This is a genomic window from Campylobacter curvus (assembly GCF_013372125.1).
Lineage (GTDB): Bacteria > Campylobacterota > Campylobacteria > Campylobacterales > Campylobacteraceae > Campylobacter_A > Campylobacter_A curvus.
In genome coordinates this window covers 1,150,121-1,265,463 of the sequence record NZ_CP053826.1, presented here as the reverse complement: position 1 = coordinate 1,265,463, position 115,343 = coordinate 1,150,121, and the positions used below count along the sequence as shown (strand labels likewise).

Genomic DNA, 115,343 nt, shown 5'->3' with positions numbered 1-115,343 from the left:
TTGTAAGAAAAGACATAAATTCCTCTTGTTTTGCATGTTAGTTTGATTGCTTTTTCATCGTTCTTAGAGTAGAAGCGGCGACTTTTATCTTTCTAGTCGTGCCATCTTCCAGCGTAACGCGGATAGTTCTAAGATTTGGCAAAAATCTTCTTTTGGTCTTATTGTTAGCGTGACTTACGTTGTTGCCAACCATAGGACCTTTGCCTGTTATAGCGCATCTTCTTGACATATTTTTTCCTTATAAACAAAAATTTCTGCTGATTGTATCTAAAATAAACAAAAGCGACGCTTAAAGAGTATTTTTCAAACGATAAATTTTCTTGTCGCTTTTTTAAGAAAATAATAGATAAAATACGCGTAAATTTTAATTAAATAACCGAGTTTGTGATGATCCCTCAAGAACAGATCGATAAAATTTTAGAAAATATATTCAACGTTCACGAAACCAGCGATAGATGCGAGGAACTACTAAGCATCGGCGATATATCCGCCGTAATTGAAAATTTCAGCGCCGACAAGACCTTTAGAGCCTATTTTTTGACGCTTGTTAGAGCGGCCGATTTTGGCGTAGATACGCAGGATAAAGACATAGTGGCGATCTCTCATTTGCTCGGTGTAGACGTGCTTAGGATGATTATTTACTCTTACTTCGTCTTTTTAAAGACCCCCAAACAATGGAAGGTCTTTGATATAAGCACTTTGCAGCTTGCTGAATTTAACGCTAAATTCCTATCTGATTGGAACAAGCTCCTTGGCTATTTGCAGCTAAAAAATCAGCGAAATTTGACCATAGCCTCTTATATGCTCATCAATATAATACTTTGCGAGCTCGTATTTTCAAGCTATTCGTATAGCTTTGACGAGATCATATCCCTCACCGATACCAGCTACGATAAAATTTTACAAAGAGGCTACGACATCAGCCTTTTTGATACCGCTTGTAAGGCGGCGGGCTGGGATATGCAAAAGCTTACTATGAAGGAAATAGAGGTGATGGGATATCTTAAAATTTTGCTTGCTTACGAGTTTTGCCAACCTGAATTTTACGACTTTGGTTTCAACAAAATTTTAGACGTCAGCATCCATGCGAGTGCGGAGATGACGATCGCGCTCAAAAAGGCTTTGCAGCGATGAAACTCACATTTAACGGCTCTTTGGCGATCATCCGCCCGTTTGGATTTTTAGAGGGGAATTTCCTCGGCAAGCATCCGAGTAAAAAAGATATCGAGCTTATCGAGGCCAGAAATACGACATGTGTCCTGCTTTCTTTAAAAGATGTGACGTTTTTTAGCCCTCTTTGTCTAGCGAGCATGATAGGCAAGCTGGTTGAAATTTCAAAGCAAACCGGCGCTCGTATAGGCATTTGCGACTATGACGAGGGCTTTTTCGAGCTGATGATGAAGACCAGCTCGAAGATCATAAATTTCTCGCTTTTTGAGACCGAAGATATAGCGAGCCTGTTTTTTAACAAGATCGCGATGAACGCAGATGAGAAGATAGTCGTTTTCAACGAAAACGAAGAGCATCGCGCCTTTATAGCTCAAAGGCTCGCCCAGCGCGGCTATAAGCCAAGGGTCGCCGGACATTTGAGAGAATTTTTAAGAGTTAGTAAAAATAGACCTTACGCCATAAGCGCACGCACTCACCTCGTCTCGCCCAGAAAATTTATACAATCTTTCGTAAAAGACGATGTCGTGATCTACCGCATAGAGGGCATAATGGACTCTGATTTCGTGGAGGAATTCGACGTAGAATATCATCAAAATATGCTAAAGATCGGCTTTAAATTTTTTATATTTTGGGTAAATATAACGAGTGCGCTAAACGTCAGAGGCGGCGAATTTTTGATAAAGCTATCTCAAAGCAGCTCCCAGTTTGGCGCTTTGCTTGGTATCTGCGGGCTAAATCAAAACAATACCTCTATTGATCTTGTAAATAGACTAAAGTCTGCAAACATGCTTTTATACAAGAGCTTGCAGGAGTTTTTCGACGATGACTCGACCGTGTATCTTAAAAAGCGGATATTTGAGATCGCCCCGTCTCACATCACTAAAAATATCGTTGAAATTTTGCCTTTCATCATCTCATCTACGATCGATACGTTGCTGCCGCTTACGAACGCTCAGATAGTTTGCGCCGATACCAAGGTGCAAACCTACGACGTGAGCAACGAAAACGATTTCGTGCGTGCGTGCGTGCTGTTTTACGGTGATTTTGAGATGAGGTTCATTTTGGGGCTAAAAAAGGACAAAGCCGAGAAAATTTGTAAAATTTTAGCGCCGAAAGACTTAGAAAATGGCTATTTGAGCGGTTACTCTCAGGTCTTTAGCATCATAGTAAATAAAATTTTATCCTCTCTTTTGCAAAAAGAGCCAGGCGTCAAGGTCACGATGCCTAAAATCCTCATAAACGAGAGATTTTTCGATCGTGTCAGCAAGGGCGCTTTGGCAAAACTACATGTCAAAGACGAGGAATTTGGCATGATATTCGTGAGTAAATAAGGAGCTAAAATGTATGTAGCGCCAAGTATTTTGTCAGCTGATTTTGGAAATTTAAAGGCCGAGATAGAAGCGATCTGCGAAGCGGGCTGTGACCTCATTCATGTAGACGTGATGGACGGGCATTTCGTGCCAAATTTGACGATAGGGCCTGTCGTCGTAAATGCCGTCGCAAAGGCCGCTACAAAGCCACTTGACATACACTTGATGGTCGAAAATAATACATTTTTTGCAGATCTTTTTTTGCCGCTTAAGCCTAAATTTCTCACCTTTCATATCGAGGAGGAGAAGCACCCGCTACGCCTCATAGACCATATCAGAAAAAACGGCGTGAATCCTGGCATCGTGCTAAATCCGCATACGCCGATAAATTCGCTCGAATACATCATAAACGAGGTCGATATGGTGCTTTTGATGAGTGTAAATCCTGGCTTTGGCGGGCAAAGCTTCATGCCGCAAGTAATAGAAAAAACCCGCGCTCTTCGCGAGATGATCGATAAAAAAAACGCAAAATGCCTCATCGAAGTAGACGGCGGTATAAACGGGCTGAACGCCCCAGACCTCGAGGAGGCCGGCGCTGATATCCTGGTCGCCGGCAACTATATATTTTCGTCAAATTCCTACGAACAAGCGATTCGTGCGATAAAGCTTGAGTTTTGAAACCGCAAAAGCAGCGCCTGGAAAATTTACTCAACATTTTAGCCGCTCATAGCATGAGCTATCATGAGTTCGTATCGAAATTTTCAGATATAGAGGAGCTTGTCGGCGTCATAGACGTGAAAAACATCGAGCTTTGGCGCACTTTAGGGCTTGATATCGTTAGAAACGAGCAAAATGAGATCGAGCTGCAAACTAGATTTAGAGATATAACGCAGCAGGAATTTTGTGTCGTGGATATCGAAGCCAGCGGTGGCATAACCAGCGGTCAGATCATCGAAATAGGCGCGCTAAAGATAAAAAACGGCGCAGAGATCGGGCGTTTTGAAAGCTTTGTCGATGCACCTTTCGTTCCTGAAAACATCACGCAGCTAACCGGCATCAGCCAAAGCGATCTAATGGGTGCACCGTCACTTAAAAGCGTACTCGAGCGGTTTAAAATTTTCCTTGGTACGAGCGTTTTTGTCGCGCATAATGTAAATTTTGACTATGGATTTATCTCGCAGAGCCTAAGCAACATCGGGCTTGGGATGCTTTTAAACCGCAAGCTTTGCACGATCGATCTTTCGCGCAGAACAATAGCCTCACAAAAATACGGGCTTGGCTCGCTAAAAGAGCTGCTTGGCATAAACAATACTCATCACAGAGCCCTAAATGACGCCGTTGCAGCGACTGAAATTTTAAAGATCTGCATCTCTAGGCTGCCTTTTAGCGTCCAAAGCGTAGAGGATCTCATAAATTTTAGTAAGACCGCTCCTAGCATGAAGCTAAAACCAGAGCCAAGCTTGCAAAATAGCGACGCTATTGCCGACGAAAATTAGGGAAGCCCGCAGGGGCTGAGTAGTTTTTTGCGAAGCAAAAAGATTTCCTTGAAACGCTGCCCGCGTCTACGCTAGGTCGCTCCTGGAGCGTATAAGATTTGTGAAGTATTTGCTGCCACAAAGGGCCGAATTTAGCTCTCTTTTAATAACTTCGTCGCGATGAGATCGGCCTTTGCCTTGTCGGTATCTTTCTTGAGCGATCTATAAATTTTAGCGATATAGTTTTCTAGGACATCGTGGCTGTTTATGACCTTTGCATCGCTGCTGCGGCCCACTTTTTCATATTCGCCGTCGCTTTTTAGCTCAAAGGCAAGCTCGTTGTCGCTTAGCTGAAGCTCTAAAATTTCAAGCATTCTCTCTTGTAGTCTCGCGTCATAAATCGGCGTCATCAGCTCCAAGCGGCGCTCTAAATTTCGTGGCATCCAGTCTGCACTCGAGATGTAAATTTTAGGATCGCTGTGTTTAAAATATAAAATTCTAGCGTGCTCGAGGTATTTACCGATGATCGAGCGCACGTGGATATTTTCGCTTTTACCATTTATACCGGGGCGCAGTCCGCACACTCCGCGCACGATGAGATCGATCTTCACGCCGGCGTTTGAAGCCAGACTTAGCTCCTCTATCACGTCCGTGTCGATAAGGGCGTTCATTTTTGCGATTATGCGCCCTTGAGCGCCTTTGGACGCCTCGATCTTTATCTTTTCTATGATACGCTCTTTTATCTGAAACGGCGACATACTGAGCGTTTTTAGGCGGCGGTTTTTATTGTAGCCAGAGAGGATGTGAAAGAACGTCGTCGTATCGTTGCTAAATTCCTCGCGGCTAGTAAAGAGGCTCACATCGGTGTAAATTTTAGCCGAGCTGCCGTTGTAGTTGCCCGTACCAAAATGCATGTAAAATTTCAGCTTATCGCCGATCTGGCGGATGACCTGAGAGACTTTGGCATGCACTTTAAAGCCTGTAATGCCGTATATCACGTGTGCGCCGGCGTCTTCTAGAGCCTTTGCCCAGTGCAGGTTATTCTCCTCGTCAAAGCGCGCCTTTAGCTCGACCATGACGGTCACTTGTTTGCCATCGCTGGCAGCGTCTATGAGAGACTGGATGATAGGCGAGTTTTTATCCACGCGGTAAAGCGTCATGCGTATGGAGATGACTTTGGGATCTTTGCTCGCCTCTTTGATGAAGCTAACGACCGGATCAAAGCTCTCGTAAGGATGCATGATCGCGATGTCCTCTTTGTCGATAGCATCAAATATCGAGATACCTTCGCCAAACGGCGGCAAGGTCTTTGGTGCGTAAGGAGGATTTGCCAGGTGGCTAAAGTCCTTATTTGAGGCGATCTGCCAAAGTGAGCTGAGCGTGAGCGGGACATTTGAGAAAAAGATATCTTTATGGAAAATTTTCATATGAGAATTTAAAAACTCAAGTATGTCCTTATCCGCGTCCTTTTCTATCTGCATGCGCACGAAAGCGCCTTTTCTACGTAGTTTTAGCCCTTGCTCCAGTATCATCATAAAGTCATCCGCCTCTTCCTCTTCTATGACGATGTCGGCGTTTCTGGTGACTCTAAACGCACACGAGCTAAGCAGCTTGTAGCCGGGGAAAATTTCCTCAGCATGGCGGTGGACGATGGTTTCGATGGGCACATAGACCTTTTCGCTAGGCTGAGTGAAACGCGGCAAGACGCGAGAGATACGGATCATGCCGTATTTTAAAATTTCAGGATGCTCGATGTCGGCTAGTTTTACGGCGAGCGAGAAGCTGAGGTTGTTTAGGTGAGGAAAGGGGTGCGTCGTATCCACCGCGATAGGCACGATGACCGGCAGGATATTTGAGAAAAAATATTCGTCGCATTTCGCCTTCAGCTCGTCATCAAGTTCGTCATAGTTTTTGATGAGAAGACCCTCTTTTGCCAGTGCGTCTTTAGTCTTGTTGTAGTGTGCCTCGACTAGCTTTTGCTCCTCTTGCAAGTATTTTCTGATCTCACGAAGCTGATCTAGCGGGCTCATGCCGTCGCTTCCGCTAGTCACCACACCGGCGGCAAAAAGCTGCTTTAGCCCGGCGATCCTGATCATGTAAAATTCGTCTAAATTCGTCGTATAGATGGCTATGAATTTTAGCTTTTCAAGCAGCGGTATGTTCTTTTCACATTGGGCTAAGACGCGCGAGTTGAAGCGTAGCCAACTAAGCTCGCGATTTATAAAAAGGCTCTCGTTCTCACTCATAAATTTCCTTTGATTTTGGCGGTATTTTATGATATTTAGAGTTATAAGATACTTAGCGACTATATTTTTTGCAGTCTTTTTAAAAATCTGTTACAATAGCGCAAATAAATAAAAGGTTGGTAGGATGTCTGATTACGTTATTCTTGTCGGAATTTTCTTGGCTTTTGTGATTTTATTTGCGATCTTAAAAAAGATATCTTTTTGACGCGTTAGGCTACGATGTAGCCTAATTTGCACTTGATTTTAAATTCTCATAAGCCTGACAGCCTTTGTCGTTTCCCATTTGACAAGCTTTTTGTGATAAATTTTTGGCCTTTTCAAGATCTTTTGCCACGCCTTCACCGACGTAATAAGCCTCCGCAAGCTTCAAACAACCCTTATCGTCGTTAAGCTCGCATGAAATTTTAAAATATTCTACCGCTTTTTCAAAATTTTTAGCGTTTAGATTGTATTCGCCAAGTGCGAAACAGCCGTAAGGCAGCTTGCCGTTACATGAAATTTCGTAGTATTTGATCGCGTTTTGCTCGCTCTTTACGACGCCGCGACCCTCTTTGTAGAAGTTGGCGAGATTATAGCAGTTATACATATTGCCTTTTTCGCAGCTTTGTTTGAAAATTTTAGCCGATTTTTCATACTCTTTGTCGAGCACGACCTCGGAGCTTGGCTTTACGTTGCCGGTCAGGTTTGCATCGCCCATGCCAAAGGCAAAGGCCGATAAGACTGCTAGAAATAGGATTTGTTTCATATTTACCTCCAAATTTTGATTTTGTTAATTTAGCATCCATGCGTAAAAAATAAATAAATTTAGGCTTTGCAAATTTCGCTCTCTTCAGTAGCGACTACGATCGCGGACACAAACGGCGTCTGTGTTGGAGCAAATAGCCGAGCAAAGCTACAACGATAGGCTTGCTAATAAGATTTGACTACGCTAAAATATTTAAAATTTTGGTTCTTTTCTGATAAAGCGTTGATAAATTTAAAAGCTTCGCAAATAAGATGAGCTTGCGACAGAGTGCCTAACGTGTAGCACGTTCTGTTCGCAGTTGCGAGAAGAAATCGAAGCAAAAAATCGCGGTCAGCCTTACGGCTTTCCTGATTTTCGGAGGGTAATGTCGCCGCTCATCCTATTTGGCTACGCTTAAATTTCAATAAATCAATACTTTAGTCAGAAAAGAGCCAAAATTTTAAAAATCGACACTTTTTAAAATCCTAAATTTAAACGCCTTTAAATTTCTCCCACCACAAAAAGGCAAAAAGTAGGCCAAAGCCCTTTACTTTGCTCTCGTCAAAGATGAAATTTTGCATATCTTGACGCTTTATGAAGACTAGCTCGATATCCTCGCCGTCTATCCCGCCGCCGCTACTTACGCGCATGCTCTCGTTTATAGGCGCATAAAACATCGTTTGAGTGTTGCCGCCAAAGCCAAACGCTCCGTATGTCATCGTGATACGCTCTATGCCATCAAGCTTGTATCCGACCTCTTCGACAGCCTCCTCGCGGATAGTCTGCTCCTCGCTTAGCCCCTTATCCATGAGCCCTGCGCAAAGCTCATAAGTATAGCCTCGCTCATTTGTTTTTATATTTTCTTTGCCTTGCGAGTACCAGACCGCCGGACGAAACTGCTTGACAAATAAAAATGCGTTGCGCTGCTCGTGATAAAGAAAGACCGAGACGCTGTTCATCACCTTTACGCAGTCCCAGTTGCGCGTGAGTCCGTTTTGTTTAAATTCCAGCCTGAAAGGCTTTAAGTATTTGGACTCTTCAAGGGGTAGAATTTTAAGATCCGTTATATGAGTATCCATTTTGCAAGTCCTAAAAAGCTGAAAAATCCGATCGCATCGGTGAAAGTAGTGAGTATGACCGCTGAGCCCACTGCAGGATCGATGTTTAGCCTTCTGAGCGTGAGCGGTATGATCGTGCCAAAAAAGCCGGCAAAAAATAAATTTATGATCATGCTAAGCCCGATGACTACGCCAAGCAGCCCTTTGTTGAACCAAACCGAGGCTATGACGCCCATAACGCAGCCAAAGATGATGCCGTTTATGAACGAGATGCTCACCTCGCGCTTTAAAACGCTCTTGGCGTCTTTAAATTCTATCTCGCCAAGGGCTAAACGGCGCACCGTGACGGCTAGTGCTTGTGTGCCGGTGTTGCCGCCCATCGAGGCTACTATCGGCATAAGCACGGCCAGCGCTACGTAGGCTGCTATCGTTTGGTCAAAAAGTCCGATGATGAACGAGCTAAAGATGGCTGTCATCAAATTTACACTCAGCCAAATGGCGCGCGCCTTTCCCGCCTTTACGAGAGTGTCGTCCTCCTCGGCCTCGTCGTCGACACCGGCTAGGTTATATATCTGCTCCGTCGCACTCTCTTGTATGATGTCGTGGATATCGTCTGTCGTGATACGACCCAGCAAAACGCCTTTGCTATCGACTACCGGTATGACGCTTAGGTCGTAGTCTTGGACTACGCTTACGACGTCTTTTATGTTATCGCTATCAAGTGCGGTGTGGGGCTTATAATGCTCGGAATCCGTGCTTTGTATATTTTCTGCCAGCCTTTTTGAGAAGTCAAATAGTATCAGATCCTCAAGCGGGATAGCGTATTGCAAGACGCCGGCGTTGTTTATGACAAAAAGTTGCGATACGTTTTCAAGCTCGCCGTCTTGTTTTAGCTGTCTTAGCCTGGCTACCGCATCTCCTAGCTTTTCATAAAGCTTGGCCGAAAAGAGCTCGGTTTGCATATACGCGCCTGCTTCGTCCTCGTCGTAGCTTCTAAGGCGTAAAATTTCATCTTGATTTTCTCTGTCCAGCCCGTCAAAAAGCTCTTTGGCCTTTTCCTCGTCGATTTCCTCGATGTATTGCAAAAGGTCGGTCGCGTCGTCGCTTTCGAGCTCCTCGAGCGCCTCGACGATCTTTTCTGAAGGAAGCGTATCGATCACGTCTTTTAGCATGTGATCTGGCATCTCGATAGCCACATCACCTAACACTTCAGGATCTAGCTTGCTTAGATACTCGGTAAATAGCTCTTCATCGTGTTTTTTGAGCGTTTTTAGATGCTGGGCCAGCTCGGACGGCGTTAGATCGCTATTTTCTTTTTCCTCGTCTAGGTGCTGGTCTATGAGCTCTTTTGCTTCCTCTAGTTCTGGATTCATCTTTTATCTTTGATTTAAAATTCTATGACATTTGGAAAAAATTCCGCTTTTGGCGGCAGCGTATCGTCAGCCATCGCCTTTTTTATCAAAGCGTCTTTTTCAGAGACGACGGCTTTAAATTTTGCCGCTTCTTTTTTATCCTCTATGCTTTTTACGACCTTGATGGCGCTTTCCGGATTCATCGGTTTGTTGTTTAGATAAAGGCCAAAATGCAGGTGCGGGCCGGTGCTCATGCCGCTCGTGCCTACGTAGGCTATGAGAGTGCCTTGTTTGACGCTCATTCCGGATCTTATACCCTTAGCAAAGCCATTTAGGTGCGCGTAAAGTGTTTCATAGCCGCCCGGATGTCTGATGATGAGCACTTGGCCGTAGCCGCTTTTAGTCCCCATAAATTTCACCGTCCCGTCGCCTGCAGCTCGTATAGGCGTGCCGCGCGGAGCTCCATAGTCTACGCCAAGGTGCGCGCGATATCTGCGAAGTATCGGATGCCATCTTTTAAGCGTGAATGCCGATGTTATGCGAGCGTTCAATAGCGGACGCACGAGCAAGAATTTATCGTTTTTCTTGCCGTTTCTGTCGTAAAATTTATCCTCAAATTTATACATCACGTAGCGTTTATTTTTAGTCTCAAGCAGTGCGGCGTAAATTTCAGGAGTGCCAAAAGAGCGTCCCATACGCTTTTTTTGATTATAAACGATAACGATGCGATCGCCTTTGTTTATCTTTTTAAAGTCGATATTCGAGCCCTTAAATACGTCCTTAAAGCCAAGTGCCAGCGTGCCGGAGCCCGTGTAGTCGAATATGTCTTCCGAGACCGATTTTTCGACCTTTAGGCTTAGCACCTTGTCTTCGCTTTGATAAGAGATCGGGATGTATTCGAGTTTGAAGTTGTCGTTATCGTCTCTGAAAATATGCATCTGAAGCTCGTCACTCACAGGGATCAGCACTTGAAGCGTATTACCGTCGTTGTCTTTTAAAATTTGGTATTTCGTGCCTGCTATTATCTCTGCGGCCAGCTCTTGATCCTCGCTTGATAGGTTGTAGTAAAGAGATAATGGGATTTTGTTGTTTTCCAAGAAATTTAAAAAATGGCTGCCGTTTGGCCAGCTTAGTTCTTTGACGGTAGGTTCAAGCGCGTATAAATTTAAAAATAAAAAAGAAAAAATAATAAGAGCGCGCAGCATCTATGTCCTTTTACAGAATTTCGGCTTGATTTTACTCAAAACTTGCTTTAATTTTGCAAAAAATAAAGCATTTTTAGGCTATAATCACCCAAAAATTTCAAACACAGGAGATGATTTTTGAAACGTTTCGCTTTGATTTTATTGCTATTTTTAAACTATGCATTTGCTGCAGAATTTCATTTAAACGAGTATAGAGCGCCTATCATAAGCATAGACGATGACGGCACTGCTACTATCGTCGACAGTCCTGAAATTTTAGTCGGCTCAAGCGGCGTCGTGCTTCATAAATTTAAGACCGAAAGCTCGATAATCGCGCGCGTTAGCGTCATTTCAAAAAGTGGAGGCTTTGCAAAGCTAAGATTTGAAGTATTTGACACCCTGGCTCAGCCCGCACTCCCGCTACCGGGCGTCGCACCCGCAGTCGGCGATACGGCAGTCTTAAACTACCTTTACAACCGCTCTGTCATCGTAGTGCCGAACAAAGAGATATATGAAGAGGTGCTTGCGGCGTTTCCAAATATGATATTCATCCACCCGGACATCGTCGGAGCCTATCTTAGTTATGAATACAAGCCAAACCCGAACCGCGACGATTTTCGCAAGATGTGCTCGCAAAGCGCGGCGGGACTCATCTTTGTCGCGATGGACGGACGCAGCGTATTTGCCGACTGTCAAAGCTTTAAAATTTTGAAAGAATTCAAAACCGGCGAGGTTGAATACTATCAACTGCCGTTTTATACTCGTGTGAGCGACATAGACACGGTCTTTTGGAAATTTAACAGCGAACACATAAACAACTACGACGCTCACTACGAGAGGCTGTTTGAAGAGGACGAATAATGCGTCAAAACGCTAAATTTCACAGCCTAAAGCCAAGCGGACCCGAGAAATGACGAGCCTGGCTAAATTTAAACGAGATATCAAAACAGCTTTAAATTTAGCCGGCAAACCTCAAGACAAGAATACCGCCAAACGCCCTTTAAAGCTTAGCTCTTATGCCATCATAGTCGCTAAATCTACGATGCTTTTGGAGGGCTTTAAAGGACGCAAATGACGAAAGATAAATTTGACGCTATCAAACAAACGCTGAAAATTTGGCTATCAGCAGCCGTCAAGATCAAGGACAAAGAGCTGCTGCACTACGCTTCAAGCCTCAGCTTTCACACGATGCTTTCTATCATCCCGGTGCTGCTCATCTCGCTCTCGCTTTTCACGCAGATGCCTAGTTTTAGCGTCTATTACACAAAGATCAAGGAGTTTATTTTCGCGCAGCTGCTGCCGTCAAATCAAGAAGCGATCTCAAATTACATCGAGACCTTTTTGCAAAATAGCTCGAGCCTTGGTATCCTCGGACTTGGCGCGATCATTTTTACTTCCATTATGTTTTTTGCCGATTACGAATACGTCATAAACCGCATCATGCACACGAGCGGGCGCAAATTTTGGAACTCCCTTAGCGCCTACTGGACGCTCATCACGCTCGCACCATTAGGGCTTGGACTTAGTTTTTATCTTTCAAATTTATTTCAGGATATGCTAAACGCGAGCACCTACACGAAGTGGATAAATTTTTTGAGCATATTTCCGTATCTCATCATCTGGGCGATATTTTGCGTGACATATCTCATCTCGATAAACCGCTCATTAGCCCTAAAAAACGTGCTTTTTAGCTCCTTTGTCGCCTCACTCATCTGGTATCTGGGAAAGAGCATTTTCGTATTTTACGCAGTAAATAACAAGACCTATCTTAGCATTTACGGCTCATTTTCGGTCGTTTTGCTCTTTTTTGTGTGGATCTACGTCTCGTGGATCATCTTTCTTTACGGAGTGAAGCTGTGCGCGTATCTGGAAAAGGTCGGTGAAAAGGAAATTTAACGTCGCAAAAACTATAAATAAAGGAGAAAAAATGCAAAAAACTATCGGTATAATAGGAAGCGGTATGATCGGCAAGCAAGTAGCAAAACTCGCGCTGAATGCGGGCTACAAAGTCGCCATTTGCAACAGCAGAGCGCCCGAAACGCTGGCTGAATTCATCACTTCGTTAAAAGGCGACATAAGAGCTTTAAATTTAGAAGGTGTGGCAAATTTTACCGATATGCTAGTCGTCGCCATCCCGTTTGAAGCATACACGAAGCTGCCAACCAGGCTTTTGGCGGGCAAGATCGTCATAAACACGATGAATTATTACCCGCAAAGAGACGGCGTGATGCAGGAAGTGCGAACGGACGTCATCACGACAAGCGAGCTCGTGCAGCGCCATTTGGTAAATTCTCGCGTCGTGCGCGCTTTAAATAACGTTGATTTCGTGCGGCTACTAAGTCTGGCCAGGGCTACTGGCTCAAAGAAGCGAAGCGCGCTGCCCGTGACGGCTGACGATGAGGGTGCAAAGGCAGCGGTAGTGAAATTTTTAGACGACATCGGCTACGACGCGGTCGATATGGGTGGGCTAAAAGATAGCTGGCGCAGCGAACCGACGACACCCGTTTATGTATCGCCTTACTGGGGTGTGGATAAAAACAAGCCGCTCACCGCCGAGCAGATAGAGGGCTTCATGAGTGCGCCCGGATGCGTAACGGATAAAAGCGAGGTGCGTAGGCTGCTAGCGGCAGCTATCAGGCACGATAAGATGTTTGGCATGCTGGGGCAATACGACACCCGCTCAAAGAGGAAATAAATTTAAAAATTCAACACAAATTTAAGCCAGCATCCCAAAGCAGAGTAAATTTAAGGGAACCAAAATGGTGGCTAAATTTTGCTTTTGATGCCGGCTAGTATAGGTCAAAAACAGCCACGACGAAGCAGCCAGCGCCGATGATAGGCGGCAACAGGACTAAAATTTTAAACCTTACGGCCAAAAGCGAGATTAGATTGTAGCTTAAAAACAGAGCAAGCGGGATATGTAGCTGCGTGGAAGCGAGCCTGAAATTTAAGAATTTCACCAGCCACTCATCAAAGATCGAGCCTAAATTTAGTGCGTGAAGTAGAGCGCTAAGCGGGTAAAAGACCGTAAAAACGTAGCTAAGCGGTATCACGCCAAACTGCTGGAGGCTGATAAGCGGGAAAAAGTAAAGGACGATGACCTCCATCGCGAAAAACACGTATAAATTTAAGAGCAACGAGTGTGCGAGCAGGCCGAATTTATCCTTAAAATAATGCAGATACAAAAATATATAAAACACTCCGGCGCATGAAAAATAAAAGCCCACATTAAGCGCCAAGGACGGAGACATCGCCACGCAAAAGCAGATCACGATAAAAAGTGTGGGAAAGCTCAAAATTTTGATGCCGCGGCAAAGCATATAAAAGCCAAATGCGCTCATCACAAAGGCCCGTAGGAAGCTTGGCACGAAGCCGATCAGATAAAAATAAAACGCCAAGACGCCAAATGCGAGCAAGCTTATGTCGAATTTGTAACTTCTAAAAGGGAAAAATCTCGCGCAAAGCACCATATAAAGGGGCGCAGCGAGCAAAAACAAAGCGCTTACTATGACGCCTAGATGATAGCCCGAGATCGCCACAAGGTGCGCGACGCCCCAGTATGCGACATCCTCTCGTAGCTCGCCGGATACCGCTGTCGCCAGAAACAGCGCGCTATAAAGCTGTGAAATTTTGGCGTTTTCGTGCTGAGCTTGGATAAAATTTAAAATTTTATCTCGAAGTGGTAAGGTGTTCGGCTCGCTTGTCGGCTCGTTTAAAATTTTCCTCTCGCTTGAGCGCATATAAAACATGCCGCTAAGATAGTCTTTAAAGCTCACGTCGATGTTTTGCACGACCAGAGTGATCTTGTCACCGACTCTAAATTCATCGCTCTTTGCGGCTATGGTGTAGAATTTAAACTCGCCTGTATCCAGGCGTAAAATTCTGTATTTTTTGCCTTTTTCGTTCGTCTTTACGTAGTCTAGTTCGACTTTGGCGACGAGCTCTTGCTCGCCCTTATCCATAAAATTTTGAAATTTAGCGTAGCAAACGGCTAAATTTAGCCCCAGCAGGGCTAAGCAAAACAGCGCGAAAAAAATGTAATGAACGCGCCTCGTAAAAAGCGGCATCAGCCCTGGAATTCAGCCGTGTGTGCCGCGCCAAAAGGCTTGTCGGCAAAGCGCGAGTGCTGCTTGTGAAAGAGCACGTCGATAGAGCCCGTCTCGCCGTTTCTATTTTTGCCCACGATGATCTCGGCGCTTTCTTGTAGCTTGTTAAAGACGACCTCGCTTTTATACTCTTTGCCCTCGGCTCTGGCGCGCTTTTCCTTCTCTTTTTCCTCTTGTTCGAGATAGACCTCGTCGCGATAAACGAACAATATGATGTCCGCATCTTGCTCGATGGCGCCCGACTCGCGCAGGTCGCTTAGCATAGGGCGTTTGTTCGCGCGAGACTCGAGGCTTCTGTTTAGCTGGCTCAGGGCGATTATAGGCATGTCTAGCTCACGTGCGAGCAGCTTTAGCCCGCGTGAAATTTCGGCGATTTGTATGTGGCGTTCGGCGAAGTTGTTCGTGCTCATCATGAGGCCGATGTAGTCGATGACGCAGAGTGAAATTTCAGGATGGGTCGCCTTTAACTTTCGCATTTGCGTGCGTATTTGATGGATATTCACGTAGCCGCTGTCATGCACGAAGAGCTTGCTCGCGGCAAAGTCGTTGCAAGCGTGGCTGAGGCGTGCATACTCCTCGTCGTCCATCTTGGCTGTCATCAAATTCTGAAGCGGTATCGAGGTCTTGTCGGCCAGCATCCTCATCATTATCTGTTCTGCGGGCATCTCGAGCGAGAAAAATACCACGCCTTTGCCGATGCGAAGCGTATGGCTGATGAAATTTAGACAAAGTGTCGTCTTTCCCATGCCGGGGCGCGCCGCGATGATGATGAGATCGCCGTTTTTAAAGCCTTTTATCATCTCGTTTAGCTGCCTAAAGCCCGTATCTAGCCCCACGATGTCCTTGTCCTCGAGCTCGGACTGCTTTTTAAGGTGTTCTAACATCAAGGAGATGATCTCTTTGCTCTGCTTTATCGTGCCGGCGTTGCCGCCCTCGACGAGCGAGTAAAATTCTTGACTCAGCTCATCGATCATGTCGCGACTGGCTTTATCCTCGCTCACTTTGCCCGGGATCTCGTGGGCTATTTTTATGAGGTTTCGCTTGATTGATTTTTCGCGTAGTTCGGTCGCGTATTTCTCGATATCTATGACCGAGTTTGTAGCCAGGATATCGGCGATGAGATTTTCGTCGAATTTATCTCCCAGCTTGTTTTTTAAAAACGATGTCGCGATAGGAACGTCGGAATTTAGGCACTCTATCATCGCGCTGTAAATTTCGGCGTGTCCTTTTAGATAAAAGTCATTTGGCTTTATGATGTCAAAGATTTCGCTTAAAGCATCGTTGTTTAGCAGTATCGAGCTTAATATCGCTCGCTCCATGTCAAGGTCGTAAAGGTTGTGAAAATCCACGTCGTTAAATTTATTTTTTGCCACTTTCGCTCCGTTTAAATTTTAATATCCGGCTTCATTTAGCTTTTTGTAGTCGTCGCAGCCAAACTGATCGCCCAGATCGCATGCTTTGCCAAAATACTCTTTGGCTGTTTTGAAATTTTGCTCCACGCCTTTTGCATCAAGATATAAAGAAGCGACATCGTAGCAAGCATCAGCGCCCCCTAGATCGCAGGCCTTTTGATAAAGCTCCATTGCCTTTTTGTAGTCTTGCTTCACAGCTTTGCCGCTCTTGTATGCAAAACCAAGCTGAGCGCAGCCGACGGCGTCTTTTTTGTCGCATGTCATTTGCCAAATCTCCATCGCCTTTTTATAGTCTTGCCTCACGCCCTCACCGTTGTAATAACTGATACCAAGGAAAGAGCACCCATTGATACTTCCTTTATCGCAAGCGCTCTCAAAGTGCTTTGCCGCTCTTGCCAAGTCTTGATAATAAGATGCCTCCAATCCATATTCAAGCTCTTTTTGCGCCGATAATTCAAAGGCAAAGGCAAAATTTAACGAAACAGCCAAAGTCATTACCGCAAAAATAAATTTTCTCACCATTGATCCTTTAAATTTTTATTGATATTTTGATCCGCATCGGTTAAAAAGCTTTCAAATTTATTCTCTTGATTTTATTTCATCGTCGATCTCGGCGAGGAAGCGATCGACCAGCTCGCTCTCTTTTAGCCTTGCGACGACTTCGCCGCGGCGCATTATTAGTCCGCTTTCTTTGCCAAAGGCGATAGCCACGTCAGCGCCCTTTGCCTCGCCGATCGCATTTACCACGCAGCCCATTACGGAGACGTTTAGCGGCTCTTTTATGTGCCTCGTCTTTTCCTCGACGATCTTGATCGCTTTCATCAGGTCGCTTTGCAAACGCCCGCAAGTAGGGCAGGAGATGATATTTAGCCCCTCACGCTGCCGCCCGCTATCCTTTAAGATCGCCTTTGCGACCTTGATCTCTTCTTCCAGTTCGCCTGTGATGCTGACTCTCATCGTGTCGCCGATGCCCTCCAGCAGCAGTCCACCAAGTGCGATCGCGGACTTTATCGTCGCGTGAAAGCTAGTCCCTGCCTCCGTCACGCCTAGATGAAAGGGGTAGGGCACCTTTGGACGAAGCGTGCGGTAGGCCTGCATAGTGCGCTCCACGTCGCTTGATTTGAGCGAAATTTTGATGTCGGTAAAGTCAAAGTCCTCGAGCAAATTTATGTTATACATCGCGGACGCTACCATCGCTTCGACACTGCGCCCGTATCGCTCCTCAAACTGCTTTTCGAGCGAGCCGGAATTTACACCGATCCTGATAGGGATCTTGCGCTGCTTGCACGCGTCTACGACCGCTTTTATCCGCTCTTTTGAGCCGATATTTCCGGGGTTGATACGTATGGCATCGACGTATTCGCTCACCATTATGGCGTAGATGTGATTAAAATGAATGTCCGCGACAATCGGCAACGGGCTTTTAGCCACGATCTCACGCAGGGCCTTGGCATCCTCCTTATCAAGCACGGCGCAGCGCACTATATCGCAGCCCGCAAAATAAAGGCGCTGAATTTGCGCGAGCGTGCCTTTAATGTCTTTGGTCTTTGAAAATGTCATCGACTGCACCGGGATAGGCGCGTCCCCGCCGATAGCGACGTCGCGAATTTTGATCTGTTTGGTTGGGTATCTTTGCACGTTTTGCCTCGTAAATTTTTAAGCGATTATATAAAATTTAAGGTTTTAAAAGGTTGAAATTTAGTTTTTTGTTTGGCCCTGTTTTAAAAAAGAAAGTATTCTTTTAAATTTCAAGAGCAGGAGAATGCGAACAGCATCCCTGTAAAAACCTTATTAGCGAGCTTATCGCCGCCGATTTTTACTTCGTGCTACGCACTCGTAACGAGACTTCGCTACGAGGACAGGGAAGTATTAACTGACCGCGCAAATCGTGCTATACGTTCGGCTACTCGCTCCCGCACAAAATCAGCATCGTGTTTTTTGCGAAGCAAAAAGATTTCCTTGAAACGCTGTTCGCGTCTGTGCTAGGTCGCTCCTGGAGTGAGCAGGGTTTTTGCTTCGCTTCGTTCGCAACTGCAAAGCAGAAGCGAAGCTGGTGTCAATACTTTACTATAATAGAGCCATAAAATTTTTTAGCTCTGTTTTTAAAAAGTGAATTCTAAATACTCTAGCGCAAGCGCTGAATTTAGCTGAAATTTACGGGGTCGATGTCGATATCCGTAAATTCGCTCGCGCAAAGATCCGCTGCCATCAAAAGCGGGACGTGAGAGCTGGCGCGCAGTAAAATTTCGTAGCGAAATTTCGATCCTAAGTATTCGATAGCGCATTTGCCGTATCCTACGACGCAAAGCTTTGTTTTTTGCTCTAAAATTTTGATCTTGGCGAGCGACTCGTTCATCGCGTTTTTCGCCGTAGCATCGTTTTTGTGAGAGATGACGATACGAAGTAGGCGCATAAACGGCGGGTAAAGCCCCTGCCTAAAAGGCATCTCGTCGCTTAAAAATTTATCGTAGTTTTCGATATAGCTTTCAAAAAATTCTCGCGTCCTACTTTGAACCAGCACGCGGCCGACGCCGTTTCTACCGGTCCTACCCGCCACTTGCATGGCCAGAGCCAAGGTCTTTTCGCGCGCCCTGAAGTCAGGGTAGTTCAAAAGCTCGTCCACACCCATTATCACGGCGAGCCCGACGCTGTGGTAGTCGTGGCCTTTGCTCAGCATCTGCGTGCCTACTAATATGTCGATCTTGCCGTCGTTAAATTCCTTGAGCGCTCGCACGAGCTTGTTTTGCGTCGTTATCTCGTCGCGGTCAAATTTTGCGATGCGTGCGTTTGCAAATTCGCCCTGAAGCTGCTCGAGAAGCTCGCTGGTGCCGATCTTTTTGGCTTCGATCATTTCGCTGCCGCATTTGTCGCAGGTTTTTGGCACGGGCATTTTATACTCGCAATATTGGCATTTTAAGACGTTTTGTTTTTTATAAAAGCTCATACCGACGCTACAAAACGGGCATTTTATCGTCTCGCCGCAGTTTTTGCAGACTAGGTATTTGAAATTTGCCCTTGTCGGCAGGCAGATGACTGCTTGCTTTTTGCTTGCCAGACAAAGCTCGATCTCGTGCTTTAGGCTTTGGCTAAGCCCGGTCTCGCTCTCGTCAAAGATGTATATCTTTTGGGATTTAAAAAACGTCCCCCTTAGGCGAAAGACGTCTTGTTTGTGAAAGCTCGTGAGGCTTGGCGTCGCACTTCCAAGCACCACGCCGATGTCAAATTTCGAGGACAAAAAGAGTGCCAGGTCTCTTGCGTTGTAATGCGGCCTAGAGCCCGTGTTTTTGTAGCTATCGTCGTGTTCCTCGTCGACTATGATCAGCTTTAGGCGCGTCAATGGCAAAAAGAGCGCCGAGCGCGCACCGGCTATTAGCAAGACCTTGCCGTTTGCGATATTTGCTAAAATTTCGCCCTTTTTTTTGGCGGTTATCTTTGAATGCCAGATCGCTACCGCCTCGCCAAAAAAGCCTTCCAAGCGCTTTTGCATCTGCGGCGTGAGTGAAATTTCAGGCATCAAAAATAGCGCTTGATCGCCGCTGTTTAAGACCTCTCGTATCTTACTTATATAAACCTCGCTTTTACCGCTTCCCGTGTCGCCAAAAAGCAGCCCCGTTTTGTGAGAATTTATAAAAGCAAGTGCGTTTTGCTGGGCTTCATTTAGCTGCGGGGCGGCTGTGAAATTCGCTGGATTTCGCTCTTTTTGCTCGCAAACGAGGCTCAAATCTTCAGGCTCGAAAAGCCCTAACGCCACGCCAAGCTCGCAGGTGTAGTAGTGCGCGATGAAATTTGCCATCTGGGCTTGTGCCGGAGTGAGCCTGATATCTAAAATTTCTAAAATTTCAAGTGTTTTGAAATTTGGCTTTTCGCACTCTTTTATCACGTAGCCGATCGCTTGCTTTTTGTTTAGCGGCACGCTGACGGCTCTAAAAATCTCGATCTTTTGGCTTGAATGATAGGTGAGGGGGGCTAAATTTAGCCCGTTAAAAGCGATCTCGTAATAAAACATACCTATTGCATTTTGTCGCACAGACTGCCGTCGGTGCAGTTAAATGCGCCGTTAGTAGGATCGTAGGTGAAATTTGCCGTTTCTCTGCCAAGAGTGAGCGTGTATGTGTTTCCGCCCGTTTTGTGCCAGCCGTTTTTGCCGGCTCCCGCGTCTCTTACGCCTAGGTTCGTGACTCCGACGAACAGGCTCGCGCCGTTATCTCCTAGGTTTGCGGGATAGCCCGGGTTTCCTGATAGCAAGCTGTCATTATACGCCAGTGAAATTCCGCTTTGAACGGCGATCATTTGGGCTCTTGCGTTTGCCAGACTCGCATCGTCTCTCGTAAAAAACAGCTTTGGCAGTGCGACTCCGGCTAAGATGCCCAGTATGACGATGACAAAAACCAGCTCTATCATCGTGAATGCGGCTTTTTTCATTATATTTTTCATTTTAAAGCTTTTTCGACGTCTTTTATGACGTTTTTTACTGCACGTTCGTTTGTGTGGCTTTCGTAGCATTTCTCGATGAAGGCGTTTAGAAGCTCCTTTGGCTCGATGAATTTACGTCCTCCCATAAATTTCTGCCAGTCACGCTCGAAAATTTCCGCAAAATCATCCTCTAAAGTGATAGTGTAGTCGCGAGATGAGATCGTAAGCGTGATTTGTTTCATTATTTTCCAAGCACTGCTTCGATTTTCTTAAGAACGTCGTCGGCTTCGCTATTTTTCTTGTCAAGGTCCTCTTCAAGGCGCATTATTTGGTTACTTTTGGCCTCATTTTGCGCTTTTAGCGTTACGATTTGATTGTGTAGCTCTTCGTTCGTTTTGCAAAGCTCTTCGTATTTTGCGATGAGGTCGTTTACCTTGCCTGTAAGGGTGCTTAAAACCGCGCTATCTTCTAACATTTTGATCCTTTAAATTTGGTAGTGAAGCCATATTTTAGCACGCACAGGCTAAATTCTTTTTAAAATTTCAAGGTTTGACAAAGGGGCGGCGTTTGATATAAAATTTAGCCATTAAATTTAAAGGTAAAATGTGAGTAAATTTGAAATTTCGTCTAAATTTAGCCCCAGCCCCGATCAGGCAAGGGCGATAGAAAATATCGTAAAAAGCATAAAAAGCGGCAACAAATATAACACCCTGCTTGGCGTCACGGGCAGCGGCAAGACCTTCACGATGGCAAACGTGATCCGTGAGCTAAACATGCCAACACTTATCATGACGCATAACAAATCCCTCGCCGCACAGCTTTATAGCGAGTTTAAGGGCTTTTTCCCGAGCAATCACGTGGAGTATTTCATCAGCTACTACGACTACTATCAGCCGGAGGCCTACATACCGCGCAGCGACCTATACATCGAAAAGGACAGCTCCGTAAATGAGGAGCTCGAGCGCATGCGACTAAGTGCGACGGCGAGCTTGCTTAGCTTTAACGACGTGATCTGCGTAGCCTCGGTGTCGGCAAACTACGGCTTAGGCAACCCGAGCGAATACCAAGGCATGGTCGCCTACCTAAACGTCGGCGAACGGCTAAATCAGCGAAATTTGCTTACAAAGCTCGTGGATATGGGCTACAAGCGAAACGACGCTTATTTTGACCGCGGCGACTTTCGCGTGAATGGCGACGTGGTCGATATTTATCCGGCGTATTACAACGACGAAGCCCTACGCATCGAGTTTTTTGGCGATGAAATCGAGGCGATGTATCATTTTGACGTGCTGGATAACAAAAAGCTAAAAGATGTCGGTAAATTTACGCTTTACGCCACGAGCCAGTTTATCGTGGGCGCGGATCGTCTAAAAGTCGCGATAAAGGACATCGAAAAGGAGCTGGACGAGCGACTGGTAGAATTTAACGCTATGGGCAAGCTAGTGGAGGCTCAGCGCCTAAAACAGCGCGTGGAATTTGATCTGGAAATGATGAGTAGCACGGGCATGTGTAAGGGTATCGAAAACTACGCGCGCCATCTCACGGGACAAAAGCCGGGCGAAACGCCCTATTCGATGTTTGATTATTTCGAGCTGCTTAATAGCGGCGAATACCTAGTCATCGTCGATGAGAGTCACGTTAGCTTGCCACAGTTTCGCGGCATGTATGCAGGTGATCGCAGCCGCAAGGAGGTGCTGGTTGAATACGGTTTTCGCCTGCCAAGCGCGCTTGATAACCGCCCGCTAAAATTTGATGAGTTTATAAACAAAAAGGCGAAATTTCTTTTTGTCTCGGCGACGCCAAACGAGCTTGAACTGAGGCTTTCAAAGGGGCATGTGTATGAGCAAATTTTGCGTCCGACAGGGCTACTTGATCCGCTCATCGAGATAAAAGACAGCGACAATCAGGTCGAAATTTTATTTGACGAGGCAAAAAAGGTCATCGAGCGAAACGAGCGCGTGCTGGTGACGGTGCTGACTAAGAAAATGGCGGAGGAGCTAAGTCGCTACTACACTGAGCTTGGCGTCAAGGTCAAATATATGCATTCCGATATCGACGCCATCGAGCGAAACGAGATCATCAGAGGGCTTCGCGGGGGCGACTTTGACATGCTCATCGGCATAAATTTACTACGCGAGGGGCTTGATATGCCAGAAGTCAGCCTCATAGCTATCATGGACGCTGACAAGGAGGGCTTTTTACGCTCCACGACGAGTCTCATACAAACGATGGGGCGGGCGGCCAGAAATGTCAATGGTCGCGTGCTGATGTTTGCCAAAAAGATCACAAAATCTATGCAAGAGGCGATGGATACGACAAATGCGCGCCGTAAGCTGCAAGATGAATACAACAAAGCCAACGGCATAACGCCGCGCTCAGCCAGCAGAAATATCGAAGAGAGCCTGCATATCGAGGATGAAGGCGAGACCTACCGTAAGGCGAAAAATTTAGAAAAAATTCCGACCACCGAACGCGCTAAAATCATAAAAGAGCTGCGAAAACAGATGCTCGAAGCCGCTGCGCAGCTAGAATTCGAAAAGGCTGCGGCGCTAAGGGATGAGATAGCCAAGATTAGGAAGTTGTGAATTAGTTAAAATTTACAGTAGGATGATGCTCTAGCGTTTTGCTGATGGATAAAAAGAAAAATAATAAATCATTGACACTTACTTCGCAAACCTTGTTCGCTCCGCAAAACGCCGAACATATAGCACGATTTACGCGGTCAGCTACCGCTTCCCTGTAAATCGGCGGCGATAGCGTCGCTTCACAAGGTTTGACTTCGCTTTAAAATCTAAAAACCAGTGAAATATTGTAACAGAGCCAAAGAAAATATAGCCAAAATTGAAGTGTAGTGGAGCGGCGCTGTCCGGCTAACGGCTATATCGATCTTTACCTAAAGTGTCGTATCGCAATATGTATATTCGAGTGTTTCCATATCTTTTTTCTTTAAATACGGAAACTGTTATTCTAGCCGTCCGCCAACCCGTCAACAGTAAATCCCATTTCTTTAAGCGCGGCAGCTTTTTCCCTTTGAGCCTCGATAATACCGCTTTTTAACCACGCCTCCTCTAAAATATAACTTTCAGGATAGCCGTCGTAATAACATCCTAAAAAGTTCGGAATATGTTCGTGCCTGTTAAAAATATGCTCTATCATACCAGCTTTTACCAAAGCGATAAAATGTTCTTTGCCGCATTCATATATTCCCGTCTTGCCTAAAAATTCTATGCTGCCGTAAAAACAATGCCGGATTAAAGTTTGCATAGTTTGCTCTTTCGGGAGCCTGCCATCGCTTGGTATCTTTGGGAGCAGGCGAAGGCAATACCTTTTCCCAAATACCGCGCTTTACAGGAAAGCTATTGCAAACGATATAGAGGCGATAGGGTGTTTTTTCTAAAACCTGCTCGCTTGGATTTTCCTCAAAGGGAGCGTAAATACCGTAACAATCTTTTCCGACGAGCCGTGCATAATATGTTTTATTGCTGCCTTCTATTTTATACACTGCACCTAATTCATATCTCGCCATAAAAATTCTCCTTAAAACCGAACGAACCTTATTTATTGTTTATATTTTCATAAAATTTTGCAGGACTACTGATTTTCTCATCGGGTCTAAATAATTGCCCAATCGCCCTACGAGCACTGCCAAATTCGATGATAAATTTCTAAATTTAGACGACTGACTTCCTATCAAGGTCGAAAATATCCGTTTCACGCTCCTCAAGCAGCGTTTCCAGCGCGTCAAGTCCAAATTTAGCTTTATACTCAAGCTCATTTTGCGCGATCGGCACGGCGAGCACAAATTAGACCGCTTCGCCGCCCGCTGTAAAGCCGTGCAGCTTATCCTCCCACAAATAAGGTTCGGTGAATAAAATGTGCTTCATCTCCTTGCTCGGGTGATACATCTGCACTAACGTATCAAAGGTATTTCCGCAAGCGCACTTCCAGCCGTCCTTTATCACGAAAAAGGCGCAGGTGCTTAGGATATTGGGCACGAAGTCAAATTCGCGCCGTCCGCTCATCAATATCTCATACCGCCTGCCATCTATTTCGCGCTCCGATAGCCCGATCGTGGAGTAAAACATCACTTCGGCGTCTGTGGGGTCGGGGCAGCTTAAAATGTCGATGCTGTTTTTGCCCTCGTCATCGCCGTATCCCACAACGCGCGTATCTATGCCAAGTATCGGCGCAAGCTTTTTAAAAAGCTCCTTTTGTCTGCTTGTCGGCGCCATATTTGCTCCTTTATTTTGTGATATCGCCCCAAGAGACGTAATAATTGAGAAAAACAAGCTCGCTGGCATAGCTTAAAGTATCATATCGGTGTCATATTTGCCGCCGTTTATGATCGACATTTTCTCATCGGTAGTTTTCATTTCTCACTCCGTATCCACCACGCCGTCAAATAAAAATTTATCGGCGTTTGCCTTGATATAGCTTAGCATTTTGGGATAAATTTCAAGCTTGTAAAATTCATCATTAAGCGCGTCTATTTTCTCCCACGCCTCGTCGCTTATGTTTTCCATCTCCACCCAGCGCGTCTTGCGATCAAGCGAGGAAAACACGCCGTAGCACTCTATGACGCGCTCTATCACACTGACCGCATCATCGCAATCCATCTGCTTCAAACCCTCCAAAGCATCTTTTAAAACGATGCCAGTCGAGTTGTCAAAAAACTGCTCGAAGCCGCCGTTGCTAACCTCCGCTATCAGCCACTCCGTAGTAAAGACGTATCGCTGCTCGCGCGAAAAAGGCTGCAATGTGCGCTCGTAAATCTCGTAACTATCATAAATATCGACACTGAACCAAAGTGGCTCTATCACGTCAAAATAGTTATCCTCGTTTAAATTTTCTATCGTCTTTTTCGTGATGACGATGTGTTTTTGCACCATTTTCGCTCCTTTTGTCGCATCTGTTTTCAAAATAAATTTTTAAGTAGCCCTTTTACCGCGTCTTTCGTACTGTTTGTGGAGTTGCTGTCACCGCCCAGCTTTTTGTCTAAAAATCTACCGATCTCCTTTTCCACTTTGCCTTTTAGATAGTTCGAGCTGACCGAGTATTTGGGGTCCCCAGCAGTGCCGGTGACATCGATCTTGGCGTCAGTTTTTTCATATCTGAAATCGATCGGGATATTTATAGCTGAATTTGCCGTGTTATAGGTGCCTTTTGTCACGTTTATATCGCTTCTTTGTGCACTCATTTTGGCTGCGAAATTTATCATATTTTTATCTATCGTGCCGTTTATCACGCCGTTTTTGTAAATTTCAGTCGTAATATCGCGCCCACTTAGCGTTTTTATGGTATTCGTGAAATTTGAAGCGACCAGCCTGCCTTCGTTGATATCGATGTTAAATTTTCCTTGCTGGGAGGCGATGTTATAGTCCAGCTTTCCGTCGCCCACTCCGTCATAGACATGGTCGATGCCCAGCATTTGGCTGAGTCCTTTAAATGTGAAATTTTGTAAAACAGCGTTTAGGTCGTTGTTTTTTAGCTTGGCGTCAAATTTGCCGTTCATCAAATTTTGCGAGGTTATCTCGGCGGTCAAATTTTCGCCTTGTTTGGCAGCCGTCACGTTTGCGTTTAAAGCGCCGTGTAGCTGTCTGCCGGTGGCAAAGGCGAGTTTTTTAAGATCGGGCACGTTCGCGTCAAATTTTACGTTTGCCGCGCTGCTACTCATGTCAAAATTTCCTTTTATATTTTTTAGATCGGCCAGGCTCGAGGCTAGTTCACCGGTGAAATTTGCCACACTTTGTGCGATCTTTATATCGGAATTTAGCTCAAATTTCGTGCCTGTTGGGAAGTCTTTACCAAAGATCTGGCTCATAGCTTTTTCATAAATTTCGCCACCGCTTAGCTTCACGCTCGCATCGCCGTTTAAATTTTTCGTATCAAGTGAGCTTAAATTTGCGCTAATATCGATGTTTGCGTTTGCTAACGGCTTTTGACCGACTAATGAGAACAGATCCTTTAGCATGCCGTTTTTAAGATTAGCATTTAGCTTTTCATCTTTTAGCTTTGCGCTGAGATTACCGCCAAGTGCCGTTCCGGCGATATTTAGCTCGCTTAGTTTGTCATTTACGGCTTTAACGTCGCCACTTAAATTTACCGCTCCATTTAGCTTTTGTCCCACTATGCTTTCTAGCTTGCCAAGATCGTCGATATTTACGTTAAAGTCGCTTTCAAGCGATTTTTTTCTTATATCGTAGATAGTTTTGTTTGCGCTGACAGTCGCGACGGACGAGACAAAAAGACTCTTTGCGGTCGCTGTGAGGCCGTCGATATCGGCCGTCGTCGCACCCTTAAAGGTAAAATTTTTAGGCAAGGTGACGTTGAAGTCCTTTGCTATCAAGGCGTCATTCGCGGCTCCGTCGTAGATCAAAATTTCAGCCGTTCCCTTAGGCTTGCCATTTTGTTCTTTGACATTTGCGACTATATCGACCTTGCCGCTTGCATAGGCTGGCTTTGCAAGTAGCGCCAAAGCCTCGTTTATATCTAAATTTTTGGCATTTAGCTCGATGGTCGTAGGATTTTGATCCTTTAAATTCGCTATGAAATTTATATTTGAGCCAAGCGCTTTGCCCGCGCCGTTTGCGTCAAAGTCGCTGAATTTACCCTTTATCTGACCGCTTAGATCGATAGGCTGACGTAAATTTAGGTTTGCCGATTTTAGATCGTTTGCGGTTATGTTATAGATAAGGTCTAAATTTTGCGTGAATATCGAGAGTCCACCGGAGATATTTGCCACGATCTCGCCATTTATCTTTGCGCTTATATCGACGCTCGTAAGACCGAGCTTAAATTTAGTGAATTCAAGTTTGACACCTTTTTCGAGAGCAATTTTTTGTGCGTAGGAGGCGATCATATCGTTACCAAAGCCGCTAAAAATGAACCCGGTGGCACAAATAGCCAGTATAAGCAGAACTCCGAGCGCGTAAGCTAAAATTTTCATATTGTCTCCTTTAAATTTAGTTTTATTTGTCATATAACTTGAGTATGATATACTAAAGTTTTTAATAAATTTTATATAAATTATTGACTTTTATATAAAAAGATGCTAATATTTCATCACTCAAAAATAAAGAGTGCTAAAAAATGAAAATCAAACCAAAAGGATGAACAATGAATTTTCAACCATTAGGCAAGCGCGTTCTAGTCGAGCGTGTGGAAGAGACAAAAACCACAGCATCAGGCATCATTATACCTGACAATGCAAAAGAAAAACCTTTAAGCGGCGAAGTAAAAGCAGTCGGCCCTGAGGTAGAGGGCGTAAAAACCGGCGATAAAGTCGTTTTTGCAAAATACGGCGGGACCGAGATAAATCTTGACGATAAAACATATCTTGTTTTAAACATTGACGATGTTTTGGGTGTGATAAAATAATTTAAATTTAAAAGGAAAAGACGATGGCAAAAGAAATTTTTTATTCAGACGACGCTAGAAATCGCCTATATGAGGGCGTAAGAAAGCTAAACGATGCAGTCAAAGTAACTATGGGGCCAAGAGGAAGGAACGTCCTGATCCAAAAAAGCTTTGGCGCTCCTAGTATAACAAAAGACGGTGTTAGCGTGGCAAAAGAAGTCGAGCTAAAAGATACTATCGAAAACATGGGCGCAAGCCTGGTCCGCGAAGTGGCAAGCAAGACTAACGATCAAGCCGGTGACGGCACTACGACTGCGACTGTTTTGGCTCATGCGATATTTAAAGAGGGGCTTAGAAACGTTACCGCAGGTGCAAATCCGATCGAAGTAAAACGCGGCATGGATAAAGAGGTCGCGGCGTTGATAGACGAGCTAAAAAATATCTCTAAGAAGGTCTCAGGCTCAAAAGAGATCGCGCAGATCGCTACTATCTCGGCAAATTCTGACGAGAGCATCGGTAAGCTGATAGCTGATGCGATGGAGAAAGTCGGTAAAGACGGCGTAATCACCGTAGAAGAGGCTAAATCTATCGAGGATGAGCTAAATGTTGTCGAGGGCATGCAGTTTGACCGCGGATATTTGAGTCCATATTTCATCACAAACGCCGAGAAAATGCAGGTCGAGCTAAGCAATCCATTTATATTGCTTTTTGATAAGAAGATCACAAATTTAAAAGACCTGCTCCCCGTACTAGAGCAAATTCAAAAGACCGGCAAACCGCTTTTGATAGTCGCTGAGGACATCGAGGGCGAGGCTCTTGCTACTTTGGTGGTAAATAAACTTCGCGGCGTGTTAAACATCTCTGCCGTTAAAGCTCCTGGTTTTGGCGACCGCAGAAAAGCTATGCTGGAAGATATAGCTATATTAACAGGTGGTGAAGTCATCAGCGAAGAGCTAGGCAGAACGCTAGAGAGCGCTACTTTAGAAGATCTCGGTCAAGCATCAAGCGTAGTGATCGATAAAGACAACACGACTATCGTAAACGGCGCGGGTGAAAAATCGGCAATTGATGCAAGGATCAATCAAATAAAAGCGCAAATCGCCGAAACTACGAGTGATTATGATAAAGAAAAGCTTCAAGAGCGTCTAGCAAAACTAAGTGGCGGCGTAGCTGTTATAAAAGTAGGTGCTGCGACAGAGACAGAAATGAAAGAGAAAAAAGACCGCGTAGATGACGCTCTAAGTGCGACTCGTGCAGCGGTAGAAGAGGGTATAGTCGTTGGCGGCGGTTCGGCGCTGATCCTTGCCTCAAAACGCGTAAAACTAGATCTAAGCGGTGACGAAGCGATAGGTGCCGAGATCGTCAGAAGGGCGTTACGCGCTCCACTTCGCCAAATCGCTGAAAACGCGGGATTTGACGCTGGTGTGGTAACAAATGCCGTAGAGGTGAGTAGCGATGTGAATTACGGATTTAACGCAGTTAGCGGCGAATATGTAAATATGTTTGAAGCTGGTATCATCGATCCGGTAAAAGTCGAGCGTGTAGCACTTCAAAATGCCGTATCTGTGGCAAGTTTACTATTAACGACAGAGGCTACCATCAGCGAACTAAAAGAAGACAAGCCAATGCCTGCAATGCCTGATATGGGCGGAATGGGTGGCATGGGTGGAATGATGTAATACGCCTAATCTAGCTCATCGCCCGGTGGGCTAGATTAAATTTTCTACAAAATTTTAAATTTACTCATTTTTAATACTTCTTTATGTATCATACACTTTATTTTTAGGACTTAAATCAATGAAATATGATGAAATTTTTAGAGAATATGATATACGTGGAATTTATGAAAAAGATCTGAACGAAACGAGCGTGAAGGCGATCGGTTTAGCGCTTGGTGAAAAAATGAAAGAGCGCGGCGTAAAGACACTAAGTATCGGCCATGATGCCAGACTAAGTGCCGGCGATCTTTTTAAATTTTTACTAAGCGGGTTAAATAAAGCTGGCGGGCTAAAGATTTACGATATAGGTCTACTGCCGACACCGGTCGGATATTTTAGCGTTTATGCCGATTATTTCGATGCAAACATAATGATAACTGGCTCTCATAATCCAAAAGAATACAATGGCTTTAAAATAACGATAAAAAAGGATAGTTTTTTTGGCCAAGATCTGCAGAAACTAAAATTTGATGTGAATGAAATAATCGCTAGCGAGGTAAAAATTTCAGATGATTTTAGTTGTGAAAAATTTGATATTTTAACACCTTACGTACAATTTTTTGTCAAAGAATTTAGCGAACTAAGAAATTTTAAGCAGCCTTTTATCATCGACTGTGCAAATGGCGCTATGGGCGTTAGCGTCGTGCCTATCATAAAGTCACTTGGACTAAACGCTAAAATTTTATACTCCGAGCCTGACGGGAATTTCCCAAATCACCACCCAGATCCTAGTGAAAAAGAAAATTTAAAAGATATTTTTGAATGCATAGAAAAAAAAGAGTGCAGTCTTGGTTTTGGCTTTGACGGAGACGGCGATAGGATCGCTGTGATCACCCCTAAGCGAAACATAAAAGGTGACGAGCTTGCATACTTGTATGCGCTAAATATGAAAAATCCGCGAGTACTGGGTGAGGTCAAATGCTCACAAAATATGTATGACGAGATCGCTAAGATCGGCGAGGTTTTCATGGGTAAAACTGGGCATAGCAATATAAAAAAGATGATGAAAGAGCTAAATGTCGATCTCGCCGCTGAAGTGAGCGGACATATATTTTTTAAGGAGCGATATTTTGGCTTTGATGATGCGCTTTATGCTATGATGCGTGTACTGGAGCTCGTGCATAAAGGCTTTAATCTAGACGGTGAGCTTGATAAAATGCCTCCGGTTTTTAGTACCGATGAGATAAAAATAAAAGTTAGTGAAGAAAATAAATTTAAGATAGTAGAAGAGCTAAAAAATCGCATAAAAAATGGCGAATGCGAGCTACCTAAAATTTTAAATATTATCGAGATAGACGGCATCAGGATACAGTTTGAAGATGGCTGGGCACTCGTGCGAGCCTCAAATACGACACCAGTGATCGTGACTAGGTTTGAGGCGAAGAGTGAGGAATTTTTAGTTCTAATTCAAAAAAATATTAATAATATTATAAAAAATTTAATCGGATAGTCTAAATGCCCAAAAAAGTTATGTTTATCTTCGGGACTCGTCCCGAAGCCATAAAAATGGCGCCGCTTATCAAAAAATTTGAGAAAAATTCGGACGCTTTTGATATAAAAATTTGTATCACCGCTCAGCACAGACAGATGCTAGATCAAATTTTAGAGCTTTTTGATATAAGCCCCGACTTCGATCTAAACGTGATGCAGCCGGGGCAAGATCTTTATGACATCACTTCTCGCGTGATACTGGGGCTTAGAGACGTTTTTAGTCGCTATCAGCCCGACATCGTGCTCGTGCATGGCGACACATCGACAAGCGCAGTCGCTGCGCTCGCGGCATTTTATGCGAAGATAAAAGTAGGACACGTCGAGGCGGGACTACGCACGCATGATATTTACTCTCCCTATCCGGAGGAGGCGAATAGGCAAATAGTCGGCGTGCTAGCGAATTTTCACTTCGCCCCGACGCAAAAGGCAAGGCAAAATTTACTCACAGAGGGTAAAAGCGAAAAAAATATCATCGTGACCGGCAACACCGTCATTGACGCGCTATTTTTGACACTCGAACGGATAAAGAACGACGAGCGAGTGAGAAATAAAATAGAAAAAAATATAAATTTGCAGTATAAATTTGATGGCAGTCGGGAATTTATATTGGTTACCGGGCACAGGAGGGAAAATTTCGGCGAAGGGCTTTTAAATATCTGCAAAGCGCTAAAAGCGATCGCCAAAAACTACCCGAACATCGACATCGTCTATCCCGTGCATCTAAATCCAAACGTCCAAAAGCCGGTAAATGAAATTTTATCAAACATCCCGAACATCCATCTCATAAAGCCGCTGGAATACGAAAGCTTTTTATATCTGATGAGCAGGGCTAAATTTATCATCACCGATAGCGGCGGCATCCAAGAAGAAGCCCCGAGCCTAGGCAAGCCGGTGCTGGTGATGAGAGAGACGACCGAGCGACCGGAAGCCTTCGAAGCTGGTGTGGTAAAGCTCGTGGGAACGAATTTTGAAAAGATAACAAGCGAGGCTAGGCAGTTACTGGACGACGAAAACGAATACCGCAAGATGTCCGTCTCGCAAAACCCCTACGGCGACGGCAAGGCGTCCGAGCGGATAGTAGAATTTTTAAAAGGAAATTTGTGATGAATAGAAAAATTTGCATTATCGGGCTTGGATATATCGGGCTTCCGACGGCTGCACTTTTGGCGAGTAAGGGTTATGATGTGCATGGCGTCGATGTTTCAAGCGAGGTCGTAGAGACGATAAACGGCGGCAGAATTCACATCGTCGAGCCCGAGCTTGATCTCTTTGTAAAGGCTGCCGTCACAAGCGGCAGGCTAAAAGCGGACACGAAGCCAAAATTTGCAGACATCTTCATCATCGCCGTGCCTACGCCTTTTAAAAATGACTATGAGCCGAATTTAGACTATGTTGAAGCGGCGGCAAAAAGCATAGCACCTTTTGTAAAGAGCGGAAATATCGTCATTTTAGAATCGACTTCGCCCGTGGGGACGACCGAGCTCGTCAAAAAAAGGGTAGAGGAGTGCGGCACGGATACGAGCGGGGTTTATTTCGCGCATTGTCCGGAGCGCGTGCTACCCGGTAAGATCATGAAAGAGCTCGTAAATAACGATAGGATCGTGGGCGGGCTTAGTGACGGAGCGACAAAAAAAACATCCGAGTTTTATAAAACTTTCGTAAATGGCGAGGTGCTGCAAACGGACGCCAGAACAGCCGAGATGTCAAAGCTGGTCGAAAATTCGTTTAGAGACGTAAATATCGCGTTTGCAAACGAGCTTAGCATGATATGCGATAAATTTAATATTGATGTTTGGGAGTTAATCAGGCTCGCCAATAGGCATCCGCGCGTAAATATTTTAAGCCCGGGATGTGGTGTGGGCGGGCACTGCATCGCAGTCGATCCGTGGTTTATCGTCCATGCGGCAAAGAACGAGGCGAGACTCATAAAAACTAGCCGCGAAGTAAATAATTACAAAACAAAATGGGCGATAGAAAAGATAAAAAATGCCGCACTAGAATTTGAAAATAAAAATCGCAAAAAGGCGAAAATCGCTTGTATGGGACTTGCATTTAAACCAAATATCGATGATTTACGTGAGTCACCCGCACTTTTTATTGCGAAGGAACTATCAAGTGCGGGCTTTGATGTGCTGGCGGTCGAGCCAAATATCAAAACGCACAAAGAACTGGAAATCGTAAATTTTAAAGACGCCGTAGTACAGGCTGATATAGTCGTGTTTTTAGTCGCGCATAAGGAATTTAAAGAAATTTATGCCTCAATAAAAGATCGATATGTAATTGACTTTGCTGGACTTATTAACGTATGAAAAATATAAAAATAAGACTAAGAAAAATTAAATTTTTGCTCCAATCGGTTTTTAAAAATTTTAGTAGTTTATTGCTATTTTTTAAATACATTAGAAATGAAGATATATATGAAAATAATAAACATATACTGTTGGCGGCAAATTGGCTATTAAAGGCTCAAGAGACTGGGGGCGATGATGGATATTCTCGGGGATTTTATCTTTATAAAAGTGGTTGGGATAAAAGCTATATAGAGACCACCGGCTATATTATTCCTACCATGCTTGAAGTATATGAAAAAACAAAAGATGAAAGATATTATGAATCTGCTTATAAGGCTGGTATATGGTTACTTGGCGTTCAAAAAGATAATGGCGCATTTACTGATATAGATAATGACATAGAGCTAGTTTTTGATACCGGTCAAGTTTTGTATGGGCTGATAGCGTTATATGAAAATGAAAAAATAGATAAGGATAGTAAGGAAAAATTTAAAATAGCTTCGTATAAGGCTTGCGAATGGTTATGCTCTGTGCAAGATATTGATGGGAGTTGGACTGCATATGGCTTTAATAAAATTCCGCATTCTTATTATTCGAGAGTGGCATCTATATTATACAAGGCAGGATGTGTATTTAAAAATGATGAATTTAAAAAATGTGCAGATAAAAATATATCATGGGTTTTATCTCGTCAAAAAGAAAATGGCTTTTTTGATAATTTAAAATTTCAAGCAGATGAAGAAAATGTATTACATACTATGATATACGTATTAGAGGGCTTGTTTGATTACTATACTTATACGCAAAGAGCCGATATATTAGACTCTTTACTGAAAAATACTAATGTATTAAAAGAAATAAATATAAACAAAGAACTTTTACTATCGTCTCAATATAATGATAAATTCGAATCTGTAAATAATGAGAGATGCATTACTGGGTTGGCGCAATGGGCAAATTTATCATTTAAACTATATGAACTAACCAAAGATGACGAGTATTTGTTATGTGCTAGGAAAACGCTTTATTATATTAAATCAAAACAGTTTAAAGAAGGCAATGATTTAATGGGATCTTTACCTGGTTCTGTGCCATTTTGGGGAGTTTATGCTCCATTTAGTGCAGTAAATTGGAGTGTTAAATTTTTTATAGATGCTCTTTTGCAGAGCAATAAATATAAATTTTCACTAATAGAAGACAGCAATCTATGGATAGGCGAATGTTTTAAATTTAATAATGATGTTGTAGATACAAAGCTTACCTATACTGCACAAAATTATATTAAAATTTTAAGCAAATACATAAAGGATAGTCACAATATACTAGACCTTGGCTGTGGTAAAGGAAAGTATATAAATATATTTAATAGTAAATTTGAAAATAAAAATATTGTCGGTATAGACCCGTACTACTATAATGATAAAAATATCTTTATTGGAGATACATATACTATCAATAGCAATATAAAATTTGATCTTATATACTGCATAGAAGTTTTACAACATGTCAAATATATAGATGTTGCAATAGATAATATCAAAAATAATCTAGTTGAAAAAAATGGAATGCTTATAATATGCGATCGAAATCCTATATCTGTGATTGGCTTTTTGAAGTCTATTTGGGAATTTAGAGGAAAGTGGATGTATTCGTTTGATAGTCCATTTATAGAGAAGTGGTATACGATCGATAGGTGGAAACAAATGCTTGCCAAGCACGACTTTACAGTGTATAAAACATATGCCTTCTGTTCTAGGGGTGGTATTAGGTCTATGATGAATAGATATAGCGTGATTATCGCAAGGAGAAAGTAATGAATAAAAAAGTTTATGTAGGAATGAGTGCAGATTTACTACATCCTGGTCATATAAATATATTAAAAATAGCATCAGGATACGGAGATGTGATAGTTGGGCTGCTGACAGATCAGGCTATAGCTAGTTATAAAAGACTTCCTTATATGACTTTTGAGCAAAGAAAATCAGTCGTAGAAAATATAAAAGGCGTTAAGGAGGTAATTGCGCAAGAGACGCTTGATTACAGGGCAAATTTAGAAAAGATTAAGCCAGATTTTGTAGTCCATGGAAATGACTGGAAAAATGGAGTGCAGTCTAAAACCAGGGAACAAGTTATCGAAACTATCTCGAAATGGGGAGGTGTGCTTATAGAGCCAGAATATACCGATGGCATATCATCTACACTTTTGAATAAAGCTTTAAAAGAGATTGGCACAACCCCAGATATTAGGCGAAAAGCATTAAGAAGGCTTATAGATGCTAGGCCGGTGGTTAGGATAATGGAAGCACATAGTGCTTTAAGTGGGTTGATAGTAGAAAATATAGTTGGTGATAATGGTGTATATTATGATGGGATGTGGAGTAGCTCTTTAACAGACTCTACATCAAAAGGTAAGCCAGATATAGAAGCTGTTGATATAACAAGCAGAACAAATACATTAAATGAAATTTTTGAGGTTACCACAAAGCCTATGATCTATGATGCAGATACTGGTGGTATAGCAGAGCATTTTGTTTATACGGTCAGGACATTAGAAAGACTGGGTGTTAGTGCTGTGATAATTGAAGACAAGATAGGATTAAAGAAAAATTCTCTTTTTGGAAATGATGTGGTTCAGTCGCAAGACAGCATTGAAAATTTCTCAGATAAAATACAAATGGGCAAAAGAGCAAAGATAACTGATGAGTTTATGATTATAGCAAGGATAGAAAGCTTAATCTTGGATAAGGGTATGGATGATGCGGTCAATAGGGCAAAGGCTTATATAAAGGCTGGTGCAGACGGCATTATGATACATTCAAGAAAAAAAGAACCTGATGAGATATTGCAGTTTTGTAAAATTTTAAGGGAGCATAATAACTCTATCCCGATAGTTGTAGTGCCAACATCCTTTAACCAAATAACCGCTACGCAGCTGAGCAAGGCCGGTGTAAATATAGTTATTTATGCAAATCATATGCTACGTGCTGCATATCCAGGCATGAAAAATGTTGCAAAATCTATCCTTGATAATGATAGAAGTTTAGAGACTGAAAAAGATCTGTTGTCTATAAAAGAGATATTAGATCTTATACCAGGTACTAGATGATGGCATTAGATACTAAGAATTTTATAAAATCTTTAATATTAAAAGATTATACGCACGTCTGTGTTGTGCCGTGTAGCTTTGCAAAATATCCAATAAACGAAGCTATAAATAATCCAAAAATAGAGTACCTCCCATGCGCTAGTGAAGCAGTGGCTTGCTCTGTAGCTGCTGGGCTTAAAATATCTGGTAAAAAGCCTATTGTTATAATCCAATCAAGTGGTTTAACAAACATGGGGAGCTGCATAACTAGCCTTTTAAAGCCATATAATATTGCTTTTCCTATATTGACTAGTTGGAGGACATATAAAGAGGGTGACAGTGAGATACAGCATCAACATTTAGCCAAAAAACTTCCAGATCTAATAAATGCGTATGGATATGATTATGTAGTGTTAGATCAAGATGATATTGATAGTGCTATTTCGCAAATAGAATTTTGCAATAACACACAAACTATATGTATAATAAAAAAGGATACATTTACTAAAATTTTATTAGATGAAGAATATAGATTAAGCCTAAACTATGCCCCTAGAAGTCAATTTTTGATAGTACTAAATGAAATGTTTGGGCATTCGGATATGATTTTTATAGGAACTACTGGGAATACTGCCAGAGAGATGTATAATATAATGAAAGATACTAAAAATTTTTATATGGTAGGAAATATGGGTGGTGCATTAAGTATCGGGCTTGGTGTTGCAAAAGCAGGTAAAAAGGCTATTGTATGTGGGGGAGATGCTGAATTTGTTATGCATATGGGTGGGCTAAGTACTACTGGAAGATATGCAAAAGAGATTGATTTAACTTATATTTTATTTGATAACGAACAAAATAAATCAACAGGTGGGCAAAATACATATCAAAAACATATTGATTATACTTTGATAGCAAAAGCATGCGGTTTTAATGTGCATCAAGAGGTTGTTTCGTCGGTTAAAAATTTTAGTCAAGCTATGCTTGAATTATCACAAAAATATGGACTAAATTTTTTACATGTAAAGTGCGGTGTTGATGATGAGATGCCAAGACCACCATATGAAGCTGTAAGGGTGAATAAAATTTATGAATAATTCTTTTTCATATTATATGCCGACAAAAATAGTATTTGGAATAAATAAATTTGATGATCTGCCAAGTTATATTAATAATGAAAGAGTAATAGTTGTAACATCAAATGGGTTTATCAAAAGAGGACTTAAAGATCGTCTTGAATCTTTAATAGGAGATAACGTAGTAAAAATTTTTACTGACGTAAAATCTCATCCAGAATTTAAAGATTTGGAAAAGATATATAATGAAATACATAAAAATGAATTTGATATGATTTTAGCTATTGGTGGCGGGAGTATTATTGATGCATCTAAATTTTTTAGTATTTACAACTATACAAAAGAGGCTAAATTTGTAACAAATTTAATTAAAAATAATAATAAAGCAGATGAATACTCGCATATCCCGCTAATTTGTATCCCGACTACGGCTGGTACTGGAAGTGAGATAACGCCATGGGCAACTATTTGGGATATGAATGAAAAGAAAAAGTATTCACTTCATTTGCCAGAGCTTTTTAGTAAAGTAGCTATATATGATCCGCTTTTAACTATAAGCGTTCCCAGAGATATCACAATACAAACCGGACTTGACGCCTTATCTCATTCTTTTGAGTCTATATGGAATAAAAACTCAAACGAGATAACTATCAACTACGCCATAAAAGCATCAAAACTAATCATGAAATATTTACCAAAACTAATAGATGATTTAGAAAATATAGAGTATAGAACTGAAATTTTAAAAGCTTGTATGTATGCTGGGCTTGCTTTTTCTAATACACAAACAGCCTTAGCTCATGCTATGAGTTACTATATAACCACTCATAAAGGCATTCCTCACGGTATAGCTTGCAGTTTCACTCTTCCTTATTTAGTTGATAAAGTGATAGGTAAATATAAATTTATAGATAATGCGTTAAAAGAGATTTTTGAAGAGTTGTCATCTGAGACACTAAGAAAGATGTTTCAAAAGCTTGGTATATCTGTAAAATTTGAGGATTACGGCATAGATGAAGTAGAAATGCAAGGCCTTTTGGATAATATAAAAAATAACCCGCGGGCATCCAACTCACTTATTTAGGATATAAAAATGCAAAAGCCAAAAAGAAGAAAATTTAGACAAGAAACAGTAATACATAGCTACATAGTAAGACCTCTTGCACAAGAATTTGTTATGGCGATATGGAATACAAATATAACGCCAAATCAAGTAACACTTTTTAGATCTATAATAGCAGTCTTTTATCTTTTGCTTTTTATGTATGGGTCGGCTATTTCTTTTATCGTTGCGATAGTCTTATTTGAAATTGCTGAAATTTTAGATCATGCAGATGGAATGCTTGCTAGACTTAAAAATCAATGTTCCAAGTTAGGACAATATTATGAATATATCACTGATGAGCTTTTTGCAGCGGAATACGGACCTCTTGGATTTAGTGTTGCATATGGTGCATTTGTTTTTTCTTCCGATGTTATTTTTATTTATTTAAGCATGGCTTGCATCATGCTCTACTATTTCGTAGAGTATTTTAGGAAAATAGCAAATAGTGTAGATAAAAAAATGGGGGGGGGTACAAAAGTGGTAACCACTGTGGAGCATGATCATGAGGATATGTTACGCATTATTGGTGTGCCTTTAAAGCAAGGGATAGTAAATTTAATAAAGACTATTTATATATGGAGAAATCAATTATTGTTTCTTGGGCTTTTTTACTTGATATTTTTTGGTAAATTTTTACTTATTCTTGTATTTTGTATATATATAATCTCTTATTTGCGTGAAATATTTAAGGCATTAAGGAGTGGTTATTTGATTTGGTCTAAAATTTAGGAGAGTATTGGTAGTGTGTGGGATTGTTGGAATTATAAATAAAAATAAAAAACCTGTTAAAAAATATATATTATTTAAAACCATAGAATGCATACGTTATAGGGGGCCAGATGATAGCTCATTGGTTGCTTTTTTGGATAATAAATTTACTTATTTAGATAGTGTATCGCAAGATGCGGAGGTAAAATTTGACTTTTTTATGGGGCATGCGAGGCTCAGCATACTTGATTTGTCTTCAAAGGGAAGACAGCCATTTACAGCTAATGATCTAAATGATAGATACTGGATAGTTTTTAATGGAGAAATTTATAACTATATAGAGTTAAGACAACAGCTTATTGATCTAGGCTTTGAATTTTACACAGATACAGATACAGAAGTTGTGCTAAAAGCCTATATAAAATGGGGAGAGGCTGTTTGGTCTATGCTTAATGGCATGTGGTCTATTGTTATATACGATATAAAGACAAAAAATATAGTTATTAGTAGAGATAGGATCGGGGAAAAACCACTTTATTATTTTGAGGATAATAATTTTATTATTTTTTCTTCTGAAATAAAGCAAATGTTGCCAGTAGTTGATTTAACAGAAAATACATTAGAAACTCATGCGATATTGCTTAATGATTCTAGCGGATATACAAAATATACTTCATTTAACAACGTCTTTAAATTTCCATCGTCTCATTTTATTGAGACAAATATTTATGATTTTAAATTTGATTTTAAGCGATACTGGGAATTAGGATATGACCATGAGCACGTTTATGATAGGGTTGATAATAAAAAACTGATGGAATATAGTCATGAATTTTATGATATTTTATATGATGCGGTGAAAATAAGGCTTAGAAGCGATGTTGATGTATCTATTACCTTGTCTGGTGGGCTAGATAGCAATACAATTTATCACATAATGAAAGAGCTACTTGGTGGCACAAAGCCTATTAATGTATTTAGTTCAGTTTTTGATGATAAAAATTTAAGCGACATAGATGAAAGTAAAGATATACAAGAAGCTCTAAAAAATACTAATTTTAATTACAATCCAATTATTACTGATTATAATGATTTAGATCTTTTTTTATCAGTTTATAGAGAAAAGACTTGGGCATATGATGCACCAGTTCCTAGTATCGGTTTTAGTGGATATAGCGTTTATAAAAGGATAAAAGAATCAAATATTAAAGTAGTGCTTGAAGGGCAGGGTGCTGATGAGCTTTTATCAGGATATACAGATAACTGGTTTAACTTTTTTAGAGTTTTTAAATTTTATAAGATTTTAGAAGCCCAAAGATACGTAAGTGGCGATATAAAGAAGTTAAAAACTATACTGAAAGGAGTGCTTTCAAATTCTATTTTGTCTAATTTTACATTTGAAACTCTATATAAAAAGATACTAAAAAAACATACAGATATGTTTAATATTGAACTATCAAATGAGCTTTTTGAATATATGTTGTATAGAAATAACTTTGAACGCAGATATAGAGCTAATCAAGAATATAATTTGAATGATGCTATTATTTATTCTTTACAAGATGGCTTACCATATTTGCTTTATACGGGTGATAGAGACTCTATGATGTTTTCTGTTGAGTCAAGATTGCCATACCTTGATTTTAGATTACTCGAATTTGTTGTTAATTTACCAGAAAATTATAAAATGCATAATGGTTTTACAAAATTTATATCCAGATATTCGTTTATTGGAAAGATACCTGATAAAATTTTATGGAATAAGAAAAAGTTACCATATCCGGATGCATCGTATTATTATGCTAGTACAAATAAAGAGCTTAACAAATTTATAATTAGCATACTACAAAACTATGACAGCAAGATGAATTATGGTCAAATAATCAAAAATGACTATAAAAGTGTTGAAAAGATATTGTCATATATATTTTTTAAAGAGCAATTTTTTAATGAAAGGGTCGATTTGTAAATTATGAGCGATAATCTTAAAAATTTATATACGATATATTTTAAGGATGCAAATTTAATATACGAAGAGTATGATACATTTGGAAAATATATCATAAATGTCGATAATGCTGTTTGTTTGGATAGTAGTAAAAAGATACCATTTGATGATAAAAAATATGCATTTGAGATTATAGTTGATCTATTTAATAGTACTGGCATAAATTTTTTTATAACACATGGGACTTGTTTGGGGGCTATTAGGGATAATAACTTTATAGAATATGATAATGATTTAGATTTTGGTATGTTTGAGTATGAGAGGTATAAACTTTTTTTATTCCTTGGGAAACTTGATAGAATAAATGGCTTTAAAATATATAAAATTTCAACAGATGAAAGTAGTGTTTCCATTAGATATAATAATTTAATAATAGATATAACTATATATAAAAATAATGAAAAATACTTTTTTGCCTCACGTTCATCATCAAACATGATTCCAAATAAATTTTTAAAATCGTTAGATAAAATTTATTTTATGGAACGTACAGTCAATATTCCTTGTAATACCAAAAAATTTTTAGAATTTTTGTATGGCAAAAACTGGATAATACCGATTAAAGACTTTGAGCACCATAAATATACACGCTATATTGGAGTTGATCTCTCAGATAAAATAGTAAAGACTAAAAAACTGATTAAAAAGAGTATAAAATATTGTTTAAATACGACATATGCTTTTAAAAATTTTGTATTAGCTGTAAAATTGAAAGTGCTTAATGAGTTTGATATTAAGGCAATAAAGTCCATTAAATTTGAAGAGATTGGAAATAGTTATTTTTTTGATTCATTTAAAGTAATTGCCGATGGATATTTCTTGCTAAAGATTTTTAATAAAAATAAATATGATATTTTCATGCGAAAAATTATTAGTAAAAATGTTGAGCCTATTTTTATCTTTAACCAGCAAGATATAGTTTTAATGCAGGTTAATAAATTTAATAAAGCAAATGACACTAGCAAGGCAAGAAACATTAATAACATGATCATAATCCCTACTGCACAAAATATTAAACCAATAAGTTTTTTTATCAACGATAATATTTTTTTTAATATTTTAAAGTGTACTATTTTAAAATATATGAAAATGGGAGTTTCTAGTGGAAATTTTTGTATAGATAATATTATGATAGATATAGATTGCCTTAGAAATCCAAATATTATCATATATAATTATGAATTTGTATTTAGTGATTATTTATCTAACGAAGAGCAGATCTATTTTGATATATTCTATCTATTTGCAAAAATGCAAACCAATTATAGAGATTTTTTTGATATAAATTTTATATATATTAAGGAGTTTGTAAATGCTATATTTAGCAAGGATGATAAAGAAAATATACTTTTAGTTTATAAAAAGACAAAGAAATTCTTTTACTATATAAATAGGTCAGATTATAGACTCTTTGATGATGCTGGATGTAGCTCGTGCTAAAAATTTCATTATTATTAAATTCTTCCGTTACCCTTTTGGCAATACTTATCAATTTTATATTTAAGATATATTTAACTAGGAAATTCCCAAGTAATGAGCTTGTGGTATATTATACCATTATTGATATTGTAACATTGGCAATGAGGTTTTTTATAGGATTTAAAGATGCCCTAGTAACAACTTACAATAAGATTATTGATACTTACAATAAAATTAGATTTTTAAATATTTTTACTATATTATTTACTATTTTTATTGCTTTTGTTGGCTTTTGTATAATTCCATTTTCTAGATATTTCCTAATGTTTGGAGATATAAATGGTTCGCAGATAAATTGGTTATATCTGTCTTTTTTGTTTATTATATTGAGCTTTAATAGCTATATTGATAATTTGCTACTGCTTAGAAAATACAACATAATGCTTTCCATACTTAGTATAGCCAAAGTGATACTATTTGTTTTGGTTATTTTTTTGGAAACTATTATAGTGAAAGATTATGCAAGATATAATGTACTTATAATCACTTTTATATCTGTTGAATTTATCATCTTTTTAATTGGATGTTTTACCATTTTTATAAAGCTAGATAAAAAGTATATAAAGATGGTTATTACATATTATAAATTTGACTTTAAAGAGCGCAATATTATAGAAAATATAAAAATGAGTTTTGTATCAAGTTTTGGTTTTTTTATTTATGGGGTTTTATTGTTTGCACCAGTTTTTATGATGACAAGAGAAGAAAATATCGCAGAACTTGGTAATTTCCAAGTTGTTGCAAGAAGTATATATTTTGCTTTAATATCAATTTGTTCTTGGCCATTAGGTAGATTTTTGTTCCCTCATATATCAAGACTAATTGGGTACAAGAATTTTATTGAAGTAAAAATAATCCAAAGAAAAATAATTATTTTGCTTATTATTTTTGGCGTAGCGTCTATAACTAGCTGTTGGCTGCTATCTAAAATGATTATTGGTTATATATTTCCAGAGCAGTATATAAACTCTTATGAAATGATAAACATTTTAATAGTTGCACTTCCATTTGTTATGTATGTAAATTTTTCGGATTCTATAATAAAATCATATGGATTATATAACATTATAATTGTTATACGCGCAGTTGGGCTATTGTCTTTTATTTTTATGTATTATATATTATATTTTATAGAAGTAGAGTATGCGTCTATTTACTCATTTGTGCTTTCAATGCTAAGCATTTTTGTCGTATCAGCATATTGTGAAAAACGTACATTAAGGGATAATATAAAATTATGAAGATATGGTATTTTACGAGATCTTTTTATCCATTTATAAAAACAGGTGGTGCTTTAATTAGAACAAGTCAAGTTAAAAATTTTAAGAAATTTGGCTGGAATATTGAAACCGTTACTCCAAACTATAATAGCAAAAAACTCGTTATAGAGAATGGCGTATACCATGTTCCGTTTTCGGCAATATACAATCAAAAGATTGCAAATATTTTTGAAAGACTTGGAATTTATGAAGATTACTTGGATGGATGGGTAAAGCAAGCTTTTGAAATTTTAAAAGATAAAATTGATAGTAGTGATATACTGTTTGCTACTAGTGGTGGCGAGCTTGGAATGATAAAGCTTGGAAGCCTACTAAAACAAAGGTATAACTGTAAACTTATTGTAAATTTCCATGATCCAATAGCATATTCTAAGGTTTGTGGATTAAAAATAGATAATAGATTTCACATTAGTAGAGAAAAATCCGAAAAAAAATATCTTGAGCAAACCGATATGATAATAACATCGTCACTTACAAATAGGCGGTCGTTGCAAAAAAAATACCCAAATCTTAAAGAAGTAATACATAATAATTATTTTGGATATATTGCTAAAACTACTATTTCAAAACGAAAGATTGTCGGCGATACGATTTGTATAGCATATGTTGGTGCGATGTCAAAATACCAAAGCCCAGAAATACTTTATGAGGTATATAAAAATTTAAAATATAAAGCTCGTATACAAATTTATTTTATAGGAAATTACTCTGCGTATAGACCGCTAATGAATATCAATGATCCAAATATTATTTTTATAGATTACCTAGATCATGAACATTTTATGAATTTTATGCTCGAAAATATTGATATTGGTTTCGTATCTTTATCAAATGATTATTTTGGAGCCTGCGTCCCATCAAAAATATATGAATATATAAATTTAGAGATTCCTATTTTGGGTGCTTTGCCTGATGGAGATGCGAAAGACATTATAGTAAAAAATAAATTTGGATTGGCGTTTGACTATAAAAATATCAAAGATATGGCTTATGCCATTGATGAATACATAAATATTGAATATATAGAAGATATTAGGAAAAATATAAAAATAAAAAAAGATGAGTGGTTTATGGATAATCAATTTAAAATAATGAATTCATTATTGAGAAATTTAAATGATATGGATAAGTAGGCTATGATAAAAATAATTAATGATTTAGATACAGAAATTGAATTGCCAATATTTGCTAAAAAGGAATTCTTGTCATCCAGATCAACCAAATTTGGTTGGTTTGTTGATAAAAATTTTATATTGCCATTTTATATAAATAAAAAACTAATCTTTTCTTATGTCGTACTACCATATCAGACAATATATAAAGACGAAACATTAACGATTATAGAGGAAAAGAATTTTTTAAATGATGTAGTGGGCATAGTAAAAAGTCAAATGAAATATGTTGATTTTATAGCACAACCTCCATCCAGTGTCGTTTTCGGAGTGTATCCAGATGGTTGTTTATACACGCGGTTTGGTTCATATCAAATACGATTAGACCAAAGTGAGCAAACTATTTTTTCAAATATACATACAAAACATCGTAATGCTATAAAAAAAGCCATAAAAGATGAAGTTTTTATAAAGGAGGGCTTAGATTTTAAAGAAATAGCCGTTTCTTTAATAAAAGACACAATGCTTAGACAAAATATGATGTCTCCTCAAAAAACAGTTTTATATAAGGAGCTTAATGCATTAAAGAATAATATTAAAATTTATGTAGCAGAAAAAAACGGGATATATCAAGGCTGTGCTATTGTTTATTATGATTGTTCTTGTGCTTATTATATATATGGTGGTAGCATATCTCATCCATATAGCGGCTCTTTAAATTTACTACATTGGCAAATTATAAAAGATATGAAATCTAAGGGCATTAAGATTTATGATTTCGTTGGTGCTAGAATAAATCCCATAAAAGGAGGCAAACTTGAAGGTATCCAGAGGTTTAAGTCAAGATTTGGTGGAAAAATGAAAGTTGGCTATCTTTGGAAATATCCTATAAAACCACTAAAATATAAGTTGTTTGAATATTTAAAATACTCTTATGCCTTTTTAAATGGCAACAAATATATTGGCGACATTATAGATCAAGAGATAAAAACTAAGACAATTCTTCTGACATTTGATTATGAGCTATTCTTTGGAGATGATAGCGGAACGCTAGAAAACTCTATTTTAAAGCCAACTAGTATTTTGCTTGATTCATTAAATAAAAGTGGAATTAAAGCTACCTTTTACATTGATACAATTTATATTGAAAGAATTTTAGATCTAAATCTTAAATTAGAATATAACCTTATAAAGAAACAAATACAAGATATGGTTAGGACGGGACATAGAGTAGAGCTACATATACACCCACATTGGTATGATGCAATTTATCAGGAAGGCTCTAAAAAATGGGTATTTCCAACCTATAAACATTATAAAATTCAATCATATACTGAAATAAAGGTTCAAAATATAATAAATAAATCAGTAAGAATTCTTTACGATATTATAAAAGAGGTAGATGACGAGTATAGGCTGCATTCTTATAGAGCTGGTGGATGGTGTATTCAACCATTTGATAAATTAAAAAAAGCCTTGTTGCAACACAAAATTTTAGTTGATACATCTGTTATGCAGGGTATTAAATCTAATAACAATATACACTATTTTGATTTTACAAAGCTTAAAAACATTGAGGCATATAGATTTACTGATGATGTTTTGATTGAAGATAAAAATGGTAAATTTATAGAAATGCCAATTGGTACATTTTGTGCCAGTATGTTTTTTAAAATAATTAATAAAATACTTTTAAAGCTGACTAATTCTAAAATATATGGAGACGGAAAAGGTATAAATATGGATAAAAAGTCCGTATTTGCCAAGTTGGGAAGTCGCAGAAGGCCATTAAGCATAGATAATATGTCTAGTTTTTTAATAAATATTGCAATAAATAAAAGTAGAAGTAGAAATATTATTTTTATATCACACCCTAAATCTATTTCTTTGGAATCTATAAAATGCCTAGATAAAATAATTAAGCGATACAATTTTAAAACTTTATATGATATGGAACATTGAGTTTATGATAGATATTAAAAATAATAATTTTGATTTTTTACGTTTATTTGCTGCATGTCAGATAATGTTTGGGCATACGGCATATTTTTTAAAAGTAGAAAATACGGAATTTTATGCTATTACTGAATTTTTTAGTAATTTTTACGGAGTAGCTATATTTTTCTTGATTAGTGGGTTTTTGATCAGTTATTCTTACGATAGAAATAAGGATATTTTTATCTATTTTAAAAATAGATTTTTAAGGATATTTCCGGCTTTATATGTGAATTTATTAATGGGCATATTTTTGTTAAACTATTTTTATCCTGTTAAATTTGACTATGAATTTTTAAAGTGGCTATGTACTCAGCTTACTTGTTTGCAGTTTTTTAATCTCAAAGCAAGTGAGGCATTTGGTACTGGTGAGATAAATGCTCCACTTTGGACAATATCGATTGAACTGTTCTTTTATGCTAGTTTGCCTGTAATATTTTGGATATTTAAAAAAAGTAAAAGTATCGTTTTTATCCTTTTTGTTATATCTTTAATATTCTTTGTATATAATCGTTTAAGTGATCACAATATTTTTATAAATAAGCTCATAAATGTCTCTCTTTTGCCTTATTTATTTATTTTTTTACTAGGTTTTTATTTTTATAGATATTTTAGCTTTTTGCATATATATATATATAATAATTTTTATATCTATTTACTTATTTTTTGCATATTCAAAATTTTCAATTACTATTTTCCGAGCATTGCTATGGATATAATGATTAATTGTATTATATTTTCTTTTTTAGTTTTTAGTTTCGCCTATAGTTTTGGTGGATTAAATAAAATTTTTAAAAATAATGACTTTACTTACGGAACATATATTTATCATATGTATTTTATAAATATATTTGTCGAGCTTGGATATACAAAAGAGCAAAAATACGCCTTTATGGTCATGTTGTTATCACTTTTGTGTGGCGTTATTAGTTGGTTTGTCGTAGAAAAACCGATTTTAGGACTAAAAACAAATAGTTTATATAATATAAGGCATAAAAATGTCTAAAAAAATACTTTGGTGTGGAAATTCGTATTATGGAACTCACTTAAAAGTTGGGTGCAATTATTATAGTGAGCTGCTTGCTAAAGATGGAAATAGTGTATTTTTTATATCGCCTCCTATTTCGCCATTTCATGAAAAAAGCGTAAATAAAATTAGATTTAAACAGGCTAAGAAAGGCGTATTTAAGGCATTTAAAAACTATTTTGTATATACGCCTTATACTATATTACCACCTATTAAAAAGCTACCACTTGCATTTTATTTTATTATAAAAATTTGGATTTTTTTTACTATTCCAAATTTAAAAAATATCTTGAAAAAATACTCTTTTTTAGATGTTGATATTTTGGTGATAGATAACTTTGCTTTTTTACCATTAGTTAATCTCATAAAATATAAAAAACTGATAGTGAGGGTAACAGATAGGCTTGATGGCTTTGGCGTCTCAAAGGCTGCATTAAAGGCAGAAAATGAGCTGATAAAGCTGGCAAATAAGGTTATCTACACTTCATCTACTTTACAAGAATACATAAAAAAATTAAACGGTAACTCGTTATATGTTCCAAACGGAGTTGATTTTTATAAATTTCAAGGTGATTTTGAAAAGCCTGATTTTTTTAACTCTATAAAAGTGCCAGTTGCAGTTTATGTCGGAGCTATCGAGAGATGGTTTGACTTTGAGCTACTTGAATTTTTAGCCAGTAAGCTAAAAGATATACATTTTTTGATAATAGGCGATGTAAGATATGAGCCTAAAAATTGTAGCAAGCTAAAAGATATGGAAAATATCACATTTTATGGCAAAGTAGATAACGCATTAGTGCCAAATTTTTTGAGATATTCATCGGTTGGCATTATCCCTTTTAGAACCGATATGAAGCTGATAGATGCCATCAGTCCATTGAAACTATATGAGTATATGGCGGCTGGACTGCCTGTTGTATCTGTAAAGTGGCAGGAGCTAGAGCATATAAATAGTCCAGCTTTTCTTGCTTCAAATTATAATAAATTTGCCTCTTTTTTACAAAAAGCTATAAGCGTTCAAGATAGACAAATTTATCTTGAATTTGCAAAAACAAACGGCTGGACTAGTAAAATAAAGCAGATAATAAAGGAATAAAATGAAGATTGTTGTAGATTTTCGTATGCATAACTTTTCTGGTATCGGAACATATATCAAAAATATAATACCTTTTTTAGTTGATGAGTTTGAAATTTTACTTCTTGGAAATAAAAACGAGATAGAAAAATACGGATGGGCTAAAAAGGTCAAAATCATAGAATGTGGCGCGAAAGTATATTCGATAAAAGAGCAGTTAGAGCTATTTTTAAAAGTGCCAAAATGTGATATTTTCTGGTCGCCTCACTACAATATTCCAGTCCTACCAATAAGGGCTAAAAAAAGAGTTGTAACGATACATGATGTTTTTCATTTAGCTTTTATTGATACTTTATCACTACCAAAACAGATATATGCTAGGTTTATGATAAAAGCGGCCACAAAAAAAAGTGATAGAATTTTAAGTGTATCTAATTTTGCATCAAAAGAAATAGAAGAATATACTAAAATTTGTAAGCAAATATATATTGTTTATAATGCAATTGATATTAATAAATTTAAAGTTATTAAAGAAAGACAAAATTTAAATTATATTTTTAAAAAATACAATTTGCCACAAGATTTTATCTTATTCGTTGGAAATGTAAAGCCAAATAAAAATATAAAAAATTTACTCTTGGCCTTAAAAAATATAGACGAGAATCTTGTGATAGTGGGCAAAAGAGATGGCTTTCTAACACAAGATGGAGGTATTGATGAGATATTGAAAGATCAAAATTTGGTAAAAAAGGTTTATTTTACGGGTTTTGTTGATGATGAAGATATTGCTTTTATTTATAATCTAGCTAAAATCTTTGTATTCCCGTCTTTTTATGAGGGTTTTGGACTACCACCACTAGAAGCTCAGGCATGCGGTTGTCCAGTGCTGTGCTCCAATGCTGCAAGCCTGCCTGAAGTATGTGTAGATAGTGTAGTTTATTTTGATCCTTATAATGTTGATGATATTGCTAAAAATATAGAAAATTTAATGAGCGATGAAAAAATGCAAAATGAACTTAGGCAAAAAGGCTTTGAGAATATAAAAAGATTTAGCTGGCAAAAGTCCGCAGAAAAAATAATAAAAATTTTTAAAGAGATGGAAGCAAAATGAAAAAAGCCTTGATCCACGACTGGTTTAGCGTATATGCCGGAGCCGAAAAATGCGTAGAGAGTTTTACGAATATCTGGGATGATTTTGAAATTTTTAGCCTAATCGATTTTTTGGACGAGAAGGATAGATGCGCTGTCTTAAAAGGCAAAAGGGCGCATACTAGCTTCATTCAAAATTTACCGTTTGCCAAAATCAAATACCGAAACTATCTGCCTCTATTTCCTTTTGCGATCGAGCGATTTGATTTGAGCGAATTCGATCTTGTGCTTTCCAGCTCGCACGCCGTGGCAAAAGGAGTGCTCACAAATGCAAATCAACTTCACATCTCATACGTGCATACGCCGATACGATATGCGTGGGATCTGTACCATCAATACCTAAAAGAAAGCGGGTTAGAGCACGGTTTAAAAGGGCTTTTGGCGAAATATTTTTTGCATAAAATTCGCATCTGGGACGCGAGCTGCGCGAACAGAGTCGATCACTATATAGCAAACAGCCGCTACGTAGCAAGGCGGATAAAAAGGATCTATGGCAAGGATAGCGCAGTCATCTACCCGCCAGTCGATACGGCTAAATTTGAGCTAAAAGAGCGAAAAGATGATTTTTACCTCACGGCTTCAAGGATGGTGCCGTATAAAAAGATCGACCTCATCGTGGAGGCGTTTAGCAAGAGCGGCAAACGCCTAGTCGTCATAGGTGACGGTCCCGATATGGCAAAGGTAAGGTCAAAGGCCGCGAAAAATATCGAAATTCTGGGCTACCAAAATGATGATGTTATGCAAGAAACGATGCAAAGAGCAAAGGCATTCGTGTTTGCCGCCGAGGAGGACTTCGGTATTACGCCGGTAGAGGCTCAGGCGTGCGGCACGCCGGTCATTTGCTTAGGCAAAGGCGGCGCGAAAGAAACGATCGCGGATATGGTGACGGGAGTGCATTTTAGTGAGCAAAATTTACCGAATTTACTTGATGCGGTGGATAAATTCGAAAAAAATATAGAAATTTTTGAACCCTCAAAGATAAGGCGACATGCGCTAAAATTTTCAAAAGAGAGATTTGAGAGAGAGATAAAAGAATTCGTAGAGGAAAAATATAAAAATTTTAAAGAAAGGCTAAGCGTATGACAAATATTATCCTATGTGGCGGAAGCGGTACCAGGCTTTGGCCTATCAGTAGGACTCTCATGCCAAAGCAGTTTATAAAATTATTTGACGATAAGTCGTTGTTTCAGCTAACTTACGAGCGAAATTTAAAGCTATGCGAGAGCATTCTTGTCGTTTCAAATGCCGAGCAGTATTTTTTGTCGCTAGACCAGCTTGAAGAGATAGGCGCAAGCGGCACAAGGTATCTTTTGGAGCCTGTCGCTAGAAACACCGCGCCCGCGATCGCTTTGGCGTGCCTCGGCACAGATCGAGACGAGATCGTTTTCATCACCCCGTCCGATCATCTGATAAAAAACGCCAAAGCCTACAACGAAGCCGTAAAAAAAGCGGAAAATTTTGCCGCACAAGGACATATCGTAGTTTTTGGTATAAAGCCGACATCCCTCAATACCGGCTTTGGCTACATACAAAGCAGCGCGGACGATGTCATATCCTTTCACGAAAAACCAAGCGAGCAAAAGGCGAAAGAGTATTTAGCTGACGGCGGGTATTATTGGAACAGCGGTATGTTTATGTTTAAAGCGGGAGTGTTTTTGAACGAGCTTAAAGCGCATGCGCCGCAAATTTACGATGCGTCTTTAAAGGCGTTTGAGAATGCTAAAAAAGAGGACGTCATAAAAATAAAATTTGAAGATATGGCAAATATCCCGGAAGATAGCATTGACTATGCCGTAATGGAAAAGTCAAAAAACGTCAAGATGGTGCATTGCGATATGGGCTGGAGCGACCTAGGAAGCTTTGATAGCCTATATGAAGAGCTGCCGAAAGATAAATTCGGCAATACGACAAATTTAAACCATATCTGCGTGGATTCGTCAAATAACCTGATATACGGAAGCGATAGAAAAATAGCTACGGTAGATATGGAAGGATGCATCATAATTGACACGAAAGATGCCTTGCTGATTTGCAAAAAAGGTTCCGGTCAAAAGATAAAACAAGTCGTCAAAAAACTGGAGGGTAGCGAGCTTGTTAGCACTCATCTTACTACGCATAGACCTTGGGGAAGTTATACGGTTTTAGAAAATGCGGACGGATACAAAATAAAACGTATCGTGGTAAAGCCCGGCAAAAGGCTGTCGCTACAAAAGCATTTTCATAGAAACGAGCACTGGATCGTGGTTTGTGGAACTGCTACGGTCAGGATAGGAGATGATACGTTTTTGCTTAGAGAAAACGAATCGACATATATAAAAATGGGCGAAATTCATCGCCTCTCAAACGAGGGAAAAATTCCGGTCGTTTTGATCGAAGCGCAGGTAGGTAAATATACCGGTGAAGACGATATAGTAAGGCTCGAAGATGATTTCAGAAGGTATGATAAATCATGAAAAAATATCTATCTTTTTTGATTTTGCTGATTTGTGACATCTTTGTTATCTCGCTTTGTATTGCTCTTTCCGTTTTGATTAAAAATTTTATCTATGGTGGTGGAGCTTTTCACGATGCCAGCAGGTATATTGGTCTTTTTTTGGTGCAAGCGATCATGATCTTTTTATTTGTTTTTCAAGGGGTTTATACTAGAAGATATGATTTTTGGCATGAGAGCTACATTATAGTCAGGAGCTGCTTTTTGGGGCTATTTTTGAGCCTTGCGATCTTGGCTTTGATAAAGATAAATTATGAATATTCAAGAATGGTTTTTATTTTGAGCTTTATTTTTATGATGTTTTTGTTGCCGATATCGAAATTTATACTAAAAAGACAGCTTTTTGCAGTAGGAATTTGGCAAAAAAGAGCAAAAGTTGTCGGCGAAAATACGGACTTTGAGCTTGAAATTTTTACAAATCGATATCTTGGATATGTGAAAGAGACGGGTGGAGGTTACGAATCTCTTTTTATAACCAATGAGAAATTAAAACCCGAAATTTTAAATGAGCTGATTGAGCAAAATATAATTGCGAATAAAGAAATTTTATTTGCGCCCATGTTGCAAACCTATGATTTCACAAAAGCCCATATTTATGGTTTTTTTAATTCTAGGACAAATATTTTTGCTATCCAAAATTCTTTAAAAAGCAGGTCGCGTATGGTAATGAAAAGATGCCTTGACATCGTGCTTATCGTCCTTGCGCTTCCTATTTTAGTGCCGATATTTTTAGTAATAATGGCTATGATAAAGATAAAAGAGCCAAATGCAAAAATATTTTTCTCGCACGAAAGAATGGGACGAAACGGCAGGCTTTTTGGATGCTTGAAATTTAGATCTATGCGTGAAAACAGCTCGCAAATTTTGCAAGAGTATCTAAAGGCAAATCCGCAAGAGATCCAGTATTTTGAAAAATATCACAAATATGAGCACGACCCAAGGATCACAAAATTTGGAAATTTTATCCGCAAGACTTCTCTTGATGAGTTGCCCCAGCTTATCAACGTGTTAAAAGGTGAGATGAGCATCGTAGGCCCTAGACCCTGCGCTCAGTATGAGAAAAAGGATATGGGTAAATACGCAGATCTCATCCTTGCCGTGCGTCCGGGCATCACCGGCATCTGGCAGGTCAGCGGTAGGAGCGATGTTGATTTTGAAACCAGAGCGCAGATGGATGCGTGGTATATGAAAAATTGGAGTATTTGGAACGACATCGTCATCATTATCAAAACATTTAAGGTCGTTTTGGCGCGCAAAGGAGCAAGTTAGGATGTTTGGTGAAAAAATCCACCAAACAGATAAATTACAGTTTCCCGCCCTCGACGACGAGAGATTCTGGATTTACGCTATCGCCATATATAGGTTTTAGCGTCGCATCGTAGTCTTTGTGGAAGAAATTTTCCTTTCCAAGTTCGATTATTTCGTTGTTTAGCCATTCAAGTAAAGCCGTGTTGCCCTTTTTGACCGCAGGTGCGATCACATCGACATCGCCAAGCGCCTCGATACCGACTACAAAGCCCGGATTTTCCTTTGCCCACGCAAAGAGCAGAGCATTATCATGTGCAAGAGCTGCCCCGCGTTTATCGACCAAAGCCGCGAAGGTCTCGGTATTTTGATCGTATTTGACAAGCTCTATGTCAGGATAGTTTTTTGTAAAATACGCGTCCGCAGTCGTACCTTTATTGACGATCAGCTTTTTGCCTTTTAGCTCATCTACGCTTTTTATCACGTCTCCTTCCGGGCTAACGACGCCAAGTGAGACTTTCATATATGGAAGCGCAAAATCAACAACCTGTGCTCGTTCAGGTGTTTTTGTGAAATTTGCCAAAGTTATATCGACCTTATCAGCGGTTAAAACCTCTACGCGTCCGGCAGCTTCGACCAGTTCAAATTTCACCTTGCTCTCATCGCCAAGCATATCTTTTGCGATGCGTTTTGCAAAGTAGATGTCGTAGCCTTGATTTTTACCGTCTTTGTCGACGTAGCCAAACGGTGGTTTGTCGCTAAAAACGCCTATGCGCACGTAGCCGCGCTCTTTGATCTTAGCGATAGCGCCGGCTTTTTGCTCGGACGGCGCGGAGGCTGACTTGTCAGCACCTTTTTCTTCACCACAACCCGTTAGAAAGACGGTAGCGATTACTGCCAAAAAGAAAATACTAAATTTTCTCATTCTTTCTCCTTTAAAATAAGTGGCACAATATGCCACGAAAGATATAAGACTCAAAAATTTGGTCTAAACAGGGATTGGAAACGGATAAATTATCTCTTGTTTTTACTAAAATGAGAATAAATTTAGGAATTTTTTCGCTCGTTCGCTTTGCGGCTGTGTAAAAAAGAGCTCCGGTTCGCTTATTTCCACGATCTCGCCCGCGTCCATAAACACTATCCTGTTTGCAACAGCTCTGGCAAAGCTCATCTCGTGCGTAACGATCAGCATCGTCATGCCCTCTCGCGCTAAATTTATGATGACATCGAGCACTTCGCGCACGATCTCCGGATCAAGTGCGGCAGTAACCTCGTCAAATAGCATGATCTCAGGGTTTAGGCAAAGACTCCTAACGATAGCGATGCGCTGCTTTTGCCCGCCGCTAAGCTCCTTTGGATAGGCATATTTTTTTTCTATGAGTCCGACTCGTTTTAGCCACATATCGGCGGTTTTCTCGGCTTCTTCGCGGCTTTTGCCTTGCACTTTGAGAGGCCCGAGCAAGACATTTTCGATCACGTTCATATGGTCAAACAGCTCGTAGCTTTGAAAGACCATGCCGACTTTTTGGCGGATCCTTTGCCAGTCTTTGAAATTTTTATCGATCATTTCGCCGTTGATGACGATCTGTCCGGAGTAAATTTGCTCCAAGCCGTTTATACAACGAAGCGTCGTGCTTTTACCGCATCCTGATGGTCCAAGTAGTACCACGACTTCGCCGCTTTTTACGCCTAAATTTATATTTTTTAGCGCGTGATTTTGCCCGTAGTATTTCTCTAAATTTTTAAGTTCTAGTATGTATTCGCTCATTTTCTCCCCTTATCCCCATTTTTCTTCGAGCCGTTTTGAAAGCTTTGAGATCGGAAAACAGACTATAAAATACAAAAAGAATATCAGCCCGTAGATCCAAAACGGCGCCATCGGGTTCGTAAAGACGTTTCTTTCGATGATCTGCTGGCCGACTTTGACGACCTCGATAACGCCGATAAGCACGACTATCGACGTGGTCTTTATCATACGACTTAGCAGATTTACGGCACCCGGCACTAAGCGGCGCGTGGCAAGAGGTATGATGACGTAGGTGTAAATTTGCGCCTTGCTAAGCCCCAGCGATGCCGCACTTTCAAACTGATGCTTTGGTATCGACGCGATCGCTCCGCGCACGATATCCATCATCTCAAACACGCCCCAAAGGCTAAAAACGATAAGCGATGCGTTAAATGCCGATAGATGGATGCCAAAAGCCTTGCTGACGCCAAAATAAAACAAAAACAGCCAGACGATTTGCGGCATTATCCGCACGATTTCTAGGCAAATTTTTAGCGTGTAGAATATAAATTTATTTTTCGAGCTCATCAAAACGCCCAAAAATAAGCCGCCGACGAGCGAGACGATGATCGAGATGAGAGAAATTTCAGTGCTGACGAGCAGTCCTTCGCCAAGGCGCACTAAATTTTGCCAGTCAAATAAAATGCTAACTCCTTGCAACTCTCATCCTTTTTTCAAGCCATGTAAGTGCTAGCGAGATCGGCAGTATTAGGACAAGGTAGCTTACGACGAGCATAAAAAGCGCCTCGTCCGTCTTGTAGTAAAGTCCGATGATGTCCTTTGCGACATAGACGAGATCTGCCAGTGCGACGATGCTTACGATCGAGGTCTCTTTGAGTAAAAATATCACGTTTGCGCTGATAGATGGCAGGGATACGCCAAATGCCTGCGGGACGATAACGTAGCGTAGGAGCTGGTTTTGGCTAAGCCCGATGCTAAGCCCCGCCTCAATCTGACTTTTCCTCACTGCCTCAAAGCCCAGTCGAAAGCTCTCAGCCATATAGCTGCCGCCAAGAAACGTAAGTCCGATCACCGCGCAGGTAAATGAGCCAATCTGCACGCCAAGCTTTGGCAAGCCGTAGTAGAGGAAAAACAGCTGGATAAGCAGCGGCGTGTTGCGCGAAAGCTCGATGTAGCAGTTTATCAACGGGATCAAGAATTTGACCTTGTAAAATTTCACTAGCGTGCAAAACATACCGACGATGAGCGAAAAAAGTATGCCCCAAAATGCGATATTTATCGTCAGTATCGCGGCTTTTACATACATCGGGTAAAATTTTGCTATAAACTCAAAATCCATAAACTTAGCTTCTCTCGACTGAAATTTTTGCGAGATTGTAGCGAAGTAATGCTAAATTTAAAGACAAATCTAGTATTACTTCTTAAATTTAAGAAAATTATTTTTTGATCATTTGTTTGTAAGGTCCAAACCTATGGGTGTTCTCGTCAAAGCCGTCGTTGTAAGGTCCCACGTCCATATCCATAGGTTTTATATCGCGGTCTGGAAAGTCTTTCTCGCGCCCCTCTTTGATAGGTCGCTCGTGCGAGTTCATGAAGGCGGCCACGTCGTAAGCCTCCTCCCAGCTTAGCGTCGCATCGCCCTTTGGCATGCTTGATTTTACGTAGCCCGCGGCCTTTATGAGGCGATACATCCCGGCACCCGTGTTGTAGCTATCCTTGCCCCAAAGAGGCGGGAAAGTGTAGTAGTCTCCGCCTTTTGCAAACTCTTCGTTTATCATGCCTTCGCCGTTTTCTCCGTGGCAGGAGGCGCACCTATCCGCATAAATTTTAGCTCCTTTTTTGGGATCGGCGGCTCTATCTATAAATTCGGGCTTTACCACCGTGCCTTTTACCTTTGAGCCCACCCCGTAGCCGACCGAGAGATAGTGCATATAGGCTAGCATCGCTCTCATCTCGTCGGAATTTGTAGGTATGGGCTTGCCAGACATCGAGCGCATGAAGCAGCCGTTGATGCGGTCTTGTAAGGTGATGATGCGATCGCCTCTTGAGTTATACTGCGGAAATCTCGCCGTGATACCTACAAACGAGCTTTGCGTCTGCACGACTCCGCCGCTTGCGTGGCAGCTCGAGCATGAGAGGTTGTTTCCGGCAAAGCGCTTTTTCTCGTCCTTTGCCTGAAGCCCTAGATACCTTGTAGTCTCGTTTATGAGCTTTGAGCCGTAGATCACGGCCTTTGCATACGGTGAGTCGCCAAGCTTGCTCTCATCGATGACACCGTTTTCGTCTATGGCTGCTGGCAGCTTAAATTCCTGCACCTTGGCCTCAAAAGGAAGCGCGTTTTTAGCCTTGTTTTTCGCCGCGTCGAATGCAAAGGCGGAATTTGGCAGGCAACAGGCCGCAAGTGGCAACAAAATAGTGATTTTCACATTACACTCCTTAAATATTTTTTAAAAAAATGATATAATACTAATATTTTATTGAAAAATTTATAAAAGCCTGGCGCGTAAAATATGCTACAATCTCGTTTTAAATTTAAGGAAATTTGTGGATATTTTTCAGTTTATCGGGCTTGTGGGGATGATTTGCATCGTGCTTGGGTATTTGCTCTTGCAGCTTGGTAGGCTCACGAGCGAGCATATGAGCTATCAGCTACTAAATTTAGCCGGTGCAGTGCTGCTCACCGTCTCGCTTTTGGTGCATTTTAACCTTGGCTCATTTTTGATCGAGGTCTTTTGGATAGGCATTACTATTTACGGGATATTTAAAATTTACAGGAGAAAAATTTGAGAGCATTTGGCGAATGGGAAAAACAAGAGCTTTTACTTTTATCGCTTCCGCACGCGGGCACGGACTGGTGCGAGTATCTGGATGAAATTTTGGCTTCGTATGAGCAGCTAGTGGCGGCTATCACGCCCTTTCAAAAGGTCGCGCTGATCTGCCCTGACGAGCAAATTCTCGCGCGTTTTGGCAAATTAAAAAACGCCCGTCTCGTCAAAATCGACACCGATGACACGTGGATACGCGACTACGGGATGATTGACGTGGAGCGGGGCGGCGAAATTTTGAGCTATGATTTTAAATTTAACGCTTGGGGCGGTAAATTTAAAAGCGCGAAAGACGATGCGGTAAATGGCGAGCTGGCAAAAATTTTGGGTGCGAATTTAAAGCCCGTTGATCTCATTTTGGAGGGCGGCAGTATCGATTTTAACGGCTCTGGCGTGATGCTGACAACTGAGATGTGCCTACTAAACGATAACCGCAACCCGCACCTAAACAAGGAGCAAATAGACGCTCGGCTAAAAGAGCTATTCGGATTAGATCGCATCATCTGGCTTAAAAACGGCTTCATCAGAGGCGATGACACCGACAGTCACGTCGATACGCTCGCTCGCTTCATCTCGCCGGACACTATCGCGTATGCTAGCTGCGATGACCCGAGCGATGAACATTTTGAGCCGCTAAATGCGATGAGAGCGGAGCTTGAAACGATGGGCTTTAAGCTCGTGCCGCTGCCGCTACCAAAGGCGAAATTTTACCGCGGCAAGCGACTTGGCTGCACGTATGCGAATTTTATTTTTATAAACGGCGCGCTCATCGTGCCTACGTATGACGACGCGAACGACGAGCTCGTGCTTGAAAGGCTGCGAGCGGCACTGCCAGGACGCGAAGTGATCGGTGTAAATTCACTCGTTTTCGTGCGTCAAAATGGCTCGCTTCACTGTTCTAGCCAGAATAAATTTATGAAGCAAAATGAGCGCAAAGAGCGGGGCTAAATTTGCAAAAATTTGACTACGAGACGAACGTAAATTTAAGCCGTCAAAAGGCGGATAATAGCGCAAATAAAGCGGTCATGGCAGCTGGCGCGACCGCGTTTTTGCTTGCTGTCATCAAATTTATCACAGGCATCGCGAGCGGCTCGGTGGCCGTGATGAGCTCGGCTATCGATTCGATGCTTGATTTTATCGTGTCGCTTTTAAATTTTTTCGCGCTCAAAAAGTCGCGCGCCGCGGCAAATGAAAATTTCAACTTCGGCTACACCAAGCTAGAAGCGATGGCTGCGCTGTTTGAGGGCGTTTTTATCATCGGTATCGCAGCGTTTATATTTTACGAGAGCATTTTAAAATTTAAGCAAGATGACGCCGCTATCGATGTGGGCGCTAGTCTTTGGGTGATGTGCTTTTCGCTCGTCGTCACGGGTGCGCTCATAGCGTTTCTAAGCTCGGTCGCAAAGCGCACGGACAATCTCATCCTGCGAGCCGACGCGCTGCATTACAAGAGCGATTTTTACACGAATTTAGCCGTCATCGCCGCGCTCATCGTTATCAAATTTACTGGGCTAATGATAGTCGATGCGGTGCTGGGGCTGATTATCAGCGGCTATATCGCGCACTCGGCGGTAAATTTGATGAAAGAGAGCTTTACCGTGCTACTTGACCGCGCGCTTGAACCCGCGATGATAGAAGCGATCAAAAATATGATAAAATCCAAAAAGGAGATTTTAAGCTTTCACTATCTCGCGACCAGGCGTAGCGGTGAGACTTGCTTTTTGGGCGTGCATTTGGTGTTTGAGCGAGATATTTCGCTCTTTGACGCGCACGCGGTCTCAGACGAGCTAGAGCGCGAGATAAGGGCTAAATTTAGCCGGTTTAGCTGGGAGATCACGGCGCATCTTGACCCGTGCGATGATAGGTTTGGGGCGTGTGAGATATGAAAATCGTGAGCGATTTATCAAAATAAGCTCTGCTTTGAAAAGTGTTGATAGTCTTAAACGAATGCTTCGCAAATCTTACTTGCTCCACAAAGCGCCGAACATATAGCACGATTTTGGCGGTCAGCTTTACAGCTTCCCTCAAAATCGGCGGCGATAGTGTCACTTCATAAGATTTGACTATGCTAGAACGTTTAAAATTTTAAAAACTAATGCTTTTTAGAACAGAACCTTAAAATATCTAATTTTACGTGCGGTGCGAAGTTCGCTAGTCAAATTTGATTTCGCAAAAAGTTTCACTCGTCTTTTGATGAAACTGGTAAATTTTATGGCAACTAAACAAAGGAGAAACAATGAAAATAGCGCTTTTACAACAAAAATTCCACGGCTCAAAAGAGGCGACCGCCAAAAAGACCGTGGAGTTCGTGCGCGAGGCGGCGCAGGGTGGAGCGCAGCTAGTGGTTTGTCAGGAGCTACATCAGACGCAGTATTTTTGCCAGAGCGAGGAGACGGGCTTTTTTGACCTTGCGGGCGAGTGGGAGGCGGACGTGAGATTTTGGGCGGACGTGGCGCGCGCAAACGGCGTCGTGCTCGTTACTTCACTCTTTGAAAAGCGCGCCGACGGGCTTTATCACAATACGGCTTTTGTCTTTGAAAAAGACGGTAGTATCGCCGGCAAATACCGCAAAATGCACATTCCGGACGACCCGGGCTTTTATGAGAAATTTTACTTTACGCCGGGTGACATCGGCTTTGAGCCTATCGACACGAGCGCGGGGCGGCTTGGGGTGCTCATTTGCTGGGATCAGTGGTATCCCGAGGCGGCGCGTCTGATGGCGCTACGCGGGGCGAAAATCCTAATCTATCCGACTGCGATAGGCTGGTTTGAAGCCGACAGCGAGGAGGAGAAATCCCGTCAGCTCGAAGCCTGGGTCGCTGTGCAGCGAGGACACGCGGTCGCAAACGGGCTGCCGGTCGTCGCGGTCAATCGCGTTGGCTTTGAAAAAGACGATAGTGGCGTGATGGCGGGCATCAAATTTTGGGGCAACAGTTTTGTCTTTGGTGCGCAGGGCGAGCAGCTTTGGCGTGCAGATAGCGAGAGGGAGCTTTGCAAGATCGTGGAAGTGGATATGAAACGCAGCGAAGAAGTGCGCAGAATTTGGCCTTTTTTACGCGACCGTCGCATCGATGCGTATGCAAATTTGACGAAGAGGTTTATCGACTGAAATTTGGCGGTTTAGAATTTAAACCGCCTTAAAATTTAATCTCGCTTTTTTAAAATTTGATCAATCGAGGTAGCTATGCAAGATAGATATCATGGCCTTTATTTTTTGCTACTCTATTTGACCCATAAAATTTTTATTGTCAGTCTTTAGCCAAAATCCACCAGCTTTTTAGTATAATTTTTGAAAAGCTATAAAATTTAATATTAATTGAAACTTAGGACTTCTTTTTCTGTGGCAAATGTGTAAAATTATCAAATTTTAAGACTCAAAAATATAAATTTAAACTGAAAAATAAAAATTTTATATTTTTTATGATAGGATAAAAACTCAAAATTTTACAAAAGGAGCGTCTTCAATGAAAAAGACTTCTGTGGTATTGGCAGGTTTGCTTTTGGCTTCAACGCTTGGCGCGAAAGAGTTTGTAAGTATCGGCACCGGCGGAATGACCGGTACGTATTATCCAATAGGCGGCGCGATATGCCGTTTGGTAAATAAGGATCCAAATATCAAATGCTCCGTCCAATCAACAGGCGGCTCCGTTTATAACGTAAATAACGTGCTCAAAAAAGAGCTCACATTTGGTTTCGTGCAAAGCGACGTCGTGTATGACAAATATAACGGCAAAGGAAAATTTGAAAATATGGGCGATAATAAACTTCGCTCGGTGGTTTCGATATATCCGGAGCTTTTGGCGTTTGTGGTCTCGAAAGAGAGCGGCATAAAAGATGTCGGCGATCTTGTCGGTAAAAAGTATAACGTCGGCAATCCCGGCAGCGGTAACGAGGTAACCACACTCGCGGTATTTGCAGCTAAGGGCTTTGATGTGGCAAAGCTTGGCTACCGTGGCGTTTTGACTGTCCAAGAGTGCCCGCATGCGCTAAAGGATAAAAAAATAGACGGATATAGCTTCATGGTCGGACACCCGACTGCAAATATCACCGATGCGGCAAATTCGCTTCCGATAGATATTTTAAATATCGAGGGTGCCGATATCGACAAGATGATGGCCGAGTATCCGTATTTTGCTAAAGGCGTGATACCAAAAGGCTCTTATGAAGGCGTAGACCATGATGTAAACAGTGTTGGCGTGAAGGCTGTTTTGGTGGCTGATCAAAGTGTGAGCGATACGGCTGTAAAGGCGGTGGTAAAGTCGATACTCGATAACTTCGAGGAATATAAAACCCTTCATCCTGCGCTAAAAGCAGTGACGAAAGAGAGCCTGGTAGAAGGGCTATCCGCTCCGCTTCACCCGGCTGCAGAGGCCGTGTTTAAAGAGGCTGGTATACTAAAATAAAATTTGGCAGGAGGAATCCTGCCTGAAATTTTAAAATTTACAAATATCAATTAGGCGAAATTTGGTATCTTTAAATTTTAGTTAAGGGGAAAGATGAACAATATCAACGAAAACGAAGAGCAGTTTGTAGAGGTCAAAACTAGGGAGATAAACAACAATTTTTATAATTATTTCATTGCGGTATTATGTTTTTCATGGTCGGTTTTTCAGCTTTATATCGCGTATTTTCCCATGAATACGAACATCTCTCGCTCTATCCACCTTACATTTGCGATCGCGCTCGTATTTTTGCTTTACCCTGTGAAATTTCATAAAAAAGCGCATTTTTCCATGCCATTTTACGATATCGCTCTTTGCGTTTTAGGAACTGCCGTAGTGCTCTATCCGGCGATCGATTTTTACGGGCTTGCTTCAAGACCGGGAGATTATTTGCAAAGAGACGTCATAGTGGCTTTCGTAGCCATAATCATCCTTATAGAAGCCGGTAGACGCGTCATCGGGCCTGCACTTGGCATCATCTGTATTTTGTTTTTGATATATGATTATTTTGGTCCTTATATGCCAGATATCATCGCTCATCAAGGTGCCAGTCTGGAAAAGCTTGCGGGGCATATGTTCCTTACGACGGAGGGCATATTTGGCGTTCCTATCGGCGTTAGCGTCAGCTTTATCTATTTATTCGTTTTATTCGGTTCGCTACTTGAAAGAGCCGGAGCGGGGCAATATTTCATAAATTTAGCCTTTTCATTGCTTGGTAAATTTAGAGGCGGTCCGGCAAAAGCATCAGTCATCGCCAGCGGACTGACGGGCATGGTCTCGGGAAGCTCGACTGCAAATGTCGTGACTGTCGGTACATTTACGATACCGCTAATGAAAAAAGCGGGACTTTCTCGTGTGAAGGCCGGAGCTATCGAGGTCGCAGCGGGCGTAAACGGACAGCTCATGCCGCCTATCATGGGAGCGGCTGCATTCATCATAGCGGAATTTTTGGGCATGAGCTACACTAATGTCATGATGTCGGCCGTCATCCCGGCGTTTGCATGTTATATCTCGCTATTTTTCATCGTGCATTTAGAGAGCTGTAAGATAGGCCTAAAAGGCATCGATCAAAGCGAATATCACTCGAGATTTAAAATTTTTCTCAGCGGGCTTCATTATCTCACGCCGATCCTCATCCTGCTTTATACACTTTTGATCCTAAAAGAGTCCGCTATCTCGGCGGCGTTCAACGCGATCGGATTTTTATTTTTGATCATGATATTTCAAGAGCCGGCCAAAAAGCTGGCTGCAGGCGAGAAGGTCGGACTAAACGATGCTTTGCTCGGTTTTAGCGATATATTTTGGGCGATGGTGACTGCTGCAAAAAGCATGACTACGATCGCGATAGCTACGGGTTTGGCCGGCATAATCGTCGGCTCTATATCATTGACCGGGCTTGGTCAAGTGCTCTCAGATATTGTGGAGCAGCTTGCCGGAAACAACATCATTCTTATCTTGATCCTGACTGCCGTGATGTCGCTCATACTTGGCATGGGCTTGCCGACTACGGCAAACTATATCGTAGTATCAAGCCTCGTTGCACCGGTCATTTTATTTTTAGCGCATAAAAACGGCTTTTTGATACCTGCCATCGCGGTGCATCTTTTCGTATTTTATTTTGGAATTTTAGCTGATGATACGCCGCCTGTCGGTATCGCCGCCTATGCAGCCGCAGGTATTGCAAAGGCAAACCCTGTCACCGTAGGCATGCAAGGCTTTTTTTACGATCTAAGGACCGCGATATTGCCGTTTGCCTTTTTCTTCAACAATAAACTGATGCTGATAGAAAGCATCGATGCAAAAGATCCTCTAGACGCAAAAGGTATCGTTTGGATGAGTAATCCATTTGAGATCGTGCTCGTATTTGGCATGGCTATCATCGGGATGTTTGCATTTTCGAGCGTGCTTCAGGGCTACTTCGTGACGAAGGTTCGCATTTGGGAGCGCATTTTACTTTTGCTTGTCGTTCCTTTGACGCTAGTGCCAAATATCTGCGCCAAATACTCCGTCATACCAAACGAATATGTAGGCTACATGATAGGCACAGCGATATACTTTTTTGTATTCATGACTCAATGGGGCAAAAATCAAAAGGATAAAGCCGCTTCAAAGGCGGCCGCGTAGAAAGGTAGAATTTGCCGCCGTTAAAGCGGCAAATTTAGAATCACAGTCTTTTTGAGCGTCTTAGATCGCCTGCGAACTGGCAACCCATCTTGTCGCCTAGGCTGCAAGATTTATCAAAAAATTCTTTTGCTTTTTTAAAGCCTTCCGGAGTTTGCTTTTCAAGATAATAAGACCCCGCTACCGAACAAGAATATCCTTCTTTCAGCTCGCAAGCCTTCTCGAAAAGCTCTTGCGCTTTTTGTGCGTCGGCGCTTACGCTCTCACCTTTTTTATACATTCCACCCAGACTTGAGCACCCATCTTTGGAATTTGCGTCGCACGCTTTGGTAAATAGCTCGAAAGCCTTTTGCTTATCGGTTTTGACACCTCTTGAAAAATAATACATCGAGCCAAGCTTGGTGCATGCGTCGCCATTATTGGCTTCGCAAGCGGCGCTGAATTTATCAAATGCCGTTTTGAAGTCAGCCTTGGTATAAGCCTCGAGTCCGTCCTCAAAATCGCCGCCAAAAGCGCATAGCGCGACAACAAATAGTAACAACATTTTTTTCATTAAAATTCCTTAATTAAAATTTAAAATACGTGATTTTAGCATATTTAAGATTATATTTTACTTGACAAAGCGCAAGAGTATCTATTTGCCGTTTAGTGCGAGCTCTCTTACCTTGTGATCTGGCATGATGTCCGCTATAAATTCATAAAAGCTCTTTTGATGATGTGGGAAAATGAGATGCGTCATCTCGTGCAGCACGACGTATTCGACTAGTTCGGGAGCTTTTTCGATGAGGTTTAGGCTGAGGTTTATATAGCCTTTTTTGTGATTGCAGCTGCCCCAGCGAGTCTGCATTTTGCGGATCGTTAGGCGATTTATCTTACGGTTGATGACAGGTGTGAATTTATCGATAAATTCGGTAAAAATTTGCTTTGCTACGGCTTTTTTGTAAATTTCAAGCGCTTTGAAATTTGGCGCGTGGATCTCGCCGTCAAATTTGGTCAAATTTACTTCCTTTAAATTTGCGTCTATTTTAATGCGATAAATTTTACCAAGCAGTCTAAATTCGTCCTCTTTTGGTAAATTCGCTAAAATTTTTGCGTGCGTCATGGCGAGCCAGCCTGCGTGCTTGACCAAAAACTCAAAGCCCGATTTTTGCGTGGCATAAAATGGCATCGAGAGCGAGATCTCGCCACTTTTAGCGACTTTGAGCCGAAAGTTTTTCACTCCCTTTTTAAAATTTAGCGCCACCGCCAGTCCGTTAAAATTTACCTGTACCTTTTTGCTGGCGGGTTTTGGCGGCTTTGGTTTTTGTATGAATTTAAAACCGAACAATCACACAAGCCTTTTTGACTGCCATTTTCGGCTTCGCCACCGCCAGGTATTGACGAGCCCTCGTAGCCACTCGTCCGCGACAAATCCGACCCAAACGCCCACAATGCCGTATCCTAGGTGTATGCCTAAAAAATATCCAAGCGGCAAGCTAAGCCCCCACATGAAGATAAAGCCCGTCATCAGCGGGAATTTCGCGTCTCCGCTCGCGCGCAGGGCATTTACGATGACGACGTTAAAAGTGCGACCAGTTTCTAGCACGATGGAGAGCGTGAAAAGCGGGAGCATGACCTTTTGAAGCTCGGGGGTCAAATTTAGCCGCTGCATGATCTCAAATTTCGCAAAATATGCCACCAGCACGACCACGAGCGTAGCGATGAGGCCGAGCCTTAGCGCATGAAACGTGCGCGTGTATGCCTCGTCAAATTTCATCGCACCTACGAGGTGCCCGACGATGACTTCGTTTGCCACGCTTATGCTCGCTCCGCAAAGTAAGATGAGAAGCGTGATCTGAAAGTAAATGGTCTGCACGTTCAGGCTCGCCTCACCCATGCTCGCGATGAAGCTAAAAGCGACTAGATATTGCGTCGTCCAGAGTAAATTTTCACCAGCACTCGGTAGTCCGACCGATAAAATTTTCTTTAAGATGTTAAACGGCAAGCTAAACAACATCTTGATATAAATTCTTACTTTCGCCACACGCACGAGTATCCAAAGCAGGACAAAACCCCCGATGAGGCGTCCGATGAGCGTGGAGAGCCCGACGCCGTAAAGCCCGTAGTTAGCCAGTCCAAACCAGCCAAAGAGCGCGACTGCATTGCCAAAAAGAGTGATGACGTTCATTAAAAGTGATACGAGCATGACGGCGGTCGCGAGATTATACACGCGAAGGACGGCGGCTAGCACCATGCCTATACCATCAAACGCGAGCGCGATGCCAAGTATGTGCAAGTAGCTAAAGCTGTCTCCTCTGAGCTGCTGAGGCACTCGTAAAAGCTCTAAAATTTCATATCCAAAAAAGTAAATGACGCTGGCCGAGACGATGCCGATGATGGTGTTAAAGGTTAGGCTCGCGTGTATGACGCGCTTTGCTAGGTTGTTGTTTCGTGCACCCAGAGCCTGCGCTACCACGACGGAGCAGCCCACGCTAAGGAAGTTAAATATCGTGATAAAAAGATCCATCACTTCGTTGCCAGCACCCATCGCTCCGACTAGATGTATGCTCACTTTTGCGACCATGTAAGTGTTCATGATGAGCGTGATGAAGTGCAAAAACAGATCGATGAATATCGGCACGGTGAGTTTTTTAAGAGATAAGTTCATAAATCGCCTTTAAAAAGCGTATTTTAGCAAAAAATATGCAAATTTAGCCAGCCTGGGCGATCCGTATCGTAATTTTCAAGCTAGATAAATTTTGTTTTTGTTAAAATCATAATTTTATTTTAAGGAAAATCTATGGCACTCATCGATCTCATAGAAGTCAGTAAAAAATTCGGTGCAAATGAAATTTTAAACGAGGTAAATTTTAGTGTGAATGAGCGCGAGCGTATCGCAATCGTGGGTAAAAACGGCGGTGGCAAAAGCACTCTGATGAAAATTTTATGCGGGGCTTACGAGCCTGATAGCGGGCGGGTCATAACGCAAAATAATATCAGCGTGGCGATGCTCGCTCAAACGCCAAAATTTGACGAAAATTTAAGCGTCAAAGAGGCGATGAACCGCGAGCTAAAAGAAATTTTTGACGCCAGAGAGCAATACGCCGCCGTCCTTGAAAAACTAGCCGCCCAGCCCGAAAACAAGGAGCTTCACGCGCATTCAGATGAGCTGGTAAAATTTATCGAAGCAAAAGAGGGCTGGGACATCGAGCGAAAGATCGAGCGAGTGCTGGAAAAATTTAAGCTAAAAGAGTATGAAAACAGGGCGGTTTGCTCGCTCAGCGGGGGCGAGATCCGCCGCGTGGCGCTTGGCGCGCTCATCTTAAAGCACCCTGACGTGCTGCTGCTTGACGAGCCGACCAATCACCTTGATGTTTATATGGTGAAATTTCTTGAAGAGATGCTTAAAAGCTCGCGCCAGACGATAGTTTTCATTAGCCACGATCGCTATTTCATCGACGTCCTCGCTACGCACACGGTCGAGATAGAGGAGGCGCAAATACGCAGCTTTGAAGGCGGATACGCGAACTATCTAATGAGGAAGCAAGAGCTTTTAGAAAGCCTAACCAAGTCGCACGAGACGCTACTAAAACAGCTAAAAAGCGAGGAAGAGTGGCTCAGGCGGGGCGTCAAAGCCCGTCTAAAACGTAACGAAGGGCGTAAGGAGCGAGTGCTAGCTATGCGCGAGGAGGCGAAGAAAAATCCGGGCGTCATCCGACGTGTGCGCTTGGAGCTCGAACGCGCGAGTAAAAATTTCAACCAGACGCAAAGCACCAACCGCAAAAAAATGCTCTTTGAGATCAAAAATTTGAGCAAAAATATCGGCGGTAAGCTGCTTTTTGAAAAATTTGACGCGCGCGTGCTGCAAGGTGAGCGCATCGCTATCGTCGGACGAAACGGCAGCGGCAAGAGCACGCTACTTAAAATTTTGCTTGGATTTGAGAGTGCGAGCGGTGGCGAGATAAAGCGTGGAGACGTGCGCGTGGGGTATTTCGACCAGTCGCGAAGTGCGCTAAATGACGAAAAGAGCCTCATCGAGACCTTTTGCCCAAACGGCGGCGATCACGTCATGGTGCGTGGGCGAAATATGCACGTTTTTGGCTATCTTAAAAATTTCCTTTTTCCAAAAGAATTTCTTGATAAGCCTATCGGCGTGCTAAGTGGCGGCGAGAAAAACCGCGTCGCTCTGGCGCTACTTTTTACCAAAGAATACGACGTACTCGTGCTTGACGAGCCCACAAACGACCTTGACATCGCGACTATCAACATTTTAGAGGACTACTTGCAAAGCTTCACGGGAGCGATCTTGCTCGTGAGTCACGACCGCTACTTCGTCGATAAGATCGCGCACAAGCTCTGGGCTTTTGAAGGCACGAATATTGGCGTCTTGCACCAAGAATACAGCGTTTATTTGGAGCTTGAAGACGAGCTAAACGAGCTGGCTAAATTTGAAAGCGAGCTAAATTTAAGCGAGGGCGGCACGAAGCAAAAGAGCAAAACCGCCGCGAAACTAAGCTACAAACAAACGCAAATTTTAGAATTTCATCCGGATAAAATCGCAAATTTAGAAGGCAAAATAGCCGAGCTTAACGCGGCTTTAAGTGATCCTGAAATTTATCAAAAAATGGGGCTCACCACGCTTTACAATGACCTGGAAGCGGCAAAAAAAGAGCTTGAAAATTTAGAAAACGAATACTTTGAAGTGCTTGAAATCGCCGAGGGATTTGGAGCTTAGGTGGCAAAGATATTTTTTAAAACAGGCAAGGTCAAAAATCTCATCACGAAGCAAAATTTAGGTGTAAAATTTATGGCGGTCTTTTGGCTGGACGATGTGAAGATCGTGGGGTATTTTGACGACGGGGCGGACGAGATGAGCGCGTATTTTACGGGCGAGGACGATACCTTGCGCGTGGCGTATGTAAAAGAAGGTGCGATAAATCGCCTCGTCAGCGTCTCAAGGCTATGCGCTGCTGGTAGTGGCTCGCTCGTGGATAGGCCACTGGCGGCGATGGAGCGCAGGCTCGGGGCTGAAAATATGTTTAAATTTTGCCTATTTATCGGGCTTTTGCTAGCCGGTTTGTCCGCTTTGACGATCGTTATGTTCGCTCGCTACAGCTCGATATCTTTGCTACCGCTATATTTTAGTGTGAAATTTTTTAGTGAAGCGTGGAATATAAAGAGCTTTATGAAAGAGGCCAGCCGAAACGAAGCAAGGTCAGATGGCTAGGGTGGAAAAATTTGATATAAAAGGAGCCAGAATGAGGGGAATTTTGATATTTTTGTTTTGTGCGTTCGTCTTAAACGCGAGCGATCACAATGAGACGCAAAAATTTATGCAGGCAGTCGAGGCTTTCAACAAAGGCGAGTGCGAGAGCGCCGAGCGGATATATAAGGAGCTAGCGGACGCAGGCTATCCTGATGCGCTTTTTAACTACGGCTGGATGAAAGAAAAGGGGCAGTGCGCTAGACAGGATGTCAAAGGCGCACTCGAGCTTTATGAGCGTGCAGTCAAATCGCAAAAGCCAAAGGTAAGAGGGCTTGCTAGCTACCGCTTGGGGCTGCTTTATATGACCGGGCGCGGCACGGCGCAGGATGTGGGTAGAGCAAAGCAGCTTTGGCAGCTCTCTGATAGCCTCGAATACCCGCAGGCGGCGCTTTCGCTGGGACTTTATTATCTGCAGGGCATAAACGAGCCAAAGAACGAGAAAGAGGCGCGCAGGTATTTTACTAGGGCATGTGATGCTGGGTTGCAGCCTGCCTGCGAGCTGATAAAAAATTTGACCACTCCTTGATTAGTCTAAATTTTGAAATTTGCGCTTTACTTGCTACGCTGGTGGCTTTTGAGCGGTGGAATGTGAAATTTTATGAAGCCACATACGGATAATAGGCATGTGCTCTTTGGCTAAATTTAGCTAAAGGAAAGATCGCACCGTTTTATAAGTAGCTGGTAAGGTTGGCTGTTTTTATCAAATGCGGCTACAAATCTTGCAAAGGCATCGCTGGTAGCGCGTGGATAATGCCGACTTTTGTGAGTAGGGTGGAGCAAAATTTAATACTAGCCATTAAATTTTTTCGCAGTATCCGCGCGCAATTTTATAGACCAAATTTCAAAGCTGATGTAGGAATTTCATATACTCTTTCGTGCTGTTTTCCACGAGCTCGTCGCTTGGATCTATCGAAAAGCCAAACGCGAAAAAGCTAGGAAGCAGCTTCGCACCGACGAAATTTACTGCTGATTTAAACGGCGTGACGACCTCCTCAATGCTAAATCCGATGTGACCATCTTTGGAATACTCATGCTCATCGTCGCCTACCGAGACGGCGAGGGCGAATTTCTTGCCGTTTAGCGCCTTGCCTTTGCTGCCATAGGCCCAGCCGTAGGCGAACACGTCGTCGAAATATTTTTTCAAAAGCGGCGGGTAGCTATACCAGTAAAGCGGGAACTCAAACACGACGCACTCGAATTTTTCGAGCAGCTCTTGCTCCTTTTTCACGTCGATCTGCCAGTTTGGATACTCTTTGTAAATTTCATGAATGACGAAATCCCCGTCCTTTTTAGCGGCGTTTAACCAGCTTTTATTGACCCTTGAATGCGCGATGTCGGGGTGCGCTGCGATGATAAGTGTTTTCATTTTGTCTCCTTTATTAAATTTCGCTGATTATAGCGCCTAAATTTAAATTTAGACTTTTTGCAACAAGTAGATATAAAATTTGCTTATTTATTAAATTCGATACAGTAGTGCGTGCTGTCCGTAAAATCTCCATAAATTTCAAAATTTTCTTCAAATTTATCAAATTCGTTGTTAAATTTAAACCCACATTAGGTAAAATCCTCTCTTAAATTCGTAGATAAAGGCAAAAATTTGAAAAAAAGACAAAGTTGGAGTTCGAGGCTCACGTATATTTTGGCGGTCGCCGGTGCGACGGTGGGATTTGGCGCGACTTGGCGCTTTCCGTATCTGGTCGGTCAAAACGGCGGCGGGGCGTATGTGCTCGTTTTTTGCGTGGCGATGATCGTGATCGGCATACCGATGATCCTAGTGGAAAACGCCATCGGTAGGCGCCTGAAAGTCAATGTCGTCGATGCCTTTAGCGGCGAAGTGGGCGGCAAAAAGATACATAAATTTTGGCAAAGCGTGGGCTATATGAGCCTTCTTGGCGCGTTTGGCATCATGGCTTATTACATGGTCATCGGCGGCTGGGTGTTAAACTACATCGCGCAGGTATTGTTCGGGATGTTTGACCTCTCAAATATCGTGAGCTTTAACGTAACGAGCGAATTTTACGAGCAAAATATCGTAAATAACCCGCTTGCTATCAGCTTTGCAACCCTTGTTTTCGTACTCGTCAATTACATCATCTTGGTGCAAGGAGCAGTCAATGGAATCGAAAAGGCCGCAAAATACCTCATGCCGCTTTTGTTTTTGCTGATGCTCACGATGGTCGTCAAAAATCTCTCGCTTGAGGGCGCGGCACAGGGCGTGAAATTTTACTTGACGCCTGATTTTTCAAAGATAAATATGAAGCTTTTCATCGATGTTTTGGGGCAGGTCTTTTTCGCGCTTTCACTTGGTTTTGGCGTGATGATCACGCTTTCAAGCTTTGTCAAAAAGGACGAGGCGCTGGTTAAAATTTCAGTTATAACCGGCGTTTTGAATACGGCTATCGAGGTGCTGGCGGGATTTATGATATTTCCGTCGCTATTTAGCTTTGGCGTTTCGCCTGATAGTGGCCCGAGCCTCGTTTTTAAGAGCTTGCCGATAGTCTTCTCACATATGTGGGCGGGCGAATTTTTTGCCGTGGCGTTTTTCACGCTTTTGATGATAGCCGCGCTAACTACGTCGCTGCCGATATACGAGGTCCTTATCACGACACTTCAGGAGAAATTTAAATTCACGCGAAAAAAGGCGATATTTGCCGTGCTTGGCGGGATATTCGTGCTTGGCAACCTACCGTCCTTGATGGCGACAAATCTGCTAAGCGATGTCACGATCTTTGGCAAAAATATATTTGACGCATACGACGCTATCAGTGCGACGATATTTTTCGTGCTGACTTCGCTGGGATGCGCGATATTTGTGGGCTGGGTGCTAAAAGACGAGGCCAAACGCGAAATTTTACAAGGCAGCGAGCGCCATATAAAGGTGATAAATTTTTGGTTTTGGTACGTAAAATACGTCATCCCGTTTATCATTTTAGTCATTTTCATAAGCAGTTTTTATGATAATTTTTTAAAGTAGGCATTGATGAGAAAGTTTGTAAATTTTGCAAACGGCGATGAGATAAATTTCAAAGTAAGCGGGAATTTGCTCGTATCGCAAAGCATAAAAAACGGCAAAACAAGGGAAAGTAAAAAGGAATTTACTAATCCCGAAGAAGCGCAAAAAGCCCGCGTCAAAAAGGAGTGGGAGACGTTCAAAAAGGGCTATGTTTTGTGTGATGAAAACGTAAATTTCGGGCAGGCGTGCTTACACGTTTATATAGGCGGCGGCTACTCGGGTGCGCTAGCGTTTGAGAGGTGCGAGCAGAGCGTATTTATCTATAAATGCGGCGATCAAAAAGATGGCGATCAAGCGGACTTTTTGCTAGTACTTGATAAAGACGGGTGCGTAAAAGAGCAGGCCCTTTTACCGCAGATCCTCGCGTGGGAAGCGGCACGCGTGGGCGAAAATTTAATTTTGGATTTAGACCATACTATCTATAAATTTGACCCGCGAACGGGCGAATTTACAAATCTTTCAAACGAGCTAAATTTGCGTGACTCGGGCAACTTTTACAGCTTCGTTTGCAAGGGCAAAAGTAAAGTAGCGTTTGGAGCGAGTGGTAAAATTTTCGTGACGGACGGAGAGAAGGTCTTGAATTTTGGCGAGTTTAAAACGACTCCGATCAAAGGCAAAGCCCCGCTTTGTGCGGCGTTTGATGACGATCGGCTCGCACTTCACACGGCAGCAGGAGAGATCAAAATTTTAGGCACAAACGGCGAAATTTTAAACGTCATTGAAGGCAAATTTGACGTTTTGGATCAGATTTGTTTTTTAAACGACAAGATGCTCGTCGCTAGAGAATACTACTGCGGCAAAGTGCATTGCTTCGAGCTTTCAAGCGGTCGCGAGCTTAAATTTGGCTGGCAAGATGAGTGCGGCGAAGCGAGAAAAATTTGCGTAAATGAGGAGCGAACGAAGCTTGTGATGATCGACTACAATAGAGCGTATGTCGTCGATCTAGCGAGCCAAAACGCACGCGAATTTGAAATAGAACACATCGTAAAAAGCTGCGAGGCGAAATTTATAGATGAAAATTTAGCCGTTCGCACGGACTACGGATGTTTTAGTTTATATAATGCGGCTCTTTTCTAAAAAGCGTTGATTTTTAAAATTTAAGCGTAGTCAAACTAGGATGAGCGGCGACATTGCCCTCCGATTTTCAGGGAAGCTTTAAAGCTGACCGCGAAAATCGTGCTATATGTTAGGCACTCTGTCGCAAGCTCATTCTATTTGCGAAGTTTTCAATACTTTGCCAGAAAAGAACTTATAACATTTAAGGAAAATGATGATTTATTTACTAGGTATTTATTTTTTATACGTGCTCGTTAAAATTTATCTTGCGGCTTTGCAGATAAATTTCGTGCAAAACGAAGCCAGAAAAACTGCGGTAGTGCTACCCCAGAGCGAATACGAAAATGCCGCGCACGTGGCGATCGTAAATCAAAAATTTGAAATCGCTAGCCTCGCTTATCACGCCGTTATCTTTACGATGTGGGTAGGCTGCGGGCTAAAATTTCTAAATTCGCTCGTCGTCAAAACGGGCGGTATCGGCGAAAATATCATTTTCGTGATGAGCTTTTTAGTGATCTCCTCTTTGCTTGAACTTCCACTTAGCATTTACGAAACGTTTGCGAAAGACAGACGGCTTGGCTTTTCAAACACGACGCCTAAAATTTTCGCACTCGACCTTGCCAAGTCGCTTGCTCTCACGCTCGTTTTTGGCTCGCTTTTTGTCTGGGTCGTGCTGCTTTGTATCGGATTTTTGGGCGAGTTTTGGTGGTTTTGGGCGTTTGTGCTCAGCTTTGCCGTCATCATCGTCATAAATTTGATCTACCCAACCGTCATCGCACCGCTTTTTAATAAGATGAAACCGCTGGAAGATGGCGAGCTAAAAAGCTCTATCGAAGGGCTTCTCATTGAGTGCGGCTTTAAAAGTAGCGGAGTTTTCACGATCGACGCGAGTAAGCGCGACAACCGCCTAAACGCCTATTTTGGCGGGTTTGGAGCGACGAAGCGCGTGGTGCTCTTTGATACGCTGGTTAGCAAGCTCACGCAAAGTGAGATCATCGCGGTTTTGGGGCACGAGCTGGGGCATTTTAAGCACAAAGACATCTTTAAAATGATAGCCGTGAGCGCGGTGATGCTGTTTTTGCTTTTCACACTCTTTGGCAACATCCCAAACGCCGCGTATAGCGCGCTTGGACTCAGCCCAAACGGCGGCGCGATCATCGTTTTTCTCGTGCTTTTCTCACCGATTTTTAGCTTCGTTTTCTCACCCGTCATCTCCGCGATCAGCCGCCATAACGAGTTTGGCGCGGACAAATTTGGCGCGGGTGTGAAAAGTCGCGCGGATATGATAAGCGCTCTTAAAAAGCTTGGCAGTGAAAACAAGGCGTTTCCAAAGGCTCACCCGCTCTACGCCTTTGTCTATCACAGCCACCCAAGCCTTTTTGAGCGCATAAGCGAGCTGGAAAGTGAAGATTGAAGCGGCGTTAAAAGAGGCGAGCGCGCAAATTTCAGCGGTCTGTGAAAGTCCGCGCAAGGTGGCAAAGCTGCTTTTGATGCACCATTTGGGCGTGAGCGCGGAGTGGATATTTTTAAATTTGGGCGCGGATCTGGCCGATGAGAGCGATTATTTTGCGCTCGTTCGGCGATTTTGCGAGTACGAACCGCTTGAATACATCACCTCCAAGGCGGACTTTTACGGGCTAAATTTTAACGTGCGAAAGGGCGTTTTGATCCCGCGTCCTGAGACTGAAATTTTAGTCGATAAATCGCTTGAAATTTTGGTAAATTTGCCCGCTGCGCGTGTCGCCGAGATCGGCACTGGAAGCGGGATAATCAGTATTTGCCTCGCGCTAAATTCGTCTGCCAAGATCGTGGCAACGGACATCAACGAAACCGCACTCGATCTAGCTCGCGAAAATGCCGCAAAATTTGGCGTCGCAGACAGGATAAAATTCGTAAAATGCGCTTATTTAGATGACGTAAGCGGCGAATTTGACCTGCTAGTCTCAAATCCGCCTTACATCGCGCAAGATTATAAGCTCGATAAATTCGTGCTAAACGAGCCGCATAATGCGCTTTTTGGCGGAGCAATGGGCGATGAAATTTTAAAAAATATCATTTTGCTAGCGCGCAACCGCCGCGCAAAAAATCTCGCCTGCGAAATGGGGTATGATCAAAAAAGCTCGCTTGAAAAGGCGCTTAAATTTAATGGTTTTGAGGCGAAATTTTATCAAGATTTGGCTGGATTTGATAGAGGCTTTACGGCAAAACTGGCATTAAATTTAAAAAAAGGACAGGGTTGATAGGCATATATCTTTTTTCGCTTGCCGTTTTGATAGGCGTCGAACTTTGCGTGCTTTTCGTGGTCCATCCGGCGGTATTTAGCTTGTATTATCTCATCGGCACCGGCGGTAACGCCCTGTTTTTGCAGTTTAAATATTTGCTTGTGGGCATAAGCATTTTTGTTATCATTTGCGAGCTATTTTTGATAAAAAGAAGCAAAATTTCCGGACTATTGTTTGTTTTGTTTTTAAATTTGGTGCTGGCTATATTTTTTGTCTCAAACGCCCAACATTTTGGCACTCAGTATGTGTTTGGCAGAGAATTTTACAGTGCTTACAAAATAGGCGAAGCTGTGCTAAAATTCATGATATTTTTACAGGCGTTCGTATTTTTCCTAAAATTTACGAAGCTTGAGATAAAAACCAAAAAGGAGATAAAAGAGATATGAAAAAGATATATTTGTTTTTGATCGCCGCGCTTATTGGCATAGAGATCGCGCTGGGGGCGTTTGTGGCTCCGGTGGTGTTTTTCCCGCAAAATTTCATAGGCGAGGGTGTGCTCACACATTTTCAAAGCGGTGTTTTGATGACGCAAATTTTTCTTAAATACAATTACGTTTTGCTCGCAGTGAGCGTATTTGCGTTTATATTCGACGCGTTTGGGCTAAAGGGCGAGGAATGCGTGCACGTGAGGATCTCTGCCTTTGCTCTAAGCTTTATAAATTTAGCCCTAGCGCTTGCTTTCGTATTTTATTTCACGAGCTATATTTTGCACACTCAAGGCCTTGGCGAGGCGGCGACCGCGACTGATGAGTTTAGGAGCGTGCATAAAACGAGCGAATACGTGATGAAGATCATGATGCTCGCGCAGCTGTTTTTGTTTTTCTTTAAATTTATCGGGCGTAGCCCAAAAGAGCGAGGTTTGAAGGAGGCTTAGGATATGCAAAGGCCTGATATCCAAGAGATCGCCGACTTTTTGATAGACTATGCGGCAAAGATGCTAAGTGTAGGCACATATACGGCTAGGATACAGCGCTGCGTGACTCGTATCGCGGGGACTTACGGCTACGATGTGAGCCTGACGATATTTGTCAAGCACTTCATCATCAGCGTGCTGGATCCAAATGACAACTCGATCCGCCGCACATACGTAAAATCCAGCGTCGCATCGCCTATCAGCTTTAATCTCATCTCCGAGCTGAGCGCGCTCAGCTGGCAAATTTACGACGAAAAGATAAATTTGAGCGAGGCGAGAAGGCATTTTAATGAGATAATAAATTCTAAAAACAATGGCTTTTACAAGACGCTTTTATTTATAAGCCTCGCGAATGCCGCCTTTTGCAGGCTGTTTGAGGGTGATGTCGGCTCTGTTGGATGCGTTTTTGTCGCTACTCTGGTCGGATTTTATCTGCGCTTTATCTTGACGAAATTTAAGATAAATTTGAAATTTCAATACATAATCGTCTCTTTCATCTCCTCGTTTATCGCTTATATCGGCGTTTATTACGGTATCACGAGCACACCGGACGTCGCGATAGGCTCTAGCATTTTGTTTTTGATGCCGGGCGTTCATCTCATAAATTCCGTATTTGATATGCTAAATGAAAATATTTTAGTCGGTGTCAGCAGGGGCCTAAATACCGGGCTTCTCATCATCTGCATAGCTATCGGCGTTTATATGACGCTTGCGATCTCAAATTTAGGGCTTTTAAATGTTTGAGCTATTTTTTTCGACTATGGTCGATGCGGCGTTTGCAGCGGTAGCCGGGTTTGGCTTTGCATATGCCAGCTCACCTCCAAAAAGGACGCTGGCTTTTTCGGCGCTACTGGCGGCTATCGCGCACTCTAGCAGGTATTTGATGATACAAACTGAAATTTTCAGCATCTCGGTGGCTACCTTGCTAGCTTCGTTTTTGATAGGCGTTTTGGGGATGTATTTTGCCAAGAGGCTTAAAGTACCTGCCGAGATCATAGCGTTTCCCGCGCTTTTACCGATGATACCGGGCATCTATGCCTATAAAAGCATTTTGGCACTGCTTTGGTTTATAAAGAGTACGGACATAGGCCAAAAAACGACATATTTGATGATATTTTTTGACAACGCGCTAGCTACGGTCTGCATATCTCTAGCCCTTGGCGTAGGCGTCTCGGTCACGCTCCTTATGTTTTACGAGCAGTCATTGATGACGACAAGGGGAGCTAGGGGCGAAAAAAATTGATTTAGGAAGTGAGATGAAAATACGAATTTATTACGAGGATACCGATGCTGGCGGTATCGTCTATCACGCAAACTATATAAAATTTTGTGAGCGAGCACGTAGCGAGATGCTTTTTGACTCGAAGCTGGACGTCTTTTCGCCAAGCTGCTATTTCGTAGTGACTGGCATAAATGCGAAATTTATAAAGCCGGCCGTCCTGGGCGACATGCTCGAGGTAAAAACGAGCGCGAAAGAGATCAAAAAGGCCTCACTCGTGCTAAGACAAGAGATATTTAGGATAGCTAAAGAAAATGAAGCCTCAAGCGAGCTGATCTTTAGCGCCGATATCACGGTCGCTTGCCTAGATCACTCTAGGCCTTGCCGTATGAGCGAGGAGTTAGTGTCATTTTTTAGATCTTTGGCTACTGGATCCAAGTCTTGAGCTACCGGCTCTAAAGGCGTGAAATTTTCGCCTTTTGCTTCAAATAATTTGATGTCATAAACGATCTGCGAGCCGACCAAATTTTCGCTAAATAGCCTCTTGTGCGAGGGATCGATGAAATTTGAATATATATAATCAAGTCCGACGCTGCAAGAATAGCCTATTTGACTGTATCTTAGATCTACGTCAAAAAGCGCGTTCGTGGCGACTAGCTGATCGTTTTGCGGATTTACCGAGTTTGCGATGTATAAATTTTGCCTGTCGCGCTGTGCGATAGCGCCAAAGATGTTTGGTATGTAGTTTATCTGCGTGCTAAGCAGTGCAAACGGCGTTATCTGGTAGCCTCTCATCTGCGTCGCGACGAGGGAGGCTTTGATGACTGGTAGATTTAAAAATACGCTAGAGCCGTCAAATTTAGACTTTTTGCTTAGATAGCTATCCAGCTTTAGCTCTTTGCCCGTTACTTGCACCTCGTAAATTTCGCTTGCACTAAGCTTTCTGACGTATTCGTTTAATGTCTCGCCAAGCCCGCTTGCATCGCTAAATGCTGTGACCTTGTCGTTTGAAATTTTAAGTAGAGCCGCTATCTGCGCTTGATAGTCGATGCCGCCAAATATGATGTTTGGCTTTGCGTAGCTTACGAGTGAGGCGTGCACACTAGGGACGTAAGCTAGTTCGTTGCCTGCTATGTTTTGATCCAGTACTCTCACGCCGCTTGGCGTGAATGGCGCGATGAAGTAGCTGATGTTTTGATCGCGCGCCGTATTTATGGCGTTTGTGATGTTTTGCGCGCTCTCGTCGCCACTCATTATAAATTTGAGCTCGATCTTGGCGTTCGTGCTCGCTACATAAGATATCAGCGAATTCGTAACGACGGAGGCATATGATTTTATGGTTTTTTGCGGGATTATCACGGCGATCTTATTCGCACCCTGTGGGGTTTGAGGCGTAAATTTACCGCTAAGCTTGTTATAAAGCCTCAAAAACTCGCTATTTATGGTCTTGGCAGGCTCGAAGCGCGCCATGAAGCTAGCCAGCAAATTTTCGTTTACCAGCTCTTTTAAGCATGCTTCATCGCAAAATTCAGGCTCTAAATTTATATATTCGATGCTTGCCGGAGGTATATTTGATAGGGTTTGCTCCTTTGCGCACAGGCAGATAAAAAATGCAAAAAATATAATAAAAATTTTTCTCATATCATTCCTTTGATCTTTCTTAGATCGTCTAAAAATACGGACTCAAAGCTAGGATTTTTCATCAGCCACACATGCGAATATGTCGGCATCACCGATATATCGCCAAATTTCAAGACGCTACCGCGGATACTCTCGAAGCTATTTTTTAAAAGGCTCTCGGGATATAAATTTAAAAAGACCTGTTCTCCTAAGGCCACGATGACTTTTGGTTTAAGCAGTCTTATCTCTTCGAGCAGATACGGTCTGCAAAGCTCGAAGCATTCGTTCGTAGCGGCATTTTGAGCTTCGTTTGGTAAAAATTTACAGCGCAGGATCGAGCTAATGTAAAATTCTCCCTTTTTAAGCCCCAAAGAATTATATATCATCTCGCAAAGCTTTATCCCGGCCATGCCGCAAAGATGTTCGCCCTCTTGATCCTCGCTTATGCTGGGCGCTAAAGATACGAACATCACTTTGCTACTTTTGTCTCCTAGCCCCAAAATAGTGCGATTTGCCGTTTTTCTAAGAGCGCAAAGCGCGCAGTGTGAAATTTGTTTATTTAGCTCGTTTAGATCGCTAAATTCGCCACTTTGATATAAATTTATGAAATTTTCATTTATAAATTTATACCCTACGGCTTTTAAGAAATATAGCTTTTTTAATGCTTCTTGTCGCTGCGAAATTTTCATTTTGTATTATAGTTGAATTTGCTTAAAATTTAAATTATGTTTCTCGTGTCCGTCAGCTATTCAAAGGAATTTAAGTATAGCTTTGCTAAAATCACAACTTTACATTAACTTTAAGGAAAGAGATGAAAAGGACTTATCAGCCTCATAAAACACCTAAAAAACGAACTCATGGTTTTCGCTTAAGGATGAAAACTAAAAACGGTCGCAAGGTCATAAACGCTAGACGTGCAAAAGGTAGAAAAAGATTGGCGGCTTAGCCCGTTTTGAGCCTTTAAAAGACTCAAGGGAATTCTCATCGGTTTATAAAGAGGCGAAAAAATGGCATTGCGATGCCTGCGTGCTTTTTTATAAACCTTCAAGTGAAAATAAATTAGCGGTAGTAGCTAGTAAAAAAGTAGGGAAAGCGGTCGTAAGAAATAGAACAAAAAGGCTCTTAAGAGCCGCTTTTTTAGAGGTTTGCGATGAGCTTGAAGACGGTATATATATCATGGTAGCCAAGTGCGGACTTATCGAAATTTCTTTTGACAAAATTCATAAAAATCTGCGTTGGTCGCTCAAAAAACTGGGATGTCTAAAATGAAGAATTTTGCGCTTTCTTGTATAAAATTTTATCAAAACTACATCTCCAAAATTTTACCGAAATCTTGCCGTTACTATCCTACTTGCTCCGAGTATGCAGTTTGGGAATTTAAAAATAACGATATTTTTTCCGCCCTTTTGGCTACGCTCGCGAGAATTCTAAGGTGCAATCAACTGTTCAAAGGCGGTATAGACTACCCAGTGATCCGCAAGAGGTTCGGATCTTTTTCTATATTTAAACGGATGGAATTTTCAAATATAGATTTTTGGTTCGTTCCTTATAAAAATAGCAAATTTTATGTCATAAAAGTTTTAGATTCATTAAAGGAAAAACGTTAAAAATGGATAAATTATCAACTCAAAAAAGAGTTCTCATCGCAACTCTTTTATCATTTTTATTTTTTATAGCTTACGATTATTTTTTTATCCCAAAGAGTATGCCTGTCGAGCAAAACCGCAGCGTAAATGCCGCACAAAATAGCTCAAACGCCGCTCCTTCCTCACAAAGTGCAAATGTCGCCGCAAGCATCGATCCTAGCCAAAATACTAAAATTCTAGCCAAAATAAAAGGCCAGAACTACGAGGCGCAGATAGATGAGCTAGGACGCATCAGTAAATTTTATTTGACCGAGAAAAAATACGAGACCGCAGACGGAAACAAGACCGAGCTTACCGGCATCTCGCCTTTGCCGCTTGAGATGAGATTTAGCGATGCGGCGATAAACGATCAAGCCTTTAGGGCGAGCTATACTGCCGACGTTAGTGAGCTTGACGTATCTAGCGGCGCAAAGACTATAAATTTGACACAAAATTTAGACGGGCTTAGCGTAGTAAAAAAGATAATTTTTTATCCTGACGGCAGATACGAAGTCGAGGTAAATTTAAGCAAAAATGTCGAATATTTCATCACTCCCGGCTTTAGACCAAACATTTCAGTAGATAGCTACACCATCCACGGTGCGCTTTTAATGCACGCAGACGATAAACTCAGTATACTTGAAGATGACGATTTGGACGGGACCGAGAAATTCAGCGATATAACAGTCGCCGCGGCTTCAGATAGATACTATACGGCGCTTTTTTATTCCTTTGGCAAGCCTCTTGATGTCGTCATGAGCACTGATGCGAAGAAAAACGCTATCATCTTTGTAAAGCAAAATGGAAATTTCAAAACGAGCGGCTATATCGGACCTAAAGATCATAAAATTTTAAACAGCATGGATCCTCGTCTGACCGATATCATCGAATACGGCTGGTTTACTTTTATCGCTAAGCCGATGTTTGCCTTTCTCGACTTTTTACATAAATACATAGGCAACTGGGGCTGGGCGATCGTGGTTTTGACGCTTGTGATAAGGATCATTTTATTCCCGCTCACATATAAGGGCATGCTATCGATGAACAAGCTCAAAGAGCTTGCGCCTAAGGTAAAGGAGATCCAGGCCAAATACAAAGGCGATCCGCAAAAGCTTAACACCCACATGATGGAGCTTTATAAGAAAAACGGTGCGAATCCTATGGGCGGATGCTTGCCGATACTGCTTCAAATCCCCGTATTTTTCGCGATCTACCGCGTTTTACTAAACGCTATCGAGCTTAAAGGCGCTCCTTGGATACTTTGGATACACGATCTTTCGGCGATGGATCCTTTCTTTATCCTACCTATCTTGATGGGTGCGACCATGTTTTTACAGCAAAGGCTCACGCCGACGACGTTTACAGATCCTATGCAAGAAAAGATCATGAAGTATCTGCCGCTTATTTTTACGTTTTTCTTCGTGACTTTCCCGGCAGGTCTTACACTTTATTGGTTTGTAAATAACGTCTGCTCCGTCATCCAACAAATTTTTGTAAATAAGCTTTTTGAAAAACATAAAAAAGTGGAGGTAAAGGCCTGATGCGTATCGAAGCGGAAAATTTACAAGAGGCTTTTCAAAAGGCTGCAAGCGAGCTAAAATGCTCGGTTACCGAGCTTGATATAAAGGTCATCCAGCATCCAAGTGGCGGGATATTCGGCTTTTTCAAAAAGAGTGCCATTATAGAGGCCGTACCTGAAAAGCAGAATCAAAAGTTACAGGAAAAATTTAAGAACAAGCACGAGCAAAAACAAAATAATCACAAAAACAATACCGACAATAAAAATGAAAGCAGACATACTAACGGAAATAACTCTTCCAAGCACGACGAACAGGAAGCAAAGTCTGTAAATTCCGGCGTAAAACGCGAGCATACGGAGAAAAAACGTAATCGTCATAAGAAAAATCGCGAAGATAAAGAGTTTAAAACCGAGAAAGCAGGACCTAGTCTAAGCGAGAAAAATTCAACCTTGGCACATGCCGCGTTTGCAGATAAGACGGAAGATGAAAATTTAGTTACCGAGTTTGAAGTAGCAAAGCCAGAGTATGTCATCAAACGTATAGACGATGAAAAAAATGATACAAGCTCACGCAAAAAGCCTAGCAAGGATATCTTGGACACGTCGATCTTAGAAAATTTCAATCAAGAAAGCACCGTACCGGAGAGTAGAAACGAACCTAAAAAAGCCCCGAAAGAGCCGATAGACTTTGATAAAATTTTACCCGAGATAAAAGATGGTTTAAATAAGCTTTTTGCCGCCAGTTGCTTTGATATCACGAAGATAGAGGTGTCAAAATTTAACGACGATACCGTCCTCATAGAGCTTGACGGGGGCGATGCAGCGCTGCTTATAGGCAAAGAAGGCTACCGATACAAGGCGATATCATATTTGCTTTATAATTGGCTAAATGTAAAATACAACCTTGCCATACGCCTTGAGATAGCTGAATTTTTGAAAAATCAAGAGGCGATGATAGAGCAGTATCTAAACGGCGTGATAGAACGCGTGCAAAATACGGGTAGAGCGCAGACAAAGCCACTTGACGGTGTTTTGGTAAAGATAGCTCTTGAAAAGCTACGCGAGAAATTCCCACAAAAATATGTCGGGATAAAGTCGGGTAACGACGGGAAATTCGTTGTGGTAAATGATTTCTTCAAAAAATGACGATATCGCAGCCATTGCCACGGCGCACGGCATTGGCTCGATCTGCATCATCAGACTGAGCGGCTCGACCGCTCTGCAAAGCGCCTTAAAGCTCACTAAAATTTCAAATCTCTCTCCACGCCTCGCCACACTTACTAAAATTTACTCGCTCGATAAAGAATTTTTAGACGAAGCGATAATGATTTATTTCAAAGCGCCCGCCAGCTTCACTGGTGAAGATGTGGTGGAATTTCACACTCACGGCGGATTTGTCGTGGCTGATATGATATTAAACGAGCTCGTAAAACTTGGCGTGCGGCTGGCCGAGCCCGGAGAATTCAGCAAAAGAGCGTTTTTAAACGACAAGCTCGACCTTGCTAAGGCCGAGGCGATACAAGGGCTCATAAACTCAAGGAGTGAGGCTGCGGCTAAAATTTTAGCCCGTCAGATGCGAGGCGATCTGAGCCGATATATCGAGCAGATGCGAAATGAACTCGTAAAGACGCTTGCCTTTGTGGAGACTAGTATCGACTATGCGGATGACGATTTGCCCGGCGATTTGCTAGAGCAGATAAAGGCTATGCTCGAAGCAAATGCCGCAAAGCTTGATAAAATAGTGCAAATAAGCGAGCAAAGGCGCGGGTTGATCGATGGCTTTAAGGTCGCGATAGTCGGCAAACCAAATGTCGGCAAAAGCTCTATTTTAAACTCACTTTTATCCTACGAGCGCGCGATCATCAGCGACGAGGCTGGCACCACACGCGACAGGATAGAGGAAAATTTCAAGGTCGGAACGCACATGGTACGCATCATCGATACGGCAGGGATCCGTAAAAACGTCGGCAAGATCGAGGAGATCGGTATCCGCTACTCACTAGCGGCGATCGAGGAGGCCGATATCGTTTTGGCCGTTTTTGATAGCTCTAGCGCCAGCGACGAGCAAGACGAACGCATCGTCGAGCTAGTCAAAAATTCCGGCAAGAAGGTATTTTTCATCCTTAATAAAAGCGATCTGGCTTTTAAATTTGACCTTGATTTAAGTCCTAGCATCAAAATTTCGGCAAAAAAAAGGACTGACGAGATAGTGGGGCGGCTACGGGATTATCTTGACTCCCAGGATAGTAGCGAGATGATGCTAAGCTCGAATCACCAGATCAAACAATGTAAAGACGCAAGTGTAGCGATAAAAAGAGCGTTAAATTTGCTCGGTGACGAGCTTGAACTCTTTGCCTACGAGATAAATACCGCGATAGCTGCGATAGCCGCGATCACAAGACCATTTGAGAGGAGTGAAATTTTAGATGAGATGTTTAGCCATTTTTGCCTTGGCAAATAGATTTTACGTGCTCGCTCTTGCGACGGTTTTGCTCGGTGGCTGCGCGCCAAAAAGCGACTTTATGGATAGCGAGGCGGTCAAGCAGGCGCTAAAAGAAGAGTGGGAAAAATATCTCGAAAATGACGGCAATATCGCTCAGGTCGTACTTTTCTCACAAGATGCGCCCAATCAGCCGCAAGACGGCGATAGGGTCGGCTTTGCTCTCACCAGAATGGACGGCTCAAAACCCCTAAAAATCGGCGATATGTTTATGAGCGGCGGACAGTTTGTCATCGTGCGCGATTTGGAGCTGGACCGCGACGTAAATTTAAACGACGAAGATGAAATGATGCGCCTTGGCGGATCAAAAAGCGTCAAATTTTACGAGTTTGGAAACGGTATCTTTGAGACGATAGTTTATAGCGCGGATAAGCCCTTGTGCATGGCGTTTTACATCGGCGAAAGTATCGGCGCAAGAGTCGTGACAAACTATAACATCGGACAAAACGGTGAATTTTTCGCGACTTTGATACAAAGCGAGGTTAAATTTAAGAGCGAGAGTGAGCTTGCAAATTTAGAATTTAAATTTTTTCATGAAAGATGAAAATTTAGCCAAGGTTAGAGCCGAGGCAATGTTGGAAGATTTCAGACAAAGGGTCATCAACAATGATCTAAAAAAGCAAGAGCGAGTGCTGAGAAATATCGTCTGCGTGGCGTTTGAAACATACGAGCCTTATTAGCGAGCTTATCGCCGCCGATTTTATTGCTTGCGTTTTCCCCTTTTCAAGACGCTTCACGCTACGCACTTTGTGAAGCCTTTGTTTTGGAGTATCGAAAAGCATAGAGCCATAAAACGTTTTAAATTCTCTTGCTATACCATTTTTTAAGCCGCAAATTCAGCTCGCAGTTTATCAACTTTTTATGCTGATTAAAGTAAAATAAAGCAAAATTTTACAAAGGCGAAAGATGGACAAAGCGACGATAAAAGCGCACAAGATCAGCGAGCAAGAGTATGAAGAAATTTTAAAGATTTTAGGGCGCGAGCCAAATTTACTTGAACTTGGCATATTTTCGGCGATGTGGAGCGAGCATTGCAGCTACAAATCGAGCAAAAAATACCTAAACGGCTTCCCGACCAAAGCGCCGTGGGTGATCCAAGGACCGGGCGAGAACGCCGGCGTCATCGATGTTGGCGGCGGAGTCGCGGCGGTGTTTAAGATGGAGAGTCACAATCACCCAAGCTTCATCGAGCCCTTTCAAGGTGCCGCCACAGGCGTGGGCGGTATACTGCGCGACGTTTTCACGATGGGGGCGCGCGTGGTGGCGAATATGAACTCGCTGCGCTTTGGCGAGGTGCGCGGAGATAGCGAGAATGCGCGCAAACAGCGATATTTGCTAAAAGGCGCGGTTGCTGGCATCGGGCACTACGGCAACTGCATGGGTATCCCGACCGTGGGCGGCGAGACGACCTTTGACGCGAGCTTTAACGGCAACATCTTGGTAAATGCCTTTGCGCTAGGTCTTGTAAAAAGCGATGAAATTTTCTACGGCAAGGCCGAAGGCATTGGCAATCCCGTGATATACGTGGGCTCAAAGACCGGTCGCGACGGGCTTGGCGGGGCTGTGATGGCGAGCGATAGCTTTAACGACGCGAACAAATCCTTGCGCCCGACCGTGCAAGTGGGCGATCCTTTTGCCGAAAAGTTGCTGATGGAGGCGTGCTTGGAGCTATTTAAAAAAGACTACATCGTCGGCATTCAGGACATGGGCGCGGCGGGGCTAACGAGCTCGAGCTTTGAGATGGCGGGGCGCAGCGGTAGCGGCATGAAGATGCAGCTTGACCGCGTCCCGATGCGCGAGGAGGGTATGAGCCCGTATGAGCTCATGCTAAGCGAGAGTCAGGAGCGCATGCTCATCTGCGCTAAAAAGGGCTGCGAGCAAAAGGTGCTTGAAATCTTTAAAAAATGGGACCTTGACGCCGAGGTCATCGGTGAGGTGACTGACAGCGGGCAGATGCAGCTTTATTGGCATGGCGAGCTGGTGGGACAGATCCCTATAAAGCCGCTCTCTGAGGCTGCTCCCGTGCTCGACCGACCTACCGCGCGACCAAAATATCTTGATGAAATCAAAAATCTACAAATTCCAAAAGACATCGACAACAAAACGGCGTTTTTTAAGCTCCTACGCGAGCCTGAAATTTTAAATAAAGCCCTCATTTACGATCAATACGACGCAAATATCCAGACAAATACGATCAAACAGCCGGGATATTTGGGCGCAGCGGTCATCCGTATCAAAGAGACTGGTAAAGCCCTAGCCATGGCGGCTCAGTGCGATCCGCGCGCAAATTTCGTGAGTCCAAAGATCGGCGCGGCTCGTGCGGTCGCGGCTGCCGGACGCAAGGTCGCGATGAGCGGGGCGATGCCGCTAGCGATCACAGACTGCCTAAACTACGGCAACCCGCAAAATCCAGAGGTCATGTGGCAGTTCGCGCAGGGCTGCGAGGGCATAAAAGAAGCCTGCCGCGAGCTAAACACACCTGTCGTGAGTGGTAACGTGAGCCTTTACAACGATACGGACGGCGTGAGCGTCTATCCGACTCCGGCGATCGTGAGTGTGGGCGTAAATGACGATGCGCGCGCAAATTTAAAGAGTGTCTTTGGCAGAGCGGGCACGGCGATATATCTGCTGGGCGAGACGAAGGGAGAATTTGCCGCCTCACTTTACGCCAAAGCCCTTTTTGACGTGGTCGGCGGCACTCTTAGCGAGATAGACTACAAAAAGGAGCGCGCGCTTTGGGAGCTCATCATCGCGGCGAATAAGGTGGGCGTTTTGGAGTTTGCAAACTCGGTCGGCGTGGGCGGTGTGGCGATGAGCCTAGCCAAAATGGCGTGCATAAGCGGCATCGGTGCGGAGTGTAAATTTGACGTAGCGCAGGCAAATTTCATCTTTGACGAGAGCTTTTCACGTGCGCTCGTGGGTGTAAAAGACGAGGCTAAATTTAGCGAGCTGGCGACGAAATTTGGCGTGAAATTTGAAAAGATCGGCGTAACGGGCGGGGATAATTTTAGACTAAACGAGATCGATGAAAATTTAAGCCAGATCAGCGAGATTTATTTTAACGAATTTGCAAACATAATCAAACAAGAAGACTGAAATTTAAAGGAGATTTTATGAGTCTGCTCGATGCATTGAGTAAAAAAACGGATGAAGGCAAAGATGGCGAACACCGCACGAACCAGCAAAAAGGCGTCGCGAAGCCCCCTATACTATTTGACGAGACGCAAGCGCTCATAAAAAAGGTGCAACAAAAGCTAGGCGGCACGTTCATCACTTACTACAACTCAAACGCGGGCAGCGTCTGCGGGAACGACGCAAGCGCGATGTATGAAATTCTAAAGGGTAAAAAGATAGACAACGCGTTTTTATTTATCAAAAGTGATGGCGGTAGCGGTATAGCCAGTCTTCGTATCATCTCAACCTTGAGAAATTATTGTAAAAATCTGACCGCCTTAGTGCCGGCGAACTGCGCTTCTGCGGCGACTATGATGGCTTTGGGGGCAAACGAGATCGTGATGGGGCCGCTCGCGTATCTAACGCCGGTGGATACATCGCTAAAACATGAGCTAAGCCCGACGAACAAAGGCAATGAGCTGGTGAGCGTCTCGATGGACGAGCTAAGTCGCGTCGTGAAGCTCTGGAAGGAGCAAGACAAGGACAGGCCGCGCGACACGAACCCTTATAACTCGCTTTACGAATACATCCATCCGCTCGTATTTGGTGCGGTCGATCGCGCCAGCTCGCTTTCGCTTAAAATTTGCCGCGAGCTTTTGCGCTATCACATAAGCGACGATGAGAAGATCCAAGAAATTTCAGAGAGATTAAACGGTGACTATCCTGCGCACGAGTATCCGATACTCTTTCGCGAGGCCGAGGAGATCGGGCTTCATGTCAAAAAGATGGATGACGATCTAAATGAGATGCTTCAAGAGCTCACGCTCCTTTACTCCGAGATGGGGCAGCGTGCATTCACGGACTACGACGAGAACAGCTATCATGATAACAACATCGCAAACATCATCGAAACTGACGGCAAGCAGATTTATTATCAGATCGATAAAGACTGGTTTTACCGCCCTGACGAGCGCCGCTGGAACGTGATGAACGACGAGAGCTCATGGCGCAAAAATGAGCTCGTCGGTGGCAGGATCAAAAATACGATATATCATTTGTGGTAAAAATGGGTTCATTTTTATTTTATATCATCATTTTTTTAGCGATTTATTTGTTCTTTAACTCGTTTAAAGGCGGCGTAAATTTTGGCAGGCAAAGGACGCTGGGCTTTGAGGAGGCTAAATTTTTAGTCGCGCTTCTAGCCAAGGTCGCAAAGGGCGACGGGCGCGTGAATGAGCTTGAAGCAAGGCTGATTAGCGAGACGCTCGATGATCTTACGCTCAAGATCCAAGGCTCAAGGGATCAGCGCGACGAGCTAAAGAGAATTTACAATATAGAAAAAGAAAATATCTCAAATGCCTACGAGCTTGCGAGAAATTACCGAATAGCGCTAAATCTAGACGCTCAAATTTCAGCCGCTCGTATCACGTTTTTTCTAAATTTAGCTTATATAGACGGTAGTTTCAGCGCCGCTGAGCGTAAGGTCATCGAGGACATCTCGGACGGGCTTGGGCTTAGTAGGCAGATGCTAAATCAAATAATAATGCAGTTTGAGATTTTTTACGGTGCCAGGCAGAGGTTCTCAGGCGGCTACGGACGACAAAGTTATCAGGGGCAAAGCGGAGCAAGCTCTGGCTTTGAAGCCAAAAAAGATCCTTGCGAAGTTTTGGGCTTACCTAAAACGGCTAAATTCAGCGAGGTCAAGAAAAGATACCGCGAGCTGGTGCGTCAGTATCATCCGGATATCCTCATGGGACGCGGCGAGAGCGAAGAGGTCATAGAAAAATCGACTAAAAAACTGCAAGAGATAAACGAGGCTTACGAAAGTATAAAGGAGCGTGAAAACGCATAGGAGTTTAAACTTTAGAAGTTAAATTTCATGAAACGATACTATATTTTGATATGGGCTAAGTAAAATTTAAAGGAGCTAAAATGAGAGCGTTGATCAGCGTGAGCGACAAAGAGGGTGTGGTAGAGTTTGCCAAGGGGCTGGAGCAGCTAGGCTGGCAGATCGTCTCGACCGGCGGGACGTATAAAATTTTAAACGAAAACGGCGTGAAAGCGGTCGAAGTAGCCCAGATCACGCAAAGCCCGGAGATGTTTGAGGGCAGGGTAAAGACCCTGCATCCAAAGATCCACGGAGGAATTTTATATAAACGAGACGACGCGAGCCACGTCGCACAGGCAAAAGAGTTTGGCATAGAGGGTATAGACCTTGTCTGCGTAAATTTATATCCTTTCAAAGAGACCACGATCCGTACGGATGAATTTGATGAGATCATCGAGAACATCGACATCGGCGGTCCTGCGATGGTGCGCTCTGCAGCTAAAAATTTCAAAGACGTTTTGATAGTTACCAGCGTGCTTGATTATGATGAAATTTTGCAGCGCTTAAAAGAGGGGACTGACGATCTTGAATTTCGCAGAAATTTGATGATAAAGGCCTACGAGCACACGGCAAGCTACGATGCGACGATCGCAAACTATATGAACGAGCGATTTAAAGGCGGGTTTGGCGATGCTAGATTTATCTTTGGAAATAAAGTCTTTGACACGAGATATGGCGAAAACCCGCACCAAAAAGGCGCGCTTTATGAATTCGAATATTTTTTCACGAACAACTTTAGAGCGCTCAAAGGCGAAGCCAGCTTTAACAACATGACCGATATAAACGGCGCTGTCATGCTGGCTACCAGCTTTGAAAACGCCCCGGTCGTGGCGATCGTAAAACACTCCAACCCTTGCGGTCTAGCCGTAAAAGACAGCCTGCTTGAGAGCTACGTGGAGGCGCTAAAATGCGATCCTATCTCGGCCTACGGCGGAGTGGTCGCTATAAACGGCACGCTAGATAGGGCATTAGCACGTAAGATAAATGAAATTTACGTCGAGGTCATAATCGCTGCAAACGTAGACGACGATGCTTTGGCGGTATTTGAAAATAAAAAACGCATCAAAATTTTCACCCAAGATAATAAATTTTTGGTGCGCGCAGGGGATAGGTTTGACTTCAAACACATTGACGGCGGGTTCGTTTTCCAAGAGCGAGACGTGGTGAATGATGACGAGCTTAAAAATATGAAGCAAATGAGTAAAAAGCATGCGAATGAAAATCAGCTAAAAGACGCACAGATCGCTTGGAAGGTCGCCGCCCTTACGAAGAGCAACTGCGTTGTTTATGTAAAAGACGGCGCGATGGTGGCTATCGGCATGGGTATGACATCTCGCGTCGATGCGGCGCGTGCGGCCGTAGCGAAGGCAAAAGAGCTCGATCTCGATCTACATGGCTGCGTGCTTGCTAGCGAGGCGTTCTTCCCGTTTAGAGACAGTGTCGATATAGCGAGCAAAGTGGGCGTGAAATGCGTAATAGAGCCGGGTGGTAGCATCCGCGACGATGAGGTCATAGAGGCGGCGAACGAACACGGCATGTCGCTTTATTTCACCGGTGTCCGCCACTTTTTGCACTGAAATTTCACTTGGCAAAGCGCCTTTGCTTTGCCAAATTTTACTTTCGTAGTATAAATTCTCCTGTAAGAGTTGCCCTGGACGGTATTTATTGACGATAAATTTGGACTTTGCAAGATTAAAAATTAGTAGAGATGACGACGTTTTGACAGAGAGGGGTAGCGTAAAAATTTTAGGCTCTGTTTTAAAAAGTGTTGATTTCTAAAATTTTAAACGTTATAGCGTAGTCAAATCTTATGAAGCGACGCTATCGCCGCCGATTTTAAAGGAAGCCATAAGGCTGACTGCTAAAATCGTGCTATACGTTTGGCGCCTTGCGGAGCGAGTAAGATTTGCGAAGCGTTCGTTTAAGGGCAACAATAATTTTTTAATCTATAGTTTGAATACCTAGCGGAAGCAAGAGATATCGAAGCGCATTTTATAAATTTTTAGATGCAAAGGTATGAAATCGGGAGTGAATTTCGCCTTGACTCACTTCACACTGGCTAACTTTAAATTTATTATAATTCTTGAAAATTTAAAAAGGAGCTAAAATGACAAAAATGCTTAAAATATTTTTAGGATTTGCTGCGACTATAATGCTGGCAGTCGGATTTGCGAACGCACAAAACGAGATAAAAGGACCTTTGATGGCACAAAAAAATTTAAAAGATATTTATTTGGCGGGCGGTTGCTTTTGGGGTATGGAAGGCTATTTTAAAAAGATCGCCGGCATCGAGCAAACGAGCGTAGGATACGCAAACGGAAAGAGCGATAAGACTAGCTATCACGAGATAGACGCGACGGATCACGCCGAGACGCTACATATAAAATATGACGCTAATCGCATAGATCTGGCTGAAATTTTGGCGCATTATTTTCGCGTTATAGACCCGACTTCGGTCAATAAGCAAGGCAATGACATCGGGCGCCAGTATAGGACCGGGATATACTATGTCGATGCGCAGGATCTACCTGTGATAGAGGCGTTTATGAGGTTTGAGCAGAGTAAATTTAAAGACAAGATCGCAGTCGAGGTCGCTCCGCTTAAAAATTTCGTCTTGGCCGAGGAGTATCATCAAGACTACCTTGATAAAAATCCATTTGGATACTGCCATATCGATCTAAATTTAGCCAAAAAGCCGCTTTATGACGATGAGAAATTTAAAATGCCAAGCAAAAGCGAACTAAAAGAGAAGCTAACGGACGAGCAGTATGCCGTGACTCAGGAAAAGGCTACCGAGCGCCCGTTTAGCAGCAAGTATGATAAATTTGAAGAGCGCGGCATCTATGTCGATGTCGTGAGCGGAAAGCCGCTATTTTCGAGCTCTGATAAATATGATGCGGGATGCGGCTGGCCGAGCTTCACAAAGCCAATAACCGCCGATGCGCTAAAATACGAGCAGGATAACAGTCACGGCATGTCAAGAGTCGAGGTCACTTCAAAGATAAGTGATTCGCATTTGGGGCATGTATTTGACGACGGTCCGGGCGAACGTGGCGGGCTTAGATACTGCATAAACGGTGCGAGTCTTAAATTTATCCCGCTTGAGGATATGCAAAAGCTGGGATACGGCGAATATATCCCGTATGTGAAGTAAAATTTAGGCTTTGTTGAGTCAAATCAAGGATAGCATATATATCTAAGAGTATAATCCTCCTAATTAAATTTTAAAGGAGAGAGTATGAATATGTTTGAAGGTTGGCAGAGCTTTGATGCTGAGGGCGCTACGGTGCCGTTTTATAAAAAGAGCGAGGGCGGAATCTCTTATATCGGTTTTGATTCGCGCCCTTGCGTTCCGCCCGAGCCAATGGTAAATGCGATGGTGGCACTGAAATTTGCCGATAAAAATACCAAAATCATCATGATAAATCACAAATACCCGGTCGGTCTGATCCCAAAAATAGAGCCAAATTTCAATATCGAACGAGAAAATTTAGACGGCGAGCAAGTGCGTCTCACGTTTAGCCTAAAAGATGGCGCGAGCCTTGACGGGTTTAACTTCGATAAGACCTGCCATTAAGATAAAATATGCTTTTAAACACCTTTGCGCCGCCGTTTAGGCTGGTGGGCGGATATTTTATCGTCGGGATCTTATTTTTGATCCTTAGCCTTTTTGCATTTTTAAAGGCCGATTTTAGTGCCGTCACTTCGTTTCAAACGGCCGGATTTTTACATATTTATTTCGTGGGCTTTGTGATGAGCATCATCATCGGTGCGCTCTATCAGCTCACGTCAGTCATCCTTGAAAAGTCGTTTTCTACGATACGAGGCGCATTTACTAATCTTTTTGTCTATGCACTTGGAATTTTACTGATGAGTGCGGGCATGATCTTTGATAAAGTAGGGCTACTGCATGCTGGCGGCTCGCTTTTATTTTTATCTTTGCTGCTTTTTGCCGTTACTTATTTTGCGAGCTTCGTCAAAAATGAGAAAAAGAGTTTTGCAGCGTTTGCTTTGCTGATCTCGTCGGTGTTTTTAATCGTTGGAATTTCGCTTGGGTTTTGCCTTTTGATGATATTTTCCGGTGCATTTAGTATGGATTTTGAGCTCACGCTTCATTATCATATCTATTTCGTGCTTGGGTTCGTGTTTTTTATCGTTGTTGGAGTCGCAAGCGTGCTTTTGCCGATGTTTGCACTGGCTCACGATCTGAAATTTACCCTCAGCAAGGCCTCTTTGGCGTTTTATCTTTTGGGTGGGGTGTTGCTATATTTTGGGCTAAATTTTGCTTTGATGGCATTTTTAGCGGCGATCTTATGCTTTGTGGCGGAGGCCTTTTTGATACTCAAAAAGCGTGTGCGAAAGGCTTATGATTATTGGAATTTAAATATATTTTTATCGCTGGCTTCATTCGTAGTGTTTTGCGTCTTTAGCGGCCTTAGCTTAAATGACATCGCGGTATTTTTTCTGATGTTTGGCTTTTTATACGCTTTTATCACGGCTCATCTTTATAAGATAGCGCCGTTTTTGATCTGGTATCATTACGTAGCGCCGTTTGTAGGCAAGGCCAAGGTGCCGCTGCTTGATGATATGATAGTTAAAAGACCTACTTATATAGCCCTTAGCCTTAATACTTTGGCGTTGGCGGCTTATGCTTTTGGTTTTACTTACGGTGCGCTGGTGCTACTTTTTGCCAGTGTTTTGCTTGTGGCCTTTAATATGGTGCATGTGTTTAAATTTATAAATTTTGGAGTAAAAAATGAAGGATAAAATTTACAAAGAGCTTTCGACTATCGTCGATCCTGAGGTTGGATTTGACATCGTGTCTTTGGGGCTCATATATGACGTCAAAGTAGATGGTGAGAAGGCGATGGTCACTATGACTCTGTCGACACGCTCATGCCCACTTCACGAGCTCATACTTAGCTGGGTAAATGACGCTGTGCTTAGAGTGGACGGCGTAAAAGAGTGCGATATAGAGCTGGTTTGGGAGCCTGCATGGAATATCGAGATGGCAAACGACGAAGTCAAAAAGGCGCTTGGAGCTTAGATATCGAGGCTTTATCGCTGAAATTTTAATAGCGTCGTTTCTCTAATGATAAGCGCCGATGTTTCTTGATGAATGCTTGTATCATTCGTTGCGAGAGCAGCTATATATAATATCGTTTGTAGGAGTGATGTGCACCTGCTTTCGATCGTAAAAGATGCGAATAGCAACCAGGAAGTGAAATTTTATCTTGATAGCTTTTTGGAAAGCTTTGTTCGCTGCTTAAACGCTGTTCTCGTTTTCCTGCTAGTAGCAGACTGCGGTCAGCTTTATAGTTTTTCTGAAATCAGAGGACGTCTTTGCTTTGCCTCGCTACGCTTGCGACCCTATAAAAAGGCTCTGTTATAACAAATCATTGATACTCTCTTCGCAAACCATGCTTGCTCCGCAAAGCACCGAACATATAGCACGATTTTCGCGTTCAACCTTTGGCTTCTCTGAAAATCGGCGGTGATAGCGTCGCTTCACAAGGTTTGACTTCGCTTTGAAATCTAAAAATCAATGAAATATTGTAATAGAGCCATAAAAAATAAGCTACGAGCGTTAGCAAAGTAAAATACTGCTTAAGAGAACATTTATTAAAGGATTTAGATGATTTTAGAGGGCTGCAGCTACCCTCTAAATTTTAAGGAGATATTGTTTTTTAGTCCATTTGATGGCGCATATAAGAAGGAACATCAAGCTGAGTCATATAGTCCTCGCTATTGTATCCGCCGCTTACTTTTTGAAGCCTTAGAATTCTCTCTTTTTTGACTACTTCATTTGCCGCCATATCGGCCTCTTTTTTCTCTTCGGCCTCTTTGTCCGAGCCTTTGAAGCCGGTTGCGATGATGGTTATTTGGACCTTGTTGTTTTCCATATTGTCATCAGTCGTAGTTCCAAAGATCACCTCCGCATCCTCATCGGCAGCGCTATAAACTATCTCCATAGCGTCATTGATATCGCTAAGTGGGCATGACGGGTGAATCCTGAAGTGAACTAGCACGCCAAACGCTCCGTTTATCGTCATATTATCTAGTAATGGAGACTGGATGGCGTTTTTCATAGCCTCTTGAGCGGCGTCCTCTCCTTGAGCCTCACCCACACCCATCAATGCCAAACCTCTATGGCTCATGATGGTTCTAACATCGGCAAAGTCGAGATTTATATCACTTTTACCAGAGTCAAGAACGATAGTACTCATGCCATTGACCGCACGAGCCAATACATCATCGACCATCTCGAAGCTCTCTTTGATACCGGCTTTTTTGTCTATGAGCGTCAGTAGTTTATCGTTTGGTATGACAACGATAGAGTCGCTCTCTTTACGAAGCTCTTCAAGGCCCAGATCGGCTAGCTTACGACGCTTTTTGCCTTCAAATACAAATGGTATGGTTACAACTGCAACTGTCAAGGCGCCGACATCTTTAGCGGCCTGAGCCACTATCGGAGCCGCTCCGGTTCCGGTACCTCCGCCAAGTCCTGATGCAATGAAAACGATATCTGACGTCTCAAGGGCGCTTTTTATCTCGTCGTAGCTCTCCTCTGCAGCCTCTTTGCCGACCTCCGGTCTCATGCCTGCGCCAAGGCCTTTTGTCTTTTTTTCACCAAGCTGAATTTTCGTATGTGCCGGAGAATTTTCAAGCGCTTGAGCATCGGTGTTCGCAACTATAAGATCGATATTTAAAATAGCATTTTCTCGGATCATATGATTTATCATATTTCCGCCGCCGCCGCCTACACCTACGACCTTGATCTTTGCGCCGTAGATGCTTTTATTCTCTTCTACTGTGAAGCTGCTCATCTTTTTAATTCTCCTTAAAATAATTGTGTGATTCTATGCCAAAATTTCGTTATGGCACTAGGTTGCTTTTCTTGTTTGCTTATGTCAGCGATATTCGCAAGCTCTTCTTTGCTGCTTGGCTTTTGGATATCGAGCCTCAAATCATCATGGACTAGCTCTATTCCTTCCTCTTCAAAAGGATTGCTCTCTTGCTTTTTAAAATTTAAATTTTCTCTTTTTTCTTCTTCAAATACATTTTTAAAGCTAGGTTTTGGCTTGGATATAGCCTCGCCGTGGTATCTCATCTTTTTTTCGGAGTCTATCTCGTAAGCCGTAAATTCTCCTGCACCATACATACAAAGGCCAATAGCGCAAGAATTTGCCGGGTCTCTCATTATCTCGTAAAGTCCGTCGGTCTCTTTTGGCTTTGCTATGCGCACGGACATCTTGTCAAATATCGCCGAAGCAAGATCTCGCAAACCCTCAAGCTTCGTCATGCCGCCCGTCAAAACTACTCCTGCGCCTATCATATCTTTATAACCACTATCTTCAAAAATTTTAGCGAGTATCATCAGCGTCTCTTCGGCTCTTGCATATATCACATTTGATATGATGTCAAGTGAAACTTCATGAGTTTTTGCTTCGTCACCTAGTATCGGAAGCTCGATCAGATCTACTGATTTGTTTATCAATGTTCCATAGTTTATCTTTATATCCTCGGCTTTTGGTAGCGGAGTATGAAGTGCCATGGAGAGGTCGTTTGTTATGTTGGCTGATCCTACGCCTAGAAATTCATTAAATCTGATGGAATTTCCGGAATGAACAACCATATTGCAAGTCGCACCGCCCATATCTATAAGGACGGCTCCGAGCTCTTTTTCGTCTTTTGTTAGCGTGGCTATGGCAGAGGCGTATCCTGAAAGGACTATATTATCTATCTGAATCCCAGCGGAATTTATAGCTTTTCTTAGGTTACTCAGTGATGACTTTTGAACGGTTACGATATGAGTTTGCACTTCAAGTCTGGTACCGTTCATACCGATAGGATCTTCTATATGCTCTTGTCCGTCTACTTTGAAGTTGTATGGCAGGACGTGTAGTTTTTCGTATTCATGAGGGATATCTGCGGTGTGATCGGCCATCTGCATGGCTCTCTCGATCTCGCGTATGCCGATCTCGTGGTTAGGAATATTTACGACGCCACTGCTGTTTACACTCTTTGTATAAGCTCCTGATATCGAGACTACGACCTTTTCATAATGAGTCCCGGCGACTCTTTGAGCTTCAAGCAGAGCATTTTTTATAGATTTGGAGGCTAGCTCTATATTTGTTATGACGCCTTTTTTGATGCCTTGCGTTTTCTCTGTGCCGATGCCTATTATTTTTATGCCGTTTTCATCATGTTGCGCTATAACAGCGCAGATCTGAAACGACCCGACATCTATGCCTAAAATTTTAGTACTCAAAATAATTACCTTTTGACGTATTCTTTGATCTCATAACGTTTTTGAAGCTCTTTTATCAAATCCTTAATGAGCTCATTGTTTTTTAACAGCATAACGTTTTGTTCGGTTAGCTGTTTGTAATTGTCATTTACGCTGTTAGTAAGCAATTTTTGTTCCAAAATATCGTATATTACGGCCTTATTTCCTAAAATAACATAACCTTTTTTGTTAGGGGATTCAAACATTTGATCTACAAAGGCACGAGTTTCGTCGCGATCTAGACCATCTATGGTGCTATTCATATCTCGGCTGACAAACCCTATATCTTTGCCGTGAAAGTCTTTCATTGCAGTTTTTGCTTTATTTTCTACTAGTTCTTTCAGCTTTTGCTCTTTATAAATTTCCAAAATTTGCTCTTTTGCCTGATCGTAGCTCATAGATTGAGGCGGTGTTATGCCTTTGATCTTTACTATCATATAGCCGTTGTCATAAACAAAAGGTTTTATGACGTCTCCGACCTTTGCACCTCTTATCTCATCTATTGAAAAAGTGGCATTGTCTTCGTTTAGGCTCATGCTACCGTTGGTCGCTAGTTCGCCTTTTTTAACGGCTATATATTTTTCTAACGCGTTTGTTTTACTTTGTTCTATATTATAGTTTTTAGCGACTTCTTCTTTGACTTCGTCAAACGGCATGATCTTGTCGTCGGAATTTTTATATTTTTCTTTATTCTCGTTATAGTAGGCGCTTAGTGCAGTTTGGTTGATGTCATCTTTTTTTGACTCTACATATAAAGTATCCAATGTGTAAAGAGTCTTGGTCATATAATTATTTTTATTGCTTTCCCAAAGTTCTTTTATCTCGTCTTCGTTAAATTTTATCTCATTTTCGTTAGTTTCGATCATCTCTATAGATAGTTTGTCTTGCATAAAAAGGCTAGCCGTCATCATTTCTACATCTTTTTTGGTAGCCGGTAAATTTAGTGCATAGTAAAGTTTATCAAGAAGTATGGTGGTTTTTAAATTTTTTTCGTAATCATTTGGGTTGATCCTAGCGCGTCTCAAAACGTCATAATATAAATTTTTACTAAAAACACCGTCGTTTTGGAAATTTTTATCGGCTATGATGTATTTCAAGATATCGTCGTCACTAACGCTAAGGCCTATATCGTCTGCAAAATTTAGCAGTAAATTCTCTTGGAGCACGGCTTGAAACGCTTCATTTTCTATGCCTAGCTCATCAGCTTTTTCTTGAGTTAGTTTGCCGTCTGACATATTATTGTGGTATTCATATATTTGGTTATATTTTTGTTGAAATTCTTGAACGCTGATACTTCTGTGTCCCACCGTTGCAACCGAGGTGGCTTTGTTGTTGTTTAGATCGTATGCTCCCCAGCCGACAAATCCCGCTCCGACAAAGGCTATGACACTGATCCAGATCGTTACGACGAGGTATTTTTTATTTCTTTGCATCCAAGTTATCATTAAATTTTCCTTTAAAACACTAACAAAAATATGTAGTATTTTACAAAATATAGACTTAAATAACCTTAAAATCGGGCTTCAAAAACAAAATTTTGATACGCTTTACTAACAAAATTTTAGCCTATGTTAGTAAATTTATATACTAAAGTCACTATAATAATTTTCAAAATGCAAAAGTCTGCAGCTGTTTTCAAGTATGGCTATCTCTTTTGCTAGCTGCTGAGGAGTACGGCTAAACGCGTATACTCCGTATCCTTTTATGACTACGATGTTTGTGCCTTTTTCGATCATATATCGGTAAATTTCAGTCTCGGCACGCTCATACCAGTCCTCAAACTGCTTTGGATCATAAACTGAAATTTCATTAAATCTCATATATCCAAAATAATCTTTAGGTGTGATCTTATCTTGCCTCATGGCATATGCGGTCGTATACGGCGGCATAGCGTAACATACGAATTTCGCCTCGTTTATATTTTTATATATGTTTAAATGAATGTCTGCATCGAGGCTGGCTTCGTTCCAGCGGTAGTCTTTTTTTGAAAAAAGCAAGGTCAGATCGTCATCTCTAAGATCGTCAAATATCGCATTTTGCTTATTTATGAGAAATTGATTTCGCTCTATCCTGGCTGAAATAGAGCCGTGAAATACACCGAAAAAATTCTTACGGAACATCGAAAGGGATATTTTTTTAAGTTCGTTTATCGAGTGTCTTAGCTCCATTTTAGCTCCTTTGAAACCATCATTATACTTGAGTTTTCTAAAATTTATGTAAAATTTTATGTAATGATGGGTTTTTAAGTAAAATTTTGATAAATTTCACCTAAATTTATAAAGAGAGAAAAGTGCAAAGCCCTCATATCAGCGTTTTATTGGACGAAGTTTTAGGTGTATTTCATGGATTAAGCGGCACTTTCATAGACTGCACCTTGGGGTATGGTGGACATTCTGGCGCGCTTTTAGAGCAAAATAAAAATTTACGCCTCATCGCATGTGACAAAGATGACGAGGCGATAGAATTTTCAAAAAAAAGGCTTGAAAATTTTGGCGACAGGGTCAAAATCTATAAAAGCGATTTTTCGCAGTTGATCAAAATTTTAAGCACAGAGGAGCTCAAAAACGTTCGCGGCATCTTGGCCGATATCGGCGTCAGCTCGCTTCAGCTTGATAAAAATGAGCGCGGATTTAGCATAAATTCAGATACGCTTGATATGAGGATGGACAGGGCGTGTAAATTTAGTGCGGCTGATGTGGTAAATAGCTATTCGAAGCAAAATTTAGCCGAAATTTTCAGCAAATACGGCGAGCTTGCTAACGCAAAAGCGCTTGCGGCTAAAATCGTATCGGCCAGAAATTTAAAAAAGATCACGAGTGCTAAGGAGCTTGCGAGCATTATCGGTGCCGGGCGCGTAAATGGCAGATCCGTTAGTCCCGCGATACTTGCCTTTCAGGCGATCAGGATAGAGGTAAATGACGAGCTTGGCGAGCTAAATCGCTTGCTCGAGAGCATAAAGAATGCAAATTTAAAGGAGTGCAAAGTGGCTATCATCAGCTTTCACTCGCTAGAGGATAGGATCGTGAAAAATACCTTCAAAAGCTGGGCACAAAGCTGCATCTGTCCGCCAAATGCCATGCGATGCGAATGCGGAAACGATCATGCGATAGGTAAAATTTTGACTAAAAAGGCTATCGTCGCCAGCCAAAAAGAGATAGCTGCGAATCCTCGTAGTAGCAGTGCAAAGATGCGAGTTTTCGAGATAAAGGGAAGGTGATGTTAGAAAAAGAGGAGCTGCTTGAGCTTCATGACGACGAGCAAAAACGCGAGATAAATTTAAGCTTTAAGACGCTTGTAATGGTCTATCTGGCGATGTTTATCGCACTTGCTATATTTTTGCCTAAAATTTACATCGCAAATCAGATCTACTACATCAGCCGCGACATAGCCGACATCAGCGGCAAGCGAGACATGCTTTTAGAGGAAAATAGAGCCCTTAGCATAAAGCTGGAAAATCTACGTTATAAAAACCAAATTTTAAATTCCTTGCAAGAAAAGCAGTGGAAATAGCTAAATTTATAGGGTTTGCGCGCTCTTACGACCCGGCGAATTTTCAGCTTATTTACGCGCTCAAAGCTACCTTTGCCATCACGTTAAACGGCTTTTTAGGATTTTATTTTTTTAACCTCAGCGGAGCTATCTTTGCCGTAAATATCACTATGGGCATATTTTTCTTAAGCGCTCTTGAATGTCCCGATCTTAAAAAATTTGGCTTTTTGTCGCTTTATATCACGATGTCGTGCGCTTTCATGCCGTTCGTGACGCCTCTTATCCAGATCGGGATCTGGCTGTCTGCTTTGGTTTTTGTGTGGGCATTTTTTGTCGCTATCAGCACTCTTTACAGCGAAAATTTAAATAAAATTTTACTGGCTGTGAATATGACCGGGCTGGTTGGCTTTATAGTTCAAACGACGGCCGGACTGAATGTAAAAGATGGCATCGGCGGGCTTATTTTGGGCGGAGTGCTCGCTATTTTCATGAAGCTTGGCAGATTTGCTAAATACGGGGATTTTACGAAAAAGAGCATAAATATCTTGCTTGATGACGCTATCATCGCCGTAAGCGACCTTGGTTCGGCGAAATTTGAAAGCTCCAGCAAGCAAATGCTAGGCCACATCAAAAATTTCAAATCGATATTTGCAAACGAAAGCGTGAATTTAAAGGATGTAAGGCTTATTAGAAACCACTCTCGCGCCGTATTTTATCTGTATAAGATAGAAGAGATCACTTATTTACTCATCTCGCTCGACTCATCTTTTAGACATATCCAAGATGCTAAACTGCTTACAGCGCTGAGGGCTGAAATTTTAGAAAATTTATCACAGCTTAAGGGGCTTTTTAAAGGCCTGAGCCCACATCTTAGATATGAAGCGCTAAATTTAGCCAAAGCCTCGGAGTATAAAATTTTTGCAAGCTCGCTTGACGTGCTTTATACGAGATTTGCGCTCATCAAAGATAGCGGCGAGGATAGGCTCATACTAAATAAAGCCAAAAAAACAAGCCTGAAGTCCGCCATATCGATGATAAGTCTAAAAGATGCTACTACGCTTTCGGCGCTCAGACTGGCGTTTTGTCTGGCTGCTGCGATATTCATATCTCAGATCACGCATATAGATCATGGCATCTGGATAGCTATCGCAGTCATGAGCATGAGTAAAAACAGCAGATATATGGTAAAAACTGCCGGCAAGGATAACGTCTTGGGCGGGCTTTTTGGCTTTTTCATAGCTCTTGGGTTGATCTATGTCTTTGGTGCAAATTTTATGATATATATAGCCTGTATCGTTGGTATGTTTTGCGTGTATTATTTTAGAGCTTACAGTCAGTTTGCGTTCGCTACGTCGTTTATGGTGGAATTTACGATGATTTTTTATCTTATCAAAAATGATTTCTTAGAGCTCATGCTACATCGTCTAATCGACGTCGCCATAGGCTTCTCACTTGTTTTTGCAGTATCGTTTCTAGGTACTGCCAGCGATGATGATGAGCTACGAATAAAGCTGAAAGCCGCTTTGAAAAATTTCATAGACTTCATACAATCAACACTGATAAAAAACGAAAAGCACTCCTTTGCCTTAGGCGAGCAAAAAATAATTGACGCCCTCAGCGGCTATGAACAAATGCTAAAGCAAGACGGAAATTTAAGTAAGGCTAAGCTAGAGAGTGCGGGCAAAATTTGCGATAGATTAAACGAGCTTAATATTGAATTTATAAAGCTTAGAAACTACTTAAAAACTATGAGTGAAGATGAGCGAGAGACGATACAAAGTCCGCTTTCAAGCGATATAAAAATGCTTTGCGACAGGTTTGAGATGCTTGATAAAAAGATAGATGGCTTGCCATATTATTTTTTAGAAAATGCCGAAGAAAAGCTGCTTTGCAAAGATGAGAAGATAGCTAAGCTGCTTGGACGCATCATCTTAAAGCAAAACGATATTTATTCGCTTACATCTTTATAGGAGATCAGCTTTTCAAGGACGTATTGCTCCAGGTCTTTTTTGGAGATGTCGTTTTTCAGCGCTTCGTTATAAATTTCTTCCACGCGAGTCGAGTATTTTTCATAGGCGAAATAAGGAAAATGAACGCTCCAAGCGCGCTTTATCAGCTCGCTACTCATCTCTTTTCTCGCCCAAATTTTAAACATATCAAACCCGATAAACACCATCGATGTCACAAAAGCCGTTACTAAAATAGAAACGTGAGCATCTGACTTGGCTAGGAAATGGTGCGTTATCATCAGTAGCGGAAGCAGTATCACAAGGCAGATCGCAGCGTAAATTTGATAGGTTTTTGAGTGTCTGAATCTAAAATTTAGCTTTGCGCCGTCGATGAGCATACCCTCGTTGAAAAGGCAGTTAGCCTCAAGCAGATCCCTAAAAAGCACCGGTTGCTTTGAAACGACGAACATGTTTTTTAGTATTATTTTTTTTAGATTTTCTTGCATTTATACAAACTTTTTGGGATTGGATTTGCGCCAATTATAGCAAAAATCTATAAATTCAAGCAAAATTCGCTACAATTTCACAAAAAAGCAAGGAGCGAAAATGGCGGCTGAAAATTTAGATACAGTCTTTATCAATGGCGAGTTTTTACCGAGTAAAGAGGCGAAAGTGAGCGTATTTGACCGCGGTTTTATATTTGGTGACGGGATCTATGAAGTCGTGCCCGTCATAAACTCGAGACTAGTAGATAGGGAGGGATTTTGGCACAGGTTTGAGCGAAGCCTGGATCAAATCGAGCTAAAGCTTCCTTACAATAAGGAAAAATTCGAGGAAATTTTATACGAGATCATCTCGCGAAACGCCCTAAAAGAGGGCGGAATTTACATGCAGATCACAAGAGGTGCAGCGCCTAGGGATTTTTATTTTATAGAAAATTTGACCCCTAGCGTCTTTATCTTTTGCTATGAAGCTAGCGTGATAGACAATCCGCTCGCAAAAAGCGGGATCGAGATCGTGAGTGTGCCTGACATCCGCTGGAAACGTCGCGATATAAAGTCCGTTTCTTTGCTGGCTCAGTGCTATGCCAAAAACGAAGCGCACAAAAAGGGCGCATACGAGGGCTTTATGGTGGAGGATGGCTACGTTACCGAGGGCTGCAGCTCGAGTGCGTTCATCATAAAAGACAAAACTCTCATCACAAAGCCGCTCTCAAATGAAATTTTGCCCGGTATCCGCCGCAAGAAGCTTCTAAATTTAGCTCGCGAGGTCGGACTCAAGGTCGAGCAAAGAAAATTTAGCATGCAAGAGGTATATGACGCAGACGAGGCCTTCATCTCGGCAGCTACGCTCATTTTGCTGCCCGTCATAAAGGCTGACGGTAAGCTGATAAATGGCGGCAGGATCGGGGAATTTGCACCAAAGCTTCGTGAGCTTTACGCTAAAGATATGCTAAAAGAAGCCGGGCTTTGAAAGAGAAAATTTTGATAAGCGCGTGCTTGCTGGGCGAAAACTGCAAGTATGACGGCGGCAATAACCTAAACCAAACGATCGGCAAAGATATCGTTAGGCTAGCGCAGATTTACGATCTCGTGGCTATTTGTCCAGAGGTGTTAGGAGGCCTTGAGACTCCGCGCGAACCGGCTGAAATTTTAAACGACAGGGTCGTTACTAAAATTTCTCGCACCGATGTTACTGAAAATTTCGAGTTTGGAGCGAAGGTTTGCTCCCAGATCGCCCTTAAAGAGGGCTGCAGGGTCGCTGTTTTAAAGGAGCGAAGCCCAAGCTGCGCAAATAAAGAAATTTACGACGGAAGCTTTACTAATCGGCTCATAAAGGGCGAGGGCATAACGGCAAAGAGTCTGAAACGAATCGGCGTTAAAATATTTGGCGAGAGTGAGCTTGGCACGCTCGTGGAGGCTAAGAGTGTTTGAAAACAACAATAAGCTTGAAGTCGTATTTAAATACGTCATTTTAGTGCTGCTTATCGCCTCGGTCACGATCTTGTTTGTTAGCGGTATGATGTTCTTGCAGGGAGATTTCGGCGAGACTAGCATGGATGCGCATATGGTCGCCGGCATCATGCTCGTGGCGTTAGCGATAGTTCATACCTATATAAAAAGGCGAAAGCTAAAAAAGCTAACGCGTGAGCTAAAGAACATCATCAAAGGCGAGCCGGTGCAGCTAGATTGTAACACGGCTCGCTTTATAAACGCGCTAAAAGACGTTAGCGTTAGCGAGCTTTCAGACAGACTGGGCGCTGATGTGGCTGAAATTTTAAATCGTAACGGCATCAAGGTCGGCTCTAAAATCGAAAATTTAGGTCAAGTGTGCGAAAACAACGACGAAAAGATGTTTTATATCTTTGTCGTGTTAGTCGAGGAAATTTTTGCCAAAGAGGGTTCGAATTTGAAAAAGGAAGAGGATTGAAAATAAAAATTTTATCGGTTTTCGTGGCTGCGTTTTTCGTAGGCTGCGCGAGTAACGTCCAAAACATCGACGCTTCCAAGCAACGCATAAGCCTGCTTGAGCTAAATATAAAACAAGACGCGAGCTCGCTGCCATCAAACGCGATGAACGCAAATTTCAGCGAAGAGGAAATTTTAAAAAAGCGCTTTGGCGTTTTTGAGCTAAAGGGCAAAAGGCTCGAGCCAAACGAGGTATTTTGGGCGTTTAGGACGTATTGGCCAAACGAGAAAAAGACGTATTACAGCTCAAATTTCCGCCCGATACCGCAAAGCTGGTTCGATGCGCAAAAAGATAATGCAAATTTCGCCGCACTTGGCGGGATATCGATGTTTGCTCTAACAGCTGCAAATACGGCGCTACGAAATTTCCCTACCGACGAGCCGATATTTTTAAACCCCCAAACCCCGGGCGAGGGCTATCCGTTTGATTATCTGCAAGAATCGACTCTAAGCATCGCTCATCCGCTCTTTGTCTCGCATTTTTCAAAGGACCGCGCATGGGCGTTTGTGAGCGATGATGCGGTGTGGGGCTGGGTCAAGGTCGAGGACATAAAATTTATAAACGACGAGACGGCAAAAAGCTACGCGAAACAAAAATTTATATCGGTCAAGGTCGATAAGACACCGGTTTATGATAAATACGGCGGCTTTTTGTTTTACGCCAGAGTGGGCGGGATATTGCCGTTTTTAAGCGAGGACAATGAAAATTTTTACGGGCAGGTTTTTACTAGAGCGGGGCTTAGGGATTATAAAATTTCAAAGCAGGCCGCCTCGAATTTTCCGCTTAAATTTAACGACGGCAACGTCAAGACCCTGATAAATTCGCTGCTAAATCAGCCTTACGGCTGGGGCGGGGTGGATAAGCTTCGCGATTGTTCGCTCTTTACTAAGGATATGCTGGCTAGCTTTGGGGTTTGGCTACCTAGAAATTCGCGCGCGCAAGCGAGTGTAGGTAAAAAGATCGAGCTAAAAGGGCTAAGCGACGAGATCAAGGCTCAGATCATAAAAGAGCAGGGTGTGCCGTATCTGACGCTCATCCATCTGCCCGGTCATATCATGCTTTACGCGGGATTTAAGGACGCAGATATCTTTGTCGTGCATGATGCTTGGGGGCTAAAGACCGCTAGCAATGGCCGCGCTCTCATCGGACAAACGGCGATCACTACGCTTGAGATAGGCAAGGATAGAAGCGACATCGAAAGGTCGAATCTGCTGATCGCAAAGATAGACTCCATGAATATCATAAAGCCATCATCTGGTACCAGCCAAAGTGCTAAAATTTCAGCTTTAAAACGCGCTTACGGCGTGGATATCAGAGAAAATTTAGTGATTTTCAAAGACGGCAGCACGATAGTTTTTGATGACTTTAAGCAAAAAGACGACGAATGCACGCAAGGAGCGGACGTGCAGGATATGAACGCGCTTGATTACGCGGCGTTCTCGCCTCTTGGCACGGCGCTTAGCGATGCCGGCAGATGCCGAAACTATGAGCTTTTAGGTAAAATTTACGGCTCTAGCGAAAACGAAGTGAGGGCGAATCTAGTTGATATCGTTTGGCTAAAAGACAGTCTAAATTTAAAGCTGAAATTTAACTCCAAAAATGGCGCCGCACAGGCCTTGCAAGCAGTCAGTGACAAGCTTGACGAGCTGACTAAAAGCGATCCTGCATTGCTTGAATATCTAAAAGATCCAGGCGGGACGTTTAAATGGCGCATCATCGCAGGCACGAACCGCCTGAGCGCTCACAGCTACGGTATCGCGATCGATATAAACGTGGCTAAAAGCCACTACTGGCAGTGGAGTAGCGGTTATCAAAATTTGATCCCTGAAAAGATCGTTCGCGTTTTTGAAAAGCATAAATTTATCTGGGGCGGCCGCTGGAGGCACTTTGATACGATGCACTTTGAGTATCGCCCTGAAATGTTCGAGTGAGATATGCTTGAGCAAATTTTAGAAATTTTAAAGCACTCGAACCTCTTTTTGACTGGTGGCGGCGGGGTCGGCAAGACCTATCTCACGCAAGCCGTGATCAAGCACTACCGAAGCGAGCTGAAAAACGTCGTGATATTAGGCTCTACGGGCATCAGCGCGGTCGGGCTTGGCGGCGTGAGTGTGCATAGCTTTTTTAAATTCGGTATCTGTAAAAACTACGAGGAGCTAAGGCTGTTTGACAGGAGGCAAAGAGGCAAGCTAAGTAGCGTAAGATCGATGTTAGATAGCTGTGATCTACTTGTGATAGATGAGATCTCGATGGTGAGCGCGGATCTAATGGAGATGATACGTTACCGCCTAAATACCTCAAAATTTAAGGGACGCGTGCTATTGGTGGGCGATTTTTATCAGCTGCCTCCCGTACAAAAGCAAGACTCTGCGCAGCTGTTTAAATTTACCTACGCCTTTAGCTCGAGTGCTTGGAGTGATATGGGGCTTAAAAATGTTGAATTGCTCGTGTCAAAACGCACACAGGATATGAAATTTTACGAAATTTTATCGCGGCTTAGAGTAGGTGAGCTAGATGATGAGGTCGTTGGCTATATCTCATCTTTAAAAGTCGATAAATTTGTCTTAAACAATGATACCAGCGTGCTTTTTGGCAGAAACTACGAAGCTGATATGCTAAATCAAGAGAGACTAAACGCTATCGACAGCCCGCTTGAAATCTCGACTGCCGAAGTCAAAGTCTTTGATGAAAATTTAAGCGAAAAAACGCTTGCAAACTGGATAAACGCGCTAAATAGCCCGGTAAATTTAGGTATGAAGATCGGCGCAAAGATAATCTTTACTACAAACAAATGGGGCGAATACTACAACGGCGAGCAAGGCAAGATCATGCAGATCATCAAAGAGGGCGGCGTCTGCTCTAGCGTCATCGTGCAAAAAGATAGCGGCGAGATAGTCGAAATTTCAAGAAATTGCTTCGAACTCAGCGAATTTGCGTCTGATGATGACGAGATCGTGCAAAATACGCTGGCAACGTTTTTGCAGTTTCCGTTTAAGCTGGCATACGCACTCACCATCCACAAATCACAAGGCATGAGTATAAATTCCCTCGTCTGCGATCTAAATCACATCTTTGCCAACGGGCAGCTTTATGTGGCGCTTTCTCGCGCGATAAATCCCGAGAGGCTGAGCCTTTTTTACAACAAAGACGGCGATTTTAGGCAGTATTTAAGAAAAGTGGTTAAAATTGACGAGGAAGTTAGGAAATTTTATACGAGCAATACTTTTGAAAACATCAAGGAGAATTTATAGATGAAAAAGCTGTTTTTTATGCTGATTTTAGGCGTTTTGGCCTTTGGCGACGTGCTAAAGATAAGCGATTTTCAAACGGATATCTACTCAAAAGCCGGGCAAAATTTGACTAAAAAGATAAGCGTCAGCCTAGAAGTCGTAGGGCGCGACGTGAACGACAACGAGTCATACGTGCTAGACGTGCTGAACGTCGTCATCGGAAGCTTTTACGTAGAAGATATCTTGACCTCGCTTGGCAAAGAAAAGCTAAAGGACACATTTATAAAATACGCCGCTAAAAAGCATGCTCTTGACATCGATGACGTGCTTATTTTAAACATAAGAGTGATAAACAACCTCGAGTTAAACGAGATAATAAAAGCCATAAAAACTCAAAATTTATGCGGTGAGGGCGCATCCTTGGATACTTCGGCGCAAACTCCCGTCAAGAAAAAGAAGTCAAACGATATCGTGATATCTCCCGACTCATCTACTATAAATCAGCGCCCGATCGATCTAAACAGCGTGCAGGAATTTGGCAAAGATTTTGGCGAGTAAAATTTACGCCTTAAATTTATTGATTTACTATATCATATCCTTGCGGGATGACGGGAGTTAGCGTCTCTTGCGGGATGATGGCGTCTTTTAGCGTATTATTTAGCGTGATTTTTATTTTGTTAGAAAGCTTGTCTTTATAGTCTATCATCACAGGCAGGCCGTTTTTCATCGTGATGAGGTAGTCCACTCCGTCATAGATCGCCTTATATAAAGTAGGCTGGATCTGCTCAGCGTGAGCTAGGATCTGAGTCAAATTCGGCGTATCGTCAAGGCGTGAGATGATGGCTTGCTCAAGCTCGTCCTCTATCACGACGACGCGCTGTTTATCAAAATATATCCTCTTTGGCGTCGGGCTTTCGTATATCCAAAGCGCAGTATTGTCGTTTTTAGCGTAAAATCTACCCTTGTAAGTGACGCTTGAGCCCTCGCTAAAAACGATCTGGGTGAAGTCGCTTTGCAAGCTTTTGAAATTTAGCCCCGCGCCAAAGCTAGCAACGGCTAATAGGGTGGTTATCAAAAATTTTCTCATTTCATATCCTTTTTTGCGGTATTCTAGCTTAGTTTAATTAAATAAATAGTTAAAGTGTGCTAAGATAAAAACTTTAAAATTTTAGGAAGGCAAAATATGGTTTCAGCGATATTTCGAAAAATTTTCGGTACGAAAAACGATAGAGAGATCAAAAAATATACAAAAAGAGTGAAATTTATAAATGCACTCGAACCAAAATACGAAGCTATGAGTGATGAGGAGCTAAAAGCGGCGTTTAACGAGCTAAGAACGAAGGTCAAAGATGGCACACTTGGGCTTGAAGAGGTACTAAACGATGTCTTTGCTATCGTTAGAGAGACGAGCAAAAGGGTGCTAAAAATGCGTCACTTTGACGTTCAGCTCATTGGCGGTATGGTGCTTCACGAGGGTAGGATAGCCGAGATGAAAACCGGCGAGGGCAAGACGCTGGTCGCTACTTTGCCTGTCGTGCTAAACGCGATGAGCGGCAAAGGCGTGCATGTAGTGACCGTAAACGACTACCTCGCAAAGCGTGACGCCACGCAGATGGGCGAGCTTTATAACTTTCTAGGCTTAAGCGTCGATGTCGTGCTAAGCGGCGTTTATGATGATAGCGTCAGACAAGCGGCCTATAACGCGGACATCACATACGGTACGAACTCGGAATTTGGCTTTGACTACCTGCGCGATAATATGAAATTTGACGCCAAAGACAAGGTGCAAAGAGAGCATAACTTCGTCATTGTCGATGAGGTCGATAGTATCTTGATCGACGAAGCGAGAACGCCGCTCATCATTTCAGGCCCTACAAATCGCACGCTTGATGGATATATCAAAGCCGATGAAGTCGCGCAAAAGCTCACCAGGGGCGAAGCGGCCGACCCGAACGTGCCAAATTCCAAAGCTACGGGAGATTTCGTCGTCGATGAGAAAAACCGCACGATAATGATAACTGAGGCTGGCATCAGCAAGGCTGAGAAGCTATTTGGCGTTGAAAATTTATATAATCTTGAAAATGCGATCCTCAGCCATCATCTGGATCAAGCCCTAAAAGCGCACAATCTTTTCGAGCGTGACGTGCATTATGTCGTTAAAAACAACGAAGTGGTGATAGTCGATGAATTTACCGGACGTCTAAGCGAGGGCAGGCGCTTTAGCGAGGGGCTCCACCAAGCGCTTGAGGCTAAGGAAAAGGTCAAAATTCAAGAAGAGAGCCAAACTCTGGCCGATACGACATATCAAAACTATTTTAGGATGTATAAAAAACTAGCGGGCATGACCGGCACGGCGCAGACCGAGGCGACCGAATTTTCTCAAATTTACAAGCTTGATGTCATCTCGATACCTACAAATGTGCCTGTGATGCGTATCGATAAAAATGATCTCATTTACAAAACTCAGGCTGAGAAATTTAAAGCCGTGATAGACGAGATAAAGCGCTCCCACGAAAAAGGACAGCCCGTACTCGTGGGAACTGCTAGCATCGAACGAAGCGAAGTGCTCCATGAGATGCTAGTAAGAGCAAAGATCCCGCACTCCGTGCTAAATGCCAAAAATCACGAAAAAGAGGCGCAGATCATCGCTGACGCCGGTGCAAAAGGTGCGGTCACCATAGCTACAAATATGGCCGGACGCGGCGTAGATATCCGCATAGACGATGAGGTGCGCGCACTTGGCGGACTTTACATCATCGGCACAGAACGCCATGAGAGCAGACGTATAGACAATCAATTGCGCGGTCGTGCGGGACGTCAGGGCGATCCTGGTATGAGTAGATTTTACCTAAGCCTTGAAGACAACCTACTTAGAATTTTTGGTAGCGACCGCATAAAAGCGATAATGGATAGACTAGGCATCGATGAGGGCGAAAGCATCGAAAGCCGCATGGTGACACGTGCAGTCGAAAACGCCCAAAAGAAGGTCGAGAGCCTGCATTTTGAGGCTAGAAAGCACCTGCTAGAATACGATGACGTGGCGAATGAGCAGCGAAAAACGATATATAAATACCGCGACGAACTACTGGATAAAGAGTATGACATGAGCGAGAAAATAGCTCAAAACCGCGGTGAGTACGTAGCACTTTTGCTTGATCAGGCTGAAATTTTCCACGGCGGGCTAAAAGATGACTACGATATCAAAAATTTATGCGCGCTCATCTTTAACGACTGCGGCGAGGAGATAAAGGAGAGCGAGCTAAGCGGGCTTGAATACGATGAAATTTTAGCCAAGCTCACTGAAATTTTAGCCAAACGATATGATGAAAAGATGAGCGTTTTAGAGCCTACCCAAAAGCGCGATATCGAAAAAGTGCTGTATCTGCAAGTGCTAGACAACGCTTGGAGAGAGCATCTTTATCAAATGGATATCCTAAAAACCGGCATCGGGCTTCGCGGCTACAACCAAAAAGATCCGCTCATCGAGTATAAAAAAGAGAGCTATAACCTTTTCGTGGAGCTCGTCTCAAGGCTAAAAAGCGAGAGCGTGAAGATGCTTCAAATGGTGCGCCTAAGAAGCCGCGAGGAGCAGGAGCGTGAGACTGCGGCTATGCTTGAGAGGATGCAAGAGCAGCAAGACGAGGGGCTGAAATTTAATCAAAGAGAGGGCGAGGACGCACCTGCCGTGCGCGAGAAAAAGATACCTCGCAACTCCCCTTGCCCTTGCGGGAGCGGGAAAAAATATAAGGACTGCTGCGGTAAAAGCGGCCCTAAAAAGGGCATCCTGGCTTAAATCTCATCTCAAAAGCGCAAGTAGCGACGCGCCTTTGAGCTAATCAAATTTCGCTAAAATCGATCTTGATACGTTTTGGTGCGGGCTAGAGCCGTAGCTTCGCACCTTGACGTAAATTTCAAAGGCCAAAAATGACTAGCTTGCCAAAATATCTGCTGTTTAAGTATCTGCGTTTTGATAAAACACAGCCCTTTATCACGCTTAGTGCGGTGCTTGCGTTTTTGGGCGTGAGTATCGGGCTGATGGTGCTTATCGTCGCGATGGCGATAATGAACGGCTTTGATAAGGAATTTGAGCGCAAGCTTTTTACCATGAACTACCCGATATCCGTTATGAGCGCTTTTAAAGGCGAGATAAACGACGAGCTGACAGCAGAGCTCAAGGCTAAATTCCCGGAGCTTAAATTTAGCCCTTATATCAGCACGCAAGTCATTTACCGAGGCGCAAATGCACTTGAAGGAGGCCTGCTTTTTGGCGTAAATTCAGCCGATGAAAAGCAGATAAACTCGGTCGTGAAAGAGGCCTTAAAAGACAAAGAGCTAGACGGATATGAAATTTTGATCGGAAGCGGGATAAAAATCGAATTTGGCTTGAAGCAAAACGACAAGCTCACTTTGATCTTTACCAAGGCCGATCCGAGCGGTTTTTCGCTGATACCAAAGATGAAGCGCTTTGATGTGGCGGTCGGATTTAGCTCCGGGCTGATCGCTTACGATAAGACATATTCATACACCTCCGTGCAGGCGCTGCGTAAAATTTTAGATTATCCTGAGGGCGTTTATGACGGCATACATGTTTATTCGCCAAAGCCGTTTGACGATCTTACCCGTGTGCAAGAGGCTCTACCTATGGGACT

The 115,343-nt window shown here is 42.3% G+C and carries 109 protein-coding genes and 1 pseudogene (2 of these 110 running past the window's edge); 74 read left to right on the top strand and 36 right to left on the bottom strand.

What is annotated here, in order from left to right; translation table 11 throughout:
- Both CCVT_RS06120 and rpmB read right to left on the bottom strand, forming a co-directional pair.
- On the bottom strand, positions 1 to 16 hold the 5' end (the start) of the coding sequence (locus CCVT_RS06120) for a potassium channel family protein (RefSeq protein ID WP_018136520.1). It extends 1,115 nt beyond the left edge of the window; only the first 16 of its 1,131 coding nucleotides appear in the window; it begins with the start codon at positions 14 to 16; the stop codon falls past the left edge of the window.
- 21 nt (positions 17 to 37) lie between these two features.
- The gene (rpmB, locus tag CCVT_RS06115; RefSeq protein ID WP_009651385.1) at positions 38 to 229 is read right to left on the bottom strand and encodes a 50S ribosomal protein L28; all 192 of its coding nucleotides are present in this window, start codon (positions 227 to 229) and stop codon (positions 38 to 40) included.
- Between the two features lie 158 nt (positions 230 to 387).
- Here rpmB and CCVT_RS06110 point away from each other — a divergent pair, with 158 nt between their 5' ends.
- Genes CCVT_RS06110 through CCVT_RS06095 form a run of 4 tightly spaced genes read left to right on the top strand, consistent with a single transcriptional unit; the run spans position 388 to position 3,976 of the window.
- Positions 388 to 1,134: a hypothetical protein gene (locus tag CCVT_RS06110; protein ID WP_018136519.1), complete on the top strand. Its 747-nt coding sequence runs from the start codon at positions 388 to 390 to the stop codon at positions 1,132 to 1,134.
- Positions 1,131 to 2,501 (top strand): hypothetical protein, encoded by a 1,371-nt coding sequence (locus CCVT_RS06105; RefSeq protein ID WP_018136518.1) that lies wholly within the window; start codon positions 1,131 to 1,133, stop codon positions 2,499 to 2,501. Before CCVT_RS06110 ends, CCVT_RS06105 begins: the two co-directional genes overlap by 4 nt.
- Positions 2,502 to 2,510: 9 nt before the next feature.
- Complete coding sequence (gene rpe, locus CCVT_RS06100; RefSeq protein ID WP_018136517.1) at positions 2,511 to 3,158, top strand: ribulose-phosphate 3-epimerase; 648 nt, start codon at positions 2,511 to 2,513, stop codon at positions 3,156 to 3,158.
- Positions 3,155 to 3,976, top strand: coding sequence for a 3'-5' exonuclease (locus tag CCVT_RS06095; protein ID WP_018136516.1), 822 nt, complete (start codon positions 3,155 to 3,157; stop codon positions 3,974 to 3,976). The genes rpe and CCVT_RS06095 overlap by 4 nt, the downstream gene beginning before the upstream one ends.
- 131 nt (positions 3,977 to 4,107) lie before the next feature.
- Here CCVT_RS06095 and CCVT_RS06090 read toward each other — a convergent pair whose 3' ends face one another.
- The 5 genes from CCVT_RS06090 to CCVT_RS06070 form a co-directional block, all read right to left on the bottom strand.
- On the bottom strand, positions 4,108 to 6,231 hold the full coding sequence (locus CCVT_RS06090; RefSeq protein ID WP_227898194.1) for an RNA degradosome polyphosphate kinase: 2,124 nt from the start codon (positions 6,229 to 6,231) through the stop codon (positions 4,108 to 4,110).
- Between the two features lie 196 nt (positions 6,232 to 6,427).
- Positions 6,428 to 6,946: a tetratricopeptide repeat protein gene (locus CCVT_RS06085; protein ID WP_009651302.1), complete on the bottom strand. Its 519-nt coding sequence runs from the start codon at positions 6,944 to 6,946 to the stop codon at positions 6,428 to 6,430.
- Between the two features lie 470 nt (positions 6,947 to 7,416).
- Complete coding sequence (locus tag CCVT_RS06080; protein WP_018136514.1) at positions 7,417 to 8,004, bottom strand: NUDIX domain-containing protein; 588 nt, start codon at positions 8,002 to 8,004, stop codon at positions 7,417 to 7,419.
- Positions 7,989 to 9,356: a magnesium transporter gene (gene mgtE, locus CCVT_RS06075; protein ID WP_018136513.1), complete on the bottom strand. Its 1,368-nt coding sequence runs from the start codon at positions 9,354 to 9,356 to the stop codon at positions 7,989 to 7,991. Before mgtE ends, CCVT_RS06080 begins: the two co-directional genes overlap by 16 nt.
- A 14-nt stretch (positions 9,357 to 9,370) precedes the next feature.
- Positions 9,371 to 10,540 (bottom strand): peptidoglycan DD-metalloendopeptidase family protein, encoded by a 1,170-nt coding sequence (locus tag CCVT_RS06070; RefSeq protein ID WP_009651181.1) that lies wholly within the window; start codon positions 10,538 to 10,540, stop codon positions 9,371 to 9,373.
- 117 nt (positions 10,541 to 10,657) lie between these two features.
- On the opposite strand from CCVT_RS06070, the gene CCVT_RS06065 reads away from it, so the two are divergent.
- From CCVT_RS06065 to CCVT_RS06050, 4 genes are read left to right on the top strand one after another with little or no spacing between them, the layout of a single operon-like run.
- The gene (locus tag CCVT_RS06065; RefSeq protein WP_009651252.1) at positions 10,658 to 11,380 is read left to right on the top strand and encodes a plasminogen-binding N-terminal domain-containing protein; all 723 of its coding nucleotides are present in this window, start codon (positions 10,658 to 10,660) and stop codon (positions 11,378 to 11,380) included.
- 49 nt (positions 11,381 to 11,429) lie between these two features.
- Positions 11,430 to 11,594: a hypothetical protein gene (locus tag CCVT_RS06060; RefSeq protein ID WP_009651336.1), complete on the top strand. Its 165-nt coding sequence runs from the start codon at positions 11,430 to 11,432 to the stop codon at positions 11,592 to 11,594.
- Positions 11,591 to 12,415 (top strand): YihY family inner membrane protein, encoded by an 825-nt coding sequence (locus tag CCVT_RS06055; RefSeq protein ID WP_018136512.1) that lies wholly within the window; start codon positions 11,591 to 11,593, stop codon positions 12,413 to 12,415. Before CCVT_RS06060 ends, CCVT_RS06055 begins: the two co-directional genes overlap by 4 nt.
- A gap of 31 nt (positions 12,416 to 12,446) precedes the next feature.
- Positions 12,447 to 13,214, top strand: coding sequence for an NADPH-dependent F420 reductase (locus tag CCVT_RS06050; protein ID WP_035160845.1), 768 nt, complete (start codon positions 12,447 to 12,449; stop codon positions 13,212 to 13,214).
- Between the two features lie 94 nt (positions 13,215 to 13,308).
- On the opposite strand, the gene CCVT_RS06045 is transcribed toward CCVT_RS06050, so the two are convergent.
- The 8 genes from CCVT_RS06045 to CCVT_RS06010 form a co-directional block, all read right to left on the bottom strand.
- Positions 13,309 to 14,586, bottom strand: a complete 1,278-nt coding sequence (locus CCVT_RS06045) for a ComEC/Rec2 family competence protein (protein ID WP_018136510.1) — start codon at positions 14,584 to 14,586, stop codon at positions 13,309 to 13,311.
- Complete coding sequence (locus CCVT_RS06040; RefSeq protein ID WP_018136509.1) at positions 14,586 to 15,998, bottom strand: replicative DNA helicase; 1,413 nt, start codon at positions 15,996 to 15,998, stop codon at positions 14,586 to 14,588. The genes CCVT_RS06045 and CCVT_RS06040 overlap by 1 nt, the downstream gene beginning before the upstream one ends.
- An 18-nt stretch (positions 15,999 to 16,016) precedes the next feature.
- Positions 16,017 to 16,559 (bottom strand): tetratricopeptide repeat protein, encoded by a 543-nt coding sequence (locus tag CCVT_RS06035; RefSeq protein ID WP_211437492.1) that lies wholly within the window; start codon positions 16,557 to 16,559, stop codon positions 16,017 to 16,019.
- 57 nt (positions 16,560 to 16,616) lie between these two features.
- Positions 16,617 to 17,675 (bottom strand): flavodoxin-dependent (E)-4-hydroxy-3-methylbut-2-enyl-diphosphate synthase, encoded by a 1,059-nt coding sequence (ispG, locus tag CCVT_RS06030; RefSeq protein WP_018136507.1) that lies wholly within the window; start codon positions 17,673 to 17,675, stop codon positions 16,617 to 16,619.
- A 505-nt stretch (positions 17,676 to 18,180) separates the two neighbouring features.
- Positions 18,181 to 20,043: a primosomal protein N' gene (locus CCVT_RS06025; RefSeq protein ID WP_018136506.1), complete on the bottom strand. Its 1,863-nt coding sequence runs from the start codon at positions 20,041 to 20,043 to the stop codon at positions 18,181 to 18,183.
- A gap of 2 nt (positions 20,044 to 20,045) precedes the next feature.
- Positions 20,046 to 20,471 carry a type II secretion system protein gene (locus CCVT_RS06020; protein WP_018136505.1) on the bottom strand — a complete coding sequence of 142 codons (426 nt, stop codon included), beginning with the start codon at positions 20,469 to 20,471 and terminating at the stop codon, positions 20,046 to 20,048.
- Complete coding sequence (locus tag CCVT_RS06015) at positions 20,468 to 20,692, bottom strand: hypothetical protein (RefSeq protein ID WP_009651364.1); 225 nt, start codon at positions 20,690 to 20,692, stop codon at positions 20,468 to 20,470. Before CCVT_RS06015 ends, CCVT_RS06020 begins: the two co-directional genes overlap by 4 nt.
- A complete protein-coding gene (locus CCVT_RS06010) occupies positions 20,692 to 20,925 on the bottom strand; it encodes a hypothetical protein (protein ID WP_009651195.1) in 234 nt (77 codons plus the stop codon). Before CCVT_RS06010 ends, CCVT_RS06015 begins: the two co-directional genes overlap by 1 nt.
- 130 nt (positions 20,926 to 21,055) lie before the next feature.
- Between CCVT_RS06010 and uvrB the strand changes: the two genes are divergently transcribed.
- Positions 21,056 to 23,035 carry an excinuclease ABC subunit UvrB gene (gene uvrB / locus CCVT_RS06005; RefSeq protein WP_018136504.1) on the top strand — a complete coding sequence of 660 codons (1,980 nt, stop codon included), beginning with the start codon at positions 21,056 to 21,058 and terminating at the stop codon, positions 23,033 to 23,035.
- Positions 23,036 to 23,417: 382 nt separating this feature from the next.
- Here the strand turns inward: uvrB and CCVT_RS09955 are convergent, their stop codons facing one another.
- From CCVT_RS09955 to CCVT_RS05985, 4 genes and pseudogenes are all read right to left on the bottom strand, one after another.
- Complete coding sequence (locus CCVT_RS09955) at positions 23,418 to 23,714, bottom strand: hypothetical protein (RefSeq protein ID WP_227898154.1); 297 nt, start codon at positions 23,712 to 23,714, stop codon at positions 23,418 to 23,420.
- Between the two features lie 407 nt (positions 23,715 to 24,121).
- Positions 24,122 to 24,682: pseudogene (locus CCVT_RS09950) on the bottom strand (suppressor of fused domain protein).
- Between the two features lie 144 nt (positions 24,683 to 24,826).
- Positions 24,827 to 25,339: a DMP19 family protein gene (locus CCVT_RS05990; protein WP_018136501.1), complete on the bottom strand. Its 513-nt coding sequence runs from the start codon at positions 25,337 to 25,339 to the stop codon at positions 24,827 to 24,829.
- Positions 25,340 to 25,365: 26 nt separating this feature from the next.
- On the bottom strand, positions 25,366 to 27,396 hold the full coding sequence (locus CCVT_RS05985; protein WP_018136500.1) for a hypothetical protein: 2,031 nt from the start codon (positions 27,394 to 27,396) through the stop codon (positions 25,366 to 25,368).
- 170 nt (positions 27,397 to 27,566) lie between these two features.
- Between CCVT_RS05985 and groES the strand changes: the two genes are divergently transcribed.
- The 21 genes from groES to CCVT_RS05880 all read left to right on the top strand — a co-directional run bounded on the left by groES (position 27,567) and on the right by CCVT_RS05880 (position 54,162).
- Positions 27,567 to 27,827 (top strand): co-chaperone GroES, encoded by a 261-nt coding sequence (gene groES, locus CCVT_RS05980; protein WP_009651340.1) that lies wholly within the window; start codon positions 27,567 to 27,569, stop codon positions 27,825 to 27,827.
- A gap of 23 nt (positions 27,828 to 27,850) precedes the next feature.
- Positions 27,851 to 29,485 carry a chaperonin GroEL gene (gene groL, locus CCVT_RS05975; protein ID WP_018136499.1) on the top strand — a complete coding sequence of 545 codons (1,635 nt, stop codon included), beginning with the start codon at positions 27,851 to 27,853 and terminating at the stop codon, positions 29,483 to 29,485.
- A gap of 118 nt (positions 29,486 to 29,603) precedes the next feature.
- Positions 29,604 to 30,974 (top strand): phosphomannomutase/phosphoglucomutase, encoded by a 1,371-nt coding sequence (locus tag CCVT_RS05970; RefSeq protein WP_018136498.1) that lies wholly within the window; start codon positions 29,604 to 29,606, stop codon positions 30,972 to 30,974.
- Between the two features lie 5 nt (positions 30,975 to 30,979).
- Positions 30,980 to 32,119: a non-hydrolyzing UDP-N-acetylglucosamine 2-epimerase gene (wecB, locus tag CCVT_RS05965; protein WP_009651495.1), complete on the top strand. Its 1,140-nt coding sequence runs from the start codon at positions 30,980 to 30,982 to the stop codon at positions 32,117 to 32,119.
- Positions 32,119 to 33,324, top strand: a complete 1,206-nt coding sequence (gene wecC / locus CCVT_RS05960; protein ID WP_009651258.1) for a UDP-N-acetyl-D-mannosamine dehydrogenase — start codon at positions 32,119 to 32,121, stop codon at positions 33,322 to 33,324. The genes wecB and wecC overlap by 1 nt, the downstream gene beginning before the upstream one ends.
- Complete coding sequence (locus tag CCVT_RS05955; protein WP_009651125.1) at positions 33,321 to 35,120, top strand: methyltransferase domain-containing protein; 1,800 nt, start codon at positions 33,321 to 33,323, stop codon at positions 35,118 to 35,120. Before wecC ends, CCVT_RS05955 begins: the two co-directional genes overlap by 4 nt.
- Positions 35,120 to 36,412: a phosphoenolpyruvate mutase gene (gene aepX / locus CCVT_RS05950; RefSeq protein ID WP_018136496.1), complete on the top strand. Its 1,293-nt coding sequence runs from the start codon at positions 35,120 to 35,122 to the stop codon at positions 36,410 to 36,412. Before CCVT_RS05955 ends, aepX begins: the two co-directional genes overlap by 1 nt.
- Complete coding sequence (locus CCVT_RS05945; protein ID WP_018136495.1) at positions 36,409 to 37,485, top strand: thiamine pyrophosphate-dependent enzyme; 1,077 nt, start codon at positions 36,409 to 36,411, stop codon at positions 37,483 to 37,485. The genes aepX and CCVT_RS05945 overlap by 4 nt, the downstream gene beginning before the upstream one ends.
- Positions 37,478 to 38,548: a phosphonoacetaldehyde reductase gene (locus CCVT_RS05940; protein ID WP_009651426.1), complete on the top strand. Its 1,071-nt coding sequence runs from the start codon at positions 37,478 to 37,480 to the stop codon at positions 38,546 to 38,548. The genes CCVT_RS05945 and CCVT_RS05940 overlap by 8 nt, the downstream gene beginning before the upstream one ends.
- A 9-nt stretch (positions 38,549 to 38,557) precedes the next feature.
- On the top strand, positions 38,558 to 39,298 hold the full coding sequence (locus CCVT_RS05935) for a CDP-alcohol phosphatidyltransferase family protein (RefSeq protein WP_009651372.1): 741 nt from the start codon (positions 38,558 to 38,560) through the stop codon (positions 39,296 to 39,298).
- Between the two features lie 13 nt (positions 39,299 to 39,311).
- On the top strand, positions 39,312 to 41,246 hold the full coding sequence (gene asnB / locus CCVT_RS05930; RefSeq protein ID WP_227898193.1) for an asparagine synthase (glutamine-hydrolyzing): 1,935 nt from the start codon (positions 39,312 to 39,314) through the stop codon (positions 41,244 to 41,246).
- Between the two features lie 3 nt (positions 41,247 to 41,249).
- The gene (locus CCVT_RS05925; protein WP_018136494.1) at positions 41,250 to 42,725 is read left to right on the top strand and encodes a LicD family protein; all 1,476 of its coding nucleotides are present in this window, start codon (positions 41,250 to 41,252) and stop codon (positions 42,723 to 42,725) included.
- Entirely contained in the window at positions 42,719 to 44,005 is a 1,287-nt protein-coding gene (locus tag CCVT_RS05920) for a lipopolysaccharide biosynthesis protein (protein WP_009651350.1), read from the top strand. The genes CCVT_RS05925 and CCVT_RS05920 overlap by 7 nt, the downstream gene beginning before the upstream one ends.
- Positions 44,002 to 45,177: a glycosyltransferase gene (locus CCVT_RS05915; RefSeq protein WP_009651447.1), complete on the top strand. Its 1,176-nt coding sequence runs from the start codon at positions 44,002 to 44,004 to the stop codon at positions 45,175 to 45,177. The genes CCVT_RS05920 and CCVT_RS05915 overlap by 4 nt, the downstream gene beginning before the upstream one ends.
- A gap of 3 nt (positions 45,178 to 45,180) precedes the next feature.
- Positions 45,181 to 47,118 (top strand): GNAT family N-acetyltransferase, encoded by a 1,938-nt coding sequence (locus CCVT_RS05910; protein WP_018136492.1) that lies wholly within the window; start codon positions 45,181 to 45,183, stop codon positions 47,116 to 47,118.
- A gap of 4 nt (positions 47,119 to 47,122) precedes the next feature.
- On the top strand, positions 47,123 to 48,157 hold the full coding sequence (locus tag CCVT_RS05905) for an acyltransferase family protein (RefSeq protein ID WP_018136491.1): 1,035 nt from the start codon (positions 47,123 to 47,125) through the stop codon (positions 48,155 to 48,157).
- On the top strand, positions 48,150 to 49,274 hold the full coding sequence (locus CCVT_RS05900; RefSeq protein WP_018136490.1) for a glycosyltransferase: 1,125 nt from the start codon (positions 48,150 to 48,152) through the stop codon (positions 49,272 to 49,274). The genes CCVT_RS05905 and CCVT_RS05900 overlap by 8 nt, the downstream gene beginning before the upstream one ends.
- A 1-nt stretch (position 49,275) precedes the next feature.
- Entirely contained in the window at positions 49,276 to 50,364 is a 1,089-nt protein-coding gene (locus tag CCVT_RS05895; RefSeq protein ID WP_018136489.1) for a glycosyltransferase family 4 protein, read from the top strand.
- Complete coding sequence (locus tag CCVT_RS05890) at positions 50,361 to 51,485, top strand: glycosyltransferase family 4 protein (protein WP_018136488.1); 1,125 nt, start codon at positions 50,361 to 50,363, stop codon at positions 51,483 to 51,485. The genes CCVT_RS05895 and CCVT_RS05890 overlap by 4 nt, the downstream gene beginning before the upstream one ends.
- Entirely contained in the window at positions 51,482 to 52,855 is a 1,374-nt protein-coding gene (locus tag CCVT_RS05885) for a mannose-1-phosphate guanylyltransferase/mannose-6-phosphate isomerase (protein WP_011992418.1), read from the top strand. Before CCVT_RS05890 ends, CCVT_RS05885 begins: the two co-directional genes overlap by 4 nt.
- 155 nt (positions 52,856 to 53,010) lie before the next feature.
- Entirely contained in the window at positions 53,011 to 54,162 is a 1,152-nt protein-coding gene (locus tag CCVT_RS05880; protein WP_081605511.1) for a sugar transferase, read from the top strand.
- A 34-nt stretch (positions 54,163 to 54,196) separates the two neighbouring features.
- Here the strand turns inward: CCVT_RS05880 and CCVT_RS05875 are convergent, their stop codons facing one another.
- The 5 genes from CCVT_RS05875 to CCVT_RS05855 form a co-directional block, all read right to left on the bottom strand.
- Positions 54,197 to 55,063, bottom strand: a complete 867-nt coding sequence (locus tag CCVT_RS05875) for a cysteine ABC transporter substrate-binding protein (protein ID WP_018136486.1) — start codon at positions 55,061 to 55,063, stop codon at positions 54,197 to 54,199.
- 105 nt (positions 55,064 to 55,168) lie between these two features.
- Positions 55,169 to 55,906, bottom strand: a complete 738-nt coding sequence (locus CCVT_RS05870; protein WP_018136485.1) for an amino acid ABC transporter ATP-binding protein — start codon at positions 55,904 to 55,906, stop codon at positions 55,169 to 55,171.
- Between the two features lie 9 nt (positions 55,907 to 55,915).
- Positions 55,916 to 56,584, bottom strand: a complete 669-nt coding sequence (locus tag CCVT_RS05865; protein ID WP_018136484.1) for an amino acid ABC transporter permease — start codon at positions 56,582 to 56,584, stop codon at positions 55,916 to 55,918.
- A complete protein-coding gene (locus tag CCVT_RS05860; RefSeq protein WP_018136483.1) occupies positions 56,571 to 57,224 on the bottom strand; it encodes an amino acid ABC transporter permease in 654 nt (217 codons plus the stop codon). The genes CCVT_RS05865 and CCVT_RS05860 overlap by 14 nt, the downstream gene beginning before the upstream one ends.
- Before the next feature lie 97 nt (positions 57,225 to 57,321).
- Positions 57,322 to 58,311: a c-type cytochrome gene (locus tag CCVT_RS05855; RefSeq protein WP_018136482.1), complete on the bottom strand. Its 990-nt coding sequence runs from the start codon at positions 58,309 to 58,311 to the stop codon at positions 57,322 to 57,324.
- 118 nt (positions 58,312 to 58,429) lie between these two features.
- Here CCVT_RS05855 and CCVT_RS05850 point away from each other — a divergent pair, with 118 nt between their 5' ends.
- The 6 genes from CCVT_RS05850 to CCVT_RS05825 all read left to right on the top strand — a co-directional run bounded on the left by CCVT_RS05850 (position 58,430) and on the right by CCVT_RS05825 (position 65,276).
- Positions 58,430 to 58,672, top strand: a complete 243-nt coding sequence (locus CCVT_RS05850; protein WP_009651229.1) for a CBU_0592 family membrane protein — start codon at positions 58,430 to 58,432, stop codon at positions 58,670 to 58,672.
- A complete protein-coding gene (locus CCVT_RS05845) occupies positions 58,669 to 59,658 on the top strand; it encodes an agmatine deiminase family protein (protein WP_018136481.1) in 990 nt (329 codons plus the stop codon). The genes CCVT_RS05850 and CCVT_RS05845 overlap by 4 nt, the downstream gene beginning before the upstream one ends.
- A 2-nt stretch (positions 59,659 to 59,660) precedes the next feature.
- Positions 59,661 to 60,596, top strand: a complete 936-nt coding sequence (locus CCVT_RS05840) for a cation diffusion facilitator family transporter (RefSeq protein WP_018136480.1) — start codon at positions 59,661 to 59,663, stop codon at positions 60,594 to 60,596.
- 350 nt (positions 60,597 to 60,946) lie between these two features.
- Positions 60,947 to 61,819 (top strand): carbon-nitrogen hydrolase, encoded by an 873-nt coding sequence (locus tag CCVT_RS05835; protein ID WP_018136479.1) that lies wholly within the window; start codon positions 60,947 to 60,949, stop codon positions 61,817 to 61,819.
- 355 nt (positions 61,820 to 62,174) lie between these two features.
- A complete protein-coding gene (locus CCVT_RS05830) occupies positions 62,175 to 63,113 on the top strand; it encodes a TAXI family TRAP transporter solute-binding subunit (RefSeq protein ID WP_009651465.1) in 939 nt (312 codons plus the stop codon).
- 93 nt (positions 63,114 to 63,206) lie between these two features.
- Positions 63,207 to 65,276, top strand: coding sequence for a TRAP transporter permease (locus CCVT_RS05825; protein ID WP_018136478.1), 2,070 nt, complete (start codon positions 63,207 to 63,209; stop codon positions 65,274 to 65,276).
- Between the two features lie 40 nt (positions 65,277 to 65,316).
- Here the strand turns inward: CCVT_RS05825 and CCVT_RS05820 are convergent, their stop codons facing one another.
- From CCVT_RS05820 to CCVT_RS05810, 3 genes are all read right to left on the bottom strand, one after another.
- Complete coding sequence (locus tag CCVT_RS05820; RefSeq protein WP_018136477.1) at positions 65,317 to 65,826, bottom strand: tetratricopeptide repeat protein; 510 nt, start codon at positions 65,824 to 65,826, stop codon at positions 65,317 to 65,319.
- 81 nt (positions 65,827 to 65,907) lie between these two features.
- Positions 65,908 to 66,600 (bottom strand): M48 family metallopeptidase, encoded by a 693-nt coding sequence (locus tag CCVT_RS05815; RefSeq protein ID WP_018136476.1) that lies wholly within the window; start codon positions 66,598 to 66,600, stop codon positions 65,908 to 65,910.
- Positions 66,601 to 67,920, bottom strand: coding sequence for an MATE family efflux transporter (locus CCVT_RS05810; RefSeq protein WP_018136475.1), 1,320 nt, complete (start codon positions 67,918 to 67,920; stop codon positions 66,601 to 66,603).
- A 132-nt stretch (positions 67,921 to 68,052) separates the two neighbouring features.
- On the opposite strand from CCVT_RS05810, the gene abc-f reads away from it, so the two are divergent.
- From abc-f to CCVT_RS05795, 3 genes are read left to right on the top strand one after another with little or no spacing between them, the layout of a single operon-like run.
- Complete coding sequence (gene abc-f / locus CCVT_RS05805; protein WP_018136474.1) at positions 68,053 to 69,987, top strand: ribosomal protection-like ABC-F family protein; 1,935 nt, start codon at positions 68,053 to 68,055, stop codon at positions 69,985 to 69,987.
- The gene (locus CCVT_RS05800; protein WP_018136473.1) at positions 69,988 to 70,479 is read left to right on the top strand and encodes a hypothetical protein; all 492 of its coding nucleotides are present in this window, start codon (positions 69,988 to 69,990) and stop codon (positions 70,477 to 70,479) included.
- Positions 70,480 to 70,510: 31 nt separating this feature from the next.
- Positions 70,511 to 71,044 carry a tetratricopeptide repeat protein gene (locus CCVT_RS05795; protein WP_018136472.1) on the top strand — a complete coding sequence of 178 codons (534 nt, stop codon included), beginning with the start codon at positions 70,511 to 70,513 and terminating at the stop codon, positions 71,042 to 71,044.
- A gap of 315 nt (positions 71,045 to 71,359) precedes the next feature.
- Here the strand turns inward: CCVT_RS05795 and CCVT_RS05790 are convergent, their stop codons facing one another.
- Positions 71,360 to 71,884 (bottom strand): NAD(P)H-dependent oxidoreductase, encoded by a 525-nt coding sequence (locus tag CCVT_RS05790; RefSeq protein WP_018136471.1) that lies wholly within the window; start codon positions 71,882 to 71,884, stop codon positions 71,360 to 71,362.
- A gap of 231 nt (positions 71,885 to 72,115) precedes the next feature.
- Between CCVT_RS05790 and CCVT_RS05785 the strand changes: the two genes are divergently transcribed.
- The 9 genes from CCVT_RS05785 to CCVT_RS05745 all read left to right on the top strand — a co-directional run bounded on the left by CCVT_RS05785 (position 72,116) and on the right by CCVT_RS05745 (position 79,446).
- Positions 72,116 to 73,492, top strand: coding sequence for a sodium-dependent transporter (locus CCVT_RS05785; protein ID WP_018136470.1), 1,377 nt, complete (start codon positions 72,116 to 72,118; stop codon positions 73,490 to 73,492).
- A gap of 6 nt (positions 73,493 to 73,498) precedes the next feature.
- Positions 73,499 to 74,608 carry an NHL repeat-containing protein gene (locus CCVT_RS05780; protein ID WP_018136469.1) on the top strand — a complete coding sequence of 370 codons (1,110 nt, stop codon included), beginning with the start codon at positions 73,499 to 73,501 and terminating at the stop codon, positions 74,606 to 74,608.
- Positions 74,609 to 74,798: 190 nt separating this feature from the next.
- On the top strand, positions 74,799 to 76,001 hold the full coding sequence (locus tag CCVT_RS05775) for a M48 family metallopeptidase (RefSeq protein ID WP_169765135.1): 1,203 nt from the start codon (positions 74,799 to 74,801) through the stop codon (positions 75,999 to 76,001).
- Positions 75,991 to 76,827: a peptide chain release factor N(5)-glutamine methyltransferase gene (gene prmC, locus CCVT_RS05770; protein ID WP_018136467.1), complete on the top strand. Its 837-nt coding sequence runs from the start codon at positions 75,991 to 75,993 to the stop codon at positions 76,825 to 76,827. Before CCVT_RS05775 ends, prmC begins: the two co-directional genes overlap by 11 nt.
- Positions 76,824 to 77,255 (top strand): hypothetical protein, encoded by a 432-nt coding sequence (locus CCVT_RS05765; protein ID WP_018136466.1) that lies wholly within the window; start codon positions 76,824 to 76,826, stop codon positions 77,253 to 77,255. Before prmC ends, CCVT_RS05765 begins: the two co-directional genes overlap by 4 nt.
- A complete protein-coding gene (locus CCVT_RS05760; RefSeq protein WP_018136465.1) occupies positions 77,252 to 77,743 on the top strand; it encodes a DUF4149 domain-containing protein in 492 nt (163 codons plus the stop codon). Before CCVT_RS05765 ends, CCVT_RS05760 begins: the two co-directional genes overlap by 4 nt.
- A 3-nt stretch (positions 77,744 to 77,746) precedes the next feature.
- Complete coding sequence (locus tag CCVT_RS05755; RefSeq protein ID WP_018136464.1) at positions 77,747 to 78,526, top strand: threonine/serine exporter family protein; 780 nt, start codon at positions 77,747 to 77,749, stop codon at positions 78,524 to 78,526.
- Entirely contained in the window at positions 78,519 to 79,025 is a 507-nt protein-coding gene (locus CCVT_RS05750) for a threonine/serine exporter family protein (protein WP_018136463.1), read from the top strand. Before CCVT_RS05755 ends, CCVT_RS05750 begins: the two co-directional genes overlap by 8 nt.
- A gap of 13 nt (positions 79,026 to 79,038) precedes the next feature.
- Positions 79,039 to 79,446, top strand: coding sequence for a YbgC/FadM family acyl-CoA thioesterase (locus tag CCVT_RS05745; RefSeq protein WP_018136462.1), 408 nt, complete (start codon positions 79,039 to 79,041; stop codon positions 79,444 to 79,446).
- On the opposite strand, the gene CCVT_RS05740 is transcribed toward CCVT_RS05745, so the two are convergent.
- Both CCVT_RS05740 and CCVT_RS05735 read right to left on the bottom strand, forming a co-directional pair.
- Positions 79,371 to 80,642 carry a hypothetical protein gene (locus CCVT_RS05740; RefSeq protein WP_018136461.1) on the bottom strand — a complete coding sequence of 424 codons (1,272 nt, stop codon included), beginning with the start codon at positions 80,640 to 80,642 and terminating at the stop codon, positions 79,371 to 79,373. The two genes, CCVT_RS05745 and CCVT_RS05740, sit on opposite strands and share 76 nt — an antisense overlap.
- Positions 80,639 to 81,310, bottom strand: coding sequence for a uracil-DNA glycosylase (locus CCVT_RS05735; protein WP_018136460.1), 672 nt, complete (start codon positions 81,308 to 81,310; stop codon positions 80,639 to 80,641). Before CCVT_RS05735 ends, CCVT_RS05740 begins: the two co-directional genes overlap by 4 nt.
- A gap of 122 nt (positions 81,311 to 81,432) precedes the next feature.
- On the opposite strand from CCVT_RS05735, the gene rpmH reads away from it, so the two are divergent.
- The 15 genes from rpmH to CCVT_RS05660 all read left to right on the top strand — a co-directional run bounded on the left by rpmH (position 81,433) and on the right by CCVT_RS05660 (position 96,314).
- Positions 81,433 to 81,567, top strand: a complete 135-nt coding sequence (rpmH, locus tag CCVT_RS05730; RefSeq protein ID WP_002940373.1) for a 50S ribosomal protein L34 — start codon at positions 81,433 to 81,435, stop codon at positions 81,565 to 81,567.
- Complete coding sequence (rnpA, locus tag CCVT_RS05725) at positions 81,555 to 81,890, top strand: ribonuclease P protein component (RefSeq protein WP_026175456.1); 336 nt, start codon at positions 81,555 to 81,557, stop codon at positions 81,888 to 81,890. Before rpmH ends, rnpA begins: the two co-directional genes overlap by 13 nt.
- The gene (yidD, locus tag CCVT_RS05720) at positions 81,887 to 82,228 is read left to right on the top strand and encodes a membrane protein insertion efficiency factor YidD (RefSeq protein ID WP_018136458.1); all 342 of its coding nucleotides are present in this window, start codon (positions 81,887 to 81,889) and stop codon (positions 82,226 to 82,228) included. The genes rnpA and yidD overlap by 4 nt, the downstream gene beginning before the upstream one ends.
- 2 nt (positions 82,229 to 82,230) lie before the next feature.
- Positions 82,231 to 83,787, top strand: coding sequence for a membrane protein insertase YidC (yidC, locus tag CCVT_RS05715; protein ID WP_018136457.1), 1,557 nt, complete (start codon positions 82,231 to 82,233; stop codon positions 83,785 to 83,787).
- Positions 83,787 to 84,911, top strand: coding sequence for a Jag N-terminal domain-containing protein (locus CCVT_RS05710; protein WP_018136456.1), 1,125 nt, complete (start codon positions 83,787 to 83,789; stop codon positions 84,909 to 84,911). The genes yidC and CCVT_RS05710 overlap by 1 nt, the downstream gene beginning before the upstream one ends.
- Entirely contained in the window at positions 84,892 to 86,226 is a 1,335-nt protein-coding gene (gene mnmE, locus CCVT_RS05705; RefSeq protein WP_018136455.1) for a tRNA uridine-5-carboxymethylaminomethyl(34) synthesis GTPase MnmE, read from the top strand. Before CCVT_RS05710 ends, mnmE begins: the two co-directional genes overlap by 20 nt.
- Positions 86,192 to 86,809, top strand: a complete 618-nt coding sequence (locus CCVT_RS05700) for a hypothetical protein (RefSeq protein WP_018136454.1) — start codon at positions 86,192 to 86,194, stop codon at positions 86,807 to 86,809. Before mnmE ends, CCVT_RS05700 begins: the two co-directional genes overlap by 35 nt.
- Before the next feature lie 362 nt (positions 86,810 to 87,171).
- Positions 87,172 to 89,361 carry a phosphoribosylformylglycinamidine synthase subunit PurL gene (gene purL / locus CCVT_RS05695; protein WP_018136452.1) on the top strand — a complete coding sequence of 730 codons (2,190 nt, stop codon included), beginning with the start codon at positions 87,172 to 87,174 and terminating at the stop codon, positions 89,359 to 89,361.
- Positions 89,362 to 89,378: 17 nt separating this feature from the next.
- Complete coding sequence (locus tag CCVT_RS05690; RefSeq protein WP_009651230.1) at positions 89,379 to 90,443, top strand: SDH family Clp fold serine proteinase; 1,065 nt, start codon at positions 89,379 to 89,381, stop codon at positions 90,441 to 90,443.
- The gene (locus CCVT_RS05685; protein WP_018136451.1) at positions 90,437 to 91,231 is read left to right on the top strand and encodes a DnaJ domain-containing protein; all 795 of its coding nucleotides are present in this window, start codon (positions 90,437 to 90,439) and stop codon (positions 91,229 to 91,231) included. Before CCVT_RS05690 ends, CCVT_RS05685 begins: the two co-directional genes overlap by 7 nt.
- Positions 91,232 to 91,311: 80 nt before the next feature.
- Positions 91,312 to 92,844, top strand: coding sequence for a bifunctional phosphoribosylaminoimidazolecarboxamide formyltransferase/IMP cyclohydrolase (purH, locus tag CCVT_RS05680; protein ID WP_018136450.1), 1,533 nt, complete (start codon positions 91,312 to 91,314; stop codon positions 92,842 to 92,844).
- 530 nt (positions 92,845 to 93,374) lie between these two features.
- Entirely contained in the window at positions 93,375 to 94,421 is a 1,047-nt protein-coding gene (msrB, locus tag CCVT_RS05675) for a peptide-methionine (R)-S-oxide reductase MsrB (protein WP_018136449.1), read from the top strand.
- An 84-nt stretch (positions 94,422 to 94,505) separates the two neighbouring features.
- Complete coding sequence (locus tag CCVT_RS05670) at positions 94,506 to 94,844, top strand: hypothetical protein (protein ID WP_018136448.1); 339 nt, start codon at positions 94,506 to 94,508, stop codon at positions 94,842 to 94,844.
- 8 nt (positions 94,845 to 94,852) lie between these two features.
- Positions 94,853 to 96,034, top strand: coding sequence for a hypothetical protein (locus CCVT_RS05665; protein WP_018136447.1), 1,182 nt, complete (start codon positions 94,853 to 94,855; stop codon positions 96,032 to 96,034).
- On the top strand, positions 96,024 to 96,314 hold the full coding sequence (locus CCVT_RS05660; protein WP_018136446.1) for a metal-sulfur cluster assembly factor: 291 nt from the start codon (positions 96,024 to 96,026) through the stop codon (positions 96,312 to 96,314). Before CCVT_RS05665 ends, CCVT_RS05660 begins: the two co-directional genes overlap by 11 nt.
- Before the next feature lie 640 nt (positions 96,315 to 96,954).
- Here the strand turns inward: CCVT_RS05660 and ftsZ are convergent.
- The 4 genes from ftsZ to CCVT_RS05640 all read right to left on the bottom strand — a co-directional run bounded on the left by ftsZ (position 96,955) and on the right by CCVT_RS05640 (position 101,725).
- Positions 96,955 to 98,094 carry a cell division protein FtsZ gene (ftsZ, locus tag CCVT_RS05655; RefSeq protein WP_009651442.1) on the bottom strand — a complete coding sequence of 380 codons (1,140 nt, stop codon included), beginning with the start codon at positions 98,092 to 98,094 and terminating at the stop codon, positions 96,955 to 96,957.
- A gap of 14 nt (positions 98,095 to 98,108) precedes the next feature.
- On the bottom strand, positions 98,109 to 99,539 hold the full coding sequence (ftsA, locus tag CCVT_RS05650; RefSeq protein WP_018136444.1) for a cell division protein FtsA: 1,431 nt from the start codon (positions 99,537 to 99,539) through the stop codon (positions 98,109 to 98,111).
- Positions 99,540 to 99,544: 5 nt separating this feature from the next.
- Positions 99,545 to 101,002 (bottom strand): peptidylprolyl isomerase, encoded by a 1,458-nt coding sequence (locus CCVT_RS05645; RefSeq protein WP_018136443.1) that lies wholly within the window; start codon positions 101,000 to 101,002, stop codon positions 99,545 to 99,547.
- A gap of 135 nt (positions 101,003 to 101,137) precedes the next feature.
- A complete protein-coding gene (locus CCVT_RS05640) occupies positions 101,138 to 101,725 on the bottom strand; it encodes a class II aldolase and adducin N-terminal domain-containing protein (protein ID WP_018136442.1) in 588 nt (195 codons plus the stop codon).
- Positions 101,726 to 101,847: 122 nt separating this feature from the next.
- On the opposite strand from CCVT_RS05640, the gene rsmH reads away from it, so the two are divergent.
- Genes rsmH through CCVT_RS05625 form a run of 3 tightly spaced genes read left to right on the top strand, consistent with a single transcriptional unit; the run spans position 101,848 to position 105,016 of the window.
- Positions 101,848 to 102,774 (top strand): 16S rRNA (cytosine(1402)-N(4))-methyltransferase RsmH, encoded by a 927-nt coding sequence (rsmH, locus tag CCVT_RS05635; protein ID WP_018136441.1) that lies wholly within the window; start codon positions 101,848 to 101,850, stop codon positions 102,772 to 102,774.
- On the top strand, positions 102,774 to 103,067 hold the full coding sequence (locus CCVT_RS05630; protein ID WP_009651400.1) for a hypothetical protein: 294 nt from the start codon (positions 102,774 to 102,776) through the stop codon (positions 103,065 to 103,067). The genes rsmH and CCVT_RS05630 overlap by 1 nt, the downstream gene beginning before the upstream one ends.
- Positions 103,058 to 105,016, top strand: a complete 1,959-nt coding sequence (locus CCVT_RS05625) for an FUSC family protein (RefSeq protein ID WP_018136440.1) — start codon at positions 103,058 to 103,060, stop codon at positions 105,014 to 105,016. Before CCVT_RS05630 ends, CCVT_RS05625 begins: the two co-directional genes overlap by 10 nt.
- Here CCVT_RS05625 and CCVT_RS05620 read toward each other — a convergent pair.
- Positions 104,995 to 105,501 carry a hypothetical protein gene (locus CCVT_RS05620; protein ID WP_009651270.1) on the bottom strand — a complete coding sequence of 169 codons (507 nt, stop codon included), beginning with the start codon at positions 105,499 to 105,501 and terminating at the stop codon, positions 104,995 to 104,997. The genes CCVT_RS05625 and CCVT_RS05620 overlap by 22 nt on opposite strands.
- A 100-nt stretch (positions 105,502 to 105,601) precedes the next feature.
- Here CCVT_RS05620 and CCVT_RS05615 point away from each other — a divergent pair, with 100 nt between their 5' ends.
- The 6 genes from CCVT_RS05615 to CCVT_RS05590 are packed head-to-tail and all read left to right on the top strand — an operon-like array spanning position 105,602 to position 111,252.
- Positions 105,602 to 106,468 carry a D-amino-acid transaminase gene (locus tag CCVT_RS05615; RefSeq protein ID WP_018136438.1) on the top strand — a complete coding sequence of 289 codons (867 nt, stop codon included), beginning with the start codon at positions 105,602 to 105,604 and terminating at the stop codon, positions 106,466 to 106,468.
- Positions 106,465 to 106,929: a DUF523 domain-containing protein gene (locus tag CCVT_RS05610; RefSeq protein ID WP_018136437.1), complete on the top strand. Its 465-nt coding sequence runs from the start codon at positions 106,465 to 106,467 to the stop codon at positions 106,927 to 106,929. The genes CCVT_RS05615 and CCVT_RS05610 overlap by 4 nt, the downstream gene beginning before the upstream one ends.
- Positions 106,922 to 107,425 carry a chemotaxis protein methyltransferase gene (locus CCVT_RS05605; RefSeq protein ID WP_018136436.1) on the top strand — a complete coding sequence of 168 codons (504 nt, stop codon included), beginning with the start codon at positions 106,922 to 106,924 and terminating at the stop codon, positions 107,423 to 107,425. Before CCVT_RS05610 ends, CCVT_RS05605 begins: the two co-directional genes overlap by 8 nt.
- Positions 107,422 to 109,395 (top strand): bifunctional C40 family peptidase/M15 family metallopeptidase, encoded by a 1,974-nt coding sequence (locus tag CCVT_RS05600; RefSeq protein WP_018136435.1) that lies wholly within the window; start codon positions 107,422 to 107,424, stop codon positions 109,393 to 109,395. Before CCVT_RS05605 ends, CCVT_RS05600 begins: the two co-directional genes overlap by 4 nt.
- Positions 109,396 to 109,398: 3 nt before the next feature.
- Positions 109,399 to 110,715: an ATP-dependent DNA helicase gene (locus CCVT_RS05595; RefSeq protein WP_018136434.1), complete on the top strand. Its 1,317-nt coding sequence runs from the start codon at positions 109,399 to 109,401 to the stop codon at positions 110,713 to 110,715.
- Entirely contained in the window at positions 110,716 to 111,252 is a 537-nt protein-coding gene (locus CCVT_RS05590; RefSeq protein WP_018136433.1) for a hypothetical protein, read from the top strand.
- 16 nt (positions 111,253 to 111,268) lie between these two features.
- Here CCVT_RS05590 and lolA read toward each other — a convergent pair whose 3' ends face one another.
- Entirely contained in the window at positions 111,269 to 111,781 is a 513-nt protein-coding gene (gene lolA / locus CCVT_RS05585) for a LolA-like outer membrane lipoprotein chaperone (RefSeq protein ID WP_018136432.1), read from the bottom strand.
- A 96-nt stretch (positions 111,782 to 111,877) separates the two neighbouring features.
- On the opposite strand from lolA, the gene secA reads away from it, so the two are divergent.
- Together secA and CCVT_RS05575 are read left to right on the top strand one after the other, a co-directional pair.
- Positions 111,878 to 114,487, top strand: coding sequence for a preprotein translocase subunit SecA (gene secA / locus CCVT_RS05580; protein ID WP_018136431.1), 2,610 nt, complete (start codon positions 111,878 to 111,880; stop codon positions 114,485 to 114,487).
- Between the two features lie 131 nt (positions 114,488 to 114,618).
- Positions 114,619 to 115,343, top strand: the 5' portion of a protein-coding gene (locus tag CCVT_RS05575; protein ID WP_018136430.1) for an ABC transporter permease. The gene runs 475 nt beyond the window's last position; only the first 725 of its 1,200 coding nucleotides appear in the window; the start codon lies at positions 114,619 to 114,621; its stop codon lies beyond the right edge, outside the window.

Coding starts and splice junctions, on each gene's coding strand:
- rpmB (WP_009651385.1), bottom strand. CDS start 229: ATGTCAAGAAGATGCGCTATAACAGGCAAAGGTCCTATGGTTGGCAAC.
- CCVT_RS06110 (WP_018136519.1), top strand. CDS start 388: ATGATCCCTCAAGAACAGATCGATAAAATTTTAGAAAATATATTCAAC.
- CCVT_RS06105 (WP_018136518.1), top strand. CDS start 1,131: ATGAAACTCACATTTAACGGCTCTTTGGCGATCATCCGCCCGTTTGGA.
- rpe (WP_018136517.1), top strand. CDS start 2,511: ATGTATGTAGCGCCAAGTATTTTGTCAGCTGATTTTGGAAATTTAAAG.
- CCVT_RS06085 (WP_009651302.1), bottom strand. CDS start 6,946: ATGAAACAAATCCTATTTCTAGCAGTCTTATCGGCCTTTGCCTTTGGC.
- CCVT_RS06080 (WP_018136514.1), bottom strand. CDS start 8,004: ATGGATACTCATATAACGGATCTTAAAATTCTACCCCTTGAAGAGTCC.
- mgtE (WP_018136513.1), bottom strand. CDS start 9,356: ATGAATCCAGAACTAGAGGAAGCAAAAGAGCTCATAGACCAGCACCTA.
- CCVT_RS06070 (WP_009651181.1), bottom strand. CDS start 10,540: ATGCTGCGCGCTCTTATTATTTTTTCTTTTTTATTTTTAAATTTATAC.
- CCVT_RS06060 (WP_009651336.1), top strand. CDS start 11,430: ATGACGAGCCTGGCTAAATTTAAACGAGATATCAAAACAGCTTTAAAT.
- CCVT_RS06055 (WP_018136512.1), top strand. CDS start 11,591: ATGACGAAAGATAAATTTGACGCTATCAAACAAACGCTGAAAATTTGG.
- CCVT_RS06050 (WP_035160845.1), top strand. CDS start 12,447: ATGCAAAAAACTATCGGTATAATAGGAAGCGGTATGATCGGCAAGCAA.
- CCVT_RS06045 (WP_018136510.1), bottom strand. CDS start 14,586: ATGCCGCTTTTTACGAGGCGCGTTCATTACATTTTTTTCGCGCTGTTT.
- CCVT_RS06035 (WP_211437492.1), bottom strand. CDS start 16,559: ATGGTGAGAAAATTTATTTTTGCGGTAATGACTTTGGCTGTTTCGTTA.
- CCVT_RS06025 (WP_018136506.1), bottom strand. CDS start 20,043: ATGTTTTATTACGAGATCGCTTTTAACGGGCTAAATTTAGCCCCCCTC.
- CCVT_RS06020 (WP_018136505.1), bottom strand. CDS start 20,471: ATGAAAAATATAATGAAAAAAGCCGCATTCACGATGATAGAGCTGGTT.
- CCVT_RS06015 (WP_009651364.1), bottom strand. CDS start 20,692: ATGAAACAAATCACGCTTACGATCTCATCTCGCGACTACACTATCACT.
- CCVT_RS06010 (WP_009651195.1), bottom strand. CDS start 20,925: ATGTTAGAAGATAGCGCGGTTTTAAGCACCCTTACAGGCAAGGTAAAC.
- CCVT_RS09955 (WP_227898154.1), bottom strand. CDS start 23,714: ATGCAAACTTTAATCCGGCATTGTTTTTACGGCAGCATAGAATTTTTA.
- CCVT_RS05990 (WP_018136501.1), bottom strand. CDS start 25,339: ATGGTGCAAAAACACATCGTCATCACGAAAAAGACGATAGAAAATTTA.
- CCVT_RS05985 (WP_018136500.1), bottom strand. CDS start 27,396: ATGAAAATTTTAGCTTACGCGCTCGGAGTTCTGCTTATACTGGCTATT.
- groES (WP_009651340.1), top strand. CDS start 27,567: ATGAATTTTCAACCATTAGGCAAGCGCGTTCTAGTCGAGCGTGTGGAA.
- groL (WP_018136499.1), top strand. CDS start 27,851: ATGGCAAAAGAAATTTTTTATTCAGACGACGCTAGAAATCGCCTATAT.
- CCVT_RS05970 (WP_018136498.1), top strand. CDS start 29,604: ATGAAATATGATGAAATTTTTAGAGAATATGATATACGTGGAATTTAT.
- wecB (WP_009651495.1), top strand. CDS start 30,980: ATGCCCAAAAAAGTTATGTTTATCTTCGGGACTCGTCCCGAAGCCATA.
- wecC (WP_009651258.1), top strand. CDS start 32,119: ATGAATAGAAAAATTTGCATTATCGGGCTTGGATATATCGGGCTTCCG.
- CCVT_RS05955 (WP_009651125.1), top strand. CDS start 33,321: ATGAAAAATATAAAAATAAGACTAAGAAAAATTAAATTTTTGCTCCAA.
- aepX (WP_018136496.1), top strand. CDS start 35,120: ATGAATAAAAAAGTTTATGTAGGAATGAGTGCAGATTTACTACATCCT.
- CCVT_RS05945 (WP_018136495.1), top strand. CDS start 36,409: ATGATGGCATTAGATACTAAGAATTTTATAAAATCTTTAATATTAAAA.
- CCVT_RS05940 (WP_009651426.1), top strand. CDS start 37,478: ATGAATAATTCTTTTTCATATTATATGCCGACAAAAATAGTATTTGGA.
- CCVT_RS05935 (WP_009651372.1), top strand. CDS start 38,558: ATGCAAAAGCCAAAAAGAAGAAAATTTAGACAAGAAACAGTAATACAT.
- CCVT_RS05925 (WP_018136494.1), top strand. CDS start 41,250: ATGAGCGATAATCTTAAAAATTTATATACGATATATTTTAAGGATGCA.
- CCVT_RS05915 (WP_009651447.1), top strand. CDS start 44,002: ATGAAGATATGGTATTTTACGAGATCTTTTTATCCATTTATAAAAACA.
- CCVT_RS05910 (WP_018136492.1), top strand. CDS start 45,181: ATGATAAAAATAATTAATGATTTAGATACAGAAATTGAATTGCCAATA.
- CCVT_RS05905 (WP_018136491.1), top strand. CDS start 47,123: ATGATAGATATTAAAAATAATAATTTTGATTTTTTACGTTTATTTGCT.
- CCVT_RS05900 (WP_018136490.1), top strand. CDS start 48,150: ATGTCTAAAAAAATACTTTGGTGTGGAAATTCGTATTATGGAACTCAC.
- CCVT_RS05895 (WP_018136489.1), top strand. CDS start 49,276: ATGAAGATTGTTGTAGATTTTCGTATGCATAACTTTTCTGGTATCGGA.
- CCVT_RS05890 (WP_018136488.1), top strand. CDS start 50,361: ATGAAAAAAGCCTTGATCCACGACTGGTTTAGCGTATATGCCGGAGCC.
- CCVT_RS05885 (WP_011992418.1), top strand. CDS start 51,482: ATGACAAATATTATCCTATGTGGCGGAAGCGGTACCAGGCTTTGGCCT.
- CCVT_RS05880 (WP_081605511.1), top strand. CDS start 53,011: ATGATCTTTTTATTTGTTTTTCAAGGGGTTTATACTAGAAGATATGAT.
- CCVT_RS05875 (WP_018136486.1), bottom strand. CDS start 55,063: ATGAGAAAATTTAGTATTTTCTTTTTGGCAGTAATCGCTACCGTCTTT.
- CCVT_RS05870 (WP_018136485.1), bottom strand. CDS start 55,906: ATGAGCGAATACATACTAGAACTTAAAAATTTAGAGAAATACTACGGG.
- CCVT_RS05860 (WP_018136483.1), bottom strand. CDS start 57,224: ATGGATTTTGAGTTTATAGCAAAATTTTACCCGATGTATGTAAAAGCC.
- CCVT_RS05835 (WP_018136479.1), top strand. CDS start 60,947: ATGAAAATAGCGCTTTTACAACAAAAATTCCACGGCTCAAAAGAGGCG.
- CCVT_RS05830 (WP_009651465.1), top strand. CDS start 62,175: ATGAAAAAGACTTCTGTGGTATTGGCAGGTTTGCTTTTGGCTTCAACG.
- CCVT_RS05825 (WP_018136478.1), top strand. CDS start 63,207: ATGAACAATATCAACGAAAACGAAGAGCAGTTTGTAGAGGTCAAAACT.
- CCVT_RS05820 (WP_018136477.1), bottom strand. CDS start 65,826: ATGAAAAAAATGTTGTTACTATTTGTTGTCGCGCTATGCGCTTTTGGC.
- CCVT_RS05810 (WP_018136475.1), bottom strand. CDS start 67,920: ATGAACTTATCTCTTAAAAAACTCACCGTGCCGATATTCATCGATCTG.
- abc-f (WP_018136474.1), top strand. CDS start 68,053: ATGGCACTCATCGATCTCATAGAAGTCAGTAAAAAATTCGGTGCAAAT.
- CCVT_RS05795 (WP_018136472.1), top strand. CDS start 70,511: ATGAGGGGAATTTTGATATTTTTGTTTTGTGCGTTCGTCTTAAACGCG.
- CCVT_RS05790 (WP_018136471.1), bottom strand. CDS start 71,884: ATGAAAACACTTATCATCGCAGCGCACCCCGACATCGCGCATTCAAGG.
- CCVT_RS05780 (WP_018136469.1), top strand. CDS start 73,499: ATGAGAAAGTTTGTAAATTTTGCAAACGGCGATGAGATAAATTTCAAA.
- CCVT_RS05775 (WP_169765135.1), top strand. CDS start 74,799: ATGATGATTTATTTACTAGGTATTTATTTTTTATACGTGCTCGTTAAA.
- CCVT_RS05760 (WP_018136465.1), top strand. CDS start 77,252: ATGAAAAAGATATATTTGTTTTTGATCGCCGCGCTTATTGGCATAGAG.
- CCVT_RS05755 (WP_018136464.1), top strand. CDS start 77,747: ATGCAAAGGCCTGATATCCAAGAGATCGCCGACTTTTTGATAGACTAT.
- CCVT_RS05750 (WP_018136463.1), top strand. CDS start 78,519: ATGTTTGAGCTATTTTTTTCGACTATGGTCGATGCGGCGTTTGCAGCG.
- CCVT_RS05745 (WP_018136462.1), top strand. CDS start 79,039: ATGAAAATACGAATTTATTACGAGGATACCGATGCTGGCGGTATCGTC.
- CCVT_RS05740 (WP_018136461.1), bottom strand. CDS start 80,642: ATGAGAAAAATTTTTATTATATTTTTTGCATTTTTTATCTGCCTGTGC.
- CCVT_RS05735 (WP_018136460.1), bottom strand. CDS start 81,310: ATGAAAATTTCGCAGCGACAAGAAGCATTAAAAAAGCTATATTTCTTA.
- rpmH (WP_002940373.1), top strand. CDS start 81,433: ATGAAAAGGACTTATCAGCCTCATAAAACACCTAAAAAACGAACTCAT.
- yidD (WP_018136458.1), top strand. CDS start 81,887: ATGAAGAATTTTGCGCTTTCTTGTATAAAATTTTATCAAAACTACATC.
- yidC (WP_018136457.1), top strand. CDS start 82,231: ATGGATAAATTATCAACTCAAAAAAGAGTTCTCATCGCAACTCTTTTA.
- CCVT_RS05710 (WP_018136456.1), top strand. CDS start 83,787: ATGCGTATCGAAGCGGAAAATTTACAAGAGGCTTTTCAAAAGGCTGCA.
- mnmE (WP_018136455.1), top strand. CDS start 84,892: ATGATTTCTTCAAAAAATGACGATATCGCAGCCATTGCCACGGCGCAC.
- CCVT_RS05700 (WP_018136454.1), top strand. CDS start 86,192: ATGAGATGTTTAGCCATTTTTGCCTTGGCAAATAGATTTTACGTGCTC.
- purL (WP_018136452.1), top strand. CDS start 87,172: ATGGACAAAGCGACGATAAAAGCGCACAAGATCAGCGAGCAAGAGTAT.
- CCVT_RS05690 (WP_009651230.1), top strand. CDS start 89,379: ATGAGTCTGCTCGATGCATTGAGTAAAAAAACGGATGAAGGCAAAGAT.
- purH (WP_018136450.1), top strand. CDS start 91,312: ATGAGAGCGTTGATCAGCGTGAGCGACAAAGAGGGTGTGGTAGAGTTT.
- msrB (WP_018136449.1), top strand. CDS start 93,375: ATGACAAAAATGCTTAAAATATTTTTAGGATTTGCTGCGACTATAATG.
- CCVT_RS05670 (WP_018136448.1), top strand. CDS start 94,506: ATGAATATGTTTGAAGGTTGGCAGAGCTTTGATGCTGAGGGCGCTACG.
- CCVT_RS05665 (WP_018136447.1), top strand. CDS start 94,853: ATGCTTTTAAACACCTTTGCGCCGCCGTTTAGGCTGGTGGGCGGATAT.
- CCVT_RS05660 (WP_018136446.1), top strand. CDS start 96,024: ATGAAGGATAAAATTTACAAAGAGCTTTCGACTATCGTCGATCCTGAG.
- ftsZ (WP_009651442.1), bottom strand. CDS start 98,094: ATGAGCAGCTTCACAGTAGAAGAGAATAAAAGCATCTACGGCGCAAAG.
- CCVT_RS05645 (WP_018136443.1), bottom strand. CDS start 101,002: ATGATAACTTGGATGCAAAGAAATAAAAAATACCTCGTCGTAACGATC.
- CCVT_RS05640 (WP_018136442.1), bottom strand. CDS start 101,725: ATGGAGCTAAGACACTCGATAAACGAACTTAAAAAAATATCCCTTTCG.
- CCVT_RS05630 (WP_009651400.1), top strand. CDS start 102,774: ATGTTAGAAAAAGAGGAGCTGCTTGAGCTTCATGACGACGAGCAAAAA.
- CCVT_RS05620 (WP_009651270.1), bottom strand. CDS start 105,501: ATGCAAGAAAATCTAAAAAAAATAATACTAAAAAACATGTTCGTCGTT.
- CCVT_RS05615 (WP_018136438.1), top strand. CDS start 105,602: ATGGCGGCTGAAAATTTAGATACAGTCTTTATCAATGGCGAGTTTTTA.
- CCVT_RS05595 (WP_018136434.1), top strand. CDS start 109,399: ATGCTTGAGCAAATTTTAGAAATTTTAAAGCACTCGAACCTCTTTTTG.
- CCVT_RS05590 (WP_018136433.1), top strand. CDS start 110,716: ATGAAAAAGCTGTTTTTTATGCTGATTTTAGGCGTTTTGGCCTTTGGC.
- lolA (WP_018136432.1), bottom strand. CDS start 111,781: ATGAGAAAATTTTTGATAACCACCCTATTAGCCGTTGCTAGCTTTGGC.
- secA (WP_018136431.1), top strand. CDS start 111,878: ATGGTTTCAGCGATATTTCGAAAAATTTTCGGTACGAAAAACGATAGA.